This is a genomic window from Thalassotalea sp. PLHSN55, from assembly GCF_052030545.1.
Taxonomy (GTDB): Bacteria; Pseudomonadota; Gammaproteobacteria; order Enterobacterales; family Alteromonadaceae; genus CANMXU01.
This window is the reverse complement of record NZ_JBPDIH010000001.1, coordinates 1-115,343: the sequence shown is the minus strand read 5'-3', so window position 1 is coordinate 115,343 and position 115,343 is coordinate 1. Positions and strand designations below refer to the sequence as shown.

General features: G+C 39.3%; 106 protein-coding genes and 2 pseudogenes (1 of these 108 running past the window's edge). 35 read left to right on the top strand and 73 right to left on the bottom strand.

The window, feature by feature from the left end; translation table 11 throughout:
* The 6 genes from ACRRSQ_RS00540 to ACRRSQ_RS00515 form a co-directional block, all read left to right on the top strand.
* Positions 1 to 851 carry the 3' portion of a 1-acyl-sn-glycerol-3-phosphate acyltransferase gene (locus ACRRSQ_RS00540; RefSeq protein WP_440873739.1) on the top strand. 256 nt of this gene lie to the left of the window's left edge, so only the last 851 of its 1,107 coding nucleotides appear in the window; its start codon lies off the left edge, out of view; the stop codon is at positions 849 to 851.
* A 322-nt stretch (positions 852 to 1,173) separates the two neighbouring features.
* On the top strand, positions 1,174 to 1,911 hold the full coding sequence (locus ACRRSQ_RS00535) for a DUF1538 family protein (protein WP_440873738.1): 738 nt from the start codon (positions 1,174 to 1,176) through the stop codon (positions 1,909 to 1,911).
* A 10-nt stretch (positions 1,912 to 1,921) separates the two neighbouring features.
* Positions 1,922 to 2,740 carry a DUF1538 domain-containing protein gene (locus ACRRSQ_RS00530; RefSeq protein WP_440874247.1) on the top strand — a complete coding sequence of 273 codons (819 nt, stop codon included), beginning with the start codon at positions 1,922 to 1,924 and terminating at the stop codon, positions 2,738 to 2,740.
* Positions 2,741 to 2,751: 11 nt separating this feature from the next.
* Positions 2,752 to 3,102 (top strand): P-II family nitrogen regulator, encoded by a 351-nt coding sequence (locus ACRRSQ_RS00525; protein WP_440873737.1) that lies wholly within the window; start codon positions 2,752 to 2,754, stop codon positions 3,100 to 3,102.
* Entirely contained in the window at positions 3,099 to 3,497 is a 399-nt protein-coding gene (locus tag ACRRSQ_RS00520) for a CBS domain-containing protein (protein ID WP_440873736.1), read from the top strand. Before ACRRSQ_RS00525 ends, ACRRSQ_RS00520 begins: the two co-directional genes overlap by 4 nt.
* Before the next feature lie 128 nt (positions 3,498 to 3,625).
* The gene (locus ACRRSQ_RS00515) at positions 3,626 to 3,901 is read left to right on the top strand and encodes a hypothetical protein (RefSeq protein ID WP_440873735.1); all 276 of its coding nucleotides are present in this window, start codon (positions 3,626 to 3,628) and stop codon (positions 3,899 to 3,901) included.
* Positions 3,902 to 4,008: 107 nt separating this feature from the next.
* On the opposite strand, the gene ACRRSQ_RS00510 is transcribed toward ACRRSQ_RS00515, so the two are convergent.
* A complete protein-coding gene (locus tag ACRRSQ_RS00510) occupies positions 4,009 to 4,182 on the bottom strand; it encodes a hypothetical protein (protein ID WP_440873734.1) in 174 nt (57 codons plus the stop codon).
* Between the two features lie 228 nt (positions 4,183 to 4,410).
* On the opposite strand from ACRRSQ_RS00510, the gene ACRRSQ_RS00505 reads away from it, so the two are divergent.
* Positions 4,411 to 4,956 (top strand): helix-turn-helix domain-containing protein, encoded by a 546-nt coding sequence (locus tag ACRRSQ_RS00505; protein ID WP_440873733.1) that lies wholly within the window; start codon positions 4,411 to 4,413, stop codon positions 4,954 to 4,956.
* Between the two features lie 62 nt (positions 4,957 to 5,018).
* Positions 5,019 to 5,228, top strand: a complete 210-nt coding sequence (locus ACRRSQ_RS00500) for a hypothetical protein (RefSeq protein ID WP_440873732.1) — start codon at positions 5,019 to 5,021, stop codon at positions 5,226 to 5,228.
* Positions 5,229 to 5,394: 166 nt separating this feature from the next.
* Here the strand turns inward: ACRRSQ_RS00500 and ACRRSQ_RS00495 are convergent, their stop codons facing one another.
* The gene (locus ACRRSQ_RS00495; protein ID WP_440873731.1) at positions 5,395 to 7,821 is read right to left on the bottom strand and encodes a DUF748 domain-containing protein; all 2,427 of its coding nucleotides are present in this window, start codon (positions 7,819 to 7,821) and stop codon (positions 5,395 to 5,397) included.
* Between the two features lie 253 nt (positions 7,822 to 8,074).
* Between ACRRSQ_RS00495 and ACRRSQ_RS00490 the strand changes: the two genes are divergently transcribed.
* The 3 genes from ACRRSQ_RS00490 to ACRRSQ_RS00480 all read left to right on the top strand — a co-directional run bounded on the left by ACRRSQ_RS00490 (position 8,075) and on the right by ACRRSQ_RS00480 (position 10,200).
* Positions 8,075 to 8,803, top strand: coding sequence for a hypothetical protein (locus tag ACRRSQ_RS00490; protein WP_440873730.1), 729 nt, complete (start codon positions 8,075 to 8,077; stop codon positions 8,801 to 8,803).
* 4 nt (positions 8,804 to 8,807) lie between these two features.
* The gene (locus tag ACRRSQ_RS00485) at positions 8,808 to 9,533 is read left to right on the top strand and encodes an ABC transporter permease (protein WP_440873729.1); all 726 of its coding nucleotides are present in this window, start codon (positions 8,808 to 8,810) and stop codon (positions 9,531 to 9,533) included.
* A 64-nt stretch (positions 9,534 to 9,597) separates the two neighbouring features.
* Entirely contained in the window at positions 9,598 to 10,200 is a 603-nt protein-coding gene (locus ACRRSQ_RS00480; protein ID WP_440873728.1) for a sulfotransferase, read from the top strand.
* A 206-nt stretch (positions 10,201 to 10,406) separates the two neighbouring features.
* Here ACRRSQ_RS00480 and ACRRSQ_RS00475 read toward each other — a convergent pair.
* The 3 genes and pseudogenes from ACRRSQ_RS00475 to ACRRSQ_RS00465 form a co-directional block, all read right to left on the bottom strand.
* Positions 10,407 to 10,628: pseudogene (locus tag ACRRSQ_RS00475) on the bottom strand (hypothetical protein); the annotation flags it as partial.
* A gap of 14 nt (positions 10,629 to 10,642) precedes the next feature.
* Positions 10,643 to 11,578 carry a DUF808 domain-containing protein gene (locus ACRRSQ_RS00470; protein WP_440873727.1) on the bottom strand — a complete coding sequence of 312 codons (936 nt, stop codon included), beginning with the start codon at positions 11,576 to 11,578 and terminating at the stop codon, positions 10,643 to 10,645.
* 478 nt (positions 11,579 to 12,056) lie between these two features.
* Complete coding sequence (locus ACRRSQ_RS00465) at positions 12,057 to 12,308, bottom strand: hypothetical protein (protein ID WP_440873726.1); 252 nt, start codon at positions 12,306 to 12,308, stop codon at positions 12,057 to 12,059.
* A 272-nt stretch (positions 12,309 to 12,580) separates the two neighbouring features.
* Here ACRRSQ_RS00465 and ACRRSQ_RS00460 point away from each other — a divergent pair, with 272 nt between their 5' ends.
* Together ACRRSQ_RS00460 and ovoA are read left to right on the top strand one after the other, a co-directional pair.
* On the top strand, positions 12,581 to 13,762 hold the full coding sequence (locus tag ACRRSQ_RS00460; RefSeq protein ID WP_440873725.1) for a hypothetical protein: 1,182 nt from the start codon (positions 12,581 to 12,583) through the stop codon (positions 13,760 to 13,762).
* Between the two features lie 3 nt (positions 13,763 to 13,765).
* Complete coding sequence (gene ovoA, locus ACRRSQ_RS00455) at positions 13,766 to 15,871, top strand: 5-histidylcysteine sulfoxide synthase (protein WP_440873724.1); 2,106 nt, start codon at positions 13,766 to 13,768, stop codon at positions 15,869 to 15,871.
* Between the two features lie 36 nt (positions 15,872 to 15,907).
* Here the strand turns inward: ovoA and ACRRSQ_RS00450 are convergent, their stop codons facing one another.
* The 8 genes from ACRRSQ_RS00450 to efpL form a co-directional block, all read right to left on the bottom strand.
* Positions 15,908 to 16,225 carry a DUF6172 family protein gene (locus ACRRSQ_RS00450; RefSeq protein WP_440873723.1) on the bottom strand — a complete coding sequence of 106 codons (318 nt, stop codon included), beginning with the start codon at positions 16,223 to 16,225 and terminating at the stop codon, positions 15,908 to 15,910.
* Between the two features lie 98 nt (positions 16,226 to 16,323).
* Complete coding sequence (locus ACRRSQ_RS00445) at positions 16,324 to 17,475, bottom strand: acyl-CoA dehydrogenase family protein (RefSeq protein ID WP_440873722.1); 1,152 nt, start codon at positions 17,473 to 17,475, stop codon at positions 16,324 to 16,326.
* Between the two features lie 280 nt (positions 17,476 to 17,755).
* Positions 17,756 to 18,295 (bottom strand): DUF411 domain-containing protein, encoded by a 540-nt coding sequence (locus ACRRSQ_RS00440; RefSeq protein WP_440873721.1) that lies wholly within the window; start codon positions 18,293 to 18,295, stop codon positions 17,756 to 17,758.
* Positions 18,296 to 18,531: 236 nt separating this feature from the next.
* Positions 18,532 to 18,681, bottom strand: a complete 150-nt coding sequence (locus ACRRSQ_RS00435) for a hypothetical protein (protein ID WP_440873720.1) — start codon at positions 18,679 to 18,681, stop codon at positions 18,532 to 18,534.
* A 435-nt stretch (positions 18,682 to 19,116) separates the two neighbouring features.
* On the bottom strand, positions 19,117 to 20,430 hold the full coding sequence (locus ACRRSQ_RS00430; protein WP_440873719.1) for a response regulator: 1,314 nt from the start codon (positions 20,428 to 20,430) through the stop codon (positions 19,117 to 19,119).
* A complete protein-coding gene (locus ACRRSQ_RS00425) occupies positions 20,420 to 20,770 on the bottom strand; it encodes an Hpt domain-containing protein (protein ID WP_440873718.1) in 351 nt (116 codons plus the stop codon). Before ACRRSQ_RS00425 ends, ACRRSQ_RS00430 begins: the two co-directional genes overlap by 11 nt.
* A complete protein-coding gene (locus ACRRSQ_RS00420) occupies positions 20,763 to 23,519 on the bottom strand; it encodes an ATP-binding protein (RefSeq protein WP_440873717.1) in 2,757 nt (918 codons plus the stop codon). Before ACRRSQ_RS00420 ends, ACRRSQ_RS00425 begins: the two co-directional genes overlap by 8 nt.
* A gap of 231 nt (positions 23,520 to 23,750) precedes the next feature.
* Positions 23,751 to 24,326, bottom strand: coding sequence for an elongation factor P-like protein EfpL (gene efpL / locus ACRRSQ_RS00415; protein ID WP_440873716.1), 576 nt, complete (start codon positions 24,324 to 24,326; stop codon positions 23,751 to 23,753).
* Between the two features lie 252 nt (positions 24,327 to 24,578).
* Here efpL and ACRRSQ_RS00410 point away from each other — a divergent pair, with 252 nt between their 5' ends.
* Positions 24,579 to 25,217: a GNAT family N-acetyltransferase gene (locus ACRRSQ_RS00410; protein ID WP_440873715.1), complete on the top strand. Its 639-nt coding sequence runs from the start codon at positions 24,579 to 24,581 to the stop codon at positions 25,215 to 25,217.
* Positions 25,218 to 25,237: 20 nt separating this feature from the next.
* Here ACRRSQ_RS00410 and ACRRSQ_RS00405 read toward each other — a convergent pair whose 3' ends face one another.
* The gene (locus tag ACRRSQ_RS00405) at positions 25,238 to 26,434 is read right to left on the bottom strand and encodes an EAL domain-containing response regulator (RefSeq protein ID WP_440873714.1); all 1,197 of its coding nucleotides are present in this window, start codon (positions 26,432 to 26,434) and stop codon (positions 25,238 to 25,240) included.
* A gap of 164 nt (positions 26,435 to 26,598) precedes the next feature.
* On the opposite strand from ACRRSQ_RS00405, the gene ACRRSQ_RS00400 reads away from it, so the two are divergent.
* From ACRRSQ_RS00400 to ACRRSQ_RS00365, 8 genes are all read left to right on the top strand, one after another.
* Positions 26,599 to 27,273, top strand: a complete 675-nt coding sequence (locus ACRRSQ_RS00400; RefSeq protein WP_440873713.1) for a DUF2982 domain-containing protein — start codon at positions 26,599 to 26,601, stop codon at positions 27,271 to 27,273.
* Positions 27,274 to 27,411: 138 nt separating this feature from the next.
* Entirely contained in the window at positions 27,412 to 27,888 is a 477-nt protein-coding gene (locus ACRRSQ_RS00395; RefSeq protein ID WP_440873712.1) for a VF530 family DNA-binding protein, read from the top strand.
* A 370-nt stretch (positions 27,889 to 28,258) separates the two neighbouring features.
* Positions 28,259 to 28,417 (top strand): hypothetical protein, encoded by a 159-nt coding sequence (locus ACRRSQ_RS00390; protein ID WP_440873711.1) that lies wholly within the window; start codon positions 28,259 to 28,261, stop codon positions 28,415 to 28,417.
* A gap of 353 nt (positions 28,418 to 28,770) precedes the next feature.
* Positions 28,771 to 29,886 (top strand): phosphoserine transaminase, encoded by a 1,116-nt coding sequence (locus ACRRSQ_RS00385; protein WP_440873710.1) that lies wholly within the window; start codon positions 28,771 to 28,773, stop codon positions 29,884 to 29,886.
* Positions 29,887 to 30,005: 119 nt separating this feature from the next.
* Positions 30,006 to 31,175, top strand: a complete 1,170-nt coding sequence (locus ACRRSQ_RS00380) for a phosphoglycerate dehydrogenase (RefSeq protein ID WP_440873709.1) — start codon at positions 30,006 to 30,008, stop codon at positions 31,173 to 31,175.
* A gap of 937 nt (positions 31,176 to 32,112) precedes the next feature.
* Entirely contained in the window at positions 32,113 to 33,732 is a 1,620-nt protein-coding gene (locus ACRRSQ_RS00375) for a methyl-accepting chemotaxis protein (RefSeq protein ID WP_440873708.1), read from the top strand.
* A gap of 38 nt (positions 33,733 to 33,770) precedes the next feature.
* The gene (locus ACRRSQ_RS00370; protein ID WP_440873707.1) at positions 33,771 to 34,910 is read left to right on the top strand and encodes a porin; all 1,140 of its coding nucleotides are present in this window, start codon (positions 33,771 to 33,773) and stop codon (positions 34,908 to 34,910) included.
* Positions 34,911 to 34,920: 10 nt separating this feature from the next.
* Complete coding sequence (locus ACRRSQ_RS00365) at positions 34,921 to 35,337, top strand: phosphate ABC transporter substrate-binding protein (RefSeq protein WP_440873706.1); 417 nt, start codon at positions 34,921 to 34,923, stop codon at positions 35,335 to 35,337.
* Positions 35,338 to 35,436: 99 nt separating this feature from the next.
* On the opposite strand, the gene ACRRSQ_RS00360 is transcribed toward ACRRSQ_RS00365, so the two are convergent.
* From ACRRSQ_RS00360 to ACRRSQ_RS00340, 5 genes are all read right to left on the bottom strand, one after another.
* Entirely contained in the window at positions 35,437 to 35,976 is a 540-nt protein-coding gene (locus tag ACRRSQ_RS00360; RefSeq protein WP_440873705.1) for a peroxiredoxin family protein, read from the bottom strand.
* 259 nt (positions 35,977 to 36,235) lie between these two features.
* Positions 36,236 to 37,426, bottom strand: a complete 1,191-nt coding sequence (locus tag ACRRSQ_RS00355; RefSeq protein WP_440873704.1) for a DEAD/DEAH box helicase — start codon at positions 37,424 to 37,426, stop codon at positions 36,236 to 36,238.
* 77 nt (positions 37,427 to 37,503) lie between these two features.
* Positions 37,504 to 37,836: a PBPRA1643 family SWIM/SEC-C metal-binding motif protein gene (locus ACRRSQ_RS00350; RefSeq protein ID WP_440873703.1), complete on the bottom strand. Its 333-nt coding sequence runs from the start codon at positions 37,834 to 37,836 to the stop codon at positions 37,504 to 37,506.
* Between the two features lie 168 nt (positions 37,837 to 38,004).
* On the bottom strand, positions 38,005 to 38,673 hold the full coding sequence (locus tag ACRRSQ_RS00345) for a glutathione S-transferase family protein (protein ID WP_440873702.1): 669 nt from the start codon (positions 38,671 to 38,673) through the stop codon (positions 38,005 to 38,007).
* A gap of 181 nt (positions 38,674 to 38,854) precedes the next feature.
* Positions 38,855 to 39,793 carry an ABC transporter substrate-binding protein gene (locus ACRRSQ_RS00340; protein ID WP_440873701.1) on the bottom strand — a complete coding sequence of 313 codons (939 nt, stop codon included), beginning with the start codon at positions 39,791 to 39,793 and terminating at the stop codon, positions 38,855 to 38,857.
* A 102-nt stretch (positions 39,794 to 39,895) separates the two neighbouring features.
* Here ACRRSQ_RS00340 and ACRRSQ_RS00335 point away from each other — a divergent pair, with 102 nt between their 5' ends.
* From ACRRSQ_RS00335 to ACRRSQ_RS00325, 3 genes are all read left to right on the top strand, one after another.
* On the top strand, positions 39,896 to 40,234 hold the full coding sequence (locus ACRRSQ_RS00335) for a GIY-YIG nuclease family protein (RefSeq protein ID WP_440873700.1): 339 nt from the start codon (positions 39,896 to 39,898) through the stop codon (positions 40,232 to 40,234).
* Positions 40,235 to 40,344: 110 nt separating this feature from the next.
* Positions 40,345 to 41,211, top strand: a complete 867-nt coding sequence (locus tag ACRRSQ_RS00330) for an alpha/beta hydrolase family protein (RefSeq protein WP_440873699.1) — start codon at positions 40,345 to 40,347, stop codon at positions 41,209 to 41,211.
* Positions 41,212 to 41,237: 26 nt separating this feature from the next.
* The gene (locus tag ACRRSQ_RS00325; protein WP_440873698.1) at positions 41,238 to 41,906 is read left to right on the top strand and encodes a haloacid dehalogenase type II; all 669 of its coding nucleotides are present in this window, start codon (positions 41,238 to 41,240) and stop codon (positions 41,904 to 41,906) included.
* Between the two features lie 60 nt (positions 41,907 to 41,966).
* On the opposite strand, the gene ccoG is transcribed toward ACRRSQ_RS00325, so the two are convergent.
* Positions 41,967 to 43,340 (bottom strand): cytochrome c oxidase accessory protein CcoG, encoded by a 1,374-nt coding sequence (gene ccoG, locus ACRRSQ_RS00320; protein WP_440873697.1) that lies wholly within the window; start codon positions 43,338 to 43,340, stop codon positions 41,967 to 41,969.
* Positions 43,341 to 43,461: 121 nt separating this feature from the next.
* Between ccoG and ACRRSQ_RS00315 the strand changes: the two genes are divergently transcribed.
* Positions 43,462 to 44,886, top strand: a complete 1,425-nt coding sequence (locus ACRRSQ_RS00315; RefSeq protein WP_440873696.1) for a PLP-dependent aminotransferase family protein — start codon at positions 43,462 to 43,464, stop codon at positions 44,884 to 44,886.
* A 208-nt stretch (positions 44,887 to 45,094) separates the two neighbouring features.
* Here ACRRSQ_RS00315 and ACRRSQ_RS00310 read toward each other — a convergent pair whose 3' ends face one another.
* From ACRRSQ_RS00310 to ACRRSQ_RS00270, 9 genes are all read right to left on the bottom strand, one after another.
* The gene (locus ACRRSQ_RS00310; protein WP_440873695.1) at positions 45,095 to 48,223 is read right to left on the bottom strand and encodes an efflux RND transporter permease subunit; all 3,129 of its coding nucleotides are present in this window, start codon (positions 48,221 to 48,223) and stop codon (positions 45,095 to 45,097) included.
* 13 nt (positions 48,224 to 48,236) lie between these two features.
* Positions 48,237 to 49,841, bottom strand: a complete 1,605-nt coding sequence (locus ACRRSQ_RS00305) for an efflux RND transporter periplasmic adaptor subunit (RefSeq protein ID WP_440873694.1) — start codon at positions 49,839 to 49,841, stop codon at positions 48,237 to 48,239.
* On the bottom strand, positions 49,841 to 51,235 hold the full coding sequence (locus ACRRSQ_RS00300; protein ID WP_440873693.1) for a TolC family protein: 1,395 nt from the start codon (positions 51,233 to 51,235) through the stop codon (positions 49,841 to 49,843). Before ACRRSQ_RS00300 ends, ACRRSQ_RS00305 begins: the two co-directional genes overlap by 1 nt.
* A gap of 135 nt (positions 51,236 to 51,370) precedes the next feature.
* Positions 51,371 to 51,874 (bottom strand): hypothetical protein, encoded by a 504-nt coding sequence (locus ACRRSQ_RS00295; RefSeq protein WP_440873692.1) that lies wholly within the window; start codon positions 51,872 to 51,874, stop codon positions 51,371 to 51,373.
* A 116-nt stretch (positions 51,875 to 51,990) separates the two neighbouring features.
* The gene (locus tag ACRRSQ_RS00290) at positions 51,991 to 52,509 is read right to left on the bottom strand and encodes an NUDIX hydrolase (RefSeq protein WP_440873691.1); all 519 of its coding nucleotides are present in this window, start codon (positions 52,507 to 52,509) and stop codon (positions 51,991 to 51,993) included.
* A 104-nt stretch (positions 52,510 to 52,613) separates the two neighbouring features.
* Complete coding sequence (locus ACRRSQ_RS00285) at positions 52,614 to 53,264, bottom strand: DsbA family protein (protein ID WP_440873690.1); 651 nt, start codon at positions 53,262 to 53,264, stop codon at positions 52,614 to 52,616.
* A gap of 91 nt (positions 53,265 to 53,355) precedes the next feature.
* Positions 53,356 to 54,144, bottom strand: coding sequence for an HvfC/BufC family peptide modification chaperone (locus tag ACRRSQ_RS00280; protein ID WP_440873689.1), 789 nt, complete (start codon positions 54,142 to 54,144; stop codon positions 53,356 to 53,358).
* 6 nt (positions 54,145 to 54,150) lie between these two features.
* Complete coding sequence (gene bufB, locus ACRRSQ_RS00275) at positions 54,151 to 54,996, bottom strand: MNIO family bufferin maturase (protein ID WP_440873688.1); 846 nt, start codon at positions 54,994 to 54,996, stop codon at positions 54,151 to 54,153.
* 148 nt (positions 54,997 to 55,144) lie between these two features.
* Positions 55,145 to 55,435 carry a BufA1 family periplasmic bufferin-type metallophore gene (locus ACRRSQ_RS00270; RefSeq protein ID WP_440873687.1) on the bottom strand — a complete coding sequence of 97 codons (291 nt, stop codon included), beginning with the start codon at positions 55,433 to 55,435 and terminating at the stop codon, positions 55,145 to 55,147.
* 319 nt (positions 55,436 to 55,754) lie between these two features.
* On the opposite strand from ACRRSQ_RS00270, the gene ACRRSQ_RS00265 reads away from it, so the two are divergent.
* From ACRRSQ_RS00265 to ACRRSQ_RS00250, 4 genes are all read left to right on the top strand, one after another.
* The gene (locus ACRRSQ_RS00265) at positions 55,755 to 56,732 is read left to right on the top strand and encodes an alpha/beta fold hydrolase (protein WP_440873686.1); all 978 of its coding nucleotides are present in this window, start codon (positions 55,755 to 55,757) and stop codon (positions 56,730 to 56,732) included.
* Positions 56,733 to 56,855: 123 nt separating this feature from the next.
* Entirely contained in the window at positions 56,856 to 57,425 is a 570-nt protein-coding gene (locus ACRRSQ_RS00260; RefSeq protein WP_440873685.1) for a hypothetical protein, read from the top strand.
* A gap of 205 nt (positions 57,426 to 57,630) precedes the next feature.
* Positions 57,631 to 58,722 (top strand): endonuclease/exonuclease/phosphatase family protein, encoded by a 1,092-nt coding sequence (locus ACRRSQ_RS00255; RefSeq protein ID WP_440873684.1) that lies wholly within the window; start codon positions 57,631 to 57,633, stop codon positions 58,720 to 58,722.
* A 206-nt stretch (positions 58,723 to 58,928) separates the two neighbouring features.
* On the top strand, positions 58,929 to 59,555 hold the full coding sequence (locus tag ACRRSQ_RS00250) for an EF-hand domain-containing protein (protein ID WP_440873683.1): 627 nt from the start codon (positions 58,929 to 58,931) through the stop codon (positions 59,553 to 59,555).
* A gap of 146 nt (positions 59,556 to 59,701) precedes the next feature.
* Here the strand turns inward: ACRRSQ_RS00250 and ACRRSQ_RS00245 are convergent, their stop codons facing one another.
* The 11 genes from ACRRSQ_RS00245 to ACRRSQ_RS00195 all read right to left on the bottom strand — a co-directional run bounded on the left by ACRRSQ_RS00245 (position 59,702) and on the right by ACRRSQ_RS00195 (position 74,100).
* On the bottom strand, positions 59,702 to 60,898 hold the full coding sequence (locus ACRRSQ_RS00245; protein ID WP_440873682.1) for a PQQ-dependent sugar dehydrogenase: 1,197 nt from the start codon (positions 60,896 to 60,898) through the stop codon (positions 59,702 to 59,704).
* Between the two features lie 331 nt (positions 60,899 to 61,229).
* Positions 61,230 to 61,571, bottom strand: coding sequence for a zinc ribbon domain-containing protein YjdM (locus tag ACRRSQ_RS00240; protein ID WP_440873681.1), 342 nt, complete (start codon positions 61,569 to 61,571; stop codon positions 61,230 to 61,232).
* A 288-nt stretch (positions 61,572 to 61,859) separates the two neighbouring features.
* On the bottom strand, positions 61,860 to 63,500 hold the full coding sequence (gene pgi / locus ACRRSQ_RS00235; RefSeq protein ID WP_440873680.1) for a glucose-6-phosphate isomerase: 1,641 nt from the start codon (positions 63,498 to 63,500) through the stop codon (positions 61,860 to 61,862).
* Positions 63,501 to 63,544: 44 nt separating this feature from the next.
* The gene (locus tag ACRRSQ_RS00230) at positions 63,545 to 64,882 is read right to left on the bottom strand and encodes a sugar MFS transporter (RefSeq protein ID WP_440873679.1); all 1,338 of its coding nucleotides are present in this window, start codon (positions 64,880 to 64,882) and stop codon (positions 63,545 to 63,547) included.
* 262 nt (positions 64,883 to 65,144) lie between these two features.
* Positions 65,145 to 66,077: a metallophosphoesterase gene (locus tag ACRRSQ_RS00225; RefSeq protein ID WP_440873678.1), complete on the bottom strand. Its 933-nt coding sequence runs from the start codon at positions 66,075 to 66,077 to the stop codon at positions 65,145 to 65,147.
* Positions 66,078 to 66,110: 33 nt separating this feature from the next.
* Positions 66,111 to 66,890 (bottom strand): transcriptional repressor AgaR, encoded by a 780-nt coding sequence (gene agaR / locus ACRRSQ_RS00220; RefSeq protein ID WP_440873677.1) that lies wholly within the window; start codon positions 66,888 to 66,890, stop codon positions 66,111 to 66,113.
* Positions 66,891 to 67,183: 293 nt separating this feature from the next.
* A complete protein-coding gene (locus ACRRSQ_RS00215) occupies positions 67,184 to 69,139 on the bottom strand; it encodes a carbohydrate binding domain-containing protein (protein ID WP_440873676.1) in 1,956 nt (651 codons plus the stop codon).
* A 391-nt stretch (positions 69,140 to 69,530) separates the two neighbouring features.
* Positions 69,531 to 70,727 carry an N-acetylglucosamine-6-phosphate deacetylase gene (gene nagA, locus ACRRSQ_RS00210; protein WP_440873675.1) on the bottom strand — a complete coding sequence of 399 codons (1,197 nt, stop codon included), beginning with the start codon at positions 70,725 to 70,727 and terminating at the stop codon, positions 69,531 to 69,533.
* Positions 70,711 to 71,652, bottom strand: coding sequence for an ROK family protein (locus tag ACRRSQ_RS00205; RefSeq protein ID WP_440873674.1), 942 nt, complete (start codon positions 71,650 to 71,652; stop codon positions 70,711 to 70,713). Before ACRRSQ_RS00205 ends, nagA begins: the two co-directional genes overlap by 17 nt.
* A gap of 11 nt (positions 71,653 to 71,663) precedes the next feature.
* Positions 71,664 to 72,788 carry an SIS domain-containing protein gene (locus tag ACRRSQ_RS00200; RefSeq protein WP_440873673.1) on the bottom strand — a complete coding sequence of 375 codons (1,125 nt, stop codon included), beginning with the start codon at positions 72,786 to 72,788 and terminating at the stop codon, positions 71,664 to 71,666.
* 28 nt (positions 72,789 to 72,816) lie between these two features.
* Complete coding sequence (locus ACRRSQ_RS00195; RefSeq protein ID WP_440873672.1) at positions 72,817 to 74,100, bottom strand: D-tagatose-bisphosphate aldolase, class II, non-catalytic subunit; 1,284 nt, start codon at positions 74,098 to 74,100, stop codon at positions 72,817 to 72,819.
* Between the two features lie 713 nt (positions 74,101 to 74,813).
* On the opposite strand from ACRRSQ_RS00195, the gene ACRRSQ_RS00190 reads away from it, so the two are divergent.
* Positions 74,814 to 76,331, top strand: coding sequence for a family 20 glycosylhydrolase (locus tag ACRRSQ_RS00190; RefSeq protein WP_440873671.1), 1,518 nt, complete (start codon positions 74,814 to 74,816; stop codon positions 76,329 to 76,331).
* Positions 76,332 to 76,440: 109 nt separating this feature from the next.
* Entirely contained in the window at positions 76,441 to 76,851 is a 411-nt protein-coding gene (locus ACRRSQ_RS00185) for a hypothetical protein (protein WP_440873670.1), read from the top strand.
* A 91-nt stretch (positions 76,852 to 76,942) separates the two neighbouring features.
* On the opposite strand, the gene ACRRSQ_RS00180 is transcribed toward ACRRSQ_RS00185, so the two are convergent.
* The 18 genes from ACRRSQ_RS00180 to ACRRSQ_RS00095 form a co-directional block, all read right to left on the bottom strand.
* Positions 76,943 to 77,581, bottom strand: coding sequence for a DUF1566 domain-containing protein (locus ACRRSQ_RS00180; RefSeq protein ID WP_440873669.1), 639 nt, complete (start codon positions 77,579 to 77,581; stop codon positions 76,943 to 76,945).
* Positions 77,574 to 79,151, bottom strand: coding sequence for an ethylbenzene dehydrogenase-related protein (locus ACRRSQ_RS00175; RefSeq protein WP_440873668.1), 1,578 nt, complete (start codon positions 79,149 to 79,151; stop codon positions 77,574 to 77,576). The genes ACRRSQ_RS00180 and ACRRSQ_RS00175 overlap by 8 nt, the downstream gene beginning before the upstream one ends.
* Before the next feature lie 422 nt (positions 79,152 to 79,573).
* On the bottom strand, positions 79,574 to 82,315 hold the full coding sequence (locus tag ACRRSQ_RS00170) for a metallophosphoesterase (protein ID WP_440873667.1): 2,742 nt from the start codon (positions 82,313 to 82,315) through the stop codon (positions 79,574 to 79,576).
* A gap of 105 nt (positions 82,316 to 82,420) precedes the next feature.
* Positions 82,421 to 84,559, bottom strand: a complete 2,139-nt coding sequence (locus ACRRSQ_RS00165) for a carbohydrate binding domain-containing protein (protein ID WP_440873666.1) — start codon at positions 84,557 to 84,559, stop codon at positions 82,421 to 82,423.
* Positions 84,560 to 85,176: 617 nt separating this feature from the next.
* Positions 85,177 to 85,938 (bottom strand): SapC family protein, encoded by a 762-nt coding sequence (locus tag ACRRSQ_RS00160; protein ID WP_440873665.1) that lies wholly within the window; start codon positions 85,936 to 85,938, stop codon positions 85,177 to 85,179.
* Positions 85,939 to 85,978: 40 nt separating this feature from the next.
* Complete coding sequence (locus ACRRSQ_RS00155) at positions 85,979 to 86,665, bottom strand: sulfotransferase domain-containing protein (RefSeq protein WP_440873664.1); 687 nt, start codon at positions 86,663 to 86,665, stop codon at positions 85,979 to 85,981.
* Between the two features lie 3 nt (positions 86,666 to 86,668).
* The gene (locus tag ACRRSQ_RS00150; RefSeq protein ID WP_440873663.1) at positions 86,669 to 89,881 is read right to left on the bottom strand and encodes a sulfotransferase; all 3,213 of its coding nucleotides are present in this window, start codon (positions 89,879 to 89,881) and stop codon (positions 86,669 to 86,671) included.
* Between the two features lie 9 nt (positions 89,882 to 89,890).
* Positions 89,891 to 90,508: an aspartyl/asparaginyl beta-hydroxylase domain-containing protein gene (locus ACRRSQ_RS00145; protein ID WP_440873662.1), complete on the bottom strand. Its 618-nt coding sequence runs from the start codon at positions 90,506 to 90,508 to the stop codon at positions 89,891 to 89,893.
* Between the two features lie 75 nt (positions 90,509 to 90,583).
* Positions 90,584 to 93,535, bottom strand: a complete 2,952-nt coding sequence (locus tag ACRRSQ_RS00140; protein ID WP_440873661.1) for a TonB-dependent receptor — start codon at positions 93,533 to 93,535, stop codon at positions 90,584 to 90,586.
* 445 nt (positions 93,536 to 93,980) lie between these two features.
* A complete protein-coding gene (locus ACRRSQ_RS00135) occupies positions 93,981 to 94,739 on the bottom strand; it encodes a hypothetical protein (RefSeq protein WP_440873660.1) in 759 nt (252 codons plus the stop codon).
* Between the two features lie 398 nt (positions 94,740 to 95,137).
* Positions 95,138 to 96,640, bottom strand: coding sequence for a sulfatase (locus tag ACRRSQ_RS00130; protein WP_440873659.1), 1,503 nt, complete (start codon positions 96,638 to 96,640; stop codon positions 95,138 to 95,140).
* 489 nt (positions 96,641 to 97,129) lie between these two features.
* A complete protein-coding gene (locus tag ACRRSQ_RS00125) occupies positions 97,130 to 97,486 on the bottom strand; it encodes a DUF4870 domain-containing protein (RefSeq protein ID WP_440873658.1) in 357 nt (118 codons plus the stop codon).
* A 145-nt stretch (positions 97,487 to 97,631) separates the two neighbouring features.
* Positions 97,632 to 98,123, bottom strand: coding sequence for a nuclear transport factor 2 family protein (locus ACRRSQ_RS00120; protein WP_440873657.1), 492 nt, complete (start codon positions 98,121 to 98,123; stop codon positions 97,632 to 97,634).
* 101 nt (positions 98,124 to 98,224) lie between these two features.
* Positions 98,225 to 98,602, bottom strand: a complete 378-nt coding sequence (locus ACRRSQ_RS00115; RefSeq protein WP_440873656.1) for a hypothetical protein — start codon at positions 98,600 to 98,602, stop codon at positions 98,225 to 98,227.
* A gap of 64 nt (positions 98,603 to 98,666) precedes the next feature.
* On the bottom strand, positions 98,667 to 99,311 hold the full coding sequence (locus ACRRSQ_RS00110) for a hypothetical protein (protein WP_440873655.1): 645 nt from the start codon (positions 99,309 to 99,311) through the stop codon (positions 98,667 to 98,669).
* Positions 99,312 to 99,543: 232 nt separating this feature from the next.
* Entirely contained in the window at positions 99,544 to 99,930 is a 387-nt protein-coding gene (locus ACRRSQ_RS00105) for a VOC family protein (RefSeq protein ID WP_440873654.1), read from the bottom strand.
* Positions 99,931 to 100,276: 346 nt separating this feature from the next.
* Positions 100,277 to 100,495 carry a DUF6500 family protein gene (locus ACRRSQ_RS00100; RefSeq protein WP_440873653.1) on the bottom strand — a complete coding sequence of 73 codons (219 nt, stop codon included), beginning with the start codon at positions 100,493 to 100,495 and terminating at the stop codon, positions 100,277 to 100,279.
* Positions 100,496 to 100,627: 132 nt separating this feature from the next.
* Entirely contained in the window at positions 100,628 to 100,909 is a 282-nt protein-coding gene (locus ACRRSQ_RS00095) for a putative quinol monooxygenase (protein ID WP_440873652.1), read from the bottom strand.
* A 319-nt stretch (positions 100,910 to 101,228) separates the two neighbouring features.
* On the opposite strand from ACRRSQ_RS00095, the gene ACRRSQ_RS00090 reads away from it, so the two are divergent.
* Entirely contained in the window at positions 101,229 to 101,537 is a 309-nt protein-coding gene (locus ACRRSQ_RS00090; RefSeq protein WP_440873651.1) for a helix-turn-helix domain-containing protein, read from the top strand.
* Between the two features lie 190 nt (positions 101,538 to 101,727).
* Here ACRRSQ_RS00090 and ACRRSQ_RS00085 read toward each other — a convergent pair whose 3' ends face one another.
* From ACRRSQ_RS00085 to ACRRSQ_RS00070, 4 genes are all read right to left on the bottom strand, one after another.
* Positions 101,728 to 102,165, bottom strand: a complete 438-nt coding sequence (locus tag ACRRSQ_RS00085; protein ID WP_440873650.1) for a hypothetical protein — start codon at positions 102,163 to 102,165, stop codon at positions 101,728 to 101,730.
* 144 nt (positions 102,166 to 102,309) lie between these two features.
* On the bottom strand, positions 102,310 to 103,314 hold the full coding sequence (locus ACRRSQ_RS00080; protein ID WP_440873649.1) for a lipase family protein: 1,005 nt from the start codon (positions 103,312 to 103,314) through the stop codon (positions 102,310 to 102,312).
* Between the two features lie 619 nt (positions 103,315 to 103,933).
* Positions 103,934 to 104,182, bottom strand: a complete 249-nt coding sequence (locus ACRRSQ_RS00075; protein ID WP_440873648.1) for a hypothetical protein — start codon at positions 104,180 to 104,182, stop codon at positions 103,934 to 103,936.
* A gap of 260 nt (positions 104,183 to 104,442) precedes the next feature.
* Positions 104,443 to 105,126 (bottom strand): pirin family protein, encoded by a 684-nt coding sequence (locus ACRRSQ_RS00070; protein WP_440873647.1) that lies wholly within the window; start codon positions 105,124 to 105,126, stop codon positions 104,443 to 104,445.
* A 127-nt stretch (positions 105,127 to 105,253) separates the two neighbouring features.
* Here ACRRSQ_RS00070 and ACRRSQ_RS00065 point away from each other — a divergent pair, with 127 nt between their 5' ends.
* Complete coding sequence (locus ACRRSQ_RS00065; RefSeq protein ID WP_440873646.1) at positions 105,254 to 106,156, top strand: LysR family transcriptional regulator; 903 nt, start codon at positions 105,254 to 105,256, stop codon at positions 106,154 to 106,156.
* 131 nt (positions 106,157 to 106,287) lie between these two features.
* Here the strand turns inward: ACRRSQ_RS00065 and ACRRSQ_RS00060 are convergent, their stop codons facing one another.
* Positions 106,288 to 106,650: a DUF4156 domain-containing protein gene (locus ACRRSQ_RS00060; RefSeq protein WP_440873645.1), complete on the bottom strand. Its 363-nt coding sequence runs from the start codon at positions 106,648 to 106,650 to the stop codon at positions 106,288 to 106,290.
* A gap of 340 nt (positions 106,651 to 106,990) precedes the next feature.
* Between ACRRSQ_RS00060 and ACRRSQ_RS00055 the strand changes: the two genes are divergently transcribed.
* Positions 106,991 to 107,863, top strand: coding sequence for an MYG1 family protein (locus ACRRSQ_RS00055; RefSeq protein ID WP_440873644.1), 873 nt, complete (start codon positions 106,991 to 106,993; stop codon positions 107,861 to 107,863).
* Positions 107,864 to 108,280: 417 nt separating this feature from the next.
* On the opposite strand, the gene ACRRSQ_RS00050 is transcribed toward ACRRSQ_RS00055, so the two are convergent.
* From ACRRSQ_RS00050 to ACRRSQ_RS00005, 10 genes and pseudogenes are all read right to left on the bottom strand, one after another.
* On the bottom strand, positions 108,281 to 109,063 hold the full coding sequence (locus tag ACRRSQ_RS00050) for a phytanoyl-CoA dioxygenase family protein (RefSeq protein WP_440873643.1): 783 nt from the start codon (positions 109,061 to 109,063) through the stop codon (positions 108,281 to 108,283).
* A 137-nt stretch (positions 109,064 to 109,200) separates the two neighbouring features.
* Positions 109,201 to 110,022 carry a zinc-dependent peptidase gene (locus ACRRSQ_RS00045; protein WP_440873642.1) on the bottom strand — a complete coding sequence of 274 codons (822 nt, stop codon included), beginning with the start codon at positions 110,020 to 110,022 and terminating at the stop codon, positions 109,201 to 109,203.
* Between the two features lie 286 nt (positions 110,023 to 110,308).
* Positions 110,309 to 110,608, bottom strand: coding sequence for a type II toxin-antitoxin system RelE/ParE family toxin (locus ACRRSQ_RS00040; RefSeq protein ID WP_440873641.1), 300 nt, complete (start codon positions 110,606 to 110,608; stop codon positions 110,309 to 110,311).
* Positions 110,596 to 110,853 carry a type II toxin-antitoxin system Phd/YefM family antitoxin gene (locus ACRRSQ_RS00035; protein WP_440873640.1) on the bottom strand — a complete coding sequence of 86 codons (258 nt, stop codon included), beginning with the start codon at positions 110,851 to 110,853 and terminating at the stop codon, positions 110,596 to 110,598. The genes ACRRSQ_RS00040 and ACRRSQ_RS00035 overlap by 13 nt, the downstream gene beginning before the upstream one ends.
* A 174-nt stretch (positions 110,854 to 111,027) precedes the next feature.
* Positions 111,028 to 111,372, bottom strand: a pseudogene (locus ACRRSQ_RS00030) (IS3 family transposase); the annotation flags it as partial.
* Between the two features lie 175 nt (positions 111,373 to 111,547).
* Positions 111,548 to 113,266: a hypothetical protein gene (locus tag ACRRSQ_RS00025; protein ID WP_440873639.1), complete on the bottom strand. Its 1,719-nt coding sequence runs from the start codon at positions 113,264 to 113,266 to the stop codon at positions 111,548 to 111,550.
* Positions 113,267 to 113,477: 211 nt separating this feature from the next.
* Positions 113,478 to 114,137 (bottom strand): competence protein CoiA, encoded by a 660-nt coding sequence (locus ACRRSQ_RS00020; protein ID WP_440873638.1) that lies wholly within the window; start codon positions 114,135 to 114,137, stop codon positions 113,478 to 113,480.
* A gap of 147 nt (positions 114,138 to 114,284) precedes the next feature.
* The gene (locus ACRRSQ_RS00015; protein ID WP_440873637.1) at positions 114,285 to 114,644 is read right to left on the bottom strand and encodes a hypothetical protein; all 360 of its coding nucleotides are present in this window, start codon (positions 114,642 to 114,644) and stop codon (positions 114,285 to 114,287) included.
* A gap of 155 nt (positions 114,645 to 114,799) precedes the next feature.
* Positions 114,800 to 114,964 carry a hypothetical protein gene (locus tag ACRRSQ_RS00010; RefSeq protein ID WP_440873636.1) on the bottom strand — a complete coding sequence of 55 codons (165 nt, stop codon included), beginning with the start codon at positions 114,962 to 114,964 and terminating at the stop codon, positions 114,800 to 114,802.
* A 15-nt stretch (positions 114,965 to 114,979) separates the two neighbouring features.
* Positions 114,980 to 115,207, bottom strand: coding sequence for a hypothetical protein (locus ACRRSQ_RS00005; RefSeq protein WP_440873635.1), 228 nt, complete (start codon positions 115,205 to 115,207; stop codon positions 114,980 to 114,982).
* Positions 115,208 to 115,343 lie beyond the last annotated feature (136 nt).

Sequence of the window (115,343 nt, the reverse complement as noted above, 5' to 3'; positions counted from 1 at the left end):
TTAGCTTTCATGGCATCGAAAATGTTGCGCAAAACAAACCCGCACTGTTTATTTCAAACCACAGAGATATCGTGTTAGATGTTGCATTGGTAAACCTGGCGCTACATCAAAGTGGTAGAGAAACCGTTGAAGCCGCAGTTGGTGATAACTTGTTATCGAAAAAATGGGTTGCTGATTTAATGCGTATTAATCGCAGCTTTATTGTAAAACGCAGCGAAGAAACCAAACGCGCTATGCTCAAAGCGTCAAAAGATTTATCTGCTTACATTCACCATACCATTACAGAGAACAACCATAATATTTGGATTGCGCAAAGAGAAGGTCGTGCAAAAGACGGCTTAGATTTAACCAACCCAGCACTAATTTCTATGCTGTTGTTAAACAAGCCTAAGCAACGGTCGATTGCCGAATATTTAGATGAAATTAATATCATTCCTGTGTCAATTTCGTATGAGTTTGACCCTTGTGATACTGACAAAGCTATCGAATTAGCAACAAGAGAAGCAACCGGTAATTACGAAAAAGGCGATGAAGAAGACTTACGTAGTATTCGCCAAGGCATGATGGGTTACAAAGGCAAGGTTCATTTAGAGTTTAGCGCACCAATTAAAGGTGACTATGAAAGCTCAAAAGAAATCGCTAGTGCCATAGATCAACAAATTATCGCTAACTATAAGCTTTATCCTAGCAATATAAACGCACATGCTAAATTAACCAACCAAGCAGTCGACTTGCCGGTATTTAAAGATCTAGCCAAACGCATGCACGACTTAAATGAGCTACAACAAAAATGGTTTTTAACCATGTACGCCAATCCGGTTATCGCTAAAGAGTCGTTAAACTCAAAATAATTTTCATACTCATTATCAAAGGCTTTATCTGTTCAGCAAATAACAGCTAAAGCCTTTTTTATACTTCTTCGCTATTTCAACTCACTACTTCCTCTTCAAGCAAATAACCACACAAAATGTAATGCCAAAGTAACTTTTTGTGCGCTAAATCAAAATAATGAGTCAAAAAACAGTCAATAATGAATTATTAGCGGTTGTTTTTTTATTTTTAAAAAATAACAACCATACTTAATAAGCTAATAACGTTAGTGGCACAATGAAGGCCAACTAAATCAAAAATTTCGTGAACCAAAACAGATAATTAAAGGATAATGAATCGAACATGGGTCGCCAATTACTTGTATTTTTTCAAGCACTCATCGGAAGCTGTAAAGATCTACTACCTATTGTAGTGGTGATCGCTTTTTTCCAATTTGTTGTACTTCAACAACCAATGCCTAATATTCTCGATATTTTTATTGGCCTTGTATTTGTTGTACTCGGATTAACATTTTTTATTTACGGACTTGAAATGGGACTTTTTCCTATTGGCGAGTCTATGGCACAAGCCTTTGCCAAAAAGGGGAGTATTTTTTGGTTAATCACCTTTGCTTTTTGTTTAGGTTTTGGCACCACAGTAGCTGAACCGGCGCTAATTGCGGTTGCAGAAGAAGCCGCCAACGTTGCTGCCGCGGGCAATATTATTGAACAAACGGAAGCAGCTCAAAGTGAATATGCAAACGGGCTACGTTATACCGTCGCCTTCTCTGTTGGTTTTGCCATTGTATTAGGCGTTCTTCGTATTTTACGTGGTTGGCCAATTCATTATCTTATTATCAGTGGGTATATTATTGTCGTCATCGTTACCTCTTTTGCGCCACGTTGGATAATCGGTATAGCATACGACTCTGGCGGCGTAACCACTTCAACGATCACCGTTCCCTTAGTCACAGCCTTAGGTGTTGGCTTAGCATCAGCCATTAAAGGACGAAACCCTATGATTGATGGTTTCGGTTTAATCGCGTTTGCCTCATTAACCCCGATGATTTTTGTCATGATCTACGGCATGGTTTTAGGGTGATTAACTTATGATGACGTTATTAATTGAAATTTACCAAACACTAAAAGCAACCGTTGTTGATGTATTGCCAATACTGGCTATTTTAGTTTCATTCCAACTTTTAGTAATTCGCCAACCGATACCTAAAATTAAACAAGTAGGCTTTGGTTTTGTCTATGTGTTAATTGGGCTGTCACTGTTTTTACTCGGTTTAGAAAAAGCCCTCTTCCCACTTGGAAAAATGATGGCGGCGCAATTAACTGCACCTGAGTTTATTCAATCAAGCTCTGACGCTGTTCACTGGCAAGACTACCTTTGGGTATATGCATTTGCAGCCACTATCGGCTTTAGTACAACCATCGCGGAACCCTCGTTAATCGCGGTGGCATTAAAAGCCGAAGAAGTTTCCGGTGGCGGTATTAAAGCGAACAGCTTACGTATTGTTGTCGCTTTTGGTGTTGCAATTGGCATTGCCTTAGGCAGCTATCGAATTGTTGTTGGCGATCCAATCCACTATTACATTATTGCTGGATACATAGTGGTGGTTATTCAAACCTGGTTTTGTCCTAAACTTATAATTCCACTTGCTTATGACTCAGGTGGTGTAACAACTTCAACCGTTACTGTACCGCTTGTTGCTGCTTTAGGTATTGGTTTAGCGAGTACAATTCCAGGTAGAAGCCCATTAATTGATGGTTTTGGTTTGATCGCTTTTGCCAGTTTATTTCCAATTATTGCCGTAATGGGTTATGCCCAAATTACAAAATTAAAAAGCCCCGATATTGATGAAGATGACGACGAATATGAAGACGATTATGACGATGAAGATCTTAATGAACAAACCAAATAGAAGGAAATCACATGCGTTTTAAATTGATTATTGCGTTTGTTGAAGACGCGGTCACTGAAAAAGTGATGAAAGAAGCAAGACGAGCAGGCGCAACCGGAGCTACGATTATCAATAATGCTCGCGGTGAAGGCATAAAACGTCAGCGTACTTTTTTTGGTATGCAGCTTGAAACGCAAAGAGATGTTCTACTATTTGTTGTAGAAGAGCATTTAGTACGTAAAATTTTGGAACGAATTGCCAAAGTAGCGGGGTTTGATAAAGAACCAGGCAAAGGCATCGCAATTCAGATCAACGTAGAAGACGCTGTTGGTGTTGCCCACCAAGTTGAGCGTTTGAAAGGTAAAATTGAGGAAGAAATATGAACCATAAACTCGTGTTAGTCAAAGATGCTATGAATGAGAATAGCTTTTATTTTGCTGATGGTATGCTAACCGTAGCTGAGGGCATACAAATCGCAAAAGAGCATAACGTCAGTGCGTTAATCATTAATAAACGCCATGATCACGACGAATATGGCATGGTGATGCTATCTGACATTGCTAAACATGTCGTTGCCAAAGACAGATCGCCTGAACGCACCAATCTTTATGAAATTATGGCAAAACCGTTATTGTCTGTGTCGCCAGACATGGACGTACGTTATTGTGCACGTTTATTTGAACAGTTTGGTTTAACGTGCGCGCCAGTCATTCAAAATGAAGAAGTATTAGGTATGGTTGATTATACCCATATGGTACTGGCACAGATTGACGAATAACATATTGGCTATGCTAACTTTTCTCTAATGAAGGTAATTTATTCTAAACTTTTTTACTGGTTTGCCGATTAATTAAACAACAAGCAGCACCACCATTCTAAAAATTGGTCAAAGAGAATAAAAACACCATGCACGTTATAGATGAGTTAGCTAGTTTAAGTAGCCAAATTCAAGCCAAAGAGTTTAATAAAGATCGCCAGCAAAGTCGTGCTCAACAGCAAGTGCGTCAATATAAAGCCGCAAGTCAATTGCCAGCAGCTTCAAACAACACCTTGATTATGCCTACAGAAGATAGACGCTCTGGCAAAGATCGACGTCAAGATAAACAAATAACAGAAAGGCGTTTTGACCCACGAAATCAAAATGACCGCCGAAAATATTCGTTGATATCTTGTCAGGTATAGTGAATAAAACCTTAAAAGCTAGCTTAAGTTTTAACTAAACATTTCCTTGAGATACAAAAAAGGCTTCTTAAGTAGAAGCCTTTTATTTTCAATAATAAAATTATTGATTAAGCAGGAATGTCACATGCTTTTTCTTCAACGATAAGACCTGCGTCAACAGCGTCGATTGCACGTTGGTCATGTGCATTTACAGGACAACCACAAGCGTGATCGCTAGTTGCGTGTAAACGAGCTTGTTCGATGTGCCATTGTGCTACTTTAATGTGTTGTTCAACATTCATTTTATTTCTCCGATAATTAAAACTAGGTTAATGCGCTCGATCTCTGTCGAGTTGACAAATATCAATGATTTGATGCCGCCATTTTAGTTAATATATTAACAATGTCTACAATAATTAGAGTAAATTGACTAATTTACATCATTTTGTTGAAATATTAGAATTGATGCTATATTTGTGATGATATTTTATATACTGTTTATTTATTAACCAACACAATTAAGGTCTGTTATGGCAAACCCTATTAGCGAAGGTATCAAGCGGCTTCGTGCTCAGCATAAGCTAACGCAAACCGAACTCGCCACTATGGCTAAAATTCCTCGAGCCACATTGGCTAATATGGAAGGCGAAAACAGTAACCCGAGTATTTCTTTAGTGTTAAAGGTTGCACAAGCATTAGGGGTTTCAGTGGATGATTTGATCACCAATAAGCCGTCTGTGCACGCCACCGAAGTTTTACGAAAAGACATGCCAATAATGCACTTAGATAATGGCCGGTTTGTCAGTACCAAAACCAGCCCTATTAGCACGCAAAACCTGCAAGTCAACGACATTAGCATGATGCCAAACTGCTACTCTAAAGGCGTACCGCATCCAGAAGGAAGTTATGAATTATTTCTTTGTTTAGAAGGCAGCGCAATGATAGAGATCCAAGGTGAAAAATTTATTATTGAAGCGGGTAATTTATTGTTTTTCCAAGGGCACCTTCCCCATAGTTATGGTAATGAAGGGTTAAAACCCGTGCACGGCATTGCCGTTGTTTATATGGCTAAGTAAGCAAAGAGTTAGATATGAGTTAGATATGAGTTAGATATGAGTTAGCAAAAAGGATTATATACGTGAAACTGATCATGAAAACTGAATTTGATAATTTAAGGCTTAACCCTGCGCATCAATTTGAAACCGACAGCAACGGCGACAAACAAGTGGTAAAAATATACGCAAATGATCTACTGATCGCTAAAAAGGTAAAGTTAAAAAAATCGATAAGGTATTTTGGTGTAAATGGTTACCAGCAATATTTAACTGATGAAGAACAAACCAACTAGCAAAAGACATACTTCAACCATAAATTTAATCATCACGCGTAAAGAAAAAGGAGCTAACTTAGCTCCTTTTTCTGTTTTACTTGGTACTTTTTATTTTGTACGTTTTATTTTGTACGTTGTACTTAGTACTTTTAGCTTTTAACTATTTAATTAAACTAGCCAGCTATTAAGTACCAAAACTGATCCTTGGTTTAGCTTCTTCGGAAAAATCCACTTGTGGTTTACATAATAACAACCTTGAAGACTTTAATTTCTTTTGCTCAACCATATAGTCTTTAAACGCATGAATACGTTGCTCAGAAAGTGTTGCTAATTGCTTGATCTCTTCTTTATTGGTAATTTCTGTGCCTAATGGCTTACCAATATCAGCAGGTGTGGCAATGGCGCAAAGCTTCACTTGCACGTCGTCTTTATCAGTGAGTAACGCTGAAAACTGTGATAAAAATTCATCATGCTGCGCTTGTAGCTCAGTTTCAGTTACAGGGAAAACCAAGTCATTAAAGCGTACTTTTAAGGCAAACTCTCCGGCGGCCAAGGCAATATTCACGACGCTCGCATATGGAACAAAGGTCGTCATTAAATAATCTTTCGCCGCCGACATGGTCGCTTGCTTCACCAATAAGGTCATTAAACCCGATAAACCAAAGTCAGGGCTGCTGACATCACCCGATAAAGGTAGCGACAACTCTACATTACCGTCTGAGTCTTTCAACATGCCTAAAGCAACATTAAATGGCACCGAAGTTTGATCTTTAATTGTGCCGGTTTCATGATCGTCAGCTGCGGTAAATTCAATGCCGCGTAGTAAAACGTCAGCATCACCGTCTAATTCAGTGCCCGTTAAGCTCACGTCTAGTGCCAAATCAAGTTGACCACTTTCAATTTCATGTTGTAAGGCATCTTTAATATAAGGTGAAATACTGGGTAAACTCACCTCTTTAAATGCGCCCTTTAAACTATAAAAAGGCTTGGCCAAGAAGGGTTGTACTTTGCCGCCAAAATCAAAATGTGCATATTTTTCACTCTTACCCACAATTTTAAATAAGCTTTCTAACTCAGGCGTTTGGTTATCAAAGGCGCCAGCGGTTAATTCAGTAATTGTAATGCTGCGTTCAAAAATAGGCTCAACACTGCTGTCTTTAAAGAAAATATGCCCTTCATCGGCAAAACTAAACTGATTAAGTTTTATCGCAAAACTTGGCGTTGCTTTACTTTCTACTTCAAGCGGCTGTTCATTTATTACAGGGGTTGTAGGTTGTTCATCGGCAGTTTCAGGTTCGCCTTCGTCAGTTTCACTAGCCGGCAATTGCACTAGGTTAACCAGGTTTTTGTCACTGTCTAATTGAGCATTTACCGCTAAACCTGATAACTGGATCACGTCAACGGCAACGCCTTTTTCAGAGGCGTTGATTTGCTTAATATTTAATGAGTCAAACCCTGCTAATGCAGGTATTTGGTCAGTAATATTGTCTGAAAAAGCCACCTGTGAAAAATTAATATCAGCAATAGAAACTGTGTTGATTTCGTTGTCTTTTTCAAGGTTAATATCATTGATAGCCAGTGACTCAAGCTGAGCTAATACATTATTTTCTTCTTGATAAAATGCTTTTACTTTCGCGAGTGAGAATTGCAGCATGCCCTCTACCAATGGCACTTTATCTTTAAGTAACGATAAACTTAACGCTTCACTACTTAACTCTTGTTTCGCCAGATGAACGAATAATTCATTTTGGCTAACGGCAACATCTTCTAGGGCAAACAGTAAGTTTTTAAAATCAATAAATACATCTTCACCCGATAGGCTAATTTCATGTTTAGCTTGATAACTTAACAGCCCGTCAAGTTGCTCGATATCTGCTGGTAAAAAGTGCTTAAAACGCGCAAGTTTTACTTTATCTAAACCAAGGTCAACAATAATTTTGCCTGCACCTTGGTTCATGTCTGCTTCAACATTTAATGATAACTTTGACTGATTCACTTCGCTGTCAATCGCAAGCATTAGCTGCTGCTTGATCAAAGTAGCGCCTAAATCACTCAATACTAGCGACTTTAATTTTAAGCGATGAGAATTTTCTTGAACAAATAGCTCAATTGCAGAATTTTTTAGCGTTAACTTTGGTAAGTTTAGACGGTATGGGAACTCGGTTTCAGCTTGACTATTTGGCTCAGCATTTGGTGCTTGGTCAGTCTCGGTAACTTCAGCATTAGCATCACTAACAACAAAACCTGACACTTCAACTAACTCATCATTGGCAGATACCGTTAGATGCAAACCGTCAATAATAAACTCAGAGATGTAAATTTCATCAAAAATAAACTGGTACAAACGCACTTCTAGATCAAGCGTATCTAAAGACGCGACTGGCGTATCTGGTGCTTGTTGCTTGCTTATCGACAGATCTCGAATCGACAAATGTGACAAAAAAGGGTTATAGCGAATACTCGATTGTTCAGCTAGAACCAGCTGCTGGCTAGACAAATAATCACTTAAAAAGTGACGAACAACCGTTGGTGAAATTAACCAAACCAAACTGTAAATAATGAGGTAGATAAAAAACGTTATTTTTATTAATTTTTTAATGCTAGAGAGCATGCAAACTTCCCTTATGTAATACCAATTAACTGCCATTTCAATGTTGTTACAAACACCTTGTTTATAACTATGAGAAAAGACTGGGCAAGTATATCTGCTTACATCAAAAATACCATTACAAATTGGCTACAATTACAGCTAACTTCGCTAAAATGTCGATAACTAAGCCATTTGCTTTGCAATTTCACCGTGAAATAAATACTCTAGCCCCAACGACTTAGTTAAGATTTATCGACTGCAATAAAGAGCACTAATGGCTATTTCAAAAAACACCTTAAAAACGACTCGTAAAGTCCACAAAACACTGGCATACATTCTTGCTATTCAAATATTTTTCTGGCTGTTAGGTGGTTTTATTATGAGCGTGATCCCATTAGAAAAAGTGCATGGCGATCATCTTGTACAAAGGCAACAAGTTAATCCATTTAGCCAAAGCGATTACCTGTATTCACTTGATAAACTCACCGCAAGGCATACAAATGTTGAAGGTATTAGATTTGAGTTTTTTCTTGATACTCCGTTATATCATGTGAAAACATCTGAGCAAGAGTTATACATTAATGCACTTTCTGGTCAAATTTTTATGCCGCCAAATAAAGAGGCGATAATTCAACAAGCAAACAATTATTATCAGCATGATGACAACATCACTAAGGTTGAGCGCTTAGCAAAAGGCCCCGCGGAAGCTGGCAATAAGCCCAACCTTTGGGCAGTTTCTTTTGACGACAGCATAAATAGCACACTCTATTTTTCTCAACAAAGTGGTAAATTCATTACCGTGCGCAGCGATCTGTGGCGGCTATTCGATTTTGTTTGGATGTTACACATTATGGATTATGATGAACGTGAAGATTTTAATAACCCGTTGTTAATCACTTTTGCCTTCTCTGCCCTACTATTTTCACTGTCTGGCATTATATTATTGAGCCAAGGCATAGGTGCAAAGAAACGCCGAATAGTTAAAAAAATAACAGCCAAATAAACTCATGAATTCAACCATTACACCAATAAGTTTAACCGATTTAGCCATTGCTTTTATTCCGGTCTTGTTTGGGCTTTACCTATTATTTAGATGGTCTTTAAACGTAAAACAAGCAAGCTATGCCTTGTTAAGAATGCTGTCGCAATTGTTAATGATCGGCTATGTCTTAAGCTATATTTTTTATTCAGATAACGCATGGCTGATCAGCACCATTTTATTAATGATGGTGCTAATATCGAGTTGGATTGCCCTAGATAGCATTAAAGATAATCGTTTGCCGCTTTTAAAAGGCGCAATAGTTGCGATAACCATTGGCGGCGGCGCAACCTTAATATTAATGACGCAAGGTGTGCTTAAGCTTGACCCTTGGTATCAACCTAAAATACTGATCCCATTAGCAGGGATGATTTTTGCTAATGCCATGAATAGCGTTAGCTTGTCGGCAGAACGCTTAATGTCAGAACTCAACAATAACAACACTTATCAAGTTGCCAGAAACCAAGCACTAAATGCGGCAACTATTCCTATGATCAATTCGCTACTTGCGGTTGGTTTAGTCTCACTGCCTGGCATGATGACTGGCCAAATTCTCTCAGGCGTATCACCACTTATTGCGGCACGTTATCAAATATTAGTGATGTGTATGATATTTTCTTCTTCAATTATTTCGGCGTTTATTTTTCTGGTGATGGCACAAAAAACAACGCTAATACAAAAGCCAAAACCATAAACAAAAGCCAATACTGAAAACCAATACTAAAAACCCAAAAAACACAAAGGATAGCAGTTAACATATGCACACCCCAAAAATATACGTTATCGGTTTACCACGCACGGGAACAACAAGCTTTTGTGTCGCCATGCTCGATTTAGGTTTTACCGTCGCGCACACCGCCTATACTCAAGCGAGCATGGAAAAAGCACAAGTTATTGCCGATACCCCTATTTTTTGTGACTACCAAGAACTAGATCGCACTAACCCCGATGCTAAGTTTATCTACTTAACGCGTGATTTATCTTTATGGCTACCTTCGATTCAACAATTATTGCAACGCATGTTTAAAAATGTGACAAGAAGCGATGGCGGCTTTAACCCGATATTAAAGCGATGCTTCCAAACGACATTCTCGCCTTTAACGCTGGAAAATATCAATAGTACTGATTTTCTAACAAGCTGTTATCAGCGCCACTTTCAACAAGCACAAGATTATTTTAACGACCGACCAAGTGATTTTTTATCACTCGATGTCAGTGAACCTGAAAGCTATCAGCAGTTACTTGAATTCTTGTCACTTGAAAAGCCCGTCAAAACGTTTGAACGAATTAATATCGGCGGCAAAATAACCGCGTGGAATAAAATAAAGCATCCATTAAAAATAGATGCCAATTTAAAATAAAAAGGAAAAAGCTAAGCTGTTACTTCAAAGTTCAACTCAAAAGTTAGTCTTTATTGGCTTGGTTAGCATTATGCTCTTTTTGTGGGTGGTCTTTATCTGGGGGGGACTTTATCTGAGTTATCTAAATGTGAACTCTCTTGACGGTTAGACTGCTCTATTTGACTTTCAAGCAGTTCGCTCTTTAGTTCAGCCTTTTGCGCTTTTTTCTTTATATTTTCACGCTTGACCAGTAAAAACGTTAAATACATCTTAGTGGGTAGCGAAAAAATAAGGCCAAAGGCGATGCAACTAGCACTAATGACCATGCCATTAACGCCCATTTTTTCCGGTAAATTGGCGTACTCTAATAAATAGTGACCTAATAATAATAAACAAAGGCCAATGCCGATAAAAACTTTTAGGATGAATATTATTTTCTCTTCATTCATGAGCAGCTCAACAACTAGTGTGCAGATTTAAAGCGACTAAAAATACTGATAATGCCGACAACGATTAAACCTGCAATTAAGCCTACCAAACCTTCAATAATAATTGCACCAATAGAGTGTGCGTAACTCGCCATTAAAGTCTCTAAGGCATTTTGCAAAGTTAATACGATTTCGTGCAACCAATGTAAATTGTGCACTAAAATACCGCCACCAACTAAAAACATGGCAATGGTACCGACAATTGTTAGCAGCTTCATCATATTGGGGGCAATAATTAGCAGTGCTCGACCCAAAAAGCGCTGAATGGCATTAAATGAACCTGACACTGATTTTCGTAATAGGTACAAACCTAGGTCATCTAATTTAACGATACCGGCAACCAAGCCGTAAACACCAATAGTAAATAATATCGCCAAACTACTTAAAACCATCACTTGTGTGGCAAAAGGTGATTGCTGAACAGTCCCTAAAATTATGACGATAATTTCTGCAGATAAAATAAAGTCGGTTCGAATTGCGCCACGAATTTTATCTTTTTCTAAAGCAACAAGATCAACATTCTCATCGGCAAGTGCTTGAATGTGTTGTTGATGTTCACTTTGGCTATGCTGTTGATGGAAAAATTTATCCAGAATTTTTTCTGCCCCTTCAAAGCACAAAAACAAGCCCCCTAGCATAAGCAACCACATTATTAAGCTTGGCGCAAAAGCGCTGATCAGTAATGCTGACGGCACGAGAATAATTTTATTTAAAAAAGAGCCTTTTGCTACTGCCCATACCACAGGAAGCTCTCGGTTGGCTTTTACGCCTGAGACCTGCTCTGCATTTAATGCTAAATCATCCCCTAAAACGCCTGCCGTTTTTTTAGCGGCCACCTTCGATAATATTGCAACATCATCAAGCACTGCGGCAATGTCATCAATCAAGGTCAATAAACTTGTACCAGCCAATATCTTCTTCCCTTATGAAAATAAAATTACTCAGTTATTCTGAGTTGATTAGAGCGTGCTTATTTTTTGTATATGTCTTTTGCAGCAGTATTTTATGTATTTATACAAGGCTGCATATTTGCAGTATGGTCGTGCCACATAAATTGGCGATTACCTAGCAGAAATTCACAATAAACGCTGTTACTAAGAGCCGCTTTAACGTGGTTTACTCTTTGTTATAACTCATTAATAAAGAATACTATACTTTAATCGCTATGCCTTTGTAACCCTCCCTCCTAATCAAAAAGCCACCTTTAATTCGAACACAATTAATACCGCAAAGCGATACGCACTCGAGAGTTCATTGCGACTGTTTAAGGTAAACTTATCCAAGAAATTTTAAGGTGTTTTTGATGTGTTATTTGATGTGTTTTTGATGTAGAAAGAAAAATGCCGACAACAGCAATGTTGTCGGCATTTAATAATAATAACGTATTTTTTAGCTTCGAATAACAATATTGGCGGCGGTATCTATTTCACCATCATCATCAACCGTGGCGACATTATTGTTGCACAGCATAATGGCTAATTTACCATTATTGGTTGTACGCACATAGGCAAGTTCGTAGCCGAATTGATTTAAGCTCGTTGCAGAAAATTTTTGTGTTATTGAAAGTTTATCCCAGAGTGCTGACTGGTCTGGTGTATAGTGTCTTCTTTCTTGTGATATGGCATTTGAAACAGCTTGCATATACATACTCCTAACAACTGTGGTTTTAAAGTCCTTTTTAAAGCAGGTAACTTTCACCTCCTTTCTTTATCCATACTAGATTAAAACCAAAACAAATGCGAACAATTTTTAATCAACCAATAATTAAAAGCCAAGTCATTTACCAACAAATATACACGGCTTTTTATTTACTTCATTGATTTAACAAGGTTCATTGCTTCTTTAGAAATTTCTCATGTTACGTTAAGCTATAAAAACTAAGTAATGAAAATACCAAGGATTTGCTGAACTTAATGAGCAACGTTGCCCTACTAGCACAACAAGCGATTAAAGCATTTGAGCAATATTTTGCTCAAATGCACATTAAGCCTGTTGTTCATTTTGAACTAGAAGGGGCATATCAACCAATTAAAATTGGGGGCAAATCTCAGCACAATAGCCTGAACTTCACGCAAATCAACCAACAACTGGCGAACCTAAATATTGACGGTGAGCTCAAACCAGAATATTGGCAAAATCAATGGGAATACGTTTCACTCTTTAACGGACAATCGCCTTTAACTGAGGCAAATAACCTAGCAAAAGCAATAAAAGTTTTACCTACACTTTTTCAGCAACAAGGCATTAATAGCATTTTAATAAAGCCTGTCATTTGGTCTGGCGACCAGTCACGTTTATTTACAGGTAGCCAATCTATATTCTCAGCTGACCAACAAGCAGTACATATTCCAAATGCGGTGCAAATCAATATTAGTGCGCAAAATCAGCACGGTGAAAATATCATTCCACACACTAATTTTGGCGAAATATTACAACAGCGATTGATAGCGACCAGTTACTCCTGTTGTTTATTGTTTTTGCCGGAAGAAGAAGCGTTTGAACGACTACGTTTAAAGAATACATTTCAGTTAGATGCTGAGCTTTGCTCACCAAATAATATTTCAGGCGGACACCAAGGTAGTATCGCCTTATATAAAGAATTAGGTAAACACAACCAACCAATGGGACAAGTACCGCTAGTTTACGACAGCAATCATAATATTTTATCGTATAACAACGATTGGCAAGCCACCGCGCGTGTCGAGCATAGGTTGGGAGCATCAAGCATGCATTACTGTCCTTACGTCAATATTTGTTTTGCTCTGGCAAATTTAGCCGACGCTCTCGATATTTTTTTACAACCTTCAACAACGTCCCAAAGCGAAAAAACAACACCTGAACAACATAGAGAAATTGAGCTGCCTCGCTCACTTTATCAACAAGAGCAGTTCATTGGTGCGGTTGAATTATTCCAGCAAGACACATGGTTTGCCCGTCGTATCAATCAAACACTTACCAGCTTAGGTTCAGCGCCGCATGCGCAACTTATCACTCTACCCAATAACTTGGGCAACCTTTTACAGCAAGCAATACTTGCAAAATATGAAAAACCTCAGCTCGTTAACCCACAATACGCTAAAACTTCAACAACGTGAGTTATGAATATGATCACAACCGTTAAAATGCCAACGCTGACAGGTAACGATATAGCGACTAAACGCCAAGAAATTAAGCATTACTTTAATAATAGCTGGGCGCAATATCAGTCACTATTTTCCCTAATAAACCACGATGATGCGTTTTATTTGAAAGCTGAACCATTAAGGCACCCGTTAATATTTTATTTTGGCCATACCGCCACTTTTTATGTGAACAAATTATTATTGGGTAAGTATATTGATCAACGAATAGATCCTCATTTAGAGGCAATTTGTGCGGTAGGCGTTGATGAAATGTCTTGGGATGATTTAGACAGTGCAAACTATGATTGGCCAAGTGTTGACCACGTAAAACACTATCGCGATAAAGTGCATGTCTTAATCGAAAATATAATCGACACCATGGATCTTACCCTGCCAATTAAGCAAAATTCGCTTGCTTGGGTCATTTTAATGGCAATTGAGCACGAACGCATTCATATTGAAACCTCATCGGTGATCATTCGTATGCTACCGTTAGCGTATTTAACAGAAAGTCCGCAGTGGCCAAGCTGCCTAAATTACGATAAAGCACCTAAAAATTCTTTTATTGGCCAAGCCGGGCGAAAAGTTAAATTAGGCAAACCAGACAGTGACAATACATACGGTTGGGACAATGAATACGGTGAAAATATTGTTGAAGTTTCACCTTTTGAAGCATCAACTTATTTAGTTTCTAATCAAGAATACCTTGAGTTTGTTAATGATAACGGATATCAAAACCTTAGTTATTGGTGTGACGAAGGCCAACAATGGCTATCTTATAGCAAAGCGTCTATGCCACGCTTTTGGCAACATCAACATGGCGAGTATTTTCAACGCAACCTGACTAAACTTATTCCCCTGCCCTTAAACTGGCCCGTTGAAGTAAACTACTTAGAAGCCAAAGCTTTTTGCAATTGGAAAGGTCAACAATCACAAGAATTTATTCGTTTACCCACCGAAGCTGAATGGCAACTGCTGCGTGAGAAAGTAAGCGATGATTTGCCAACATGGCAAGTAGTACCAGGTAATATCAATTTGGCTAAATATGCATCATCTTGCCCTATTGATACTTTTAAACACCAAGACCTTTACGATGTTGTTGGCAATGTTTGGCAGTGGACTGAATCGCCTATTAACGCTTTTCCTGGTTTTAAAGTACACCCTTTATATGATGACTTTTCAACGCCTACTTTTGATTCAAGACACAATCTTATTAAGGGAGGCTCTTGGATCTCAACGGGCAATGAAGCGTTAAAACATGCTCGCTATGCATTTAGACGCCACTTCTATCAACATGCAGGTTTTCGCTACATTCGTTCAGAATCAAAAAATATCCCAACAGATATTGTTACGCCATTTGAACAAGATGCCAAAATAGCCAATAAGCTCGCCTTGCATTACCAGCAAGGTTTTGAAGGGATCCCTTCGTTATTTAAACAAGCGATTGTTGCCATTGACAATGCAAAAGCGCACTTTAACACTGATCGTGCACTTGATCTTGGCTGTTCTGTCGGTGGTGCAACATTTGAGTTAGCTCAACTATTTGAGCATGTTGATGGCATAGACTTAACCGCTCGCCATATTCAACACGCATTAGCATTTAAAGAGCAGAAAATTTTACGTTACGCACTGCCCACCGAAGGGGAGTTGCTTGACTACCATGAATTGTCATTAACAAAAATGCCCTACGCTGACTATGTTCAGCAAGTGCACTTTTATCAAGGTGATGCCTTGAATTTAAAGCCCCAATTTAGCGGTTATGATTTGATATTTTCAGCGCATTTAATCGATAGCATAGCCGAACCACACGCACTGATTAATGTCTTACAGCAAAAGCTTAATCCCGGCGGTGTACTCGTGCTTATTACGAATTACCAAGCAGACCAAACCCTAGTAACTAATGCATTAGGTGGCTACAAAATAAATGGGGAGAATTTTACCCGTAAAGATGGTTTACAAACATTATTGCTAAAACACTTTAAGCCAATTGCATCAGAAGAAATCAATTGGCTTAAACGCGTAAATGCACGTCACTTTATTTACAATAAAAGCGAGTTATCTATATGGAAGAAACAACGTTAATGACTTAAAAATAAAACGTTATTGTTGAAGATGGGGTTATTCTTCAGTTTCTTCAGTTTCGTCAGTTTCTTCAATAAAGCGTCTAAAGCCCGGTTTTGCGATGACTTCGACGTAAAATGATGTGTTTCCATCGGTAACGGCTTGATCGATAGATTTATTTATAACACTTACATGTACCGTTTCAGCTGCTGCTTCAGTTAAGCCAAATTTACAATCGAAGTCCCAAAAGTCGGCACCTTCAACTAGCGCTTTGTTACGCTCACGTTTTAGGTACTTTTTTATTTCGTGCTTTATAGCGTCTACACGGCGAGCAACTTTAATTTTTTCGTGGTTCAGATCAAATGTTTTTTTCATGATTAGCCTTAAACATTATTGGGGCAGATGATATTGCGCGCAGTCTACGCGAAATATCACCTCACTACGAATGAAAAAACAGAAAAGTACCTGTTAGGTTACAATTTACCAATTAAATCGCGAGCAATTATTTCTTTCATTATTTCAGAAGCACCGCCATAAATTCGCTGAACACGTGCATCTAGGTAGTACCTTGAAATCGCATATTCTTGCATATAGCCATAACCACCAAACATTTGCAGTGCAGTATCAACCACCTCACATTCCATTTCCGTACTTGAATATTTCGCCATGCTTGCTTGCGCTGTGGTTAACTCTTTCTCTGCTAGCAATAATTTGTAAGACTCGATCATTACCCGATGTAAGGTCACTTTAGTTGCCATTTCGGCCAGTTTAAATCGAATGTCTTGCAAGTTAGCCAGAGGTTGGCCAAACGCTTTGCGCTCTTTAACATAATCAAGTGCTAGCGCCAAAGCGCCTTCAGCATGTGCTGTTGCACTACACGCTAATGAAAGTCGCTCTCTGGGTAGTTCCGTCATTAGACCAACAAAACCTCGGTCAACTTCACCAAGTAAGTCATCTTCGCTGACAAACACGTTATCTAAGAACAGCTCAGACGTATCAGCGGCATGTTGTCCTATTTTATCTAAATTTTGTCCGCGGCTAAAACCTTCTGCATCGCCGTCAACCAAAAATAATGATAAACCTTTTGCCGTAGGCACACTTAAATCAGTTCTTGCGGCAACTATGTATAAACTTGAATTTTGCCCGTTAGTAATGAAGGTTTTAGAACCATTAATTAACCAGCCATCACCACTTGGTTTGGCGGTGGTTTTAAGCCCTTGCAAATCGCTACCAGCGCTAGGCTCTGTCATGCATATTGCGCCAATACACTCACCGCTTGCCATTTTAGGGAGGTATTTTTGTTTTTGCTTTTCAGTACCTGCGTTTAATACATAATGTGCGGCAATATCAGCATGGACAATAACACTGCATGACAGCGCAAAATAACCGGCACGCGCTAATGTTTCCGCAACCACCATGTTAAAGTCGTAACTTACGCCAAAACCGCCATACTCTTCAGGCAGGTCGCAACATAACAACCCTTCTTGTCCCATTTTTGTCCATACTGTTTTAGGTACAAGTTTTTCCTGCTCCCAAATATGGTAGAAAGGAGCAATTTCTTGCTCAATGAAACGTTCAACCGTTTCTTTAAAAATATTCAGCTCTGCTTGCAATTCACTTCTCATGACAGCTCTCAGCAATGATGACAGTTAAGTGAGCACGCAAAGCGTCACCTAACGTTAACGTAAAGGATAATGAACTTTACCACATTCGCTTTGTAAACCTCATCCGTTGTTATTATTGAATATAGAAAACAAGTGTATAGATAAATTGCCACTGTATTGTTAGTGACAATTTATCATAGGCATGAACACGTCATAATAAAATTAAGCTGTCACTTATTACTAAGTGACAAAAGGGATTTAAATGTGGAAATGACTAGGGTCTGTTGATCTTTCGTGTTTATTAAAATTGCTGCTGGTAGCTATCAACTTGGGCATAAACCTGCGCTGAACCATCGGCCATTAACACTAAAATTTTATATGGCATGAACTTATCTTCCACTTCCATTCCTGGTGAGCCTACCGGCATTGCAGGAACAGAAAGACCAAGTACATTGTCGTGATGCTCTTGTGCTAAAAACTGCTGAATGTATTTTGCTGGCACGTGCCCTTCAAAAACATAACCTTCTTTGGAAATTGCGGTATGGCACGACTGAAAACGCGGCTCAATTTTTTGCTTTTCTTTAATAAGTGACATGTTGTTATCGTCAATCACTTTTGATTGCAAACCACTTTCTGATAAATGGTCGATCCATTTCTGACAACAACCACAGGTTGGGCTTTTATAGACAGTTAATTTAGCGACATGTTCTGAATCTAAGGTTGCATCATTAGCCTTGGCAGAGTTTTCGCTATTTGATTGCGCCACGTCAGAACATGCGAATAAAAACACCGTACTAATTGTGATAATTGTGGCTTTAATATAAGAAGATAAAATCGACATGAATAATAATTCCATTAATTCAAAAGGAGCTTTATTCTAACCTGTAAGGTAATGACGAGCAGTATTTATTTTCCGCCCGAAAAAATGAAAACAAACCTGTAATAAAACCACACAACATTCAATAAAAATACATTTTCATCTGAATAAAAACTCATTAGAGAAAAATATATTAAAACGCTAGAAACAAAAAAGCTGATAAACTTTCGTTTATCAGCTTTTCATTATTACTTATCAAACTATTCGTAAGAGCGCTCTAGCCAAGCGATTTGAAGCTTAAGCTCTGCAATCGTTTTGTTTGCATCTGCTAATTGTTGCTGAGTCGCTTGCTGATCATTTTTTTCATTATTAGTAATTTCACTAATATTTTGAGTATCGTTGTGAGCCATAACCCCTCCAAAAAACCGTAAGTAAAAATGTAATATTTCATAACTGGTTACATAATACTTTTTTTGGAGGCAAAAAAGCAAATTTTTTAGCTAAAATAGTTAAAATAAATATGAGTGATGGCAAGGGCTAAAAGGTCTGCTAGCAGTCATTAAATTGCCAATAACAACCGATTAACAACAGCGAGTAAAGTTAATCGATTTAATATCGCGCCGCTTGTTGTGTCGTGTTTGAATTTTGTTGAATTACATGTGCTTTACGTAAAGCGCTTGGACTGTTGCACGGTTGTGCCATGTCTAATATTCGCAACAATATGCAAAACACAATTAAAGATATCTGCCCAGCAGCGTAATTGGCTTTATATAAACAGCTGCAACAACAAAGTTAAACAGTCCCTAATGAGATAAGGTACAAGCATCTACGAGAAAAAGTTACTTTTATTGAGTCGCTGCAGTTTTGAAAACTCTACTAACAGACGATAAAATTTCTTCCTTACTTGAAGGTTTAATAATATAGCCTTTTAAGCCATACGCTGCCCACTTACGAATAAGTTCTTTATTTTTATTACCGGTAAGCGCAATAACTGGAATATCTTTACCGCCAGAGACTTGTCGAATTTTTTTAGTGACATTCAAACCATCAAGTTTGGGCATAAATAAGTCCATAATAATTAAATCATATTCATGCTGCTTTATTTTTTTCAACGCACATAAACCGTCTTCTGCTTCATCGATTTCGAAGTTTTCTTTAGACAATACATTAACTAACATATCTCTATATAAGGCATTGTCTTCAACGACGAGTATTTTGTTTTTTATAATTAAAGCCGGATCGGCTATTTCAGGAAGCTCGTCACTCAAATCATTAACCAATTCATCATCGACTAATGTGCTAGCAGGTGTTGGTTGCGCTGTTTTGTGCGGGCTTGATTCTTCAATAGCACTTTCTGTTTCAGCTTCTGGCTTTTTGCGCTTCTTAATTGACGGTTGATGGCTAATTAGTCCTTTGCTTTTAATTTCTTTTTCTTTGTTGCAAGTTTGTGCTGCTAATAGTTGACTGATCATGCTATCAAGGCCTGATTTTATGTCGTTTTCAAGTAAAGACAGCAACGGCTTAACATGATTTTCAGTAACTTGATCCATGATTTGTTCGGTAGAAAGCTGTTGTATCTCAGGTTGTTGCTGATAACTTTCTGTTGCTTTTAAAATATCTTCTCTACTTTTTTCTACTTTTCCTAATAGCGCTTTTTTAACTTCGCTGCTGTCATCGATAAGTTGAGCAAGCTGCTCATCTATTTCTTCAAAATTCTCTTCATTAAATTCCATGAATTTAGTGTCTGATGCCGCTTTCGCTAATCCATTGTGCACTATCATGACTAAACGGTATTTTTCATAAAGCGGTTGATACACAAAGTAATTATCAAATAACCCTTTAACACAGCAGCGAAATGCTAATGCCGACTCTTTATTGCTACACAACAAAACACTAAAGTGTGGGTGTGATAATTTGGCGCTTTCAACCAGATCTGAGTAATATTCAATACCACTGGCAACACTTTTTAAAGCAAATAAAATAACGGCAGGACGAGTTGTTGTTAAAAAGCGTGTCGTTTCTTTATTCATCGCAATGGTGCGATAGTGTTCAAAGTGGCTATTGAGGATTTCGACCGCACCATGTACGTCTTCTTCATGATCAAAAACCATCACCACTTGCGGGTGACGGCTGGCCATAATATTCGGCTTAGCTTTCATTTTTTACTGCTCCATATACTGCTTTTAACCCTTGATTGCTTAACATGATAAGCGCTTTGCATTTTTCCTTATCTTGGTCCAGCCCCGCCTGTTCTAGATTCTCTAAATGTTCCGCAACCTGCTCAGCTCCTATCGCTTTAGCAGATGTTTTCAAAAAATGTGCCTCTTCTTTTATCTCAACCAGTTTGTTACTACCAAACAGTTGGACAATTTTTGCCATTGAGACTTTCGCTTGTTGTAAAAATTCAATTTCAAATTTACGGATCAGCGCCATGTCGTCATCACCAATAAGGTTTTTCATCACTTCTCGGTTTAATACTTTTTTCTCTGGTTCATTCATAGACATACCACTTTTTTAATACTTCACGTAGATCCGAAAGTAACACCGGCTTACTAACAAAATCATTCATACCTGCATTAAAGCAACGGTCAGAGTCACCCGTCATAGCTGCTCCTGTTACCGCGATAATAGGGACTTTTTTTCGATTTTCTTCTTGTTCGATGTCTCGAATTATTTTTGTCATTTCATAACCGTCTAGATTTGGCATATGACAGTCGGTCAAAATAATTCTGTAATTGCCTTTTTTCCAATAGTCTCGACCTTGTTCACCGTCGTCGGCCAAGTCACATTCATAACCGAGCTTATTGAGCTGCTTAACAATGATTTTCTGGTTCATAGGGTTATCTTCAACGACCAATACACCGTCTTTTAATTGCTTTTTAGGTTCAACTTCTTCAAGGTCTTCAAGTAGGTCCCCTAAGTCAAGCTCTTCAAATTCCATTTCAAAGCTGTTTTGCCAAAAATTCTTAATCGTTTCAATTAGCTGCACACGAGTAATTGGCTGTGAACTTATCACCCTGACACTAGGATTTGATGCTTTGACATCATCGATAAATGCTTGTTCGACAATAAGGTATACGCGACTTTTATCTTCAATTTTTGACAGTAAATTTTCAATACTGGCTTGAGCTTTATCGTATTTCGGTGCCAATAGCATCATGACATCAAAGCTCTCATCGATATCTACCCCTTGCTGATAAAAATAGGGAGTAACAAGTGCGCCTGCGTCAGTAAGAAACTGCTGGAAGGCGTTTTGAACAGTTTCGATATTTTGGTCGAAGTAAGCCAATACCACTTTCACCGATGAAAGTGACTCTACATCGAGCGCTTTACTTTCTTGTGAGATCCAAAATGGTAATTCCACTTCAAAGCATGATCCCTCGCCTTTGACACTGTTAATGCCAATTCGCCCACCCATCATTTCAGTCAGCTTGCCGCAAATAGCTAAACCTAAGCCGGTTCCACCATATTTACGCGTTGTTGAACGTTCAGCTTGAATGAAAGGCATAAAGAGCTTTTGCTGCGTTTCTCTATCGATGCCAATGCCATTATCGATAATTTTAAAAACAACGGTGCTGACATATTGATTGCTCTCAACAATACCCACTTCAACTTTTACATTGCCCTTTTTATCTTTATCACTATTGGTGAATTTAATGGCGTTGCCAATTAAGTTAAATAATATTTGCCGCACCCGCATTGCATCACCATTGACAAACATCGGAATGCTCGGGTCTTCATAAACATCAATGGTAATATCTCGTTTACTGGCAACAGGAATAAACACCTTAACAACGTTATCTAGAATTTCAGCAATTGAGAAGGCTGTATCTTCAAGCTCTAATTTTCCTGCTTCGATTTTGTTAACATCAAGTATGTCATTAAGGATAAAGACAAGATTTTGTGCCGAGGTTTTAGCTGACGTGATCAAATCCATTGAGTCTTCAGTTTGTTCTGTGGTGGTGAGCAAATCAAGTGAGCCAATAACGGCATTCATTGGCGTTCTTAATTCATGACTCATCATGGAAAGAAAGTCAGATTTAATTTGGTTAGCTTTTTCTGCGTGCTCTTTCGATTGTTGCAGTTCTTTTGTACGTTGTTCTACGTGCGCTTCGAGTTGACTATTCAGTTTTTTCAACTCGTTTTCAGCCGCATGTATGGCAGATTGATCAATAACAATACCGTCAATTCGACAGTTTTCACCTTTTAAGTTCTGGCCAACTTTACCCTTACTAATAAAATAGCGCGTTTCACCATTTGGCATTATTGCGCGATATTGCTGCGTGAATACTTCGCCTGTTACCAGTGACGTTCGTAATGTGTGACTGACTTCTTCAATGTCGTCGGCATGTATCGTTTCCATCCATCTTTCTACATTGCCTTTATCTGCTACTGGCAAGCCAAACATGTTGTTAGCTAAGTCATCCCATTTCCATTGCCAATAGCCATTTTTGTCTATTTCAGCACGCCACAAGCCAATATTACCCACTTCCATGGCAATATTTTTACTTTCAATGGCATCATTTAATGCGCACAGGGTTTCTTTGGCTTGAGTGCAATCAACCAATGATCCCATAGAACTAATCGGTTTTTGATTTTTAGCAAATATTTCGCCTTTAATTTGCAGCCATTTTAATTCATCGCCTACCGCCATTCTAAATTCAAAATTAAGTGGCATTGAGTTATGAACATGTTCATGAAATAGGCGCTGAAAAATTTCTCTGTCACCTTGATAAATAATATCGATGAAATCTTCCCAGGTTAACTGGTAACTAATAGGAAGATTAATGAGTTGCTTAAATTTTTCTGAAAAAATCACTTCCTTGTTTTCAATATTGTATTCCCAAACACCAATATTAGCGCCTTCTATCGCTCGGTTTAGCCTCGATATTTCGACATTTTTGTTTTTATATTCGTCCCGCCAATTTTTAGCTTCCGAGACAAATAACCACAGACATTCATTGGCATCAACTTCCCCGACAATAAAGCGAACAGTTTTAGCACTTGCGCTATTTTCACGCCAACGGGCATACACTTCGCTGCCATTTGAGAAATGAAACAAGGAATGGTCGATATGGCTATCTTTAAAGGTAAATACTTGGGAGATAGGTTTGCATATTAAATTATCACTAGCAGCAGACAAGAGCTTTTCGATATTGTCATTGACACTGACGATCATACCGTTTTGATTGATCACTATGATGGGTAGTGGGCAGCATTGATAGGAGCTACTGTCTTTTCCTTGCATAACAATGTCCTTCTTGTATGTGCATACAATAAAATTTTCTTTTGCTTATTGTTTAAATATAGCAACGAATAAAATTTATTCCTTTATATTGAAGATATTTTTTTAAAGCCAAATGAGTAACTTGTAGCAGTTAACAAATGTTTGCTGCAAAGTTTTTATTAAGCCCTTAAAACAAAAAATCCTTGCTTAATCAAGCAAGGATTTTTTAGTCAAACAATGAAAAAACGCAAACTATTTTGAGTCTGCACGTCCCATAAATTTGCGCTCAGCAGTATTAATTTTAATTTTATCGCCAGTTGAAATATGCTCAGGTACTTGCACCGTTAAGCCAGTTGATAAAATTGCAGGTTTAGTACGAGCCGTTGCCGAACCACCTTTTATTGACGGGTCTGTTTCTATAATAACAAGCTCAACACTTGATGGCAGTTCAATACCAACAGGTACACCGTCAACCTGAATAACTTGAATACCTTGAGTATTTTCATCAATAAACGAAATTTCGTCAGCAATGCTTTCTTTATTCAAGTTATAAGGTGTGTAATCTTCATTATCCATAAAGACATACTCTTCACCGTCAATATAAGAGAACATCACAGGACGGCGCATTAAGTCACCTAAGGTTAACATGTCGCTGTCTTTAAACGTTTCATCAACTTTTAAACCCGTTACCACATCGTACATGCGCATACGGTACAAACTACCGCCTGCTCTACCTTGTGGTACTGAGCGTTCAATATCTCTAATAATATAAACACTATTGTTATATTCAATTGCTGTATTCTTTTTTACATCACTCGCTTTTGGCATCAGTTTTTCCATCAATGATATTTTTGATGAAAAATACCATGATCAGAATTTTATGCAAGGATTTAAGTGTAATAGGCTAATCTCTATGAATTTCAGGAAAACTTATACAACAAACGCCGACAAAAGATGCGATGAAGTCATGCTTGTAATATAATCACGCCACTTTTAACGGTAGTATTTTCACAATAACTACCACTTTACCAATTTAGGCAGTGGCAACGTAAACACTTGCGCAAATTACACTGAAATTATATGAATTTATCAATAGACTTTTTAAAGCCGCAAATTAAAAGCGCATTTGACTGGCAGTTATCACAAGAAATCAATGTATTAAACGAACAGAATGAGATTATTGCCAAAGCTGAAATTGAAATAATTACGCTCAATAAACACCGAGATGCAACGGCAAGTTTAGCGTTGTTAAGCGATGGCGATTATTGTGATTGGACAATTCCATTAACACTTTGCTTTCATAAGCAAAATTTAACAGCCGATCTGTGTGAATTACTTGAAGTAAAAGCCGATACCAAAGCCAAAAGCCATATTTTGCTTGAAGCGATAAGTGTTATGCCTCAATACCGAAAGCAAGGTATTGCTAAGCTGTTGCTCACAGAAATTGCCAATAAATACCCTAAGGTGCAATCAATTAATTTACTTAGCATGCCAATGCACTTATTTGTTGAACCAGAGCATTGCGAAACGCCGGAAAATCAAGCGTATTATCAAGCCTTGGGACTATCAGAAAACAGCATTTCAGCCGACGCGCTAATTGACTGTTTTAATAGTTTAAGCTTTAAATCTCTTGCTATTGATGAAAGTGAACTAGATGAACCATTGCCGTACACTATATTTATTGGCTCACCCAATACGGTTTTAGCCACAGCCAAATAGGAAAATTCAACATGGAGTAGTTAAGTTTGACTATTCCATTGCTTTGCCCAAGGAATAATTTCTTTAGCTGATATAGGCCGTGCTATGTAATAACCTTGGGCAAAATCGCAGCCAATTTCAGTAACCAGCTTCATCACTTCAGAGTTTTCAACCCCTTCTGCCACTGTTTTAATATTGAGTTTGCTCGCCAAGGATAAACTCGTATTAATAAGCGATAGCTGCCCTATCGTTTCTTTGTGATCAATAAAATAGCTTTTATCCAGTTTTAAATAATTTAGCGGTAATTTTTGTAAGCGTTCAACGGTAGAGTTTTCTTTGCCAAAGTCATCCAATGCAATTTCAACACCCTTCATGTGTAAGCGATTTAAGTTAACCAATTCTTGAATAGGGTTATCGGCCAATACACTTTCAGTTACCTCAATGCATAACATATCCGCCGGCATAGAAAATTCTTGCAACAAATGCAGAATCACATCGGCAAATTCGGGTTGCTCTAAGGCAATAGGCGAAGCATTTACCGACAGTTTTATGTGTAACCCCATCTGATGCCATTTACGCCAATTGTGCATCGACTTTTTAAACACCGCCATGGTGATATGCACAATTAAGTCACTTTCTTCTGCTTTATCAATAAATTGATCCGGCGATACTGTGCCTAATCGTGGGTGCTTCATCCGACATAAGGCTTCTACGCCAACAAAAGTTCGTGTGATAAGTTCCACTTGCGGTTGATATAAAACTTCAATATCGTCATTTTTTATCGCACGAATAATTTCATAATTTTTTAACGACTCAGCCGCACTATAGTGTGTTTTATTAAGGCCTATTTTCTGAAATATGGGATGAAAGTCAGATTCATGCATTGGTTTTAATAGTGTGCCGATATAATTGAGCTGATACTTTTTAGCCAGTAATTCTACCGATGAGATAATACGAATAGACACACCACTCATAATAACCAAGTAGCCTTTGTATTTCAGTTGACTAATTTGCTCGAGCAGCTGAATACCGTCAACATTGGGCATATTAAGATCTAAAAAGACTAAATTGATATTGTTGGTTTTTCTAATGATTTGTGTCGCTTCTACCGCAGAGGACGCAGTAAAGATACTGGTAATATCGTAAACTTTGTTTAAAACTTCTGAAACGTAATTTAAGATTGAAACGCTATCATCAACTAATAAAACGTTTAACCAACTGTAGTCTTTCCCTGACATGCTAAGCTCCATTGATACTGTTAACTATAGCGAGAACTATAACTTCCTAGTTATGAGTATTGACAATATTTCCTTAATTGCAACTTTAACCCAATCTTTACAGGTGATATTTTATCATCCAGTGACTGAACCTAAACAAGCACCATAGATTGCACGAGTAAACTTTGAATCTAAATAGCCAAAAACTTATTGAAATTACGCCTATCGCCAAAAATCATCAATATTTTTTGCTGGTTTTAGGGGCGCTGTTATTAGCCATATGTTTGTTACTAAATCGCTATTTTTGGTCAGATTTTAAGCTGCAACTTATGTTCATCATGTTTGCATCTTTTATTATTTTTTTACTCGGCCTAATGAAAGTTTTATCACCAAAGATTAGTTTTCAGTTAACGCCCGCGTCAATAAAGTACTTTCATTCACATGGCCAGTGGCAAATAAGCTGGCCAAACATTGTTAGAATCGATTCGGTGCAAGCATTTGTGCAAGGGCAGTTTTGCGAACTACCTTATGTGGGCATTAAATTAACCTCGCTTAGCGCTATCGCAGATAATATATCACCTCGTTTGGCCAATAAGTTATTGCATGAACAACAAGAGCTTATTCATTTAGCCATTAAAAATAATGAGCTATCGTTAGAACAAGGTATTATCGATTTTTCACCATACCAAGGCTTAGAAAAAACCTACAAAGGGCCTGTTGCTGCATGGCTGCACAGGAGTGAACAGCTATGTCAGGCTTATGGATTTCATTTGTTTTTACCAAAAGATAACGTTGACCGCGATATAAAAGCATTTGTAAAACTGTTAAGGCAATGCCAAAAATTTAGCAATAACAACTAAATAATAGCGGCTTATCCCCACGATGCTCAATGAACCACCATTTAACAAATTTATTGTTTTTGCTGACATAGATATTCTGCTTTTAATGTCAGAATAAGGTTATAATAAAGCTTGCCCGTCGCTAAAAGTAAGTTAGATATGACTCAAGAAAATGAACAATTAAATAATCCGCTTCACGGCTTAAAACTTGATGCTTTATTAGAGCAACTTGTTTCCTTTTATGGCTTTGATATTTTAGCCGAATATACGCGTATTAAATGCTTTAAGAACAACCCTAGCATGACCTCAAGCTTAAAGTTTTTGCGCAAAACCGAGTGGGCACGAGAAACATTAGAACGTTTTTATCTGTACAAATTTAAAAACTTGCCAGAAGCAAGTGAAGAAGAATTTGACATTCCACCACGTCAACGCATTATTCCTGCTCATCAAAAACCCAAAGAGCCTATGGTTCTTATTAGAGGGGAAGCACCACCACCGGTAATTCGCCCGAACAATTTTCATCAGACGGCTGATAAACCCCGTTCAAGCTCGGAAAAAGCAAGAAAAAGCAAACCACAAAGCAGCAATAAAAAACCTGCTGCTCCTGCAGATCCTTGGGCCAATGCACCTAAGTAGTTAGCTATTATACAGATAAATAATGGCTCAAAATTTGTCGAATTTCGACTTTATGCATATGCTTAAGGTGTAACTAGAGCATGTTGATCTTTGACGTATATTTTTGCAGCAGTATATTGCGTATTTATACAAGGCAGCGCCTATGCAGTGTGGTTGTTCCACATAAATAGGCGATAACGTAGTAGAAATGCGCAATAAACGCTGTCATTAAGATTCGATTAAACGTGATTTACTCTGTGTTATAGCTCATTTGTATAGAATAACTATACTTCAATCGCTATGCCTTGATTAAATCACGTTTAATTCGAACAAAATCTATACGTCAAAGGTCAACACGCTCTAGTTTTGTAACGTGGATTAGGAGAGATGTATGGCTCACGAAAACAAACAACGTCAATTAGACGAAAAAACACAGAATCGACAATATCAACATAGTAATAAAACGATTGCAGAGCAGCTCAGTGATGCAAACAAAGAAATTGAAGATCTAAAGCTTCAATTAGCTTGGTTAGATAGGCCTTACGAATAAATATCCTGCGATAGTTTCCTACCCTAGCAAGTCATTCAGTGCCTAAATAGCTCAACGGTTTATTTAATATTTAGGCACTGCTTATCTACTTTTTATCGTTCAAATGCAAACCGCTGTTCACTCAATTTCTCCGCTATTGCCTTCCTATATAACGCAGGCATACCCAACAGAAAACATCCAAAGCGTTTAGTCGCAAATAACAAATGACTACATCAAAAATTTAGTTGAATTTCGCGCTTGAGCATAGTGCAATTATCAGGCACTATTTGGAACGGATTATTTACAATCTAGCTATTATTATAAAAAATTATTTTTACGGGTCATAAAATCATGTGATACCGCAAGGAACATTAATGAAACCAAATATCAAACCGCAAAACCCAAACTTCTCTTCAGGCCCTTGTACTAAAAGACCCGGTTATACGCTTAACAGTTTAAATACAGATTCATTAGGTCGCTCTCACCGAAGCAGTATTGGTAAAGACCGTTTAAAGAAAGCCATCGATGAAACTTCACGTCTTTTAAACTTACCAGAAGGTTACAAAGTAGGCATAGTGCCTGGTTCTGATACTGGCGCAATGGAAATGGCAATGTGGTCGATTTTAGGTCAACGTCCGGTAGATGTGTTTGCATGGGAATCATTTGGCGCAGGTTGGGCCTCAGATGTAGCCAAGCAATTAAAACTCGATAATGCACAAATCGTCACTGCGGAATATGGCCAACTACCTGATTTTTCAAAAGCTAATCCAGATCATGATGTAATTTTTACTTGGAACGGCACAACCTCTGGCGTAAAAGTTGAAAATGCCGAGTGGATCAGCGATCAACGCACCGGTTTAACGATTTGTGACGCAACAAGTGCCGTTTTTGCCATGGAAATCGATTGGAATAAAATTGATGTTGCTACATTTAGCTGGCAAAAAGTATTAGGCGGCGAAGGCGCTCACGGCATGCTTATTTTAAGCCCGCGAGCAGTGGCAAGATTAGAGTCGTATACGCCGCCTTGGCCATTGCCAAAAGTCTTTCGATTAACCAATAAAGGTAAATTAATTGACGGCATCTTTAAAGGTGCAACTATCAATACTCCTTCTTTATTATGTGTTGAAGACTACCTCGATGCATTAGCTTGGATTGAAAGTATCGGCGGTCTACCAGCAGCCATTGAAAAGAGCCAAGGTAACTTACAAGCATTAGTCGAATTTGTACAAGAGCACGACTGGATAGACTTTTTAGCCCAAAGCCCTGAGATATGTTCAAATACAAGTGTTTGCTTTCAACTAAAAGCAAGCGACGAACAAATTAAAGCGATGATAAAACTCTTAGCTGATGAACAAGTCGCGTTTGATATTGGTGCCTATAAAGACGCACCTTCCGGATTGCGAATTTGGTGTGGCGCTACGGTAGAAAAAGCCGATATAGTCGCGCTGCTTCCTTGGTTAACATGGGCATATAATCAAGTAACAGCATAATCTTACAACGGGCAATTAATTTAATTAATTGCCCGTTTTTTTAAGCCAGAATAATAACAGCTAAATAAAAACAAGCTTAAATTTCAACAAGTAGTCTTCATAAAACGTGCGAGAACCCAATGAAAAATATAAGAACATACAACAACATTTCAAGCAAAGGTTTAGACAAGTTTCCGACATCTCATTATGTTGTAAGTGCCGCCTGTGATAACCCAGACGCAATATTACTTCGAAGTCACAAACTGCATAACGAAACCTTGCCTAGCTCGGTATTAGCCATCGCAAGAGCTGGTGCAGGTGTAAACAATATTCCCGTCAGTGACTATACGCCGCAAGGCATAGTGGTTTTTAATACCCCTGGCGCAAATGCCAATGCGGTTAAAGAGCTGGTACTTGCCAGCTTATTGCTTGGCTCTCGCGGTATTACACAAAGCATGAATTATGTTGATTCATTGGCAAACGAAAAAGATCCGCACGAGTTACATAAAAAAGTAGAAGCAGGCAAAAAACAATACGGCGGCTCAGAGCTTGAAGGCAAAACATTAGGCGTCGTTGGATTAGGCGCTATTGGGGCAAAAATTGCAAACCTTGCGTTAAGTTTGGGCATGAAAGTTATTGGCTACGATCCCAAATTAAGTGTAGAGGCTGCATGGCAATTATCTTCAAATGTAACCCGTGCCTCTAACCTTCATTCTCTACTTTCACGTTCAGACTTTATTACCTTGCATGTCCCTGTCGTTGAAGCAACTAAGGGCTTTATTAATGATGAAACACTTGCCGTTTTAAAAGATGGTGCTCAACTCATTAATTTGGCGCGCGGAGAATTAGTGGAAGAAAGTGCGGTTATTGCAGCATTAGATTCAGGTAAACTTACCCGATATATTGCCGACTTTCCAAGTGAAGCGCTTATTGCCCACAGTAAAGCGTTACTTTTCCCTCATCTTGGCGCAAGCACTGTTGAAGCAGAGGAAAACTGTGCGGTTATGGGAGCAGAGCAATTAATCGACTTTCTTGATAATGGCAATATTGTTAACTCAGTTAACTTTCCCGCGGTATCAATGGAGCGAACAACGGGCTTTAGAATTACCTTTGCCAACGACAATGTACCTAAGGTATTGGGCAATGTATTAAATTTACTGGCAGACTTAAATATCAACGTATTAGATATGGTTAACAAAAGCCGAGATGAAATTGCCTACACAATTTTAGATATTGAGCAGCAACCCACTAAAGACTTGCTCGACAAAGTATCAGCGGTGGAACATGTATTTCACGTAAGAAGTGTTTAAATAGTTACTTTAAATCTTTTCTTTAAACAATTAAAAAGGGAGCTAAAACAATAGCTCCCTTTTTCGTTGATTACGCTTGGTAAAGCCAAGTTAAAAAACACTTTATTTGATTCACATCGTCAAATTTAATCAACTGAGAACCATTTTTATCGTGAACAACTAAATTTAGTTTATTCACAGAAATTGATTGTATAGGCGAGCTTATCATTAGCTCTACCCCATTATTTGTATAAGACATAATACACTCTTTAAATTGCGTTAATACGCAGCTTTACTGATATTTCCAAATAAATTTATATATTTATTGCAATACCCAGTAACTTTAGAAAAGCTATATTATTGGTTGCTCGATAAAATTTTAAAAATACTACTAAACAAGACGTCACGAGTAAGACTCGACATCAGACAATAATTAAGCCTAATTTTTATAGTGATGACTGACTGTGAAAGGGAAAGACAAAACTTGTGTTATCAATTGATAACTCGTTAGATAAATGAGAGGAAAATAAATAACCTGCGCATCCTAGGGCAATTTGATTAAAAAGTAAACTTAATTTTTATCATTAGATCATATTTTTACGTTTTTATTATAAAAGTTCTACTTTTACAATTATCAATAAAAAGCAAAGTTAATACGCTTAAAAAAATGGTTAGCTACTGTTTTATAAAGTAAAGATAATCCATTCATCTCACCGTATATGCCTCTTTATAAACTTTAAACACAAGTTATTGTATTTAAAGAAAAATAAAGACCAAAAACTTCACCTACAACTAAAAACAAAAGCTTGTTTTATCATTTTTTATCGAAATATAATTATCTTAAATCAAACAATTATCACTATTTAGCTTATAAATAATTGGTCATTTGTTAATCCGAACTATACTCAAAGATGAGTCCTATACTTAAATTTATAATAATGACGGAAACTCTGTAGCTATGCTTTCATTTAAAACACTAACAATACGCGTCAAAATCTTACTGATCCCTATCGTTGGTTCGGTAGGTTTTGCAATTTATCTATTTACGAGTTTAATGGCGATGTCGCAAATAGTCTCTCAGCTCGACCGAGCCTATGCTGTTGAATATCAATACCTGCAAACTTCTGAGTTCGCTCTAGTGCATTTAGACAAAATTAAAGAAACCCTCGGCAATGCGGTGACGATGGGAGAGGCAGAGTTATTAAGCACATCTGATAAATATGCCGATGAGTTTAGGCAAAAAGTAACCGCTGCTTACAGCATTGATAAAGATAATATTCCGGTATTAAAAACATTGCTGAATGATTTTAATACCTATTATCAGCAAGCAGCATTGCTGTCTAAAGAAATGGTAGATGGCACTATTAACTTTGAAACATTGGGCGATCGCAGCGCTAAAATGTCAGATATGCTCAATGCTTTGCAAGCAAAACTCAACAAATTTCAAGCCAACAAAAACACGGCATTTAATGACGCATTTGAGTCTGTTAGCAGCAAAGTAGAGTCGACTTCAACTATTGGTATTATTTTAGGCGCAATTACTATTATTTTGCTATTTGCCGTTGCTGTTCCTATTTCTAGTGCCATTGTTGCTAGCTTGCAAAGTGTTATTGCCTCATTGAAAAACATCGCCCAAGAAAATGGCGATTTAACCGTTCGTTTATCAACAAACAATAAAGACGAAATTGGCGACCTCGTTTTTTGGTTTAACAGCTTTATTGAAAAATTGCAGGGCGTTATTAAAAACGTCGTTAATACTGCACTGCCACTTGCCGATACGGCAAATAATATATCTCGCTTATCTTCTAACACTATCGACTCTTTTCAACGTCAGTCAGACAGCGTATTTCAATCGCGCCAATCGGTTGAAGAAATGAGCCAAAGTGTTGCTGAAATCACCACCAATGCCGCTGATGCAGCAGACGCTGCAAAACATGCCAACTCAGAAGCAGACAAAGGTAAAGAGGTTGTAGAACAAACCGTTCGAGGCATTCAAGAGCTCGCTGATAACGTGAATCAGGCATCTGAAACGATTAACCAATTACAAGAAGATACCAAAGGCGTGAATGTCGTGTTAGAGGTTATTCGAGGCATTGCAGAACAAACCAATTTACTTGCACTGAACGCTGCAATTGAGGCGGCTCGCGCAGGCGAACAAGGACGAGGTTTTGCCGTTGTTGCAGATGAAGTTAGAAACTTAGCTTCGAGAACTCAAGAATCGACACAAGAAATTAACCAAATGCTAGAGCTGCTTCAAGGCGCGGCAAGCAAAGCGGTAACTATGATGGAGAATTCACAATCAAGTGTCGAACGTGGTGTTAAAAGCGCAAATGATGCGGGCGAAAGCTTAGTAGTTATTACAGAAACGGTAAATACAATTGCCGATATGAACGGCGCTATTGCCGTTGCGACAGAAGAGCAAAATCAAGTTTCTGGACTAATGGTCGGCCATGTTGAAGATATTCAAACGTGCGCAGATGAAGCATCTACTGCGTCAAATGAAATAGCGGAGGTAAGTGAACACTTGTTGAAACTCGCTTCTGAATTAGAAGCAGTCGCAAAACAATTTAAAGTTTAAAAATATTATAAAAACATGTAAATCCTAAGGAAATTTGTATGAACAACAAACTTACAACTATTGCGTTGGCAACGGCCTTTATTACGGCTCCTGTGCACGCTGAAATAATGTTCAGTGGTTTTGGCCAAATTGTCGCGGGCACCACAACCTCTAGTAGCGATACCTTATATGGCTACGACGACAATATCGACTTTAAAGAAGGTTCGTTATTTGCCCTGCAAGCATCGACCGATCTCGAAAACGGTTTAGGTGTCACTGTGCAGTTAACGGCTAAAGGCGCTGATGACTGGGATCCTGACTTTAAGTGGGCTTACTTAAGTTATGATGTTAATGATGAACTAAGGGTATTAGCTGGTCGTCAGCGTGTACCGTTTTATATGTATTCTGACTACTTAGACGTTTCTTATGCATACCCTTGGATCACACCGCCCAGTGGCGTTTACGACTTAATTATTGATACTTTCGATGGTTTAGGCGCAATTTACACCACTAATTTTGGCGATGTTGACGCGACTTTCCATGGCATGGTGGGTCGCAATACCGATACATTAGAACTATTGGGTGATGACGTAAAACTAGAAACTAACGACTTTGTTGGTTTAGCATCAACATTCACTTATGACTGGTTAACGTTAAGAGCTGCTTATTTTGTTGCTGATTTATCAATGCCTATTCAAGGATTAGAAGCCCTCTCTGCAGGCTGGACAGCCGCAGGTCAGGCAGATGTCGCGGCGAATACCAGTGTTAATGAAGACTCCACTTCATTTTTAGAGCTTGGTTTTCAAGTCAATATTGATCAAGTAATTGTCGTTGGTGAATATACAGAGTTAGATATCGACAACTCACCATTTGGCGTTACTGAATCATTTTATGTGATGGCAGGCTATCAATTCGACACCGTATTAGTGCATGTGACTTACGGCGCGGATGATGATGTAAGTGATATTTTCACCTCGCACATCCCATACGGAATTAACGATTCAGTCGACTTTTTAAAAGCACAGACTGAAGGCTTTGTCATGTCACAAAATGAAGATCAAGACTACATTACACTAGGTCTACGTTACGATTTTCATGACTCAGCAGCACTGAAATTTGAATATACTGACTTTTCAGATAACAATGCAAGTATTAACGATGCAGGCCTATTACGTGCTGCTATAGTGACTGTATTTTAAGGAGAACATCATGAAGTTTTTAATCAAAAGCGCCGTTGTCATGCTATCCTTATTTAGCACATTAGCTGCAGCGGAAGTTGCAGTTATCGTAAACTCGGCTAATGCCAATGCCATTTCCGATAAAGATATTAATCGTATCTTTTTAGGTAAAAACAAAACCTTTGCCGATGGTAATAAAATCACAGCAATTAACTTAAAATCAGGTAGCGATACCCGAACAGAGTTTGATGAAAAAGCCTTAGGAAAATCAAGTTCGCAGGTAAAAGCTTATTGGTCTAAGTTAATTTTTTCCGGCAAAGCCAAACCTCTAAAAGAGCTAGGTTCAGACAGTGAAGTGCTTAAGTTTGTCGCATCAACCCCAAACGCTATCGCTTATGTCAATAGCGCCAGTGTTGACGGTTCGGTAAAAGTAGTAAAAAAGCTGTAGACTAGCGTAACGCTAGGCATAGTGAACTAACTTTAAAATTAAATAAAAGGCACTGATAAGATCAGTGCCTTTTTTACTACCTTAATTTTTATCAATTAATTACTTTGTATTAGGGGCTTTTGCCACATTTAACTGTGCAAGTGTTTTTGCCATATCTTCTGCGGCTGTTGCCGGTGTAATGTCTTCATCAATTTTTAAAATCTTACCATCAATGGATATATAAAAAGTTACCCTGCTCGCCACGCGAAAAACATTTAATACATCATATGCCTTTGCTGCAGCTTTAGTAGGGTCGCTTAACATTGGAAAGTCAGCTTTGGTTTTTTCAGCAAAATCTCGGTTATCGTCTAACGGATCAACACTCGCCATAAAGTAACTGACGTCAAACTCACGAATTAAGTGCCCTTGTTCAACAATCGACTTACATTCAATGGTGCAACCTCGAGTATTAGCCATAGGATACCAAGCCAATACAACAGCTTGTTTTCCTTTGTAATCACTTAAACGGTAAAAGTCACCATTGGTTGCTTGAAGGTTAAAGTCAGGCGCCACATCGCCCACTTTAAGTGATGCAGCTTGAATAGGTAAGGCGAATAAAGCGGTTAAAAATACCAGTACGATTGAGGATGTTTTTTTCATTTGAATTTAAGACCTAATAAAAAGTGATCTTAAGTATTACAAAATAAACAAAAGATAAATACCTTGCTAAGTATTTTAATGAAAAGATAAAACGATTTAGGGGCTGTTGACCTTTCGTGTTTATTTTTGCAGCAGTTTATCGGTATTTAGACCAAGCATTGCGATTGCTATGTGGTTATTCCACATGAAAGTGCAATAATGAAGTATAAATGCCTAGAAACGCTGCCCTTTGGGTTCAACCTCGAAAGTTCAACAACCCTTAGTTAACGCGCTTATTTTTAGGTACGTAATTTAATATTGACACCGGCACGACCTTTTTAACGTCAAAGCCTTCGAAAGCCTTTCTTTCAATTACATGCCCAAGTCTACTTTCAATTGCACAAAGGTTACGAAAATTATCTTTCGCAACTAAAGAAACCGCTTCTCCCGCTGCGCCTGCTCGCCCTGTACGGCCGATCCTATGAATATAATCATCGGCTTTATCAGGTAAATCATAGTTGATCACTAACGACAACTCACCAATATCAATACCGCGGGCAGCAATACCTGTTGCGACTAAAAATTGAATTTTACCTGACTTAAAGTCAGCTAAAATTTGCTCTCTCACCGCTTGTGTGCGCCCACTATGAATAGACTCGGCGCTAATATCGCGTTTGGCTAGTTGACTGACTAATTTAGCTGCGCCGTGTTTTGTTTCAATAAAGATAAGCGCTTGTTGCCATTGCTGCTCTTTGATTAAATGGCTTAATAATGCCGACTTGTTACTTTTATCAACCGTTACCAACCATTGCTTTATTTGCGGTTTGGATGACTGTTTTGACACCGTTGAAATTTCACAAGCATTAGGGTCAATAGTACGTTTAGCTAATGCACGTACATCAGCTGAAATTGTCGCAGAAAATAATAAGTTCTGCCGCTTAACAGGTAAACGTTCAATAATTTTATTAATATCATCAATAAAGCCCATATCTAGCATACGGTCAGCTTCATCAAGCACTAAAAACTCTAAGACGTCAAAATGCAGTGCACGCTGATGAGCCATATCTAACAAACGCCCAGGCGTAGCCACTAAAATATCAACACCCCAAATAAGCTGCTGTTTTTGCGGTTCTATTTCTGTGCCGCCATACATTGCCATTGAACTTAACTCAAGGTTTTCACTATAACGTTTAATGTTACTCTCGACCTGAATGGCAAGCTCTCTTGTCGGCACTAAAACAAGTGCACGAATACGTTTACCACGTAGTTTATTGGTCGTTGTGAGCTTCTCAAGCATAGGCAAGACAAAACTTGCCGTTTTACCTGTACCTGTTTGCGCGGCAGCGATAATATCTTTGCCACTTAAAATTTCGGGGATTGCTTGAGTTTGAATATCGGTTGGCTGAGCATAGCCAAGCCCAGTAACAGCTTCAACAATGGGGGTTGATAAACCTAGATTAGAAAATGACATATATTTCTCAGAATAATAAAGACGTTATGCAAAAACCTTAACCGACTTGAATGAGTTAACGTTTAAAATGTAATTTGCTAACCGCAGCATTTTTTATATTTTTTGCCACTACCACATAGGCAAGGCGCATTTCTTTCTGGTACTTTTTCAAATCGCTGTGTCGTCGGTTTATTCAAAACGGTTTCTAATTCCGTAATATTTTCTTCATCAGCGGCACTAATTTCAATGACGGCAAACAAGCTATGCTCATCTAAAATGGTTTGAATTTCATCTTGTCGCTGCTTATTTTGAACAAGTAAAGACAATGGGTTAGCTTTACTACCAGCTTTCACATTAGGTTTAGGGTTATAACCACTTTTGCCGTACTTGCCCATAACATCGGGAGTACCTTTAAAAAAGAATTTTGACACGAAATAACCTCAAGCTAACAACTAAAAAAATAGGGCGCTATGTTAACAGTATGCTCGTCTTATAGCTAAAACAAACCGGTAATTTTTAGTTAATCGTGCCAATAAAATTAGTACTCAAATTTACATAAGGTACATTTCTAGTTTCAGCGATTCGTTATCTAGCATTGACTATTTAGAGAGCATTTTTTTAATTTGCTCGGCACGCTCTTGATCTGAAATATCCGCTGGAGGTGGTGTAACAATACCTTTTTGACAAGCAGGTCGCTCGGCCAATTCATCTAACCAACGTTGTAAGTGCACTAAGCCTTGAATATCAACACCACTCCATTCATGTATACGCACCCAAGGCCATGTCGACATATCCGCAATAGAGTATTCATCACCAGCTAAATATTGATGAGTACTTAATTGGTTATTCATGACCTCAAAAAGGCGACGGCCTTCTTTTTGATAACGCTCGATTGCCGCAGGGATTTTTTCAGGGAAGTATCGAAAAAAAACATTGGCCTGCCCCATCATTGGGCCAACACCACCAATTTGAAACATCAGCCACTGAATAACTTGCGAATATTTTTTAGGATCACTCGGTATAAATCGTCCTGTTTTTTCGGCCAGGTACATCAAAATAGCACCAGATTCAAAGACAACAAAATCATCATTATCTCGGTCAATTATGGCTGGAATTCGACCATTTGGATTGATTGCTAGAAACTCAGGCTTTTTCTGGTCTAATGCTGATAAATCTAAATGGTGTACTTGATATTCCAAGCCCATTTCTTCTAACGCAATAGATATCTTATATCCGTTTGGTGTAGCCGCAGTATAAAGATCAATCATGATATTTCCAGTCTAGTTAATTTTAACAAAGCATTTACGGTAAACTATACCGATCGGTAAAATATGTCAATATAGTCACTGAAAACATGTCACTTCAGGAAAATAGATATGCTACGTCAAAAACACAATTTAGGGAGAGCGTTATAAAAGTAACTCTATAAATACCAATAGAACCAAAAGATTATGATTCACATTGATACTCAAGCCAGTCACTACTTTGGGCGGAAAACTCCTTCATCCAAAAATCTATCGCCTGTTGTTCGGTTCTTTTATTTACCCCATATAAAAGAGTAGCTTCGGCAATCATAGCGGATGTAAAGTTTACCCGTTGAATTAACTGATAAATACAAGGAAAGTTATTCTTAAGCCCTGGCCACGCGACTTTTTTTATTTTGGTTGCTCTTGGGTTGCCGCAGTCATGTGTCATGGTTTTGTTTATGCCCCAACGGGGTGAAGTTTTGCAAGCTTCTTCAAACGGTGGAAATTCTACAAAGCTGCCATCAAAGTGTTGAAAAATCCAGCTCGGTGTCCAATTAAGCATAACGATAGGTTGCTTTTTATTTAACGATGCGATGAATTTTTCCCACAACTCCCGTTCATTTTTTAAGCGCACCAGTGAAAAGTTTAAATCAAGTGATCGCACAAGCTCGGGGTCTCTATGGTTCCAAGGGCCCGTATAAAACACGCCTTTAGTTGGCTCTGTTTGGTTGCTAAAAATTTCGGCACACGCATTTAAGGCTTGCCAATTAGGCAAACCAGGGCATAATTTTTCGACGAATTTTGGATACCACCACTCTTCCCTTCCTATTGCACTATGGGTTCCCAGATCTTCAATAAGTCCCTTATCAATCGCAATTTGGATGTTACCGTCGCCTTCATTTTGCCAAGTTTCAATTTGCAGATGTACCAAGCCGGTTCGCAATGCGCCAATTTGGTCAATTGAATTTATCGGCAAGTATTCAACCTTGTAGCCAAGTTCCGAAATTTTATTACCAACAATTTTAGTTAATATGCGCTGACTCACCCAGCCATTAAACGGCAAAACAATCGTTGAGTCGGCAACACTCTTGGCTTGAACATCAAACATTATCAAGGCAATAATAATTAACCAGCAACGCATTCGAAGTTGTCCTACAATCATTAATGTTTATATTATTATAGACTTGTGTTTTCAAAAAAATGCATAATACTAAAAAGAAATGCCCGCAGGGAATAATGCTCAATGGAATATCAGCACAGGGAAAGGCAAAGTATTAAATTAAACTCAACATTAGGCAATGTCTATGTCATGACACACTCCTTTTTTTCTGATGTGATTAGAATAGGCTGTACCAGCGAAGATCCTTTAGCCCTTGCGAGCTTGTTATCTGAAAGAACACCCGGACAATATTCATTGTATTTCACTTTAAATTGCCTCAATGCAGTATCAGTAAACGATAAATTGCAATCGTATTTAGCTCTGCAAAAATATACTAACGAATTTTATTCCGTAACGCCTGAAGAGGCGCAAAAATTATTAATCAGAGAAGCAATGCGAATTCCAACGCTGAGTACTCACTAAGTCACTTTCTTAATCAATTTAGCCTTCACTTATCACAGCGCATTAAGTTGCTCTACTATTTAAAAAGCCGTATGTTAACCGTTAATTATAATTTTAATAGTTAACACCTCATGACATCAGCAAGTGCTAACAGTATCACCATCACCTGTTCAGATGGTCAGACATTATCAGCAAATGAATATCAACCAAGCGGTACATTAAAAGGTGCGATACTTATTGGTCCTGCAACGGGAATAAAAAAAGAATTTTATGCAAATTTTGCTTCGTATCTTGCTGAAAATGGCTATGGCGTTATTACGTTTGATAATCGCGGTATAGGCGGCTCATTAAATGGAAACATTCACCATAGCAAAATCACATTACAGTGCTGGGGTGAAAAAGATATGCCTGCGGTATTTGAACAACTTAAATTCTCATTTCCTAATGCTAAATATCATTTAGTGGGTCATAGCGCTGGTGGGCAACTCATTGGCTTGATGCATAATGCGCATGAACTAAGCTCTATTTTTAATTATGCTTGCTCTTCTGGGCAATTAAAAAATATGAAAACAAAAGACAAGCTAAAAGCGCATTTTTTCATGAACGTTTTTATTCCCGTCAGTAACGCACTTTTTGGCTATACCAAGTCGCAGTGGGTTGGCATGGGCGAGCCATTACCTAAAAACGTTGCCAAACAATGGCGGCATTGGTGTAACAATCAAGGTTATGTACAAACCGCCTTTGGTAAAACTGTGTTCCAGCATTATTACGATGAATTATCACTTCCTTCTTATTGGGTTAACGCCGATGATGACTTTATTGCCAATAATAAAAATGTTGCCGATATGCTCTCAGTATTTCCAAAATTTGAAGCACAAACATTGACGCTAAATTTGGCCGATTATCATTTAAAGGAAATAGGTCACATGAAATTTTTTAGTAAAAAAGCAAAAATATTATGGCCATTAGCGCTTAACTGGTTAGAAAAGCACTCTTAATCCCCCATTTTACTCACGAGGCAACAATGAGCAAAACTTTAGCATTTGATGTTTACGGCACATTAATTAATACCCATGGTGTATTAACCCTACTGCAAGATATGGTGGCAGATAAAGCTTTGCTGTTTTCTAACACATGGCGCAATAAACAGCTTGAGTATTCATTTCGCCGTGGCTTAATGCAGCGTTATCAAAACTTTAGCGTTTGCACAAGCCAAGCGCTTGATTTTACCGCTGACTATTTAAAAGTTTCGTTAACCCAACAGCAAAAACACACCTTGTTAAAAGCCTATCAAACACTGCCGAGTTTTTCTGATGTTGAACCGGCACTAAAAACACTTGGCAAAACCCATCAACTTTATGCCTTTTCAAATGGCAGCGCTGAGGCAGTTGATACCTTGTTAAACTCGGCTGGGCTCAAACATCATTTTATCGATATTATCAGCACCGACGAGATTCAAACCTTTAAGCCCAATCCCGCTTGTTATCAACATTTACTGACACGGGCGGGATCAACTCCGATGAATACTTGGCTAATTTCCAGTAACCCATTTGATGTCATTGGCGCACTTGATAGTCAGTTAAATGCGGCATGGGTGAAGCGAACAACCCATGCGGTATTTGACCCGTGGGAGCTTACGCCAACGGCTGAAATTGAACATTTAACTGAGCTTGCAAATAAACTCATTGAATAATTAATATCTGAGTAATTGTTAAGTGAATAATTGTTAGCTAATTAAGTAGCAAGTAAAAAGCTACCAAGCGCCGGCACCACTATAAAAGGCGCTGGTTTTAACTATCTCATTACGCTTATTTAATTCCGTTATGGTAAATTGAATGTCGTCGCGATTGTTTAAAAGCTCAACATCTGTGGTTACCGCAAGCGTATGCGTTGTTAACTCCCCTGGCATAATATCAAACTCGCTATTGCCAATAATTTTAGCCCCCGCTAAGCCAGTTAATTTAATCTGGTATGAATTAGTAAGCTGAGATTTATTGCGAATTTTAAAGACATAGCTATTTTCGACATCACCTGATTGATTAATGCGATATAACGCTTGTCGGTCTCGAATAATATTAACGTCGAAACTCTGCCAACTCATCGCCCAAATTAACATCGCCACTAAGGTTATCGTTACACAGCTGCCGTAGCCAATATGACGCTGCCACCCTTTTTGTGTTGCTTGTTCACTTTGAAAGGTAATTAAGCCTTTATCATAATTAAATTGCGTCATGGTCATATCGCAAGCATCAATACACAGCGCACAGTTTATACATTCATATTGCAAACCATCTCTTATATCAATACCAACCGGGCAAACTTGCACACACAAATTACAATCAACACAATCGCCCATATCGGCTGGTTTTTCTTGATTGCGCTTTCTCATGCCTCGGCCTTCACCACGTGTGGCATCATAGCTAACCAGTTTGGTTGTTTGATCAAACATAGCCGATTGAATACGTGCATAAGGACACATATGCAAACACATTTTTTCTCTGATCCAGCCGCCATTCACATACGTGCACAAGGCAAAAAATAGCACCCAATAAAACACCAGTGACGAGACACTAAAGCTAAAAAACGGGAGGTATAACTGCTCAACAGTGACAAAATACGAAATAAACACTAATGAGGTTATTAACGACAAAACCAGCCAAATGGTATGTTTTATGACTTTCTTAACAACTTTCTCGGTGCTCATCGCTTGCTTATCTAAGCTGCGGCTTTGATTATGAGAGCCTTCAACTCTGCGCTCAACCCAGTTGAACATCAACATCCAAACCGTCTGCGGGCAAGTAAAACCGCACCATACACGTCCATAAAACTTAGTCACGTACAACAATAAAAACGCCGCCAGAATAAAAACCAAAGATAAAATAACCAGGTCTTGTGGAAATAAGGTTAACGAAAACAGGTGAAATTGTTGCTGGCTTAAATCAAAAAATACCGCTTGGGCGCCTCGATATTTAACGAATGGCAGACCAATAAATAACGCAATGAGCACAAATGATAATACTCGTCGAATACGTTGAAAGTGGCCATTTTGTTCACGAATATATATTTTATCTTCTGCAACAGGCACTTTCACTATCAAGTTATCTTTTGATAAAAAGGCAGGTTTCATCTCATCTCTCCGCTAAATAATTACGGAGCTAAGTGTAAAGATCCAATCTGTTATTAATAGATACAAATAAATAAACTATAATAGGTACAGATTAAATTCTTTAAAATAGTGCAGCCTGACCATGAGACAATTTAAGTATCAGCAACTCGCCAACCATTTACAGGCAAAAATTGATGAAAAAGTTTGGCAAGCCAACGAAAAGCTACCATCAATTCGTGAGTTAGCTCGCCAGCATAATGTCTCAAAAATATCGGTACAAAAAGCATTACATAATTTAGAAGCACGTGATCTTATTTTTGTAAAACCCAAGTCTGGCTATTATGTTTCAGCCAACAAGAATACAGCGCAGCAAACTCATCTATCTCAAAAACTCAATAAACCTAAACTTGTTGATATGCCAGAGATATTTTATGAAATTATGCAGCGAAGTGCCGCGTTTGACATTGCGCCAAACCGGGAAAGCAGCAGCCATGCCAGTCAAAGTTTATTGTTACTTAATCGCCATATCAGTCGTGCTTTGCGGCAAAAGCCTCAGCACAATGCGCTTTATTATTGCGAACCAAGTGGCGACGTGAAACTACGCGAACAAATCGCAAAACATTATCGAAAACGCGGTTTAACGGTTACTGCTGAGCAAATATGCATTACTTCAGGTTGCCAAAACAGTTTGTTTCTTGCGTTAACCGCCAGCTGTAAACCCGGCGACATTGTTGCCGTTGAAAGCCCCGCTTTTTATGGTGTTTTACAGTTATTACAGCAACTCAAACTAAAAGTTGTTGAATTGCCTAGCTCATTCACCACTGGCTTAAGCGTTGAAACGTTAGCGCAAGCAACATTAAAATGGCAAATAAAAGCCTGTGTGTTAACCGCCAACTTTGCCACGCCAACAGGTGCCTTGATACCTAAACATGAAAAAGAAAAAATTGTTGCCTTAGCACTTAAAAAAAATATCATCTTAATTGAAGATGATATTTACGGTGACTTAGGCTTTCACAGCAATATTGAACCACTTAAGCACTTTGACCAAAATGACAATGTTATTCTCTGTAGCTCATTTTCAAAATCCTTATCGCGAGATTTACGTATTGGCTGGGTAATTACCAATAAGCATTACCAAAAGATTGCCCACACTAAGTTGGTTTATCAACTTTCCACTAGCCAAGCGATGCAACAAGGCGTTACGAGCTTTTTAGCTGAAGGGCATTTTGAACGTCATTTGCACCAATATCGCCAAGTACTATTAAAACAGCGCCTACAACTAACAAATGCCATTGCAGAGCACTGGCAGTTTCCTACAAGATTTACGGTACCAGACGGCGGCCTCGCCATTTGGATAGAGCTACCCAAAAAAATTGACAGCTTTGCCTTATATCATCAAGCCATAGCCCAAGGCATTGTGATAACACCCGGCGGACTATTTTCGTCACTGAAACAATACTCAAATTTTCTGCGTTTAAGTTTTGCCCATCCGTGTACAGGCCGTCGTTTAGAGGCATTGAAAATGCTCGGGCAATTGTGTCGTAACCTGATAAAAACATCAGGTTAACATTGCCCAAGCTTTTCTCTTATAGCTTGATTCTTGTCTCTTGCAGCTTGTTTCTTGCCGCTTTTAACTTGTCCCTTACCGCTTGCCTCTTACCGTTTGCCTCTTACCGTTTGCCTCTTACCGTTTGCCTCTTGCCGTTTGCCTCTTGCCGCTTTTAACTTGTCTCTTATAGCTTGCTACTTGCCGCTAGTCCCTTGTAGCTTCTAGCTTACGGCTTATCCCTGTATGTTGAGCAGCGCAATAAATAAAATACCGCTGGCAATACCACTAACGTCAGTACAACTGCACTCGCCATACCGCCAACCATAGGCGCAGCGATGCGGCTCATGACTTCTGAACCGGTTCCTGTGCCATATAATATTGGCAACAAACCAATGATTATCGAACCTGCGGTCATCATTACCGGTCTTACACGCATTCCTGCGCCGGTTAATATTGCTTGAGCAAAATCATCCTTGGTTGGCTTGCTATTATTTGCCGCGCACTTAGCGTGCATTACCGCAATCGCTTGGTTTAAATAAACCAGCATGATCACCCCTATTTCAACCGCAACGCCTGCTAACGCAATAAAACCAACCCCAACTGCAACCGAGAAATTAAAGCCTTGTAAATACATTAACCAAATACTACCAACCATGGCTAATGGCAACGTGCCCATGATAATGCCAACCTCAACAAAATTTCTGAAATTTAAATAAAGCAGTACCATAATAATGAGCAACGTCAGTGGGATCACGTAAGTTAACTTGTCTTTGGCTCTAAGCATATATTCATATTGCCCTGACCAAGCAACAGAATATCCCGCCGGCAATAACAGTTGCTCAGCAACCAACAGCTGAGCACTTTCAACATAACTGCCAACATCTACGCCCTCAATATCAACAAATACCCAGCCATTAATACGCGCGTTTTCACTTTTAATCCCCGGTGGTCCATCTTCAATAAACACATCCGCGACATCAGCCAAAGCAATGCGCATACCGTTTGGCGTGACAATTGGCAGTTTTGACAGCTTTTCTGGCGAGTCTCGATAATCTTGCGGGTAACGTAAGTTAACCGGATAACGCTCTTGCCCTTCCACCGTTTGAGTAACATTCATACCGCCGATAGCAGAGGCAACCACTTGTTGAATATCTGCAATATTTAACCCGTAACGTGCGGCTTTTTGCCTTTGAATATCAACTTTTAGATAGCGACCACCGGCAACACGCTCTGAATACACCGAGGCAGTACCTTTTACCTGCGGCAATAAATTTTCTAACTGCTGACCGATATCTTGGATCACTTCCAAGTCTGCGCCCGCAATTTTAATACCGACCGGCGTTTTAATACCGGTAGCTAACATATCAATACGTGTTTTTATTGGCATAACCCAAGCATTACTCACCCCTGGAAATTTAACCAATTGGTCTAATTCATGTTTTAAACTTTCGGTAGTAACGCCCTCGCGCCATTCACTTTGAGGCTTTAATTGAATAAAGGTTTCGATCATGGTTAATGGCGCAGGATCGGTTGCCGTTTCAGCGCGCCCCACTTTGCCAAAAACGGTTTCCACCTCAGGTATGGTTTTAATGAGTTTATCGGTTTGCTGCAATAACTCTCGCGCTTTACCGATAGAAATGCCCGGATACGTGGTCGGCATGTACATCAGATCGCCTTCATCAAGTGGCGGAATAAACTCACTGCCAATTTTATTTATTGGCCAAAAACCCACTAAAGTGATGACTACCGCAGCCGCTAACGTGCTTTTTGGGAACTTCAGTACGCGTTTTAATACCGGTAAATACAGTGACGTTAATGCTTTGTTGACTGGGTTTTTCTGCTCTGGACGTACATTGCCACGTATAAAATAGCCCATAAGTACAGGCACTAAGGTTATCGCCAATGCAGCAGCAGCTGCCATCGCATAGGTTTTAGTAAACGCCAGCGGCGAGAACATTTTTCCTTCTTGCGCTTCTAAGGTAAATACCGGTAAAAAAGACACGGTAATAATTAATAACGAGAAGAACAAAGCCGGACCCACTTCACAGGCAGAGTCACTAACAATTTGCCAACGGTTTTCTTTCGTCAGTGGCGTTTTTTCCATATGCTTGTGCATATTTTCAATCATTACAATGGCGCCATCAACCATAGCGCCAATGGCAATTGCAATACCGCCAAGCGACATAATGTTGGCATTTATGCCCTGCATATGCATAACCGTAAACGCCGCTAATATGCCAACCGGTAAGCTAATAATTGCCACCAATGACGAGCGAATATGAAAAAGAAAGACCACACAAACTAAAGCCACCACCACAAATTCTTCAAATAGTTTTTGCCATAAATTATTCACTGATGAGGCGATTAGGTTCGAGCGATCATAAACCGGCACAACTTCAACACCGCCAGGCAGGCCTTTTTTAAGTTGCTCAAGTTTTTCTTTTACGCCAGTGATAGTTTTTTCCGCATTTTCACCCGAGCGCATAATTACCACACCGCCAACAACTTCGCCTTCGCCATTTAATTCGGCAATGCCACGTCGCATTTGCGGACCTAAACTGACTTGCGCCAAATCGCCGATTGTCAGTGGCGTGCCTTGTTCATTAAGCCCAAGGGGGATCGACTCAATATCTTCAATGCTTTTGATATAACCCGAGGCGGTGACCATATATTCAGCCTCTGCCATTTCAACAACCGAGGCACCGGTTTCTTGATTGCCTTGTTTTAAGGCCGTTTGAATATGGCTTAACGGCACGCCGTAAGCACTTAGCTTGTCGGGGTCAACTTGCACTTGGTATTGCTTAACCATGCCGCCAATTGCGGCAACTTCTGAAACGCCATCAACCATTTGCAATTCATATTTTAAAAACCAGTCTTGAATACTACGTAACTGACTAATGTCTAAATTACCGGTTTTATCAATCAGTGAGTAGAGGTAAATCCAACCAACACCGGTTGCATCTGGTCCTAGCTGTGGGCGGGCATTGGCCGGTAAACTTGGCGCCACTTGGCTTAAATACTCTAATACCCGACTACGTGCCCAATAAAGATCTGTGCCTTGGTCAAATATCACATAAACAAAAGAATCACCAAAGAATGAATAACCACGCACCGTAACCGCACCAGGTACCGACAACATTGCCGTAGTTAAGGGGTAAGTCACCTGATCTTGTACCACTTGTGGCGCTTGACCGGGATAGTTAGTTTTAATGATCACTTGCACATCAGATAAATCAGGCAAGGCATCAATTGGCGTATTTTTTAATGAATAAGCACCAGAGAGCACGACAAATAAGGTCGCCATCAAGACAAATAGGCGGTTTAGGATTGACCACTTGATAATCGCTTTAATCATATTAACCTCCTATTTAATGGTGCGCATGTTGCGGAACTGGCGCAGAAGTTGGCGCTGAACTTGAAACTGATTTTGTCACTGAATTGGATGCCTTATCTAACGCACTCATCACCTTAAGCTCGACCACAACTAAATCGTCGTGTACTTCAAAGACAAAGTTAATATTCATACCAACAGCAAGCGCGTTTAGGTCAATATGCTTAGCAACTAAAAAGTCCATCGTTGCTGCCGGTCGTTGCCACTTTTCAATCGCTTCTCGACTAATGGTGAGAACGCGGTTTTCACTATCAACTGCATTGATAACACCGTTGACTTGCGCTGTTGATACGTCACTTTTTTCACTCATTTTTTGATGATCATCTCTGTGTTGCATCAAATGATTTTCTTCCGCCGGCGCGCTATTAATACGGCGAAAATCTGAACTTTTGCTCGACTCAGAATCAATAAGAAATTGCGCCGAGGTCACAACAACATCGCCTTCGTTTACGCCATTGAGTATTTCGATATGATCATGGTTAACTCTGCCAATTGCCACTTCAACTGACTTAAATTGCCCTTCTCCTAGCGCAAGCACCACTCGGTCTTGTTTACCTGTTCGAATCACCGACTCTTTTGGCACCAGCAACGCATCATCAATCGAGTTGGCGTGAATTATCACTTGCGCAAACATATTCGGTTTTAGTGTTAGCTCGGGGTTAGCAAACTTTAAGCGAATACGCAGTGTACGTGTTTGAGGGTTCAGCGTTGGATAAACATAATCCACTTGACCTTGCCATTGCTGACCGGGCAAATAGTCTAGGCTCATCACCACAGGTAAGCCTGCTTTAACTAAAATGGCGTCACGCTCAAACACTTCAGCTTCAACCCACACTTGGTCGAGCTGAGCGATGCTCATTAAGGTATTGCCTGGTTTAACAAAAAAACCTTCGCGTATTTTAAGGCCGTTAATAACACCTGATTGCGGTGCATAAAAGGTGACGGTTTGTTGTACCTTTTGGGACTTTTCCAAACGCTTGATAAAAGATAACGGCAGTTGCAGCGCTTGCAATCTTTCTCTTGCTGCAACGATTAAGGTTTTGTTTTTACGTTTTATAGCGATCAGTAACTCTTCTTGCGCATTAACCAACTCAGGGGAATAAAGCGTATATAGCGGTTGATCTTTTTCAACCGGGTCGCCCGATGCTTTGACAAATAGCTGCTCAACCCAGCCATCAACCCTAGGATGAATATGCACCAATTTATCTTCATCGTATTGCACATAACCGACAGTAAAAATACGGGTATGCATTGACGTTTCGGCAACTTTGGCAGTTCTTACCCCTAAATTATTTACCACATGCGGCGCTATGCGTACCACGCCCTGCTCGCTTGATTGAGTCGATTGTGATTGCTGATAAACCGGCACAAGATCCATGCCCATAGGCGATTTACCCGGCTTGTCTCGACGATAGTTATCGTCCATAGGAGCAACCCAATAAAGTGGCTTTTGTTGATCATTGTTCTGCTCTATCGGCTCGACACTATTTAATTGAACAATAAAGAGAATGCCAGCGCCAATTGCGATGCCTAATAACAAAGTGAGCAAATGTTTGGTCAAAGTTTTAGTCAAGGTTGTCATTAGTTTTCTCCTTGTAACGTCATAGATTGACGCTGTGCTTTAGTAAAAAAGTAGTTAATACGTGCCACCGTTTTTAAGGCATTCACTTTTATCTCAAGCGCTGAAATTGCGGTATTTAACTCAACAATGCGCGCACGAACCACGTCAGAAAAATCACCCGTGTCGTTGGTATAAGCGGTAAGCGACGCTTCGGCTTGTTGATGAGTTTGTTGAATTAACTGTTGTTGATAAAGCGCTTGGCGTTTCGACAAATAGCGCAGCTGACTTATTTCTTTTTCGACACTTGCCAGCATATTTTTAATCACTAATAGCTTTTCAGTTTTAACGGCTTGGGCTTGAGCATAAGATGCACTGACCCATTTATCTTGGCGATTTTCTTTAAATATTGGCATATCAAAGGTTAGCCCTAACGAAAATAAATCCGCGCGATCATCGCCCGCGGGAGTATCGTTTCTTAGAGCGTAACTGGCGCTCATGCCCCATTGAGGTTTGTATTGTTCATTTGCTAAGGCAAGGTCTTTTTTGGCGATATCTTGTTTTATATCGATGGCGAGTACCGCAGGATGTTTCGCTAGTGCTTGCGCAATTTCGTTACGGGAATAATGTGCTTTGGTTAGTAAAAATCCGTGACTAAGACTCAGTGTAGGTAGCGTTGACGAGACCTTAAACTCTTGCGGTTGAGCGTCAAAATCTATCGAATATTCTCCAGATTCGCCTTGATAAACATGTAACCACTCATTTAACTGCGCCAGTGTAGTTTTAAGTTTTTGGCGTTGAACCGTTAACCTATCATCGAGTTGAATAAGTTCAAGTTGCGCGCGAATAACATCTTGTTGTTTAGCGCTAGCAAGCGTTGATGAATAACCAGCTGTCGCCACTTCAACGAGTTGTTCAAAAAGCGTTTTATCTTTATTTATCAGCGCAATCGTTTGCTGAGCTAAAAATGCATCTAGCCAAAGTTGCGAAATTTCAGCAGTTAACTTAGCTTTTCGCTGCGCACGTAAAAGCGGATATTTACTGGCAGCTAATTTAAGTTTTGATTGCTTAATTGCTAAAACATCGCCACGGGGAAATTGCTGCGAGATACCAAGCTTAACCTGACTCATCGCCTCTTGATTGAGATCCCAACTATCGGCCGGCACATTCGCCAAGGTCAAACTGACTTTCGGATCAGCAAACGTTGCCGCGGCAATGCTTTTCGCCTCTTGCGCGGACTGTTGTAATTCACTGCCGTGTAGCCAAGGATCGTTGGCATGGGCAAGATTAATCGCTTGCTGTAATGAAATTATTGGCTGAGCAAATACCGGCACAGAAGCGATAAAAGCTAAAACAAGAATAACCAAACGGGCAAGATAGCTTGCCTGCGGATAAGCGTAATAAATGATATTTTTCATAATTTTAAACAACACAATTTGCTTCCAACACCGTTGGAATATCCCTAGCAAAGCTTAATTGCTAAGGAATTTAGTAAAAAAGAAAGTTAATTAAGATGGTGTAAGTGCCTGAATTTTAGACGCACTTATCTTGTGTTAAGCAATTATCGGTGGACGATATAAAGAGGTTACAAAAGAGCTTTGTACTGAAAAGATTAAGCTTGAAATAGCGTGATGTTCGCTATAATCAGTCGCCAATAACACATGGGATGAAAGCACTGAAAAGCTTGCACAAACACTGGTTGAGCAATCGGCGTCACAGCAGTCATTGTGTTGACTGCTAGCCATTGTCTGTTGATTATCAGGTGTTGAGGCGATTTTTGAGGTCATGGTATCAGCATGCGCCATATTGGCGTGTTGATCATGGCTCATATTAGCATGTTGAGCATGTTGAGCATGTTGAGCATGGCTCATATTAGCGTGGTTCATTTCGACGTGCACCATACCGGCATGCCCACCATTAGCAACACTACTGTTATCAAAACCACCGTTATCAGAACCACTGTGGCTACAAGACATCATCGAATACGCGAATGCTTGGCCAACAAAGGCAATAAGCATAGTGATCACGATGATGACTTTAGATAACGACTTCAACATAGGTTCCAATTCGTTTTAACAAACAACTTAGCTAGGCACTAGCTAATACTCGCAGACCAGTTAATTTTATGCTTTTTTAACAAAAGCACAACTTAATTAAGGCGTTCTCTTTTAATTTAATTCACTAATTCGTCAACAATGCGTTTTAATAAGTATGTTTCCCGTTCTATCGACAAGCCCTTTTTACTGCTGTTAGCAATGGTATGCTCGTTGTGACTGATGGCTTGATGAATATTAATCCACGTTGGATGCATGCCATTGTCTATTTCATGCGCTTCAAGCTCTGGCGCTAATAACTCGTCATCAATAGAACAAACAAAACAGTAAGACTGCATGTGCACAATATCAAAACCTGGCTTGTGCCAAGGTCGATATTCTTCATACAAGCCAAAAGCTTGTATGTCTTGCACATTGTGCGCCCCTGTTTCTTCTTTTAACTCGCGCACTAAGCCGTCAGTTATGCTTTCCCCGTTATCTACACCGCCACCAGGCAAGCTATAGTCGTGATAACGTTTGGTATAAAGCAATAAAATATTGTCGCCATTGAGTACAATCGCACGGGTTGCTTTTCGTGTGAATGTTGTGGCTGACATATCGGTAATATCAGGATGAATGGTCGACTTTAATAAACGCATAACTAGAGCTTTTGCATGAAGATATTTTGGAGCGCCCCATTATAGGGTGTAAAGTGCAGAGTGCAATCTGCCATTAGGGTATTTAAATTTCGCTCAAAAAAAGCTTAACTTAACGCATTCTTAATTTGTGCAAAGCTAGTTTGCCAATACTGATAATCAAGCGTTATGGCAATGTTTTGACCATCAACGAACAAAACTAATGAAGGAAAGCCGTTAATTGGCAAACTTCTTACTTGGCTAATTTCGCTCATCAAACGGTTATTGATGCGTTCGCTGGCTAAAGCAGTGGAAAACATTTCACCATTTAAACCAATCGCTTTTGCTAATGACACTAACGTATGGGCTTCAGACGGGTTTTTCGCCTGTAAATAATAAGCTTGTTGAATGGCGAAAATCATCTCTTGCTCTAGGCCATGCTCTTTAGCAATTAACACCGCACGACAAGCCGGATAGGTTGACCGCTTTGGCTGACACTCATGCCAAAAGTCAAAATTAAACTCAGTGCCTAATTGATTCGCTATTTTTCGCCAAGTTTGCTGCAAAAATTGCTGCATATTTTCAGGCATAGGCGCATTACTGTCTGGCGCTAAACCCCCTAGACTGTATTGAATGTCAACTTGTTCGCCTAATTGCTTGGTTAATTGCTGTTGCAACAATTGCCAAGTACTGCGATAACCCCAACACCAACTGCACATTGGATCGTGCACATAATAAAGAATGGCTTTATCATTTTGCTTAACAGTGGATGTTGCCATTTAGCTTATTCCTTTGACCTTTGGGTTTAGTTATTCGTTTAATTATTAGATTAGTTATTCAATTAAATAGACATTAAAAAGTAAATAGACATTAAACGGTAAAATGACTGATCACGCCAGACCCCATAAAACGATTCATCAACGCATCCAAGTTAATATCACGATCAACACCTAACATCATGTCTATTAATTGTTCCAACGGCATTTTCTGATGCATGCCGCTAAGTAGTTTATATTCTGCGCCAGACAGCCGCACAATTTCAACCGCCCTTGCTCTTTTAAATACGGCTAGATAATGTTGCTGGTCGTTATCTATTTCGATGATTTCGCCCTGATTGCTACTGGCTTGATTCGCGTGCCAAATTGATAACAGTGGATAGGCTGAATGTAATAATTGCACAGAACTAGCCAGATGAAAGATCATCGTTAATGCCGCTTTGTCTGAAACCTCCGTTAATAAACTTGTTTTCATTGGCGTTATTGCGGCGCACAAACTGCTTTGATGATAGAGCCATTCAAGTTTCGCGACATCGGCTAAATAAGGTAATGCCTTGGCTGGCGAAAAGTCCGCTATAAACATCGAAAAGTTATCACCATAGTTGTCTATATTTGCAGTATTAGGTCGGTAAATTTTGATGTATTCTCGCGCCATCGCTTGAAAAAACGCTTCCCCGACTAATTTTTCTACCACGGGAAATGTCAACGCTAATACTTGAGTAAGATTACCCAAGGTACTGTGTTGGTAAATATTTAATAATGCATTAATTGGCAATTGACGCGAACGAATGAGCTTATCAAGGCAGTGTTCTTTATTGCTTCTTAGCGCTAACGTACAGTGTTCAAAAAATTCAGACTGCAACGTATATAATGACTCTGACATCTTGAACTACCCCTTAATCATATCGGCTATTATTGCATCGGCCTTAAGTTTTTCACCGTACAAAACGTCAAATTCAGGTAAATCATTGTCCCATTCAATTAAGGTCGGAACGGGTTTGAAATTATTAACAACGTATTGAAATAACTGCCATACTCCGTCGTAAACTTTAGCGCCATGGGTATCAATGTACACTTGTTGCCCTGCGATATGATCGACCGAAAAGCCCGCTAAATGTATTTCTTTGACAGCATCAAAATCGATAGTCTCAAGATAATCGTGGGCAGAGAAGTCTAAATTATGCGCGCTAACAAAAAGGTTATTAACATCAAGTAATAAGCCACAGCCTGTGCGTTTAACCAAAGCGGCAATAAATTCAGCTTCCGACATTACAGAATGTTGAAAATGTAGATAACTGGAAGGGTTTTCTAATATCAGCTGACGCTGCAAAATATCTTGCGCTTGCAAGACATTGTCACAAATAACGTCCAATGCTTCTTCTGTATACGGCAATGGATAAAGCTCAGGCGCATAATGAATGTTGTCAGGCGAGCTCCAAGAAATATGATCAGAAACAAACACCGGCTCTAATCGTGCAAGCGTTTGTTTTATCGATTGTAGATGTGCGTGTTTTTTTTCTGTCCATTGACCTGCAGTACCCAAAGATAAACTGACACAGTGTGCGGAAATCGCATAATCTTGACGAATTTTATCTAAACGTTTCGCGGCAAAGCTATGTTCATTTAAAAAATTTTCAGTGTGCACTTCAAGCCAAGGCACGTCAGGTTTGTTATTAATAAATTCATTAAAATGACCATGACGCAACCCTAAACCCACACCGGTAATTGTCTTCATATTCAATAACGCATCCACAATAGCACGCTCACATTTATTTAACGCTTTTATTTAACGCTTTTATTCAACGCTTTTATTAGTTCAACAAATAGAACCATTAATTCAAAAGGGCTTGGTAATACTCCCCGGTGAAATAATGGTGCCATCATTACTTTTTGGCTGGCTTTTCAGCTTTAACAACACCACCGGTAATTTTTTCACAAGTACCTTTAGGCACATACACCCATTCATGATCTGAATTATCTACCTTGGCTTGCCCTGCACAGTTATGTGATCCGTCGAGTGCACCGCAGTCATTTTTACCAGCTTTGGCAACACCGGCGCATTTTTCCCATGCAGAAGGTTGTTCAGGTACAGCCATTGCTGGCGCTGCAGACAAAGTACCTAAGGCAAGAATACTCGAAATTGCCGCGGCTTTAATATTGGTTTGCTTAGTCATACTAAATTCCTTATTTATAATGGTTGATGCAATTAAATAGACAGCAGCAAAGATCAAATGCTTTCAAATAAAATTGTATCTAGGTCACTATGAACACAATATTCAAAACCAAGAACAGCATAATTATCTCGCTAAATCATAAGGTTAACTTGAACAATAATTGACGAATAAATTTGCAATAAAAATCATCGCAAAGGGGGTTATAGTCCTAGATTGCGGCTAGATCACGTCACCTAACCGTCATGCTTATGCCATACAACTAGGTTAAGTTCGGTACTGCCAGTTAACAGTCGTATTCGGTAAAAATATAAAACATTGTATGCATTCAATCACTCTCAGCTCAGGTATTAAATTAAGTTTTCAAGATGAAGGCGATAAAAAAAAGCCAACCATTATTTTGATCATGGGGTTAGGCGCGCAAATGACAGTTTGGCCAGATAACTTTTATTACGGGCTGATTGAAAAAGGCTTTCGCGTTATTCGCTTTGACAATCGTGATGTCGGAAAATCGAGTAAGTTAACAGAATTAGGCTCGCCAAGTTTGCTCAATACCTGGCTAAGTAAATACATGCCACTCCCGACAAAAGCACCTTATTTACTGGATGATATGGCCAATGATGTTTTGCAGTTAATGGACGCATTAGGCGTTAAAAAAGCCCATTTAGTTGGTTCTTCAATGGGCGGAATGATCGCTCAAATTTTGGCGGCAAATCATCGTAAAAGGATCATCAGTTTAACCAGTATTATGTCGTCGCCCAATGCGAGCAATTTTTCAGCATCTAACCTCAAGCTTTTTCTTCTATTGGCAAAACGCCCCAGTCAATTTAATCGAGAAGCAGCGATAAATTACAATGTAAAATTAAATCGATTAATTGGCAGTCCTGCCTACCCAAGCGACGATAATTACCTGTATCAACAAGCCACATTTCATGTTGATAGAAGCTATCACCCCGCGGGGGTTAAGCGCCAACTTGTCGCGATAACAGCCAGTGGTTGCCGTAAACAGTTACTCAAACGAATTAAAGCGAAAACTTTAGTGATACATGGTAGTGACGACCCCGTTATTCCGGTATCTCAAGGGCATGAAACAGCGAGAAGCATTAAAAAAACCAAGTTGAAAATTGTTAAAGGCATGGGACACGATTTTCCCCCAATACTAATGGCTAAATTAACCAAGTGGATCGCCAAACATATTGATAAAGCAGAGCGTAAACACCAACAAAAATTACAAAAAAAACGCCCTGAAAAGTGCTTACAAACAACACAAGCAAAAAAGCGTACTGATCTGCGTACATAAAAACCAAAGTCTGTACAAAAGTGACATTGCCGTAAAACAAGCGATTCTTTATAGTGGTGTTTTTTCACAGGAGTTACCACTATCAAAACATACTCAATATTACTCACTGCGCTTTTTCCTTTCATGGCTAGTTTTTCAAGCGTAGCCGCGCAAGTCAGTGAAGCGCCATTAGTATCTATTGCCAGCCAAGATGCTTTTTTCGACGCTATTAAGCAAAAATGCGGGCAAGCCTTTGCAGGTAAAGTAACGGTCGATAATTCAAACAGTGACAGTTTTGCTAACAAAAAACTGATCATGCATGTGCGCAAATGTAGCAATGCACAACTGCAAATCCCTTTTCATGTTGGTGACGATGCCTCAAGAACTTGGCTGCTGACCAAAACCGGTTCTGGCTTATCATTAAAACACGATCACCGTCATAAAGACGGTACAAATGACAAGTCAACTATGTATGGCGGTCATACGCTTGATGCCGGTTGGGCACAAGTTCAGTCTTTCCCAGCTGACCAATATTCAAAAGAATTGTTTGTTAAGCAAGGGATCCCGCAATCTATTGGTAATACTTGGCAAATGTATATTTACCCAGAAAAATTTAGCTATCGCTTAGTGCGAGACGGACGAGAATTTCGTGTCGACTTTGACTTAACCAAGCCAATTACACCGCCAAGCGCTCCTTGGGGTTATCAAGACTAAAAGCTAATTGACATCTTTAGCATGCGATCTTTGCGAATTGCCCCTAATATCTTGCCGGTGACGTAACAAGGATCGCCCATTGCTGATGCCAATGGGTTATAATGCGCTATCACCTTCTCGTTAAATTAGCCGAGCCAATACTATTAACTCCCCCTTACCCACTGTCGCTATCAGCAATACTCAACTAAAAATCGCGACATTTAATTTGTTCAATTATCTCGAGCCACCTAATGCCTATTATGAATTTGAGCGTATTTACAGCGTGCAGCAATGGCAGAGAAAACAAAAATGGATAAGTCATTACCTCGCCCAACATCAGCCTAATATTATTGGTTTTCAAGAAGTGTTCAGCCCTAATTCGCTACAAGCATTGGTGAAAGAGCAAGGTTATCAAAACTTTGCAGTTGTTGATGAAGCGACAGTGGTCGACGATTTTATTTATCAAAGCCCAGTCGTTGCGCTCGCATCACATTATCCAATTGTTGAAACCACTGCCGTGCCCGTTAATCGCGAGCTAGCGCAAAGTTTAGGATTAGCCGAAGACTTTTCGTTTAGCCGGAAAATATTAAGGGCAACGGTTGATGTGCCTCATATTGGTTACTGCGATTGTTATGTGGTGCATTTAAAGTCAAAGCGTTCGATGCTTGACGCACCACAAGATAATAATTACTCCGATGAAAAAAACATTTTTGAACAGCTAAAAGCGCAAATTGCTGGTGGCTGGGGTTCAACTTTGCAACGAGGCAGTGAAGCCACTTTATTATTCACACAAATGCTGACAAGACGAGAGCAAAGCCAACAACCTATGATGTTAATGGGCGATTTTAATAGCACGTTAAGCGATGGCGTACTTAGTCACTTATTAACTCACCATTTACCTTTTGCTAATCAAGCCGACTGCAAACGCTATTTAGACAAATATTGCTTACATGATGCTTGGGAGTTACATCAGTCTGCGCAGTTAAGAGAAACAGCGCTTAAAGAATCAGAACTTCAACACTTAAACTCTAAAAAATTAGACTCTAAAAAAATAGAGCCGACAGAAACAAACGATAACGATATAAACAGTAAAGATATCCAACAAGAAAGAGCACCAACGCATTATTTTGGCGCGAAAGGATCAGTGCTTGATTACATATTGTTGTCATGCGAATTTGACGCGAGTTACCACGACAGCTTTTATCAGGTCAGCGACTATCATACCTATGATCGCCACCTTATAAATCCAATTTTTGAACAAGACGATCTTAGCACTGACCATGCGGTAGTATCGGTGACTTTACGTTTGCGATCATAACTAATTCCTCAAGTATTAAGAGTAATTTAACACCATAAAAAGCTAAAATTCATTGAAGTTCACCTTCAAGTTTTTTTTGAAACAAATTGTCGAAAAATAAATGGAAAATAATGCCAATAACGTTAGCTTTTCTGGTGCTATATGCTATTGCTTAATGCAGCAAATGCTTATTCACAGCAAAGCACTACCAACCTAAGGAGTACCCGATGAAAAAGCTCACTTTTGCAATTCCATTGGTCGCGTTAGCCTTGCTAACTTGGTCAATAACTACCACAGCTGAAAACTTGCCTCAGCGCGGTCCTATACCATTTGATGTCTACGATAAAAATGGCGATGGACTGATCAGTGAAACCGAATTTATGGAAATTAGAGCTGAACGAATCAGTCAAAAAGCATCTGATAAAAGATCTATGCGAGGAGCTACAGGTGCACCTTCCTTTTCTGCTTTTGACAGCGACAATAACGGCAGCTTAACCAAGCAAGAGCTAGAAGCAGGCCAGAAAAAGCAACAAGAAAAACGCAAAAATAAAAAACAAAACAAATCACTAAACAAATCACTAAACAAAGGTCAAAAACAAGGCAAAATGATGTCGAATAAAATGCCGTCATTCTCGACATTCGACCTTAATAGCGATGGCAAAATTGTTGAACAAGAATTCAACGAACTACGCAGTCAAAAAATCAGTGAAAAAGCCGCCCAAGGCAAACAAATGAAAAACATTGCCGATGCGCCTTCATTTGCAGATATTGATAAAAACAGTGACGGTGAAATTGACAAAACCGAATTTAAAGATCATCAAAAGGCACATCGCCAGCTTAAAAAACAAAGGTAATCATGAATTTGTGTAAATTAGCAAGTGAAAAATATTTATAAATAAAAGGAGCCCTATTTTTAATTGCGGCTCCTTTTTTGTTCAAAGAATAGCTATGATTTCATTGTTTAAATGACAATTTATACATGCCATATTTTCGTAATACTTCATTTGCTTTTTAATTTAAAAACACCCTGACCATCTATCGCAACATATAAGTAACCATCAGGACCTTGTTTGACATTACGTACACGAGTAAGTTTCTCCGCCACTACCTGTGCTTTCGCAACGTCGTTATCCTCTATAGATAACATCACCAGTTGGCCAAATTTTAAAGAGCCAACAAGGATATTACCTTGCCAATTGGGGTAGCGATTGCTGGTGACAAATTCCATGCCCGAAGGTGCAATGGATGGGTCCCAATACCATTTAGGCTGCTCCATACCGTCTTTTTCAGTTAGATCAGTAAAGCGAGTGCCTGAGTAGTTAACACCATAACTAATAATCGGCCAGCCGTAATTTTTGCCTTTGGTGATAAGGTTGACTTCATCACCGCCTTTAGGGCCATGCTCATGGGTCCAAATATCACCAGTAATTGGGTGTTTTATCATGCCTTGAGGATTGCGATGTCCATAAGAATAAATGGCCGTTTTGGCATTAGCCATACCAACAAAAGGGTTGTCTGACGGAATACGGCCGTCGTCATGTATTCGGTATATTTTACCGGCATCGCGGCTAATATCTTGCGGGTTAAGATCGCGATAGCCACGATCGCCAATCGAAAAATATAAATAACCTTTATTGTCAAACGCTAAGCGACTGCCAAAATGCACATTTTTCTTGCCATAAGCCGTAGCAACATAAATATCTTGCTGCTCGACTAACGTAGTGCCACTTAGTTTAGCTCTCATGATTGCTGTGCTTTTATTGCCGCTATCATCAGCTTTTACATAAGAAAAATATAACCAGCCGTTGTTGGCATAATCAGGATGTAAAGCAATATCAAGCAAGCCACCTTGGCCGCCAACAACAATTTCAGGCAAACCAACAACATTGTCAGCAACCGTCGCTCCTTGTTTTAATCGTTTAAGTTCGCCGCCACGCAAGGTAACTAACATATCACCGTTGGGCAACCAAGCCATGCCCCACGAAATGCCATTATTCCCCCAAACCAATTCCTTGCTCACTTGGTTTGAATTAGCTTGTTTTGAATTGGCTTGGTTTGAATCAGTTTGGCCTGCTACAGCAGAAGCTTGAATATTAACAGTACATGAAAAAAGAGCACTGCTACAAATTACAACTAAAAGAGGTGGTAACGATAAACGCATATTAATAATCACAATAGAAAAGCGAATTACTATCATAAGCAAAATACGGCTAATTACCAAGATATTGAATAAAAATAGGCCTCACTAAGCTGGTAAAATCCCTCTAGGGTCTGTTGAACTTTCGAGGTTAAATTTTGTTCAAAGTAAACACTTTTTGTTCAAGGCGTGAACAACACAGCATGGTTGTTCCATGTAAGTTGTGAACAACGATGAAGAAATAGCGTTTAGTTGAACCCCAAGGGCAGCGTTTCTAGGCATTTATACTTCCTTATTGCGCTTTCATGTGGAATAACCACATAGCAATCACAATGCTTTGTCTAAATACCTATAAACTGCTGCAAAAATAAACACGAAAGTTCAACAGCCCCTAGGCTTTTTTAACAAATTTGGCGGTCACCATCATTTCGCCAACACCGTCAACTTTACAATCTAGCTGATGATCTTTCGCTTCTTTAATACGCCTTATTACGGCTTTGGTGCCAATTTTAATTACCTGTGAACTGGCTTTAATTTTAAGATCTTTAACCACAGTGACTTTATCGCCTTCACTCAGCAAGGCGCCATTAGCATCTTTTACCTGTACGTCATTTTCAGCGGCAACTTCTACTGGGTTCCACTCAAAATTACACTCAGGACAGATAAATAAGGCTTGGTCTTGGTAAACATATTCAGAGCCACATTTTAGGCAAGATGGGATTGATTCACTCATGAGGTTACTTAGTTATAAAAAATAAGGCCGTTATTTTAACAGCCAAATTCACGAAAGAAAAATATCAGTAACCACAGGCTAAGTCTTAAGCTGTAAGCTGCAAGCTTCAAGCTTCAAGCTTCAAGCTTCAAGCTTCAAGCCAATAGCTTTAAGATCTAAGCCTTAAGCTGCAAGTTGCAAGCTGTCCACTTTTAGCTTTTAGCTTTTAGCTTTTAGCTTGCCACTTGTAGCTTCTAACTTTCCACTTGCAGCTTCCAACTTCTCACTTGTAGCTTCTAGTTTCCCGCTTTAAACACAGTTCAAATAATAGTGAATTAAGCCTCGGGTTGAGCTGTCATGGTTTTTATTCACCTTGTTTTCGTCAAGCTCTTTTTGAATGTCGTTTGCTAAGCCCTTGCCTAGTTCGACGCCCCATTGATCAAACGAGCAAATTTGTAGCACAATGCCTTGAACAAATATTTTGTGCTCGTATAGGGCAATTAAACTGCCCAAGGTGCGCGGTGATATCCGCTGCATTAAAATGGAGTTCGTTGGACGATTGCCTTTATGCACTTTATGCGGCGCCACTTTATCTATGTATTGTTGAGTGCGCCCTTTAGCTTTTAAATCCGCTTTCACTTGTTGCTCATCAACACCAGACATTAAGGCTTGGGTTTGTGCGAAAAAGTTAGACATCAGGGTTTGATGATGGCCTTTTACCGGCGTTACACTTTTGACCGAGCCAATAAAGTCAGCTGGAACAACATTATTACTTTGATGTAAATATTGATAAAAAGCATGCTGACCATTTATACCTAAGCCGCCCCAAATCGAAGGCACCGTTGGGTAGTCAACGTCATTACCTTGCCAAGTAACCGATTTACCATTACTTTCCATTTCCGCTTGTTGCATGTAAGCACACAACATATGCAATGATTGATCATACGGTAAAATTGCCTGCGATTTTGCCCCTAAAAACGTACAATTCCACACGCTTAGCAATGCAAGAATAACTGGTGCGTTATGTGCTAAAGGCGCCTGACAAAAATGCTGATCGATTTCGTGTGCCCCTTCCAATAACTCAATAAATTTGTCAAAGCCAAGATCAATTGCAATAGGTAGCCCTATTGCTGACCACAAGGAAAACCGTCCGCCGACCCAATCCCACATATCAAAAATGTTTTCTTGGGCAATGCCAAATTCCATCGCATTGTCTTTGTTCGCTGACACGGCAACAAAATGTTTCGCTACGGCTTTTTCATCAAACGAGGAAGACACTAACCATTTCACTGCGGTTTTAGCATTGGTCATGGTTTCTGTGGTGGTGAAGGTTTTACTGGACACAATAAACAGCACTTTTTCAGGGTCAAGCGGTCTTAAAACATTGGCGATCTGAGTGCCATCAACATTAGAGACATAATGCACATTAACACTGCCATCGCTATATTGTTTTAATGCTTCGGTGACCATTTGCGGACCTAAATTAGATCCTCCAACGCCAATATTAACAACATCAGTAATACGCTTTCCTGAGTAACCTTTCCATAAACCATGACGCACTTGCTCACTAAAGGCTTTCATTTTAGCTAAAGCTGATTCAACGCTATCAGTAATATTTTCGCCGTCTAACATCAACGGCATTTTCTCACGATTACGCAATGCTGTGTGCAATACCGCGCGATCTTCGGTGCGATTAATGCGCTCACCTTGAAACATTTTGTCGCGCCACGTCGTAATGTCACATTCATTAGCCAGTGCGATCAGTTTTTGCATGGTCGCTGAAGTAACTAGGTTTTTTGAATAATCGAGCAGCATATTGGGCAGCTGAATCGAAAACTTATTAAATCGCGCTTGATCTTGTGAAAATAAGTCACTCATATGTTGCTGCTGCATTTCTTGTGCGTGCTCAGCCAATGCTTGCCAGCTAGCTAATGAAGTTCTCATCGTCATGTTGTTTACCCTTAATTCCAAATCAATACTTTTATGTAATACGGCTAAGCGTCGTTACTCGACCAACGACGAATTTTATGCCCTTTAAGCGCATAAAATAAAATGAATGCGTAACACGGCAACATGATCAAATACGCACCTTGAGAGTTGCCGCTCATTTCGGTAATAGCACCATAAATAAGTGGCAGTAAAGCACCACCGGATATGCCCATAATTAATAACGCAGAACCAGTTTCAATATGTTTACCTAAGCCATTTAATGCCATCGGCCAGATTGCCGGCCAAACGAGTGCATTGGCAAAACCTAACATAGCGACATATAACACGACATCTGGCAGATAACCTACTTCACGCCAAAAAATTAAGTTCGACCAAATGAGCGCACTGTCTGTTGGCGTGATGATAATCAACATGGTTAACACTAAACCTAAAACGGCAGACAACATTAATGCGGTTTCTTGCTTAATAAAGTGAGGAATAGTAAACATGCCAACAAGATACGCTAGCACCATAAATACCATAGTGTACGAGGTTAGCTCGCCAAAATTGGTTACGCCGAGCTCTTGGCCAAATAAACCAATAGTATCGCCGGCAATCACTTCAACACCAACGTACAAAAATAAGGTAATAACACCTAAGATAAGTTGCGGAAATGCCATAATAGACGTGCTTTCAGTGTCGTTATCTGAAGTTTGCATCGCCTCAGTATTCATGCTCGGCAGCGGTGATAATTTAATAAATATCGCTAGCACAAATAAGGTTGCCGCCATAATGATGTAAGGATTGACCAAACGTTGCGCCAATTCATTTAATTGCAATGTACGCTGCGCTTCACTTAACAGCGCTAATTGGCTTTCATCAAACTGCTCCATACCGGCAAAGATAAACGCGGTAAAAATAATCGGTGCAACAACCCCTGCCCCTTTATTTAGCAATCCCATAATGCTAATTCTAACCGCTGCTGACTCTTGCGGCCCTAATAAAACAATGTAAGGATTTGCCGCTGTTTGCAATATGGTTAAGCCAGTACCTAACATAAATAGGCCAAATAAAAATATGCTATACATGCGTTCATTGGCTGCAGGAATAAAAATTAATGAGCCAATCGCCATTACCAGTAAACCAAGCATCATGCCATTTTTATAACCGGTTCGTTTAAGCACATAGGCCATCGGAAGTGCCATAACTGTGTAAGCGATATAGAAAGCCATGGTCACTAAATACGCTTCCATATGATTAAGCTCACAGGCTATTTTCAAAAACGGTATCAGTGAACCATTTAGCCAAGTGACAAAACCAAAGACAAAAAATAATGACCCTATGATCATCATAGGCATTAACGTGCGTTGTTTATTTGATTCTACAGGGAGTATTGCTTCCATAATTTAACCTTGTCTAACAAATGATAGCTCATTGTTACATATCAAAAACAAAAATGAAAGACTATGAAAGACCAAAATCTTTCACTATTTTATAAAAAAGAAACTAAAGTAAAGAGGTAAATTAGAAAGCCGACAGCTTTAAAACTGCGACAATTATAAGAGTAAACAGAAAAAGTTAGCGCAAAGCGGCATTTAAATGATATCAGGAAAATAAAAAACCGAGCACAAGGGCTCGGTTTATCAATATTTTGTGATGAGTGATTTAGGGCAAATAACTAGAGCGTGCTTTTTTTCGAGGAAGTACCATATTTTGCTGACGCCCAAAACCAAGGATCTCTATTTTATCGGGGTAAAAATTAGCCACTGAAAATGCGTTCTTAGTGGTATTTACCATCGCCTTGAATGTGACATAGTGAATACCATTTTTAAAGCCATAATTACCGCCGTGATTATGGCCATTAAACCAAGCAAACACATTTGGATATTGCTCAAGTAAAGTAACTATCTCACTGTCATTCCACAAGTTATGAGCATTAGCCGGATAAACAGGAAAGTGAGAAAACAATACCACCTGCTGGTTATTTTTTTCGGCATCCGCTAATACGGTTTTCAACCACGCCAGTTGTTTTTTACCTAGCGCACCATTATAAGTATGCAACTTTTTCTTAGTCGCTAAAGTACTTTGAAAATCTTCAAATGCTTGTGCTGACGCTAGGTGTTGCTCACTTGCTTTAGGGTAGGCATATAAACTTAAATCGTTGCCATCAATCACGATAAAGCGCCAATTATTTTGGCTAAAGTCATGATAACGCGCTGGCATACTTAGGGTATCAGGAACGGTCAGCTTAAGGCTTTCTTCAACACTAAAGTCATGGTTACCCAGCACATGATAGCCTTGTTGGTCTAATTGATGCCAAATAGGCAATAAGGTTTGATAACTTTCGAAATCTTTATCGATAAAGTCGCCTAAATGAATACTCCAATCAATTGACTGCTCATTTAAAGTTGCTACCGCTTGCTCAAGTTTACCAGCAGACAAGTTAAAATGACGCTCACGCCGATGTTCACCAGGGTGGTATTGACAGTCGGCAATAATACCAATAGAAACATCGGGCGCCGAATTAAGTGAATTTTGCGTGCAACTTGCAACTTGCAGTGCCCAAAAGAGCACTGCAATTTTAGTGTAGATATTCATAATTTTTTCTTTGTAGTAAAACGTTAGTTAACGCTAATCATCGGGATGTGGCACTATGATTAAGTTAATGCGTCGCTCTTCTAAATAATCTATATAGGATTGTGGGATCCGACTATCAGTTAATAAGGTGTCAATTGCATCTAATGAGCTGATAATATAAAAACCATTGCGATTAAATTTAGATGAATCTGTTACTGCAATAACTTCTTTAGAAATATCACACATCACACGGTTTAAATTAGCTTCGTGTTCAAAGTGTGTGGTTATGCCGGCTTTTTCATCAATGCCGTCAACGCCAAGAAAAACTTTATCAAAACGTAAGTTGGCTAAACTAGACTCGGCTTGTCGGCCATAAAACGATAGTGATTTTTTACGTAAAGTTCCGCCAGTTAATAGCACTTCACTTTCATCACCTGCAGCTAATTCTGTTGCGATATTTAAACCGTTGGTCATCACCACCAAATTTTTATGGTTCTGCAAGTTCTTAGCGATTTCTTCAGTGGTTGTGCCTGAGTCTAAGATGATCGAGTCACCATCTTTTATTAAACTCGCCGCAACTACCGCCAGTTTTTGTTTAACCGATAAGTGCTCACAGTGTTTTTCTTTGACTGACAGCTCTTTTGCAATACGACTATTCATTACCGCACCACCACGAGAGCGTACAACTAAACCTTTTTTATCTAAACTGTTTAAGTCGTTGCGGATAGTTACCGTTGACACTAAATATTTTTCAGCAAGTTCGGCAACATCTACTTTACCTAAGGTGTTGGTGAGTTCGACAATTTCCTGGCGTCTTTCTATCGTAGTTAACATAATTTTTAATTGGTTATAAACTAATATCTTATCCTACCAAGCAAAACCACCTTTCACAATGTTTCAAATAAATAAATTGGTATTTTTTATCTTAGTAACAAAAGCGACATCAAAAATTGAACAATAATCCTATAACAACTAACCAGTCAGCGACTTATTATATGATAAAAGAACTATAATCACGCTTCATTAGTCAGAATTCCAAAACCTATTGAAACCACATAACAACCAAATAAAAGTGGCTAAGATAAAGCGCAGGGGCGTCCTTTCTCCTGAGCTTTAATACTTTAACGCTACTGAACTTCTTCAATAATAAATGTATCTGCGTAGGTATTACCCGAGCTTGCATATACATATATGTCTGCCGAGGTTATATTTTCACCTGTGGTAAATGTAATGCTTTTGTTGGTATAAGATGCACTACTGGTCGCATTTTTTAATTTATCACCGCCATAATTACGCACGTATAAAGCAGCTTGACCAGTGGTTTTAATTTTGGCACTTACTTTATAAGTAGTGTTTGGAGTTAAATTATTAACCACATTGATCACATCGCCACCTGCATCAATTTCAGCAGCAAAACTTCCGTCGTTAGACTGATAATTTACACGTCTCGCTTTATAGTAACTCCAAGGCGCAGTGCCCGCTTCAAAGTCGCCATTAACTAAAATGTCGTTACCACCGCCTTGATTAACAACAGTAATTTTAACTACCGCAGCATTACTTTCACCTTTGTTACTACTATTTTTATAAACAAAATTATCTTCACCGCTATAACCATTGTTTGGCAGGTAAGTAAACGAACCATCGCTGTTAAGCGTTACTGTACCGTGTTGAGGTTGTGACAATAATTGAGAAGTTAATCCATTTTGTTGTTCATCATTAACTTGTACGCCCTGCTCTGGCGTAATCACTAATGCTTGCTCTGATATTGCGTTGTAGCGGTCAATAATAGCATCAGGCGAATTGTCATGTACTGGGCTAACTCTAAACCAATCAATCACCATGGTTCGAGTTCCCGACCAATCAAGGTCGCCGGTCCAGCTCATTTGACGATAGCCTAAAATAATTTCACTTAAATCATCGCCAACCACATCGGTAATTGTTGCTTGGTATGCTCCGTCGATATAAAAATCAATGCGACCATTAATGCCATCGTAATGTTGCCACTCAATAGTGAAGGTATGAAATTGATCATCTTCCACCGATATTTTATTACCAAATTCATCTTTTACTGGCTCTTTAATACTCACTACAGGTTCATACGGGCCATAAGGGTTGGCATTGCCCCAAGAATTAAATCGAGCATCAGACCAATTACCATTGGTTGCCGCTGTTTTGATGTCGTCGTAAGCGACTTCAATATCAATTTCATCAAAGCTAGTTGCATCTTCTTGATAGGTGAAAATAAAACCACCAACACCCGAGATCGCCAGATTTTTTGCGCGCATTTCAATGCGATTACCCGGACCTACTTCACTAAAGCGAATATCTTGAAATGGCTGACTCGAGTCTTGATCGTTATCAGCATTAGCATCTATGGTTAAATAGGCATAACCGTCACCCGGGACAATTTCATTCCAGCCATAAACCGGTAACATATCGTCGACATAACGCCATGTACCTTGTATGGTCGTTGGCTGACCTATTTGATTAAAGTCTTCGAAATAGCCAACAGTTACTTCACCGTTATCATCATGTAGGGTCATAGTAACTTCATCAATATGCACATGTTTCTCAGGCGTTGCGCCAATATCGTCAACAGAAAAGGTAATTTTTGCCAGCGTTGCATTTGTCGGCGCGGTAAGTGTTTTGTTTAATAATTTCCATTGGTCGTAATTATCAACGCCCCCTACATAACTGCCTATAATATCTGTATCGATAACGGTTGAGCCGGCCAACCACTGCACACTTAAAATAGCTTCGCGATCAAGCAATGCTTGACGTGAAAATGAGGTCACCTGCGCACTAATATCGTATTGACTGCCAGCAGATATCGAAACTTCTTGGAAAATATAGGTATTACTATTTTTAAGCTTGACGGTTTTTTCACCTATCGTTTCTTCTGCACGCCCGTGATGCCAGCCGCTTGTGCCGACATGAGTCCAACCCGGAATGGTTATGTTAGCAAAGCTGCCTTTATCACCTTCTTCAAAGTCACCATTAACAATTAAGTTGCTTTGTGCAAGGCTACTCAGTGGCATAACTAACGCTGTCGCTAGAGCTAAGTGTTTTAGTTGGTATTTCATGCTTCCCCCTTTAGGTATATTATTTTAATTAAAAATATTAAGCCTCTAGCTATCCATGTAAGGCATAGTTCAATTATGCTCGATGATTAACGAGCAATTTATCTACTCCCTAAACAACATAACAAAGAACCAAAACCTTCACAAACTTTCATTTAATTTTCTAGGTGAGTAAAACGGTAATAATCACTTTCAAAATGTATTTTAACCAATAAAAAGAAAGACATAAAAGCACAAAAAACTTTCAGTTTATTATTGTTTAATAAGAAGTGAATATCTAAAAGCGCATTAAGCGACAGGAAGGTAAAACAAGCGTTGATAGCTGCACCTTGAGCAACAAATTAAGGTACAACTAACAACGCTTTAGGGAGAAACTTTATGGGTTTTATCGCCTTTATTGGCTAAGTTGTGAAAACTTTTTTGACGTTTTAGCGTCAGCAAACACTAAATTGCCGTCTATAATCGTCGCTTGATTGGTAAAGTCGTCATCAACAATCGCAAAACAGGCGCGTTTACCGAGGGCGATACTACCTAATGAATCATCGACACCAAGGAAGCTAGCCGGTATTAAACTTGCCATGTGTACCGCTTCAAGTGGCGGAATATTGGCAAGTTTAATTAGGTTCACAATAGCCTTTTCAAGCGTTAGTGTGCTGCCAGCTAAGGAGCCACTTTGCGTTCTGGCAATGCCGTCAACCACTTCAACATCGAGCATTCCTAACCGATATGTGCCGTCGCTCAGGCCGCCAGCGACAATACAATCGCTTATCAGCCCCATTTTTTTATCCCCTTTTAAGCGATAGATCATATCTAAGATGGCAGGATGAAGGTGAACACCGTCAGCGATAACTTCAACATAAGCATTTTTATCAAGTAGTACCGCACCGGCAGTACCGGGATCTCGATGATGAATGCCTTTCATACCATTAAAGACATGAACACCACCACAAGCACCAGCATGCAATGCATCGCAAGTTTGTTGATAGTTTGCGTTAGTATGCCCAAGCATAGGCTTAATGTTTTTAGTGACCAGATAACGAATAATGTCATCAGAGTTAGGCAACTCTGGCGCAAGTGCCATAACCTTCAACGCCCCCTGTGATGCGTCAATAATCGCGTCGATATTGGCAAGGGTCAGTGGCAAGAAGTATTTTTCGTCATGGGCACCTTTATGATCTTCGGTAAAAAATAAACCTTCGTTATACGCGCCAAGTACTTGTGCGCCCTCTGGCTGATTTTGATAGGCTTCACCAATCGTTGAAAATGCTGCTAAGGTATTTTCCCAAGTTGAGGTAACCGTCGTTGCCAAAAAACCAACCACACCATGCTTTGCTAGCGAATTAGAAATTGTGTCAATAGATTCACGTTTAGCGTCCATAATATCGCAGCCTTCACGGCCATGAATATGCAAATCTAAAAAGCCAGGTAATATACTGGCATTGCCTAAATCAACAATAGGAATACCAGCACTTGCGTGCTCAGTGAGCTCAGCTATTTTGCCATTTTGTATCAGCACAAATTTTTCAGTTTCAATACCATGTTCGGTATAGATCTGTTTAGCATGTAGGTAATAATCAGCGGTTATCTGCATGTTGTCTTCCTAAAATAGCTGCGCCTCTTACGCCACTCGAGTCACCGAATACCGCAGATGAGATCACAGGAGATTCAACGCCATCAAATAAATGGGCATTAATTGCATTTGGCAGCGCATCAATAATTTCTTCAATTTTTGATAAACCGCCACCAACAACAATAACATCGGGATCATACGATAATACTAATGTACTAAATGCTGAGCCCAAAAACTCCATGTAACAAGCAAATGTTTTAAGCGCAATGGGGTTTTTATCACGTAAATCACAGACAAATTGAATGGTACTGAAAGTGCCGCTACCAAAATGATTGTACAACCAACCTAAACCTGGTCCGGCAATATACGCCTCGCTACAGCCAGTTAAACCACAACCACATTCACGCACAGGTAAATTGTATTTTGCCAGTAAATGCCCTGACGCGGGTAAATGGCCATATTCACCAGCAATATTATTGCTGCTTTGATAAAGTTTATTGTGCAAACACAAGCCGCCGCCGGCACCCGTACCGATAATTGCGCCGTATACGATAGGATGTTTATCACCTGCGCCGCCACAGCTTTCAGACAAAGCAAACAATCGACAATCATTTGCGACAGCTACACTACGCCCTAGCAGCATTTCTAAATCTGTTACTATCGGTTTGCCCGTAGCGCAGTGCACATTAGCTGATTTAACTAAGGCGTTTTTGTCTAAAATTCCGGGCATTCCTATGCCTATCGAGCCTTGTTGTCCCGTGCGCTTATCGGCTTCAAATATAAGATCGGCAATTGCTTGCAAAAACTCATTATAATCGTGAGTTGGCGTTGATACTCGCCAACTGTCCATAAGTTCAAATTGATGATCAAACAAACCTATTTCTATCTTAGTGCCACCAATGTCTAACCCGTAAGTAACCGATGTATTCTTGCTATTTGCAGACATAATATCGCCCTTTATTTGTCCTCTAATGGGTATAAAGTAACACCTTGAACCACACGATTAACCTCACCTGTTGGGCATGGATTATCTGGTGTGATGTTAGCATTTATCGATTTGAAGAAAGAAAATACCTGACAGTAAACAATATATGGTAAACCTGCCCACACGTCATCTAAATCTGTAAAACCACCAAAGCTACTACCATCTAATTTAATAATGTTAGCCGCTTGTTGATCGCGAATTAATTCAGCTAATAAGTCTTGATCATATTGTTTGGTATAGGCATTAGTAGATGAAAAAAAGATGATTTCCGTACTGCTGTCAACTAACGACTTGGGCCCATGTCTAAAACCGAGCGGGCTTTCATAATAACTGATAACTTTTCCAGCGGTGAGTTCTAATACTTTTAATGCCGCTTCTTTAGCAATACCTTGTAAGCCGCCTGCCCCTAAAAAGACTAAGCGATCAATATTTGCTAATGCTTGAGATTTAACATTGGCAATACCTTGTGCTAGAAAATGTTCTGCTGCTGCTGCTGCTTTTTCTAATTGTTTGGCTTCAGCAGAAAATATGCAAAGGGTACTTACTAACATAGAGCTGAAACTGCTGGTCATCGCAAAGCTTTGATCAAGCGTGCCTTCTGGCATTAATATCGAATAAGCATTACTTTGTTGCTGCGCATTAGTGGCAAGATGCCCTTCAGGGTTACAGGTAAGGACTAAATGAAAGCAATTATCGACGACTTGATCAACAAGCTTTACCGCTGCCACACTTTCAGGGCTATTACCTGAACGCCCGTATGAAACGATGAGTGTCGGTTTGTCTTTTAAAAGATATTCGCGTGGATTACTCACAATATCAGTGGTACTTATTGCTTCAACTTGTCTATTTAATTGTCTAGATAAATAAGGTGCGATTGATTCACCAACATAGGCCGACGTACCCGCGCCAGTTAAAATAATTCTTAACTCGTTTTTGGCTAAAATTGGCGTTAACCAGTCATGTAAATTAGCACGTATTTCTTCAATATGTTGCGCAGCTTCTCGCCACACACGCGGTTGCTGGCATATTTCTCTAGCGGTCCAATATCCGTTATTAGCTTTTAGGAATTCTTCGCTATAGGTTAAATAATCTGACATAAAAAATCCTTTACTTTTAATAAATTAACTACTTCTGCTTCCAGCAGGCTTGGGCATATACTTCGGTAACTTGTTTCACTTTCGCTTTCACTAACGCTTGCGCCGTTAGTGCTAATCGGTTGTTACGAATTTCTCGGTATTGTTCAGGTAAAAACTGACTAATTAGCGGCAATGGAATACCCGCTTCATTTAAGTTTTTAAACATGCATTGAACCGCCGCTTCGATACGTGGCAAATTCCAATAATAGCGAATGCGATCGCTATAACTGTAACGACGATAAAAGGTCCCTTGACTTGCAGGCACAGGATAAAAACGCTGCCAGTTTTTGGGTAGTTCAAGCATTTCTTGCTCGCAAACTTCACGTAAAAAAGACTGTTGTTCAAGCGGAATAATTTCCTGCTCGATGTAACTTAGGGCAAATAAGGCTTCACGTAACGCTAAGGTTAACTGTGGTCCTACTTTTAAAATAGCAAAATGATCGTTAACTAAATCGATATACGCTTGTTCATTTTGATAATCGGTAGAATGCGCTTCAAAAGCAATATTAGGAAACGTTTGAATCGATGCTTTTAGCTCGGCCGCTTTATCTGACTGATAGTCAATAATGCTAGTGTGGTCAAACTCAACGCCCGGTTGAACCACCAAGCCAATAACACGCGACCAAGCATCTGTTAAGCCTAGCGCTTGGAATGCACTTTGATGTAATTGTAATGTTTGTTGTACTCGGCTAACTGGCGTTAATTCTAGCGCTTCAATCGCTTCACTTGCACCACCTGGTGGCGGCACTTCGGTGCCAACTACGTACACTAAATCTGATTGACCAAAGGTTTTAATTGCCGTTTGCTCAGCCACTAAACAGAGCTCGGCAGCGCGATTTGCGACAACTTCATCAGGTACTTCGGTTGGATCATCAGCGCATGCCATACTGGTATCTAAATGTATTTTTTTAAAACCTGCAGCAACATAACTGGCGATTAAATCTGCTGCTTTTACCATTGCCTGCTCTGCCGGCTCATCAACCCAGCATACTGGGCCTAAATGATCGCCACCTGAGATAATGTGGCTTCTTGGGTAATCAAGCTTATCGGCAATTTCGCCAATAAACGCTAAAAAATCAGCCGGCTTCATACCTGTGTAGCCACCAAATTGATTGACTTGATTTGCAGTCGCTTCAATTAACACAAGGCTGTTGTCTTGTTTTGCTTGTTCAATTGCCGCTTCAAGAACTAAAGGGTGCGCTGAACACACTGCGTATATGCCTTTAGCTTCACCGTTTCTATTCGCTGCTATAACGGCTTGAATTTGATTCATAACTCACTCCAAATCTTTTAATGTTATCCAAAACAAGAAAAAGTATAACGCAACTTTCGAAAGCTTTCAAATTATTTTCACAAGCTTTATTTAATTCAACAAAGCATGCCGTAAGGCAATAAAAATGGTAAACCACTCTACTAAACAGTAATAAACACAAACTAATGAAAACATTAAAGGTAACTATTTCAACGGTTTTAAGCTAAAAATCAATACCGTTATTTTACCTTCACACTATCAATTAACTTGGTAAGCCATGTGAAAGGTTAATATAGCTAATACATTAATAAACTTAATTAAATAAATTTTAAGGCAAGGTTACTACTATCAAATTGTTTTGAAAAAGCGCTAAATATAGCAATAAAAATGTTTTTAACTCGGTTTGTATATTTTAAAAAACACAAAACAAAAGAAAATGAAAGGCAAATAAGTTACAAAACTAATTGTTAGTCACTAAATTTTGCAGTAAAGTAAATCTATAGACTTACCGTCTTGTCTGCAACATGGTTAAAGCTAAGCGATTATTATCAATTGAAATTGCTATTAAAGATGATGTGAGGCGATAAGTTGGCGCTAGCTAAAAGGCTACTGACTCAATACGAATTAATACTTTGCTGTGCACTGAAGTACGTGTTTTACACAATCAAGTTTAATCAAGATACATGTTCGGTATATGCCTGTGGCTATATCAATCAAGGAGAATGGAAAAAGAGATGAAAATAATAATATTTCTATTAACAGTACTTATCTGCAATGGCTTTTATTCTATTGAGGCGCTTGCACAGCAAGTAAGTTTACCTGCAATTAAACAGTGGCAAGAAAATAAAGGTGAGTTGGTACTTAGCCAGCAAAGCCAAATTGTGATCAGCTCAACAACAAACAAAAGCCTTTCAGATGCAGCAACGTTATTACAACAAGATCTTAAGTTTATTTCAGGTTTAGATCTACCAATAACAACCACTGCTAAAGCAAAGCGTGGCAGCATTATTTTAAAGCTTGAGCAAAATTCTACAGCCAAAAACTCTGAAGCCTATGCGCTAAGCATAGATAGTCATGTGGTGATCACAGCTCCTACAAGCACAGGTATTTTTTATGGCACACAAACCCTATTACAAATGGTTAAAACTAGCGCCGATAGACTAACGCTACCAAAAGGTAACGGCCTCGATGCGCCTGATTATAAAGTACGTTCAATAATGATTGATTTAGGTCGACGCTATTTTGAAATGGAGTATTTAGAATTTGTCTTACGTAACATGGCGTGGCATAAACTAAACACCTTGCATTTGCATTTTACTGACTGGCTAGGCTTTCGCTTGGAAAGTGATACCTACCCAAATCTAGCGTCAGAAGAAGCCTACAGCAAAGAAGATATTCGCCATTTGCAAGATCTTGCCAAAAAATACCATATTACTATTGTGCCTGAGATTGATTTACCTGCACACGCAACCTTTATGACAGACTTCAATCCTGATCTTGCTTTTACCTGTAAGTCGATGCGCTTTGCTAAAAAGTGGCAAGGTGATGAAGCCAATGCGCAAAATAAAGCGTGGACAATCGACATTACTAAACAAAAAAATCGTGATTGGATAAACGCCTTACTTAATGAATTTATTCCACTATTTGACGGACCTTACTTCCATATCGGTGGCGATGAATACCAATACGATCCAGAAAAATATCAATGCCCTGAATTAATGGCCGCAATGAAAGAGCGAGGCTATGGCAAGCCCGGCGATATTTTTATTGAATGGTTAAATGAAGCAAATGAATTAGTGAAATCACACGGCAAGCAGACCAAAATATGGAATTGGTGGCGTTTTGGTGCCAATGAAACCACGCTGCAACCTGCAAAAGATATTGTCATTGATGTTTGGAATTTACCAAGACAAGAGCAAATTATTAAAGACGGCTATCAAGTGGTATTAACTCCTGAAAGCCAGCTTTATGTTAGCCCAGGTTTAGAGAATGACGAGGGATACGGCATTGTTGATCTCGAAAATATTTATGAAAGCTGGCAAACCGTTAAACATGACAATGTGCTGGGCTATAAAGTCAGTATTTGGTCTGATGGCGCATTAGACAAATCAGATCAATGGTTCGAAGGAAAGTCTGTTGAAGCCAAAGCCGTATTAGCAGAGAAAATTTGGGGCAGCAAAGGTTCAACTTCGGTTGAAGGTTTACTAAAGCGTTTAAGCATGATCGGCAACGCACCGATACACAGCAAGTAATCAGCTTTTCCTTTCCAGTTTAGCTTCATATGGCTAAGCAAAACGGTCAACAATCTCGTTTTGCTTAGCACTTACCTTCAGTAGTTTTTTCTCTTGTTAGAGGTTGATTATGTCTGTAAAACAACTCGTATTAATATTATTTAGTGCCACATTGGCATTAAAATCTTATGCGCACGACGCTTCGTTAGAAGGTGTATGGCAACTAGTCTCAGCCCAGCACCAGTATGAAGACAATGGTCCAATCATTAATTTGCAAACCGTGCCAACATTTAAATCATTCAAAATTTTAAAAGATGGTTACTATTCGATTCTGACCCAAAACCCAAACAAAGCCATTTTTGGGGCTCATATGGGCACGTATACCGTTGAAAATAATAACTATATTGAACATTTTATTGTGCACCATCAAACCGGCGAAATAGGTAAATCAGCCGCATTTACTTTTAAAATTGAACAAGACAAGTGGTACATTTATTCAGAGAAAATTGTTGAAGTTTGGCAAAGGGTTGAAACCAAGTAGCACGCTAGATAGCGATAAGGGTAAGTAAGCACTAAGCAACACTCGATGAGTTGCGACTTCAATAAGTCGAAACTCATTAATCAATGCTAATTTACGGCAATTTTTCACTCGACACTAAGCGAACAAATGCTGCATTTCGATAAGGGGTAACAACTTGCTCTCCGGTAATAAAATTAACCGCAACCGCCCCTTGCCCTAAGTACTGATAAAAGCCCGTTAGCGGTTGCTGCGCATCTGCTGTCCAATAGTCACCACGTTTAGTTTGCGGGAAAAATTGCATATCGATAACCGGCTCGCCGGCTTGCTGATAATCGATCACCAGTGTCGCCAACTCTTTAGCTGTTGGTAAACGCCATTGCGTTAATCCGCAGGTTTTTTCTTGATTCATGCGTTTGATCAGATCTTGGCTGTCGCAACGATCTTTTTCAAATAAACAATCCCCCCAGTTTTCAACACCCAGCCCTTGGCCATTATTAGCTGTGACATCAAACCACGAATAGGTCCAATAACCATCGTGTATGCCTTCACTGTCGTTCTTATTTTCCCAAACTAGCCCAGTGTTAGTATCTAATACACACGCCCAAGGTCCGCTCCAATTAGCTATTGGTTGACCTAAGGCATTTATTTTTACCCAGTGGCTCGTTTGCGGCTGGGGATCGGTTAATTGCTCACGACTGAAGTAGACCAAAAAAACAATCATTAGCAGTATTAAGGCAGCTCTTTTAATCATCGCTTTTTCCCTTGTTAAAGGCTAGTTGCAGTGGACGCGCATGACGGGTGTGCGCCGTTTGGCTATGGTCAAATGCCGCCACCCACAAACAAACGTCATTTTCTAAAGCAATATCATATTGAGAACCGGTGGTTAATTTACGGCTTAACTCCATTGACCAACGACCATTCTGATAAGTCGCAAAAGCCCGAACATCTGCTCTATCGCCCTCAAAACTATTAGAAAGATGTAAAACTGAAGGTAAAATACTGCCAATGGCTAAAGTATCTTGTTCAACTGAATAAGGCTTTGCATCGTACCAAGGCAGCAGCCAGCTTTTGTCGATATGAGTTTGCGCTAATTTATTATCGTCATAAGTCATTGGCAAACGTTTTGGCGTGACACCATTTGGCGTATACCAGAGCCAGTTCATTACATAGGCGCCAGAGCGTTTACCATCAGTTTTATAACCGGCGGTATAGCGCCTTTTGCCCGCTAAGGCTTTATCTGGTGCTCCGATATAATTATCATCCATCAACATCATGTCATTGGTGCGCACCGCTTTCCATTGCCATAAATCGACAATGCTATTGTCTGTGGTGTAATGGTAACCTTTACCATGCCAATTACTGGGTTTATCGGCTAAAGGTTTCGGACCAAGGTGCGCGGTATTACTGGCAGAAAAAGCGCAATTATTTGATAAAATCACAGCAAATTTATCTTCATAATAGGTTTGTTCGTCGTTGCGATAAAAGCCATTTTCTAGCACTTTCCAGCCAGACTCCGTTTTCTTCAGTGGTAAATGGGTATAACTTTCGCTACTGTCTTGCCAGCTAATATTAAAAAAAGCTTCAATGCCATTTTCAACCACTTTAATCGCCACGTCACTGGCACCATTAACAAAGTTTGCCCCGCCAAATGTTTTTATATGCAAAGGTTCAATATCGGCCCAAACATCTTCGTTGGCAATGCCATCTATGGCGATTTTTGTTGATAAATCAATTGAGTGAACGGTTAACTTGGTCGGTGCATTATGAGGAAACAAATAATAAAGCAAGCCAAATGTTACCAGAAAAAAGCTAACAAAAACGGTATTATTCTTCGCTTTATTCGGTGTAAATTTAAATGTGGCAATCAGTAACTTATTGCCGTACTGAATAAAGTAGCTACCGGCATGCAACGGAATATATAGCAAAACAACAAGGGCGATAAAATAGTGAAAATCGAGTAAGACATCAGCGAACCCCAAATTAAAATAAAGCCCTAATCCCGTAATCGCCAGCAGGCTTAAGCTAATATAACCTAGATAAATAATGAGTTGATAATAAGCACTGCGTTTTCGAGACTTAGTATTGTGCTCAAGTCTTTTTAAAAAAATCAGTTGGTAAACGACATAACTTAGCATTAACGCTAGCAAGGTAAAGCCTAGAATAAAATGCAGCCCATGAAGACTTCCTTGTGGTAACAATGCCGACCATGGCAAAACTTCGGCTCTGTGGCTTGATGCGATACGAAATCCAGTAAGTAAATTAATCACAACAATAGTGATCAACAAGGTATGCATAAATACCCAAGAAAAGCTTTTTTTCATCTGTTTTACTTCTACTTATAAAAATTAACGGGACAAAAATATTGGATGAATGCAATTTTAGCGTTAAAAAAAGGGCTTCAATATGAAACCCTTTTAACGTCCTTTGAACTAGAGCATGTTGATCTTTGCTGTTTGAATTTTGTTCGAGATAAAAGCGTTTTAATCGCGGCGTGAGGTTTGTTGCCTAGTCATCTAAGCAAAACACCTCACACAGGTTACTAGTTCCAAACGTAACCTAAGTACCTACATCCATGTAGGCAACAAAGAGTAAAAAGCTTTTAGCCGAATCCTTCGGACAGCGTTTGTTGTCATTTATACGGTGTTGGTGCTTTATCATGTGGAATAACCACACATCAAAAGCACCGCCTTGTATAAATACCCAACAAACTGCTGCAAAAACAAACTTGAAAGTTCAACACGCTCTAGTTAGCGACTACACTAACGTCGTCCATATAACTTGTGCCAACAATACTGTAGACATAAATCACTGCAGACGTATTACTTGCACCTGTGGTAAACGTTACCGACTTGTTGGCATAGTTACTACTCGTTGAAATAGAGCTTAACTTAGTGCCGCCAAAGTCTTTTACATAAAGCCCCACTCTACCAGTCGTTTTAACGGCCGAACTTAACGTATAAGTAGTATTAGGCGTCAACCCGGTGATCGTTGCTTTAATGTCGCCGCCTTCATTGACCTGTCCCGCATAACTGCCGGTATTGGCATTATTATTTACCCGACTAGCTAAATAATATGACCAAAAAGTATTTTGCTCAAAGCTTGGGTTTTCAACAAAATCACTTGGCTCAGGTGATGGCTCTTCACCAGCGGTGCTCGCATTGATAACGACATTGTCGATATACGCTTTTTCAACGTTAAGGTTACCATTGGTGGCAAACTGTATCGTCAATTGCCCTTGATCGTTAGCTGACGACGGTAAGGTAAACTGCTTAGATGCCCAGCTCGTATCTTGCGTAGTTTCAAGTGTGGTCCAATTACTACCATCAACCGACCATTGTACCGTCAAGTTTTCACTGCCGGCAAAACCAACAGTTGCTCGATCATAGCTTAAGCTAATGTTCTCATAACCTTGCGTTGACAATGTTTTACTTAACACCGCACCTTTTTTAACGCGGACGCCATAAGTTCCGCCATTTGAGGCAGCGGTTGCTATTTCTGTTGCGCCAGTGCCAGCGTTACTCCAGTTACCTGTCGTTAATGTGCCACTTTCAAAGTCATCGCTAAATAGTTCGCCATCAGATGGCGTGCCGCCACCACCACAACCACTGTCATCAAGATCTAAGATAAGTTTTGCTGCAGGACCATTTTCACGATCATTCATATCAAAACCATTATTAGTGCCGCCTGATGAAATAATCACACCGTTATTATCACCACCATCAATCCAACTCTGAACCACCGCAATACCTGCACTGTCTAAAGTAATCGAACGACTGCCGGTAGTTTCAGGAATGAAAGAAGACATTAAAATATCTTGCTGAGCACTACCTGAAAGACTGTTCCAAGTTGCATCACCTTCAGTCCAACTGTATTTACCTGAATGAATATTATAAGTGCCTGTTGAATTGTTAGTCACTTGCACATTAATGCTTGCCGCTGTCACTTGATTACAACTGTCAACACTACCTAAATTCCAAGCAATAAGGGCATGCAAGTCGCCATAAGTGCCATCGCCTTTATCAGCAAGTAGTTGATCAACATGATCATCAAAGTTTTGACCTGGCAGGTTTTGTGAAATGAAAGTATCAGCTGACGCATTTAGTTCAACGTCACCTGCTGGGGTAGTTCCACCACCGCCGCCAGAGCCGCCGTCACCTTCACTGATAATCGATAAACCACTACCACTTTGCGTTAATGTAAGGACATCACCAATACCATTAGCACTCCACCAATTAACGCCCGTTGGCAATAGTGTTGTATTAGCAGCGCGCTCTGACGCACTAATTGTACTAGCGCCTGCGTCAAACTGCGCGGTTCGCATTTCAACTTTATCAGTAGCAACGGTGATCACTTTAAATTGCTGAATGCTGGCCGCATCCAGTGTCCAGGCGTAAGTTTTATTTGCTGAACGGGCATTGGCGCCCCAGCTACCTTCACCAGCAAATACGGTACCGCCATTAGTGGTTACAACAAAAGAGTTACCACTAGGTTTAACCGCTTCAGTCACTTTATTTAAGTGAGTATCAGACTCAATCACCAAGTTCATACCATTGTCGTAAAAGGTATTTGCCCACCATGAAAATAGCTGTGGATTTTCATCTTTACTTGATAAATGCGGAAAAAACGGTTTGTGATATTGGGCAAAACGCCAGCTTGCGCTGCTGCCATTAGATTCTAAGTCATTTTTCAACCAATTCTTTTGTTCAGTACCTTCTGTAGACCAACCACTTTCTTGATATTGAGAGTTAAGTGTATAAACACGCAATAACGAGCCAACGTTAAATGCGCCGTAAGTATCATCAGTCGTACAATTGCCATCACCGTCGAAATCGACACCAAATACACGACATAGTGTGCGATAATCGTCATCTTCATGGTTACCTAAAGTGGGCACTAATGGGTAGACGCGTTTATAAGCAACGCCGTCGATAGTGTCGCTTGAGTAAGTTGTTTTAAAATCTTCTAAGTACTGCTTCATTTGCGAGGTATTATTAGCGTCGGTAAAGTCACCACCATGCATAATAAATAAAGGTCTTATTTTAGCCAGTAACTCATTACCTTTTCGGCGAGTTTCCCAACCTGAACGAGTATCACCACCAGCGATCATCACAAATGGCGTATCATCATCTGGCGCGGTTTTAAACCATAAACGGTCGCCACAAGTGCCATTTTCACAAACACGATAATAGACAGGTGAATTTGCCGGCAGCCCGGTTAAACGTACAAAGTGGCTTTTTAATGAACCGTCAAAGGTTTGTGTATTGTCAACTTGTGCATCCTGCCAATTATTTTCATTGGTGGTAAAACCGTAGGTGACATAAGTGTCTTTTGAACCGCTTGTTTGTGAATAGGCAATAACTGCATTGTGTGAAGGATCAGAGTCCCAAGTTACACGATGATAGTCAATTGTTGCCATTGCAGCACTCGCTGTTGTCGTTAGTGCAAGTGCTAATAAAGATCGAGCGTAAGGTATTTTTTTTATCATTATCGTTATCTCCTACTGCGTTTACATTATTGTTTTTTTGTACAAACTTAAAGTAATAAATTTAAAATAAGGCTGTTATTGCTTAGCAACAACAACCTCGACTTTTTATTGCTCAACTAAGTCCCAGTCATCGACATAGCTAGTGCCTGATGCGCCATAGACATAAATCTCTGCTGATGTATCAGTTGCGCCGGTAGTAAAGGTTAAGCTTTTCTTGGTATAGCCCGAAGATGTGGTGGTGGTTGATAACTTAGTCCCACCGTAATTTCGAACATATAAACCAATTTTTCCTGAGGTTTTTAGATAAGCACTTAAAGTGTAAGTTGTATTCGCTTTCAAACCGGTAACCGTCGCTTTAATATCTCCACCTGAAGATACTTCACCGGCGTAACTGCCCGTTCTGGCATTATTGCTAACACGATTGGCTATCCAGTATTGCCAGAAGGTATTACCATCTTCAAAACCTTTATTTGTAAGTAGTTCTGGTGTTGGTTCGCCTTCGGCTACTTCAGCGCTGACAATCACATTATCAATAAAGGCTTTTTCAGCATTGCGATTGCCGTTAGTGGCAAATTGAATGGTTAATTGTGTTTGATTATTGGCAGCAGACGGCAAGTTAAACTGCTTATTTGCCCAGCTGCTGCTTTGAGTAACTTCTAACGTTGTCCAATTACTGCCGTCTACAGACCATTGCACCGTTAAGTTTTCACTGCCGGCAAAGTTTAAGGTGTTACGATCATAGCTGATACTGACATTGTCATAACCAAGCGTTGATAGTGTTTTCGTTAAAATTGCACCATTTTTAACACGTGCGCCATAGGTACTGTTGTATGACGCGGCTAAAGCGATTTCTGTGACACCACTACCAGCATTTGTCCAACCACCAGTGACTAACGAGCCATTTTCAAAGTCATCCGAGAATAAATTTGAACTGCCACTTCCGCCACCGCTACCAGGGTTTTCACCCGGTAAATAGCCATCTACATCAGTTGCCCAAGGTGAAGCATCTTGCGTTAAGTCAACCACACTTGGATTCCATGTCGTACCCGCACTATCGTGTTCGTCAGCAATGTCATTTGGCGCATCGCCTCTAAACCAATGCTTGAAGTAACCTAGAGAAGAATGAATCGCTATACGCTCGTACGAGTCATAAGTCATGAATGAGCTTTCGGCATTGTCCATTGCAGCTTCAAACTCATTAAAGCGGGTGTTATTGCCTTCAGCTTCAATTTCTTCATACCAAGTTTCATATTCTGAGTCTGGCCATGCATCATGTAAATCGTTCACTTCAGTGCCAAGTACTACGCGCTTATCTCCTGAGGCAGCATCGGCTTGCGCAAGTAGTAACTCACCATCACCTTTAAATTTCGATGCATTGTCGGTGTAGTCCATAAAAGCGGCATGATCAGAAACATCTAACAAATGCTCCGAGGCAAATTTTCTAACGCCATTAAAAGTAACTTTCTGGGTTTTAATATAAGCACTGCGGTAGGTTTGCGAGAATATAAATGGACGAGCACCTTGTGAAGTTAAGCTTGCGTTCCACTGCTTTGAACGATCAGTTGCTGCTTGGGCAAACTCAATCAAAGGGACTAATAAATCTAATGATTTTGGTTCTTGGTCATTTTGCACACCTACAAGGCCCGCATCTGGATAGGCTTGGTTATATCGACCAACGGCATCCATGATCGTTTCTGCCACGCTAATGTGCTCACCGTTTTCATGATCGCCCATGTAATCTAGACTTACTTGTTTATTGCCATTTTCGTCATACCAAGTATCCCATAAGTAAAACAGTCCCCATACTTTGATATTTTTTGCATTCGCCTTACGGACAAATGCCGCCAAATCGTCTGGACGTGGAATTTCCCCTGCTTGCAGCTCTGGGTTGTATTGCCAGATCATATGAGATAAATAGACGGTGTTTATTGATTTATTGGCATAATAATCAAGTAGTAAATCTTGAATGCCTTTATAGTTATCCCAAAAACGTTCAGAGACTTTTTCATGAGGCTGTGGGTTTGCAGGATCAGCCATATCCCAATAACGGTTGCGATCACTCGAACTTTCATTACCTGGAATTTGGTTATAACGGGTCGCTTCAACCGAGTTCCATAACCATACTGCTCGTCTAACGTCTTTGTCTTGTACGTCCCAAAGTTTATGGGCGGTATTGGCGGCCAATACATTAGCTGACATCACCGCTAAAACGGTATAAGCCAACATTACGATTTTTCTTGTCATCATGATTCCTATTTATAATTAATTTTTATGGTAGAAAATAAAACGGTCAGCTTTACCTTCTTCTTTTATCCCTAATGACTTCTTTCCGTCCTATAAGGCATGTAAATCGCAGCCTTTTTAATTCACCATTTCTTTCTTTTTGCTAAATAGTTTCAAAGCTAATGAAATGTATGAATTTCATACAAAAGCTATAACGAAAAGAATTGAAAGTCAAGACAATCAAATACGAAAGACATAGTAAGAAATAAACATAAAAACAAAACTTGAGAAATTTCAATTAAATAATCGAAATATAAAACGAAATAATTTTTATTTTATACAGAGTAAAAATTAAAGGTTGATGAAAGGGAGGATCTATTACCTTGTTATTGTTTAATTAACACAACAACAAACAGACTTTTATTGATAACATACAAAAAAGTTCGGTACTAACATTGAAAGCTAGTACTAAAAACACGCGCTAAAAGCTATATCTAAAAAAACTAAAAAGACGAAAAAGCAACATTAAAACCAATGACTGACGCCTATTACTGAAGCCCATTACCGAAACCAAGACTGAGCGCCAAAGCACTCAGGTCTTAGTACATTAAACGGTACATATTTTGAGCGTAAATTGGTTATTCAGCGTCTTCTTTATCAATATGTAGCGTCAATTTAATTTTAACGCCAGGATGACGAATATTGTGAAGCTGTACTAATTTTTTAAACTGCTTCATTGAATGTTGAATGGCGTAAATAGGCCCCCAATAATGCATTTCATGAAACATTAAGACATCTTCATTGGTTAGATAGGCAAACTCGTCCGTATTGATGGTATATAAGCCGTTAATGACTTTTGGCCCTTCTGGCAAACCTTCAATTTTAATAGCAAATTGCGACAATAAGTTGCGATTAACCAAGTTTTGAATAAATCGTTCCGTTTGCACTGACGCATCAATAACCGTTTCAAGCTGTGCTTTTATGTCTGTTAAATACGCACTTTCTTGGCCGTTTTCAAATAACTTTTCACCTTCAGATGTTGATAAACGCGACGAGTCTTTGCGAATTTTCATGCGGTCACTTTCTTTTTCAGCGCCGACAAAAACGGCAAAAGGGTCTAAGTTAAGCCCCACCGGAATATAGGTTCCGGTCCAATTTCCCTGCTTATCGATGAATAAATTTTCATCGGGTAACAAGGCAAAAAGTGCTGATAACTGAAAACTCCCTGCTTCTTCGTTTTGTAAAAATACCACCGGGCAGCTGCCCGACATTTCAGCCACTTCTTCGGCCAGTACAGCAGAGTTATTAAGCGCCGCAAGGTGCGTACAACCCACGTTTGCTTTAATGCGCATATCAGCGTGAGCAGTTGCGCAAATTGATTGATAATTTTCATTAGACATAGCAATATTTCCCCAGTTAAATTCTCAAATATTTGTGTAGCTAAAAAACATAATTATGCTGATTTATAGTGGTAGCATCAGCTTTTGCTACAGCTTGTTTTAATGAGTTTGAATAATATGATTGATAGTTATTGTGCACGCTTGTATTCAGTTTTGGTACATCACGCAAAAAGGCGCGTATTCGTTGCTCTGGCTGCAATTGTAATTGCTCAATCAAACTATTTAAGCCATCACGTAATCCTTCCATTTTGATGATAATCGGTGCGGATGCGCCATGATATAGCCGCTCGTACAAAAAGCTATAAAACCCTTTGTCGCTATCTTTATGCGCCAACAAACACTGCTTAGTTAAATTGATCCCTTGGGTCATAAACTTGTTCGGCAATTGTTGATGATATTGCGTAAATAAAGACTCATCTTGACCCAGCTTTAATAAATTTAGAATAGTTTGTTCAAACCCTAAGCGTTTGTTGTCACTTACGCACATAAAAAGTGGGTGCGGCTGTTTCATTTGCGCCTGAAAGTGATACCAAGAAACATAATAGTCCCACGGATTTCTCACCGTACCAACCACAGGTAAGCGTCTAAAACTACAAGGTAGCTCATGATATGGAAAATGATAGCCAATTTGCCTAGCATACGGGATGCACGCCGCCATCATTTGATTAACAAAGGTACCTCCTGATTTATGCAAATGTAAAAATACGAATTTATTACAAACAATCATCAACTACACCTCTTGTGCGCTAGCAAACGCTTGCTTAATTTGCGTCAAACAAAACTGATAATGATGAGATTTCCCTAACGACTTTTTATGAATAGGCTCTTGCACCTGCGCAGCACTTGCGGTGCCAACCGGCGCTTTATTTTTATGAATAGCTAAATAACGCTCGTGCCAGGTTAACTGACAAAATTCAAATAGCTTTTGCCCTTGCGCGGCGGGCTGTTCAACCACATCTTCATAATGCACTACCATAAAACGTTGTGGGAATTGCTGCTTCAGTGTTTTAACTAACTGTCTAAATTCATAAACAAAATTAGCTAAAGCATCTAAATCTAGCGTATGCGCATAAGCGCCACTTGCCTGTTCAAATACTTGGCGATAATTGCCAATAATGGTATCGAGTGGGTCGCGCAGTAAGCAAATCACTTTTGCCTTGGGCAAGGCGCGTAAAATCACCCCAGTCAGTAAAATATTCAGGGGCAATTTATCAACAAATCGATGACTACCGTGTGAAAGGTAGTCAACACTCTTAATATAGTCATCACCAAGTTTGGCAAAGTCGATAGTTGACCACACTTCTTTAAGCACCTGAGCATCGACTAACCCAGCAAAACCGCGTTGGCAATGTTGCTTTAATAGCGCACTCAATTGAAAACGCTCGCCGACGGTGATCACCTCATCATGATTAGTTAACATGCGCTCAATCACTGTTGTTCCCGTGCGTGGCATACCTGTGATAAAAATAGGCGCGCTGTCATTTCCTGTGCTAGCAGCGCTATTCGAGTTAGCGGTGTTTATCTCGTTAGCTCGGTCGCAATATAAAGCGCTCAATGCCTTGATATTTTCTGCGCCACTAAAGGGATTAAACGCACACACCGAACGAAGCCTTTTTTTACCTCGGGTTAAGGTTTTATAGGCCTCTTCATATCGCCCTAAATCATCTAACTCTTTTGCCAAACCATGATAAACGTTAATAGCGGTCCACGGGTTGCGATGTTTTACCACTAATGCCTGTAGCTGTTCGATATTATTGTCGGTTTCTGTTGCTTTTCGAGCTTTACTTAACGCGGCATAAACTAATGGGTCGTTCGGCTCCAGCGCTATTGATTGTTGATAAGCCGCAACGGCCGCTTTTATTTTGCCACATAAGGTTAAGGCGCCGCCTAAACGGTAATAAAGCTTAGCATCTTGGCTATTTAACTTAACTGCCTGTTCTAGCACCTGCGCTGCTTGATCGTAAATGCCCAATTTACTATAAAGCTTGGAAATTAAACTCAATATTTCTGCACTATTATTACTGTCTTTAGCGGCTAAATCGGCATGAACGATTGCCTGTTCAAATTGCCCCAAATTTAGATGTGCAAAAGCAATTGTGATTAAGTACTCACCAACGTCCGGTGTTAAGACTAATGCTTGGTGTAAATTGTTAATTTGCTCTTGGTATGAACCGCGCATCTCTTTAATTTGCGCCATTAATTGATAATAACGCACATGTTCGGCTTCTTGCGCGATTAAGCGCTCCATCATTTCTTCAGCCTGATGGTATTTTTGTTGCTGAAACAGTGTTTGCGCTTGGTAATAGAGTTCGGGCAGCTGAGCTGAGGGTTCGATAGTATTTTCCTTGGCTTGCCATGCGGCTTTAACATCTTGTAAGCAAAACAAATAATGGCGTGAATGACCAATAGCTTTTGTATGAATTGGCTGTTGTACTTGCGCCGCACTTGCTGTGCCAACGGGCGCACTATTTTTATTAATGGCTAAGCATGTTGGCTGCCAGCTTAATTGGCAAAATTCAAACAGTTTTTTCGCTTCAAGCTCAGGATTTTCAACCAAGCTTTCATATTCAACCGCCATAAATCGCGCTGGAAATTGCTGCTGTAAACTTGCAACAAGCATTCTAAATTCATAGACATAATCAGCGAGTGCATGCAAATCGAGGGTATGCGCATACGTGCCGCTGGCTTGTTCAAAATTCTGTCGATAATTACCAATAATAGTATCAAATGGGTCACGCACTAAGCAGACAATTTTTGCTTTTGGCAAAGCACGTAAAATAACGCCCGCCATTAAAATATTTAACGGTAACTTATCAACAAAGCGTTGTTTGCTATCGCAAAGAAAGCCGATGTTATCAATATAATCACGCCCTAGTTGCTCAAAATTAATGGTAGACCATGACTTGGCTAATACCTCTGGCTCAATTAAACCGGCGTATTTTTGCTGGCATTGCTGCTTAAGCAATAAACTTAACTCAATTGACTCGCCTATAGTGGCAACGTCTTGATGATTGGTGAGTATTCTCTCGACAATGGTGGTGCCAGTTCTTGGCATACCGGTAACAAAAATAGGCGCAGCGTCACTCGCATTTGTAGCCTCAGTCGCTGCATTAATTTCTTGCCCAAAGTTTTGATAAAGCGCCGTTAAACCGCGAATAATTTTTGCGCCATTTTTAGGTTGATGGCGGCAAACGGCACGTAAACGATTTTTCCCTTTGCTTAGCGCTTTAAATGCTTCGCTATATAGGCCTAAATCGTCAAGTTCTTTAGCAAGACCATGATAAATACTAATGGCGATTTTAGCATCGGTTTCGGCTTTGGCTAACGTGCGCAGTTGCTCTACATTGTTGTTTTGACTATTGGCTGTGCGCGCCTTGCTTAACGCTGCGTAAACAACACCAGCATTTGGATTAAGCGTTAATGCTTGTTGGTAAGCACTAATAGCTGGGGCTATTTTTCCACACAAAGTAAGCGAACTGCCAAGAGCATAATAAAGCTGATAATTATTGCTGTTTTTGACTATGGCTTGTTCAAGCACAGGTATCGCCTGCTCATACTTGCCTAATTTATTATAAATATTGGCTATTTTTTGCAGTAGCTCAGCGTTATTTGGCTGCGCATCTAACGCTAAGTTGGCAAAGTGATAGGCATTTTTTAGTTGGCATAAGTTTAAATACGCCTGTGCTATGTCTGCTAATATTTCGCTTGAATGAGCAGATAAATGCAGCGCCTGATCAAGTGATTCTATTTGTGCTTCAAATGAACCGCTAGCGGCATGTATTTTTGCCATTAACAAATAACCTGTACTGCTTTCTGGTTGCTGTTCAATTAACGGCTGTACAAGTTTTTTTGCTTGGCTGAAATTTTTATGTTGTAACAATGCCTGCACTTGTTGTGCGAGGTCTTTGGTATGTTCTATGGTGTCGTTACACGAAATATTCATAAGCACCATTTATGCGAACAAGGTGCCGCTAAGCGGATCTTCGACAACTTCGCCCGGAATAACAAAGTCAAAAATAAAATGCACGCGCGCCTGCTCTGATAAGTTTTTAACGCCGTGAGTACCACGATTATTGATTTCCCATAGCTCACCCGCTTGCAAATTTTTTGTCACATCGTCAACGGTAAATTCGACGTGTTCATTGGTGATAATAGGTAAATGTATACGGTGTACGCGACTCAGTGAAAAGCCATTGTCGGTATGCTCATCTATTTCACTGTGTGGCGCTAATTTAACTAAAATCAAACGAACAAAATACCCCTTAGCAACTGGGTTGGGTCTGTCACCACGGGTGATAATAGTGATTGATTTAAAGTGTTCAACAATGGTTTGCATAACCGGCGCTAATGCTTGCTGAAATTGTTCAAGTGCTGGCAATGTGGTTGGAAAGCGATGACGAAAGTCGGCATCAAAAATAAGCGGAATAGTTTTGGTATGGCTATGCACGTCAAAGGTTTTTTGTCGTTCATTATGAGCCTGCCACTGGGCAGTTGTTATTGAGTCAACTAATGTTTTTAGCTCAGCAATGTCGCACTTGCCTAGCAATTTAAATTGCCCATTAAAATACATACGATTACCTCTTTGAAAAATATAGGGGAACGTGTCCCCTATATTTTATCTATCTAAGTATTTAGGATAATTTTGTTAAAATTTTCCTGAAAGACCAAGAACATAGCGTTTACCAAAGTCTTCATAGCTTACAAAGATATTATCGTATCGACCGTGTTGACTCAAGGTCGACTCGGTTAAATTAACACCTTCAACAAACACCACGATATTATCCATAATTTCGTAGCTTACACGTGCATCAACTTGATCGTAGTCGTCAGTAAATACCGGCTCATTAAACTCATCACCCCAAGCTAAACCGCTTAAGTATTGTGCATCGCTTAAGAATTCTTTGCGGTAGTTATACGCAATACGTGCTGCAAATGGTCCTTGCTCGTAAAAGCCCACTAAGTTTAAGGTATCGCCTAAACCAGGTAGGGCAACTTGAGTATCATCAAATGTGTCTGGATCAAAATCGGTATCGGTATCAACCCAAGTGTAGTTAAACTGATAACCTAGCCCCATATCAAAGGTTTGTTGTAAGTTAAAGCTAATACCGCTTACTTTAATGTCTTGCGCGTTTGATGGACGTGTTACCGTAAACTCTTGGAACTCTTCGGTTTCAACAGTATCAATAACCACATTTGGCACACTTTCTTTGGCAACATAATCTTCAATAGTTTTATGATAAGCCGCAACCGATGCCATGCTACCTTCGGCAAAATACCACTCAAGTGACGCATCAAGGTTAGTCGATTTATACGGTGTTAAGTCTTCGTTATTACTTTTGGCAACACGTGAAATATCGGTTGGCTGACCTACAACGTCAAACTTTGGCGCTAAATCTTCTAAGTATGGGCGTGTCATCGATTGCGATGTTGCCAAACGTAGAATAATGTCATCTGTTAGATTTAGGTTCATCGTAATTGATGGGAGTACGTCATCGTATGAGCTTTTTAACGAAGTTCTGGTTAAGCCGTCTGGGCCATTTGGATCCGCATATTCAGGCTCATAACAAACCCTTTCAGCTGGCACATTTTCGCCATCACAAGTTGTAGGCGAAAGGTCAGTTAAAATTCTTGAATAACCAAGTGTAGTTAAGTCGGTATGGGTATAACGCAAGCCACCAATGAACTCACCTTCCATATCGCCTAGCATAAAGCTGTATGCGCCTTCTAGATAGAAAGAGGTTACTTCTTCTTCCACTTCAAACGAGTTACCAGTTAGAGCTGCGCCAAAACCGCCATTAGCTATCATAGCGTCATATCGTCGAGTATTAGTCGCGTTTGTACCGATAGCATCATTTCCTGTTAGGTTATCCAACGCCGTATTTGGGTTACTGATAAAGTCAGTAAAAGCATCAACATTGATAATATACATATCGTTATTATCACTGCTCGGCTGCCCTAAATCAGCGGAATCTACCGTTAATATACCGTCGGTAACTAAATCAAGTACGCCTTCAGGAAATGGCATACCTCTTCGGTTTCTGCTCGACGATCTTTGATACAACCTTTGAAGATCTTCAGGTGTATCATATTCGGCATTGCTTTTTTTGCTCGACTCAAAAATAACACCGGTGCGAATGGTCCAATCTTCGATATGACTAAAGGTTAAATCAGCACTTACTTGGAAGTTTTCTGCTTCAATATCGTTACCTGAATCCCAGTTACGGCCGAAGACCATATCACCTTCAATACCTTCAGTGCCAGCGATGTGAGAGTTACCACCATTAACAATATAAGGAACGTCAGCATTGGTATTAACCACATAACCGTTAACCCCCCTAACTAACATACTTCTGCGCGTATTGCGGCCTTGGTTGTCATCAATCGCGTTAGACCAAGCTGCATCAACAACAAGCTTAGTATCTTCGTTAATCATGTAATCAACATTAATACCAAACATTTGCGTTTCCGTATCACGGTATTCATCTTCGCGGTTAAATGCGGTTGATGTTGTCCAAGAGTTACGCGACATTTGTGTAACTACGCCATTAGCGTCTACTTCCGTTTGAGATGCCGCGATAAAGTCGCCATACCAACCTAAAATGTCTTCACCTGGTGCATCGATACCCGATAACCAGTTACTTTTGGTATGAATAGTTTTGTCAGCTTGGAATTTTGAGTATAAATAATCAACGGTAATGTCTAGTTGATCATTAGGACGAAACTGAAGTACACCACTTAAACCTAAACGATTACGGTCTTCTTCAACAACGCTGCGGTTTAATTCTACTGGTGAATAAGCAGGTGTGTATTCTAAGTTAGAATAAGAATAGTAATTGCCGCCGTAGGCATTAGGTGATGCTTCTAAGAAGATACCGCCAGTAACAATACCGCTATTATCGACAGTATAGGTTCTATTTTCACGCGACTGATACGTTGCTGAAAATAGCGCGCCCACTTTACCGTCTAAAAAGGTATTGCTAATTAAAAATGAGCCTTGCGGATTATAAGTATCAGCTTGATCTTCGTATAAGCTTTTTAAGGTACCTGAAATAACTAAACCGTCTTGGTCAAGTGGGCGTGCAGTGCGAACATCGATTGTGCCACCTAACCCACCTTCAGTTAAACTAGCATTTTGTGTTTTATACACTAGCATTTCACTGACTAAGTCTGAGGCGATAGTATCGAAACTAAAAGCACGAGTTGCTTCAGAGCTTGCCAGTTTACGACCATTTAATAATACTTGGTTAAATTCTGGCCCTAAACCACGAATAGTTACATAACGACCTTCACCACCGTCACGGTCAATCGATACTTCCGGAATACGCTGTAACGACTCTGCTAAGTTAGCGTCTGGGAATTTACCTATGTCTTCAGAAGATACCGCATCAACAATATTTTCTGAATTTCTTTTTAGATCTAGGCCAGCAATAATACTACTGCGTATACCTGTCACTTCAATAACTTCTATTTTTTCTGCTGCTTGTTCTTCTGCATATGCTTGAGAGACCGTTAAAGACCCAATAAGAACAGCACTTGTTGCCAGTGCAACCTTACTTATCTTAAAACGTGAATCAATGCTTTTACCAAGTGTTTTCATTTTAAGCCCCCTAGCTTAATTTGTATTCAACTCTATTCTTTTATTATTTCTTGTGTATCGATTTTACAACCGAACGTTAGAGGCAAATCACTCAACTATGAAAGAATATGAAAGTAAATCACCACAAAAACAACTATAGAGTGCCAAATAAACAATGTCAATGAAATAAAACGAAAGCTTTGATTATCTTTTATTTAATTCATCTTTATTTTTGAAAACTAGCGTTTTCTTAAAATTAAAACATTCAAGAAAACAAATAACATAACTGATAAATAAGCATAAATTCAGTAACTTACAGTAAGAAACAGATATTACAAAGGTAAGTTAAATTATTTATAACACTATAGATGATAAAAATTCATGCTATTTCAATACCGGTAATAAGCAATATTTAGCTTATTTAACTTTTCACTTTACTATTATTATTAAATGTTCTGAAAGCATATTAGCTAATACGCTTTGCAACTGCGGGTTTGCGTCGAACAGCCCCTAAAGGCTCGATCATTTTGAAACGATTAAACCCCATTTGCGTATATCGCGATAAGTCGAACTTTACTCGACCACGACTTTCTCTCGCCTTGGTTGGCTGAGAGCAGTCGATTTGTGTATGACCATTATATTTATTAAATTTTGACATTGACGGATAGCAAATTTTCGATGGACAATTAATGCCACAGCCTGCAAAAGCAAATAACGTAATGCGTTGCTTACATTCAATGTTATCTAAAAATTCTAGGTTTTCGTTGAGAGAAGTAGGTAAAACAACGGTATCGTAAATTTCTAATGCTTTGTCTAAGCGCCGCGTATTATCGATACTTTTTATAATACTTGCTTCAATACGATATTTAGGAAAATCCTTTCGGATCCAGCCAGCTAAGTCGTCATTAACCAGTATGACTGAATTACCTTTACGGTGATATTTTTCCAAAAAGCAGACATTGGTTTCATATTCTTCCCGTGTAACAAAGTTATTAGTAAGCGGAATTCGATAACCTATACCAAGCTGATACATTTGCTCGATATCTTTTGCTAATAATTGTGGACGATGAAATGGACGGCCACCATAAAGTGTTGAGCGTTCGGTAAAAGCAAAGATGCTTTCTACTTGCGCTAAAGGAACGTGGGTATAGACTCGCTTTAGATAAGAGCTAATACTTTCATCAAGATTAAACACCTTTTCTCGACCAGAAATAGTGAACTGCATAGTACTCTCCAACCTCGGACTGCTGATACCGCTAAAGCGTATAGCGAATCAGAATCTACGACCTTATTGTATAGAAAGACTACAGTACCCAAATAGCAAAATCAACACAACGAAGGGGTTATATCTTTCAACAACTTTCATTTAAGGTATTTATTAAAAGCGGTGAACTATCAGAGCAAGTGAAACAAAGGTTAACGCTACACTCTTGCTAGGTTTCAAGAATGGCGAATATTTTGTTACGACTTTGTAAGTTAGTGACTAGATGTAAAAAACGGATTATTTTCGACACGGTTAGTTAGAAAACACTATTTGTGAAAAGAGCAGCTTCGAAAAAAGTGGCTTAGAAAAGTTAAACGCTGCCTTCATTACAGCAGCGTTTAAGACTATTGTTATGAGACTTAAAGCTTCATCGTTGCTTTTCGTATTTGTTCCGTTAACTGCTGTTGCTCGTTAGCAATATTTTTCTCTGAAATCACCGTATTGTTATTTTTGTAATGATCGTAAAGCTCTGCACCCACCACTTCATCGGCAGCTGGCATATCATCAGCTTCACCCTGCCACCACTGCGTATAACGATAACCTTCTTTGGTGATAACACTTGACCCTGTTGCTTTAGGCGCTTTTTTACCATCGGCCATTTCAATATTACTTCTAGTCACAATAGTATGAATATAATCGCGCGTTGAAACCTTACGGTCTTTTAACGTTGGCACAAAACTAACGCCGTCAATTTTCTTAGGGGTAGGCAGCGAACTAAGCTCCGCCAATGTCGGGTATAAATCGATTAAACCAACAATTGCATTAGTGCGCGTTCCATGGGTTTCTTTTAAACTTGGCACTCGAACTAAAAGCGGCACAACACTGTCTTTTTCCATTAGCGTATATTTAGCCCAGCGATCATATTCCCCCAGTTTATAGCCATGATCTGAGGTAAAAAGAATAATGGTATTATCATATAGCCCTTGCTGTTTTAAGGTTTTAATTAAGTCACCGACCAGAAAGTCTATGTACGAAACACAGGCGCTGTAACCATGCATAATTTCTTTCTTTTTACTCTCTGGCAACGTATATGAGGTGTATTGGTTGGTGTCTGCATGTACTTTTAATAATGCGGTTGGTTTGCTTAAAGAATAATGCGTAATAATGTCGTTAGGCGGCTTAATATCAGTTAACTGCATCGCGTCTCGATCGTACATATCAAAAAAACGTTTTGGTGCAGAAAATGGAGAGTGTGGCTTTTTCAAACCTAGTGCCATAAAAAATGGCTGTTGGGCTTTTTTATCTGCGTATTGGTTCAACCACTTTTTAGCGTTTTTAACTAGAGCACCATCTTTGTGCTGATAATCACTGTATTCGCTAGCTTCTACTATGTTAGTTTGTTTCTTTTTGCTGCCTGGCGTGGCGACTTTTTTACCGTCTTTACCTTTACCATCGAGCACAACGCTAAAGTCGTGCTTTGCGCCATCAGAGCCCGCAATAACGGTATCATGGTATAACTTGCCGCCGCCTATGGTTACATAACCGTTTTTACGAAAGTAAGCAGGCATGGTTTCTACACCCATTTTCTTTGCTCGTTTCTGTACCGATTCGCTCTTACCGCCCTGATTCCAAGTAATACCGCTATTGCTTGGGTACTTGCTTATAAATAAAGAGGCACGTGAAGGTCCGCATAGTGGGTATTGAGCATACGCTCGGTCAAACAGCATAGACTCGTTAGCTAACTCACTTAACGCAGGTGTTTTAATAGCGCTATCACCGTATAGTTCTATTTGTTTCATTAGGTCATCAGATATGATCACTAAAACATTCGGACGTTCTGAGCGACTTTCCGACCCAACACAGACAACGCTGATAATGGATAAACATATGGTCACTAGATATTTATAAACGGTTATTTTCATTCTGACTCCCCCAATAGCCACGCAGAAGCTGCTCTTTGACTATAGACTTTTATTCAAAACCACTACAAAAAATTAATGTCTTTCAGGTCAGATAATCGACACAGAAACACTTAATTACATTTTATAATATTTATCAGACATAACTATAACTGTCGATTATTAATGGCAATATTTACCTATCTTTACCTAGCTACTGCTATCGTTTCGATAAGTATTTGAACTGTCTGCGTGCTAAAAAAGGTGTCATCGTAAGCTCAATTTATGGCAATTAAGCTCTAAATTAACGAAGCCTTAGCCTATGTCGCCTGCTCCGTATAACGCATTCACAGACAAAGTGCGGAAACACCACGAGGGTAAAATCAAAAGTTTTGCTATAGCATGCCAATAAGTAAACTGAAAAGCCTCTGTCGTTAGAGGCTTTTGATTTTAAATATGAGGTTTAATTGAGCAAAATGTTGGCAGTGACTATTTGACAGGGTAATTTGGTGTCTAAGATCTTAAAAAAGGAATGCTCAGCGGATACCGCCACGTTGCCCCTTTATTTGCTTGAATTGCGCCAATAATAATAAAAATAAAATTATATGCCAGTAGCGCAAGCACACCAAAAACACCAAAAATCGATAATATAATTAGAAAGTAAATCATAAAACTTAACATCCAGTTTAAAATAACTTTACCATGAGCATCTATCTCAACAGCTTTATCTTTAGTTGTCGCCCACATAATAATTGGTAGAAAGAAGCCTAAGCCTGGGATTAATATTCCTGATAACTGGCTTAAATGCATTAACATGCAAAAGCTCTTAAGCTCGATATTCCATGGTTTATTAGTGTGTAGTTCAGACATGAATTCAAATCCTTATGATTGTTAAAAGACCTAATACTTCGCTAAGCAACTAAAAACATGTTGGCTAAAAAGAGATTCATTAAATAACCTCGTGCAGCAAAACCTAACTAAGAGCGATAAACTCTAGGTAAATAATTTGTTATGACTACTTTTTCAACAGCGCGTCATTCATGTTTTTACCCCCTAAGAAATTATTTCTGGGTGTATAATTAATCCAATCTGTTTGTTCGATAATCTTATTCTTTGAATCAAACTTTTGAGTAATAATAAAAAGCCATGGCCCAAGCTTTTGTCCATCGTAGCTAAAAGCATGAAAAAAACCTTCTGTTATCACGGTATTTTTTCCAAAAACATGCCTTGTAACGGTTAAGGTTCTTGTGCCATTAAGTACTTTAAAGTCGCCTTTCCCCCAGTCTAAAAAGCTTCTTATTTCAGCTTTGTTATTGTAGCTGTTGCCATAAATAATATCTTGGAATTTGGCATTATCAGCGTAATATGCCATAAATTTGTTGAAATCTTCTCGTTTTGAATAGACCTCATAATAGTCCTTTACAACCTGAGCAAGGCTATTACTCTTGCCTGTGGTCGCACAACCATTTAAAAGAAGTACAATTAATAAGCTTATGATAATACGCATAAATTAGGGTTCACTCATCGTTATAACCCTGTTAAGGGATAGTCATGTTTGGCTATAACTTGTAGCTAAGCGAAATCAAGCCAAACATGAGCAGCTTTGCCTTATTTAATTGGTTTGTTATATTTTTTTGCGGTAACTTCAATTTTATAAATTTGAACATTTTCAGTGCCCATTTCGATGCTAGCTGGCTCGTTAAGTTTAACCATTAACATGGGTTCTTGAAACTTGCTAAAAATGCCATTTTCAAACTTATGCATTACTGAGGTCAAAGTTACAATGTTGTCTTTCAACGTAGGCGTTATATCAAGTTTAATAACTTTATCTGCAGTAACTGAATGCATTTTTCCGGTTTCAGCTTGAATAACTTGAGATTTCACAAGTTCGTTATTTAGATAAAGGTTAAGATCTAACTCTAAATTTTCAGCAGCTGACGCTGTAAACGCCGCTAAAGATAAGATTATCATTCCTAATTTTTTCATTTTATTTTCCTTAATTATTGAAATACACCAAACGACGATACTAAAAATATTTGCCTTTAATTTATTAGCTTTTACTGCTTTTAAGCATAACAACTCCTAACCAAGCAAACCATATTATTTGGCTTACTCCAAAAATTTCTGTAAGCACATCCGCAGGATAAACGGTAACAATGCCTGCAATACCAACAAAAACTCCGAAGTAGTTAAGTCTTTTAGAAAACTCATCGCCTTTTAAAGCAGCGACACTTAACAATAACACCCATAGCCCGCCAACCACTTCGTTTCCGCCACCTAAACCTTCTACTACCGAGTATATAGCCTGCCAAACGGTCATCGCTTGTTCGGGGTCTTTCGTGGAAATTTCTAAAACAGTAGATAAACCAATATTGGCTATCATTCCGCTAGCAATAACTAAGCCTACCCAAACAACACCAAACAGTGAGGCAATTTGAGAAAGCGATGGGCTTTTTGCCTTCAAGCGCTCATGAACAGCCAAAACCAATACGGCTAAAAAGATGCCAAAGAGCACATACATAATGAAATTTACAATAGATAAAACAGCCTGATTTTCAGCTAGAAAAGCAAATTTTTGTACTGACTCGGCATCGCTAGGAAAATTCCAGAAAGCACCAAAAAACACAAAAGCCGATATGTAAATAGTTGCTTCAAGAAGCGCTGTAACACCACCTGCTTTTTGTAAATTACTCATTAGTAACCTCATACATTAAAAACAACAAACTAACATGAAATAATCACCATTAAAGACTTTAAGATGTAACAAAAGCTAACGCCACGTTAAATAACAAATAAAAGTAGGTTAAGCTTGTGGGGCAAGAAAAGTATAAGGGGTCGGTGACATAGATTTTGTTATAGGGTCAAAAATTGCTAATCCCGTTACCTTTTCCCTCTGTTTGTCACCGACCCCGTTTGGTCCCTAGCCGCTAATCAACAACAGCGACACCGGGTGGGTAATAAGTAATTTCAAAACGAATGCCATCAGGGTCTTTCATAAACAGTGCTTTAACACCGTCAAAGTCCTGAATATCAGGAACATCAAAACCACTTTCCTTCATACTTGTTTGTAAATTAGTTACGAACTCCGGCGAAGGCGCAGAAAAACCAATGTGATTCATTCCTGCACCGTATCGCTGATATTCTCTAGAGCCTTCTTTAGCCTGATTAAACTGAAGAAAAAAACCTTCATTATCGGTCCAAACAAAATCACGTAATTTAGTAAAACCAATAAGTTCTAATAGTTTTATGTAATACGGCATACTCTCGGTTAGTGATTTAACCAAAATAGTAACGTGATCGACTTTCAGTGCCATGCTATCTCCGTTGCAATGTAATACCTCACTAAGAGGTAAATAATAGCTAGTTAAAATAAGCCACTAAGAAGCAAAAGCCAACTGTTGTTTTCGAGATTGAAAATGTTGTTATGCGTTTTGCTCTACTGTATTAGTCTCTATAAAAGACGGGGTCGGTGACATAGATTTTGTTATAGGGTCAAAAATTGCTAATCCCGTTTACCTTTTCCCTCTGTTTGTCACCGACCCCGTTTGGTCCTGAATTTCCCTGAATTGCTAACGCCTCATCAAGAGGCAAAAATAATGACTTAAAAAGTCGACGCTTGAGCAAAAGCAACGGCTATTGATCCTTTACGATAATTGCCGCTTATAAATTATTTTGAACCATTTCTTTAATTTTATAAGCCTTAACAAAATGATCTAATTTATGGGTTTGGATCCACCATGTGGCGGCTTCCATAAGCAACGCTGGGTCATCATTTTTATTCTTAAAAAAAGCGTAAAACGATAATCCTACATTGTCACCTTTAGCCGCTATTTTCCTCTCACACACTTCAATGATTTTGGCTCTTAATTGAGGTCTCATAATCTAATTTTCACTTGTTCCTGAAAGGCATTTAACGCCTCTATACGAGGCAGTGATTATACTAGCTAAAATATGGGAAACATAAACAAAAACCAACTGTTTTTTGTTTTACTTTAATTTCTTATTATACGTTTATTCACCTTTGTTTATTCGATAATGCCTTTCTACGTTTTTAGTAATTTCGCCCCATCTAGATGACTTAACTCTAGCTTGATGACTTTCAAAAGCGGTTTGATTTTCAAACTCTTCGTAAACATTAAACTTATGAGGATTAATCTTGTCTGGTGTAACAACAAAAGTTAAGCAACCTGGCTCTTGTAAAGTAAGACTTTTATGCGCTATCAACTCACTTTTAACACTTGCAAGATCTGAAGCTGGTACGATTATAAACCCTTGCAATATGATTCTTGTCATAGTGAACTCCAGAAATAAATACCCCCCCCTCTATGAGGAAAATAACAGTAGATTAAAATAAGCGAGGAAAGAACAAAAACCAACTGTTTTTTGATTTTTTAAACTGCTATATAGATAAACTGAAAGTGTCTAACGAAACTGCAAAGTGGTCGATGGCAGATAGAAAATTGCTAATGCCGCCCACTTTCTTACTGCTTTTTGTCACCGTTCCCAGATTTCCAAATTAATTCAAAAATAAATACATTATGTATATCGTTACTTGTATATATATCGATAGCGATATATTATTTTTATACGTTAATCAATAAGGTTGTTTAATATGACTCTTGAATATACAAATATCTTCGACGCTATAACTGAAGATAAAGCTAAAGCCTCAGAGCTTCAAACTCGCGCAGATCTAATGGGTGTTATCCGTGATATTATTGATACAAACGGATGGTCACAAAAAGTTGCAGCAGAACAAATGGGCTTAACACAACCTCGCGTTAGTGACTTAAAAAGTGGACACATTGAAAAGTTTAGCATTGATAAATTAATGACTTGTTTGTATCGCCTAGGCTTTCGTTTTAAGGCAAGGTATGTTGATAACACACTTTCCATGACTGTTGAGTCAGTCGCAGATTAATTAAGTAGAAAGTAAACTTATGATCGACAGCAAAGATCAAAGTGGTCGATGACAGATAGAAAAATTGCTAATGCCACCCACTTTCTTACTGCTTTTTGTCACCGCCTCCGGTTTCCATGCAGAAAATAAAACAGGCTAAAATTGTTAGACACGAACAAAAGCTATGTTTTTAGCCTTGCTACGCAACTTATTAGCCGCTTGATAGTAACTTGCCACAATAAAATACCGTATTACACACAACTAATTGATTAAACAGAAAGCCTGATAAAGAAATACCAAAACTCATTATTAGGGTAGGTAAAGGTTTTAAAGATTTATTTTTTAGGTAAAAGCCAGCGAATATAATTCCTAAAGCCAAACCAAACAATGAAAATAAGTGCCCTAAGCCAAGCAAGCCTTCCGGCCTTATAGCTGTAATATTGAAATAAAAATAAGGAATGTAACTTAACAATATTGCGAGACTAATACCCGTTAAGAAAAAATTTTGAGGCTTAAAAGGTAAAGACAGTAAATAAGCGACAACGGGGATGGCAAGGTAATACCAAATCCCCATGTACAAATAGTCACCAATCACTAATACAATAACAATACTAATTAAAGCGATAGAGATGAAAATAATACGATCCATGTAATTCGATACTCCTCTCCTAACGGTTCCCCCACATTAAGCGGCAAAAAATAGCTAATGTATGTGAGGCATCAACAGAAGCTAGCTAATATTTACCAGCCTTAACGCTTGGTATGATACCCAAATTAATATAGCCAGTACAGACTACTCAGCATTAGGAAAAATACAGTTATCACCATTATTTTCTGGGTTTACCGGACTTTCAGGATGTAATAAAGCATATGCATATGAGCAACAAGGATTATGATTTAATGACTCATTGTTATACTTAGCAGTGAAGGATACTTCATCCCCGACGTGAACATACCTTGTGTCTTTTATATCTCGTGGTGCATTTGGAACAGAGTCTTCTGTATTTACTAGTCTAAACAACTTCACGCCAAGCGCATTAATATAATTAGCAAAGTCTTGATCCCCGACTTTAGGGCTTGCTTGAGGGAAGACCGTAATTAAATCTGGCGAGAACCCGCTTTCAATTGCAACAGGAACTGATAACGTAGCTAATGTAGATCCTAGGCTATGTCCACAAATCACTAAATTATCAACCTTAATAGCTTTCAAAGCACTTTGTAGTTTTTCTAAGCCATTAAATACACGATAAAAGCCTTTACTTACTTTTCCACCATTAACATATTCAACCTGACCAACTTGAGCATCTGCGAAGAAATCGGCTACTGTCTGAGACCCTCTAAAGACTAAGTAAGCCGTATTACTATTTTTAAGTGGGACAATAAAACCAAAGGGTTCTTTGTTTTTATTAAATTCACTCCACAGCAACTCAACTCCATCAAAGTCAAATTTAGCAATCAACTCTTTGGTATAGGCACACGTGTCTCGAGGTACCCAACGGAAGTTGTCTTTTTGACTAATCCAGTCTTTTGCCATTTGGCTAGCTACGTTAATTAAACAAGAACAGTTGCGTGCAACTTCTATAGATATAGGTGTTGGTAACTCACTTATTTGGTAATTCATTTGCATTATTTCCTTATAAAAATTTATCGCGAAAAGTTTAGGTGTATCTAACGCCAGTACTCTGTGGGCACATATAAACTGATGAAATGAAAGCACCAACAAAAACCAACTTATCAATATACTGTCATTCTTTTTAGCCTCAGCAACATGCTCTTTTGAGAACACACGTATTGGCAATGAACACAACTCAAAAAACGAACAGATAAACCAGTTAAAAATACACCTATCAGTTTCCCAGTAACAGAGTCAAAATCGATGTTTACTGACGCATGTACATCAAATCCAGTAACGTCTGCATCAACTTTAGAAATAAGAGAAAATATACCGCAAGGGCCAGATAGATTTATAACTGTCGGCTTCTAAACACGATAATCAGCGTCTGTATAATTCAAATTACATGCTCGATTATCTTTATCTTTGAAACTTAAATACGCGCTTGTATTTTCTTAAACAGCCTCTCTGAATTGACTGAGCGCTAAACTTATTTCTATCTTCCTATAATATCTGTTATACGAGGTTGCCCAAAGCCTTAGGTAATGAACAACAAAGGGCGTAATAATTATAGAAACATATATACATCTTAGTATTACTGCATATTACACAGAGGCCTACCGCTTCCTTATTAACTTAATGAAAGTGTGGTTCAATTAACTTTCGTAAATACCTATTTTGTTAAACTTGGACTTTAAAGTTCAACCATTTCTAGTTATCTAACAGTCAAAAAAAGGCCTTATAATTATCGCTAAAATAAGCAGTACAGGAGAAAAAGCCAACTTTTGTCTTTACCTGAACACAGCTAGGGCGAGCTTAGTTTTTTCAATGATATTGGCATCACAACATAAGCGATTATCGGCACAATAATCACTACATCAACACATACTTTCAAAAACTTATTATCGGGTAAAAACGGGTTTACCCACTGCGGAATAAAATACACTAACGGCACTAAAGCCAGGTAATTAATCAGCGCGATAATATGTTTATTAGCTAGGGGCTGTTGATCTTTCGTGTTTATTTTTGCAGCAGTTTCTAGGTATTTAGACAAAGCATTGCAATTGCTATGTGGTTATTCCACATGAAAGCGCAATAATGATGGTTAAATGCCTAGAAACACTGCCCTTGGGGTTCAACTAAACGCTATTTCTTCATCGTTGTTCACAACTTACATGGAACAACCATGCTGTGTTGTTCACGCCTTGAACAAAAAGCGTTTATTTTGAACAAAATTTAACCTCGAAAAATCAACAGCCCCTAGTGTCATGATTTTCTCCTTAGCAATTTATATTCTGTATAAACATTAAGCCGTTATTGACTTACCACCACAATTTCGGTGTCGGTGATTGCAGTAATTACTGTTTTATTACTGCGAATTAAATCGCCGTCTTGTGCTTTGAACGTACTGTTGTCATCGCTAAATTCAGCGCTACCTTTGCTCACGTAAGCTAAAGTTTCATCGGAAAACTCAATACTTTTTCCTGCCGTTAAGCGCACCACATCAATCATTGTTTTACTGTCAAAGGTTTCAGTTTGGTTTTTACTGCCGCCATAAATACGGGTTAGCCCTTCCTCTTTTAAGTGATAATGCTTATAGCCGGCACGTTGGCCTGCTTCATCAGGTAATACCCAAATTTGCAGCATACGGTTTTTGCTATTGTCTGGGTTGACTTCATTATGTGAAAAACCTTCGCCGCCAGCGCGTTGAACTTGCGCTTGGCCAGCCATTAAACTTTGGCCATGTTCAAGCGAGCCTTCATGCACCACCTGCCCGGCAATCATAATTGAAATAACATCTATTTCTTTATGCGGATGCATACGGGTTTCACCATGAGGGTTAAACTGGGCATCGGCAAGGTAAACAAAGTTACCAAGACCATCGAAGGTATTGGCTTGTTTGTGGCTGCCAAATACGCGGCGGTCGGTAACTAATCGATGTTCGGTTAATCCGGCAAAGCCGCCTAAGGGTAATGAACTTTTTGTTAAGATTTGCATGTGATACTCCGGTAAATAAGGTGTTTCTTGTTTGAATGACACCATATTAAAACTTAGCCACTGTTTGATAAATACAGATTAGTTGATATGATAATTTCATTTTTAACAACAATAAGTAGAGGGTACCATGGCACACGATCTTAATGACATGATGGTATTTTTAGCCGTGGTAGAAACGGGCAGCTTTACCCTAGCAGCTGATAGGCTAAATATTCCCAAAGCCAATGTCAGTAGAAAAGTCTCTCGCTTAGAGCAATACTTAAATGTCACGTTATTAGAGCGCTCTACCCGCTCACAGCATTTAACCGAAGCGGGTAAACGTTATTTAAGCCACTGTAAACGTGTTCATGAAGAATTAGACTTAGCGAGCGCAGCAGTTTCAGAATTATTGCACAGCTATAAAGGGCCATTAAAAATAGGCGCTTCGGTCTCTACTGGCCAACAAATATTAAAACCTGCACTGGCCAAATTCTTACACCAATACCCTGAGCTTAATGTGCAGCTTAATTTAGTGAATCGCCGGGTTGATTTTATTGAAGAAGGTTTTGATGTGGTGATCCGAATCGGCCAGCTTAACGACTCGTCACTGATCGCTAAAAAATTGGGCAATATTTCTCGTAGTTTTTATGCAAGCCCAGCCTATCTTGCCAAGCATGGCAAACCTGAGCAAATACAACAATTAGCCATGCACCAAATATTAATTATGAACCCAAGCAATAATGACGCGACATTAAACTTAGTTTCAACAGTAGGACAAACGCATACCATCACCGCCAAGCCGCGTTTATTGGTTGATGATTTTAGTCTATTAAAACAGGCATTGATTGATGACTTAGGCATTGCCATATTGCCTGAATATATGTGCACTCAAGAAATAGCAGACGGGAAATTAGTAAAGATACTGCCCGAATGGGGATTGCCCGCGGTCGATGTATTTGCCCTTTATCCAAAAAATAGAGCCAAAATTCCTAAGGTAAAAGCGTTTATTGAATTTGTGGTCGAGCTTTATCAACAAGTACTTAAAAATTAAAGATCGCTATTGCAAGTTAAATAAAGAGATAGCAGCGCTAACCCGCCAACTCATAGCTGCCAACCGAAAACATTAATGGCTTCGGTTGGCTGTGTTAGCTTGGCTGTGTTAGCTTGGCAGTTTAAGCAAGATTATTGCTGGCACTTATAAACATTGCCCGACAAAGTGACATTAGTTTGCTGACTGCCACCACCAAATTCACCACTATAATGCCCTGTTTGCCCAGCGCGTTCGGTCAGTAAATAAATAGTATCACCGCCTAGTTGCAGCGCCTTGTTTTTTAGATCGTTGCGCGCACCAGTTTCTAAATTGGCGTTCGAGGTAAAAGCGCCGGTAAAAAAATCACCTTGGCTGCCGGTTATGTCCCCCAAGAACTGACACTCTTCACTCGGTTCGGTATGAGTTAAGCGGATCACATTCGCTTCGGGTTGAGCAGCGATTGACGAACAAGCACTGATGGTAATGACCAGTAGAGTTATCACTAAATTTTTCATGTTTTACTTCCCGTTGTTTATTTAAATTAGCAAGGGCAAGTGTAGTGACGAAGTAAAAACCAAACTATTTAGAAAATGTGCAGATAATGTAGGTAATGCTTACAGATGTTCTACACTATCTTACAATTAGCAATAAGCGATTAATTTCTCGCTATTTTTATCGATATAAAACTCGCTTACACTGTATTTTTGCTGACAAGTTTAACTCGCTCATTACCAGCAATTTATAGGGGATAAGGCCAAACTCTGCTAAACTTCCCCGCTCAGTGAATATAATGCCAAGCGAACGAGAATGAATCGCTTTGCTACAAGCCCTCCTTAAAAGATAAGTATCAACTAAATGACCAACGTAACCATAGCAACACATAACGGTAACTTTCATGCAGACGATGTATTTAGCATCGCCGCGCTTAAACACATTTTTCCAAGCTTCAAACTTATGCGTACCCGTGATGTTGCTCTTATCGAGCAAGCCGATATTATTATTGATGTTGGCGGCGAATATAACCCAGATACCGGCCGCTTCGATCACCACCAACGTGGCGGCGCAGGCAAACGTGAAAACGGCATTCCCTACTCTTCTTTTGGTTTGATTTGGCAAAAGTACGGTTTAGCAATATGTAATAATAGCCAAGAAGTCGCCGACTCAGTTGATGCTGGCTTAGTATCTGTAATCGATGCCATCGACTGTGGTCATGTTGAAGGGGTCGCGCAAGGCATTAGCTTAAGTCATACTATTTCCTTGTTTAACCCAACATGGCAAGAAGACGGAGATTTTGATCGCTGTTTTGATGAAGCGGTTAGTTTTGCAGAGCGAGTATTATCGCGATTTATTGCCACCGCAACGGGCGGGATTAGCGCAAAAGAGATTGTTGCTAAAGCTATCGAAAATGCGCAAGACCCAAGAGTGATCGTGTTAGAAAAATATACCCCGTGGAAACGCACTGTGCATAGTTTATCGCAACAAGCCTTGTTTGTGGTGTACCCGTCAGAAACCGGCCAATGGCGCATTCAAACCGTACCGGTTGAGTTAGGCTCTTTTGAAGATAGAAAACCGCTGCCTAAAGCATGGGCAGGCTTATCAGACGCTGAGCTTCAAGCGGTAACTCAACTTAGTGACGCTACTTTTTGCCATAACGGTTTATTTATCGCTGGGGCAAAATCTTTTGAAAGCACCATGAAAATGGCTGAAATGGCGCTTGCTGAAAACTAGAGCGTGTTGACCTTTGATGTATGTTTTTGCAGCGAATTGTTTGCCATTTATACAAGGTAGAGCGATTGTCGTGTAATTATTCTACATAAATGAGTGATAAAGACTTTATGCTCCTGCAAAGTCACCTTACCCCACATCCATGTGGGGCAACGCAGTAGAAATGGCAAACAAACGCTGTCCGAAGGATCCATTTAAACGCTTCCTGCTCTTTGTTACTAACTTTAGACGTACGACTCAAGGGATTGAGGAGGTAGGGCGACGTTTGGAACCAAAGCCGAGAGCCACTATGCCTTCAAGTTAGTGCCGCGATCAGAAAGCGTTTTAATTGGACAAAATTCATACCACAAAGATCAACACGCTCTAGCCTCAAATACACACTCAGCTTAAATACAAACGCAGCTTCAATACACAGCACAATTACGCCATGGCTTTTAATGCCATGGTGTTTTTAAATAACCTAGGGTCAGTAATTTCTTTGAGCATTTGCTCGTCAGGCAAACAGTCGTCATCAACGTAGTCAACATAATCGCCGGTAGAATCAAACACCAGCATATCGAGGGCAAGCCGGTCTAAACCATATAATCCGCGGTGGATCATATCTGCTGAAAAAACCAATAAGTCGCCAGCAGCTAACGGTATTTTTTTACCGGTAGAAAGCGGATCGCTGCTCAGCTTACCATTTTGCTCTTGCCTAACATCAAACTCTTCTTCGTTATCCCAACGTTTATGGGTTCCCGGCACTAGCTCCATGCCGTATTCATCAAATAAAGGAATGCGAAGGTGCACCACTTGTGTTTCCTGTATCACTTTTATTTGATCGTCAACCTCGTAATCGTACTGGCAGTCTCTATGCCAAAAATCTTTTAGCTCAGGATTTACCGGATTAAAAAAGAGCTGCGTATTCATAAAAGCCGGAATAGCGGTGATCACAGCATCCACAATCTTCATCACCTTAGTTGAGCTGATAAAGTTAAACAGCTTCACACGGTCGTTAAACCCCAAGTGCTGACTACCGGTGATTAACGATGAGTTAAACGCTTCTTGTTGATAAAACGTGTGGTTTTCTTGCTGCCAGCGTTGGTGAAATTTTAAGATAACCGCTCGAAGCGAGCTAATTTCCTCGTCGCTAAAATAATTTCGAATAACAAAATACCCTTGCTCGTTATACTCATTATTTAGCTGTTTTGCATTTATTGCCATCTACTGCCAAGGCTCTCTTGGTTTATTCAAATCAACGCCAATTTTACCTGATAATCAGGCAGTGTTGTAATTTTGTTGCCTTTAAACGCTTTCCAGCATTTTTTTTTAACACACGTGGCAAAGCAAATATATTTAGGTTACCAATGCACAGGGTCGACTTGATAATATTGCTTTAGTTGCTGGTAAAGCGCCGGATGAAGGTAGTGAAATATTTCCGCTTTTTCAAAAAACACTTCGCTGGCAACGGCAAAAAATTCGGCCGGATTAGTCGCGCCGTAATAGTCAAATATTGATGAAATGTGGTTTTGTTGTTGCCTTTTTAGCAATTCAAACTGGCTCGAAAAAGCTTCCGACCACTGCTGATAACTTTGCCCTTTCGCTAAAATGGGCGCGCCATTAGCTTTGCCATTTTCTTGATCTAATTGATGAGCAAATTCATGGATCACCACGTTGCGCCCATCATCCGGAATTTCTGCGCCGTCGATGGTATCTTGCCACGATAAAACCACCTTGCCAAAATCCCAAGACTCGCCAGCTAATATCGAGGTATGAGTATGCAATACGCCATTGGCTTGCACGGTTTGTTGCTCTTTAACAAAGGCGCGCGGGTACACTAAAATGGTGCGTAATTTCGGGTAAAAATTGGTTTTACGATTAAGCAGTAATAAACACGCTTGTGCGGCAACCGTGATCCTAATTTCATCGGTAATATTAACGCCGTTACAACCAACAAAGTTTTTTTCCGCTAAAAACACCTGAATATGCCCTTTAAGCTGTAGCTGCAAATCAGCTGGCATTTGCCGAAAATAAGGCATACGTTGTTGAAGTATTTTGCGCCAAGCTTTTTTAAAAGGCTGCTGGCGAATTTTATTACGCTGATACTCACGCCAATACGGTTTGGCAACCGAATAACCGATAAGAAGCAATGCCACTGCAATAGGTAAAAAGTAAGACAACATAATAACAACGAGTACCAAGCTTTAAGGTTTTGTCACTATGACCTTGGTGCAACAAGGTTAAATATCAAGCAAAGCACTAAAATTTTGCTGATATTAACCAGAGGAAAAGCGGGAAAAGAGAGAGAAAAAGGGGGCGGAGGAAAGGCGCCGGTGACATTTAGAAAAATTACCAACCACACTTACCTTTCTTTCGGTTTTGTCACCGTCACCGATTGTCTTTCGAAAGAACAAAGCCCACTAAAGCGGGGGAACTTCATTGTCCTTTGCAATGACTTGTTAGTCGTATTTAACTCTGTAAAAGAAACCTACGTAGATCTCGTTCTTGACGCATAACATGTAAAATATAAACTTTGTCACTATCCACTTTATAAAAAATACGACAAGGATTAACATTTACTTCACGGTAATTTAAGTTCACCAATTCCTGTGGCCTTTTACCTGACTCCGGATGATTTTCTAACCTAGATATTTTATCAAATATTTTTTGAGTTAACTTCTTTGCAGCAGAAAGGTTACTTAAAGCAATGTATTCAGCGATCTCGTTTAAATTATCTAGGGCTGGTGATGTCCATATTACTTCAGCCATTTACTCATTTTCTCTTTTGCTTCTTGATTTGAGAACGTTTCACCATTTTTAATTGCTTGCTCACCGCGTGCAACACCTTCAAGGATTGCCATTCGCTGTTGCATAAATTCATAATCTTCCACATCAACTAAGTAAGCAGATGGTTGACCATGTTCAGTTATTAATACAGGTTCTTTTGATGTATGTAGATCAGCTAAAATTTTAGTAGCTTGCCGTTTAAGTGTTGTTACAAGTTCAACTCTCATAATAAACCTTATATAAACATTTAAATAATGTATCACAATAGTATCACATTACCTCAAGGTTACAACTATACGGCTAACGCTTATATTAATAGGCTAAAAAAGATTGGCTAAAATCGCGAAGCGAAAGCCAACTGTTATTATGATCTTCCCCCGATAAAATGGACACGCTCCATTTCAATTTACTGCTAATTCGTACTCAGCAGGTGTTTTATATCCTAAACTCGAATGTAATCGTTGTCTATTGTAAAAGTAGTTTAGGTAACCTTTTAATTTTGTTTGTAATTTTTTCATCGTATCAAACGTATTGCCTCTAATTAAATCCGCTTTAAGTGAATGAAAGAAAGACTCGACTTCTGCATTATCGGTGCAACAACCTGGACGGTTCATACTTGCGATAATATTATGCTTTACGAGAAATTGTTGCACGGTGTGTGCTCTATATTCCGCACCACGGTCAATGTGAAACAACACGGGTTGTTTAAGCCTGCGTTTATTAATGGCTAGCTGCAGTGCTTTGAGTATGAAAAGGGGTCGGTGACATATATAAAAATAACTGATCCCTGTTACTTTCTTGCTTCTTTTATGTCACCGACCCCATTTTTCAATAGCCCATCAACCGATATTTGTGTCGGTTCAATGCACGTGCTGCAATTACTTTCCGGTTTAGCCTTGAATTGCGAAAGATAAAGTCCTCTTACATTTCAATCTGGCTTTTATCTGAAAGTTTCTGGCGCGGTGACGCAGTTGGTTGCTTTACCGCTTGTTGGCATTGAGGAAATCCACGACTTCTTAGCTCGTTATTTATAGCGCCTCTTCTCTTTATAGCAATTTTTGAAGAGCACTGCGAACCCGCGTCACGAACATCGCAGTTACCAAAGTTAAAGTGGCCTGTGTTTCTTAAGTGCATTTCGGCGCGGTTATATTCATGAATACAATCGACAGGCTTTTGGCTTCTATCCTGGCTACGGGACTGATTGGCACTTTCTAAATGATTGTTAGGTTTTATATTTCCTTCACTTGCTTTCTGATAAAACCTATTGGTCGTGCCAGCTTCACCATCAGTAATCACATCGGTCGTTAGTGCGCTCAAGGCTTGAGATGCAGTTTCAACCGGAATATCCAAGCTGGCAATCGCAGCCCCTCCCAGTCCTAATGCGATCAACTTCCCTATGAACTCGCTATTTTTTTGCTCGTTAATGTAAGCCAGCTGATGGGCGTTATCGATCATCCTTCGGCGCAGATCGGCATAATCAAAAACCGTTAAACCCGCCGAACTTTTTAATGTGGGATCGGCACCAAACTTGATGAGTGAATTAAAGAGGAGCTCATTATTGTAGTAGGCAGCCATCTGTAGATAATTTAAATAATGATCTTCTCTCTTGAAATTAATTCTGTTTATATTTTCAGCACTTCGGACACCCACAATGACCCGGCGCGAGTGTCCGCCATTAACATTGAGTCCATAGCGAATGTAATCCTCAATAATTTCATCCATTTGCTCTTGCGAATGATTAAAAAGATAAGAAACAGAAAACTGCGCATGAAAAATAGGCATCATGGCCAGCTGCGACATCAAGGAGCACTTGAGATACTGTGAACACTCGCGCGTGTTATTGAAGTTGTAGCCTGCCTGTAGAATACGAGCGCGCCAAGCAGGAGTAACATTAGTAGCAAAAGTATGGAATTGATTTATAGAGGTGCGGTCAATTACCGAATCCTGATTAACCCATGCATTTACGTCGGCGCCATCATCCAATAGTCGTTGAATCCCAGATTCAATATACTGCCGTTTGTTTTCCGACTTTAATAAAGGCTGGGAAAAACCGTTCACGTACAAATCAGCACTCATATGAACACCGGCTGATTCTTTAAAATCGACCACCCCGCCGCCGTTAAAGGCATGTTTTTGAAATCTTTGATACTGAACGATAAATGTCTCGGCATCGTTCATAGTCACGTCAAGAAAACTCCTTTGGTTGAATCTTGACTGACTAGTGTTGGAGTCGAGCAGGTGGATGCTGAGTTTATGCAAACACTTGGTAGGATCTAAAGTAATGTTGTAATCGCTCTGTATCTCATACGCTAAATCAAAGTTGCCGTAACTACACGCGAGCTCTGCTTGAGTAGAGCCGTGACTTGCATAGACAGGATCCCCTGAAAAGGCGTTAGGAAATGGATGATGGTTATCCATAAGATGCTTTACAGTTTTTCGATCACCATTTCGTAACGCCTGCTCCAATGGATTTCGACTGTACGGGCTATTACTGTAATAATCCGAAGGCGGATACACCTTAGATATCAAAGTAACATCACCACTGCCAACCAAATAATGCTTTGAAACAACACTCGCACAACCAGACAAAATAAACGAAAAAAAACATAACGCCATAATCAAAGTAGTAATGTTTTTCATTGCTAATATCACTCCTTAGTTTCAAATCACCTGAATTGTAAAGAACAATACCAAGTAATTAACTAGTTTACGAACACATTAAGAGTCAATAGATGACCGACACATAACGCCCTTGTTAATGGGCTAATAACTTGTTGGCTAAAATGCTGAGGAATGAAAACAGCCAACTGATTTTTGTCCTTTTCAATGACTTGTTATGTGAATTTGTATCTTAATCAACTTTCTTGGAAACGCTGATAGTATTGCCTTTTAAACAATCCTCTATAAATACAGCTTTTGATATAGGGCCAACAGCACCAACTTTTTTTACCGGATCAAAGAATACTAGTCGCCACAGGTGGTCATGCCCAAAATCTATGTAAACTTTAACTTTCGACTCTCCCCAGTTATGAAGAAGTCGACTGCGACCATACCAATTAACTTGATAAGCTAATGGGTCTTTTTGAATTGGACCACTTCGCCCCATGTTGAAATAACTTTCATCTAACGGCCCTCGCTTACCATCAACTATCCAGATCATATCTCCATAAAACTCTTCCCGAGATAATCTCTCTTCAAATTTAATAGGGGAATGTTGAATTTCAATGACTAATCCATATGGGTTTTTAACATCTGCGATATGTTTTTCGCCTGTTTTATGGTCTATATGACTTACTTCTTGCCATTCAACAGGGAAGAAATCCTTCCAGTTTCGGTGCCATTCGGTCTCATTTTCCCACCAAGGATCACACTCAACTTTATTCTTATGCGCCCAATGCCAAACTTTAACTCTGCCACATTTCGCAACTAATTCTGCGCCACAGTTAGAACATATACCTTTTAATTTTGGTGAAGCTTCGGTTTTAACTCCCTCAATAATTGCATACCTCAAAAGTACTCTCCCTATATCCCAAAACTGCCGATTCACCTAACGCCCACGTCACAAGCAAAATTGGAGTCGCGCTTTTTGTGCTAAAGTGGCGAAGCAGCGCACAAAAGGCGTGACGGAAATTTTGTCCTGTGCACGTGCTTGTTAAATTTATATTGTCGATTTCCACCAAGCTTCTTTTGTAAACAGAAAACCAAATAAAGATTTAAGCGCTATTGGGATTGATATTAGTGTGCAAAATCCAAGAAATGCGATACCACCCAAAGATACCCATTTCCAGAGATCGTGATCAGCGTTGGGAAGAGCAAAGAAATATATGGCTGCAATAATAATTAGGTAAATTACAGGTGCAAGCAATTGCCCTTTCATTTGTGATTTGTATTTAGAAATATGGATCGTGTGACCACTTTTCATTTGAACTCCCCACATTGCTCCACACCCCGTACATGTGCTTGCTTCTTTTGGAACAATTGTCATACAAAAAGCACACTTTCCATTATGATTATTCATTCTGTTCTCCATTAACAGTTCGTTTTTGAAATTTAACGCCCCAATAAGAGGCTGAAAATAGTTGGTTAAAATTAGCGACGCAGGAGCAAAAGCCAACAGTTATTTGTCCTGCTGAAATGACTTGTTATATGCAAATTTACACCAAACCAATAACGTTAGTCTCCGCCTGTATTTTCAGGTTCCTTGCCAGTACCTTTACAGTGTTGACACTCGATTGGTTGATACTCAATTCCACCATTAGACTCAATATCTTTCAAGTTTTGAGGGTTAGCCTTACCTACTCGTGAACCTTTACAAACACTACAATCTTTATTTTCCATACTGGAGCTTCCTTTCTATTTATTTGCCATTTCTTCAACAATGTACTGTCCTTGAGTTTCTAGTATTGATAAAGCTGCCTGCTCAGGAGTATACCCGTTGCTTTTATGTACTGGAGCACAATCTTTTGCTCCAGTTAATACCCAATCAGGTAATTGAGATGTATGTACATTTAAATGCTTAGCAATATTTTTAACAACTTTAGCAGCGAAAATACCTTCAGAAATAGAGGAAAAAAGGCCCATAATTTACTCCTTTAAAATTAACAGAATTATGAAATCTGCTGCATTGTTCATTTTGCATATAACGCCTCACTAAGAGGCCAATAATAGTTGGTTAAAATTAGCGACGAAGGAGCAAAAACCAACTGTTATTTGTCCT

Coding starts and splice junctions, on each gene's coding strand:
- ACRRSQ_RS00535 (WP_440873738.1), top strand. CDS start 1,174: ATGGGTCGCCAATTACTTGTATTTTTTCAAGCACTCATCGGAAGCTGT.
- ACRRSQ_RS00530 (WP_440874247.1), top strand. CDS start 1,922: ATGACGTTATTAATTGAAATTTACCAAACACTAAAAGCAACCGTTGTT.
- ACRRSQ_RS00525 (WP_440873737.1), top strand. CDS start 2,752: ATGCGTTTTAAATTGATTATTGCGTTTGTTGAAGACGCGGTCACTGAA.
- ACRRSQ_RS00520 (WP_440873736.1), top strand. CDS start 3,099: ATGAACCATAAACTCGTGTTAGTCAAAGATGCTATGAATGAGAATAGC.
- ACRRSQ_RS00515 (WP_440873735.1), top strand. CDS start 3,626: ATGCACGTTATAGATGAGTTAGCTAGTTTAAGTAGCCAAATTCAAGCC.
- ACRRSQ_RS00510 (WP_440873734.1), bottom strand. CDS start 4,182: ATGAATGTTGAACAACACATTAAAGTAGCACAATGGCACATCGAACAA.
- ACRRSQ_RS00505 (WP_440873733.1), top strand. CDS start 4,411: ATGGCAAACCCTATTAGCGAAGGTATCAAGCGGCTTCGTGCTCAGCAT.
- ACRRSQ_RS00495 (WP_440873731.1), bottom strand. CDS start 7,821: ATGCTCTCTAGCATTAAAAAATTAATAAAAATAACGTTTTTTATCTAC.
- ACRRSQ_RS00490 (WP_440873730.1), top strand. CDS start 8,075: ATGGCTATTTCAAAAAACACCTTAAAAACGACTCGTAAAGTCCACAAA.
- ACRRSQ_RS00485 (WP_440873729.1), top strand. CDS start 8,808: ATGAATTCAACCATTACACCAATAAGTTTAACCGATTTAGCCATTGCT.
- ACRRSQ_RS00480 (WP_440873728.1), top strand. CDS start 9,598: ATGCACACCCCAAAAATATACGTTATCGGTTTACCACGCACGGGAACA.
- ACRRSQ_RS00465 (WP_440873726.1), bottom strand. CDS start 12,308: ATGCAAGCTGTTTCAAATGCCATATCACAAGAAAGAAGACACTATACA.
- ACRRSQ_RS00460 (WP_440873725.1), top strand. CDS start 12,581: ATGAGCAACGTTGCCCTACTAGCACAACAAGCGATTAAAGCATTTGAG.
- ovoA (WP_440873724.1), top strand. CDS start 13,766: ATGAATATGATCACAACCGTTAAAATGCCAACGCTGACAGGTAACGAT.
- ACRRSQ_RS00450 (WP_440873723.1), bottom strand. CDS start 16,225: ATGAAAAAAACATTTGATCTGAACCACGAAAAAATTAAAGTTGCTCGC.
- ACRRSQ_RS00445 (WP_440873722.1), bottom strand. CDS start 17,475: ATGAGAAGTGAATTGCAAGCAGAGCTGAATATTTTTAAAGAAACGGTT.
- ACRRSQ_RS00440 (WP_440873721.1), bottom strand. CDS start 18,295: ATGTCGATTTTATCTTCTTATATTAAAGCCACAATTATCACAATTAGT.
- ACRRSQ_RS00435 (WP_440873720.1), bottom strand. CDS start 18,681: ATGGCTCACAACGATACTCAAAATATTAGTGAAATTACTAATAATGAA.
- ACRRSQ_RS00430 (WP_440873719.1), bottom strand. CDS start 20,430: ATGAAAGCTAAGCCGAATATTATGGCCAGCCGTCACCCGCAAGTGGTG.
- ACRRSQ_RS00425 (WP_440873718.1), bottom strand. CDS start 20,770: ATGAATGAACCAGAGAAAAAAGTATTAAACCGAGAAGTGATGAAAAAC.
- ACRRSQ_RS00420 (WP_440873717.1), bottom strand. CDS start 23,519: ATGCAAGGAAAAGACAGTAGCTCCTATCAATGCTGCCCACTACCCATC.
- efpL (WP_440873716.1), bottom strand. CDS start 24,326: ATGCCAAAAGCGAGTGATGTAAAAAAGAATACAGCAATTGAATATAAC.
- ACRRSQ_RS00410 (WP_440873715.1), top strand. CDS start 24,579: ATGAATTTATCAATAGACTTTTTAAAGCCGCAAATTAAAAGCGCATTT.
- ACRRSQ_RS00405 (WP_440873714.1), bottom strand. CDS start 26,434: ATGTCAGGGAAAGACTACAGTTGGTTAAACGTTTTATTAGTTGATGAT.
- ACRRSQ_RS00395 (WP_440873712.1), top strand. CDS start 27,412: ATGACTCAAGAAAATGAACAATTAAATAATCCGCTTCACGGCTTAAAA.
- ACRRSQ_RS00390 (WP_440873711.1), top strand. CDS start 28,259: ATGGCTCACGAAAACAAACAACGTCAATTAGACGAAAAAACACAGAAT.
- ACRRSQ_RS00385 (WP_440873710.1), top strand. CDS start 28,771: ATGAAACCAAATATCAAACCGCAAAACCCAAACTTCTCTTCAGGCCCT.
- ACRRSQ_RS00380 (WP_440873709.1), top strand. CDS start 30,006: ATGAAAAATATAAGAACATACAACAACATTTCAAGCAAAGGTTTAGAC.
- ACRRSQ_RS00375 (WP_440873708.1), top strand. CDS start 32,113: ATGCTTTCATTTAAAACACTAACAATACGCGTCAAAATCTTACTGATC.
- ACRRSQ_RS00370 (WP_440873707.1), top strand. CDS start 33,771: ATGAACAACAAACTTACAACTATTGCGTTGGCAACGGCCTTTATTACG.
- ACRRSQ_RS00365 (WP_440873706.1), top strand. CDS start 34,921: ATGAAGTTTTTAATCAAAAGCGCCGTTGTCATGCTATCCTTATTTAGC.
- ACRRSQ_RS00360 (WP_440873705.1), bottom strand. CDS start 35,976: ATGAAAAAAACATCCTCAATCGTACTGGTATTTTTAACCGCTTTATTC.
- ACRRSQ_RS00355 (WP_440873704.1), bottom strand. CDS start 37,426: ATGTCATTTTCTAATCTAGGTTTATCAACCCCCATTGTTGAAGCTGTT.
- ACRRSQ_RS00345 (WP_440873702.1), bottom strand. CDS start 38,673: ATGATTGATCTTTATACTGCGGCTACACCAAACGGATATAAGATATCT.
- ACRRSQ_RS00340 (WP_440873701.1), bottom strand. CDS start 39,793: ATGCGTTGCTGGTTAATTATTATTGCCTTGATAATGTTTGATGTTCAA.
- ACRRSQ_RS00335 (WP_440873700.1), top strand. CDS start 39,896: ATGGAATATCAGCACAGGGAAAGGCAAAGTATTAAATTAAACTCAACA.
- ACRRSQ_RS00330 (WP_440873699.1), top strand. CDS start 40,345: ATGACATCAGCAAGTGCTAACAGTATCACCATCACCTGTTCAGATGGT.
- ACRRSQ_RS00325 (WP_440873698.1), top strand. CDS start 41,238: ATGAGCAAAACTTTAGCATTTGATGTTTACGGCACATTAATTAATACC.
- ccoG (WP_440873697.1), bottom strand. CDS start 43,340: ATGAAACCTGCCTTTTTATCAAAAGATAACTTGATAGTGAAAGTGCCT.
- ACRRSQ_RS00315 (WP_440873696.1), top strand. CDS start 43,462: ATGAGACAATTTAAGTATCAGCAACTCGCCAACCATTTACAGGCAAAA.
- ACRRSQ_RS00310 (WP_440873695.1), bottom strand. CDS start 48,223: ATGATTAAAGCGATTATCAAGTGGTCAATCCTAAACCGCCTATTTGTC.
- ACRRSQ_RS00305 (WP_440873694.1), bottom strand. CDS start 49,841: ATGACAACCTTGACTAAAACTTTGACCAAACATTTGCTCACTTTGTTA.
- ACRRSQ_RS00300 (WP_440873693.1), bottom strand. CDS start 51,235: ATGAAAAATATCATTTATTACGCTTATCCGCAGGCAAGCTATCTTGCC.
- ACRRSQ_RS00295 (WP_440873692.1), bottom strand. CDS start 51,874: ATGTTGAAGTCGTTATCTAAAGTCATCATCGTGATCACTATGCTTATT.
- ACRRSQ_RS00290 (WP_440873691.1), bottom strand. CDS start 52,509: ATGCGTTTATTAAAGTCGACCATTCATCCTGATATTACCGATATGTCA.
- ACRRSQ_RS00285 (WP_440873690.1), bottom strand. CDS start 53,264: ATGGCAACATCCACTGTTAAGCAAAATGATAAAGCCATTCTTTATTAT.
- ACRRSQ_RS00280 (WP_440873689.1), bottom strand. CDS start 54,144: ATGTCAGAGTCATTATATACGTTGCAGTCTGAATTTTTTGAACACTGT.
- bufB (WP_440873688.1), bottom strand. CDS start 54,996: ATGAAGACAATTACCGGTGTGGGTTTAGGGTTGCGTCATGGTCATTTT.
- ACRRSQ_RS00270 (WP_440873687.1), bottom strand. CDS start 55,435: ATGACTAAGCAAACCAATATTAAAGCCGCGGCAATTTCGAGTATTCTT.
- ACRRSQ_RS00265 (WP_440873686.1), top strand. CDS start 55,755: ATGCATTCAATCACTCTCAGCTCAGGTATTAAATTAAGTTTTCAAGAT.
- ACRRSQ_RS00260 (WP_440873685.1), top strand. CDS start 56,856: ATGGCTAGTTTTTCAAGCGTAGCCGCGCAAGTCAGTGAAGCGCCATTA.
- ACRRSQ_RS00250 (WP_440873683.1), top strand. CDS start 58,929: ATGAAAAAGCTCACTTTTGCAATTCCATTGGTCGCGTTAGCCTTGCTA.
- ACRRSQ_RS00245 (WP_440873682.1), bottom strand. CDS start 60,898: ATGATAGTAATTCGCTTTTCTATTGTGATTATTAATATGCGTTTATCG.
- ACRRSQ_RS00240 (WP_440873681.1), bottom strand. CDS start 61,571: ATGAGTGAATCAATCCCATCTTGCCTAAAATGTGGCTCTGAATATGTT.
- pgi (WP_440873680.1), bottom strand. CDS start 63,500: ATGACGATGAGAACTTCATTAGCTAGCTGGCAAGCATTGGCTGAGCAC.
- ACRRSQ_RS00230 (WP_440873679.1), bottom strand. CDS start 64,882: ATGGAAGCAATACTCCCTGTAGAATCAAATAAACAACGCACGTTAATG.
- ACRRSQ_RS00225 (WP_440873678.1), bottom strand. CDS start 66,077: ATGAATATCTACACTAAAATTGCAGTGCTCTTTTGGGCACTGCAAGTT.
- agaR (WP_440873677.1), bottom strand. CDS start 66,890: ATGTTAACTACGATAGAAAGACGCCAGGAAATTGTCGAACTCACCAAC.
- ACRRSQ_RS00215 (WP_440873676.1), bottom strand. CDS start 69,139: ATGAAATACCAACTAAAACACTTAGCTCTAGCGACAGCGTTAGTTATG.
- nagA (WP_440873675.1), bottom strand. CDS start 70,727: ATGCAGATAACCGCTGATTATTACCTACATGCTAAACAGATCTATACC.
- ACRRSQ_RS00205 (WP_440873674.1), bottom strand. CDS start 71,652: ATGTCTGCAAATAGCAAGAATACATCGGTTACTTACGGGTTAGACATT.
- ACRRSQ_RS00200 (WP_440873673.1), bottom strand. CDS start 72,788: ATGTCAGATTATTTAACCTATAGCGAAGAATTCCTAAAAGCTAATAAC.
- ACRRSQ_RS00195 (WP_440873672.1), bottom strand. CDS start 74,100: ATGAATCAAATTCAAGCCGTTATAGCAGCGAATAGAAACGGTGAAGCT.
- ACRRSQ_RS00190 (WP_440873671.1), top strand. CDS start 74,814: ATGAAAATAATAATATTTCTATTAACAGTACTTATCTGCAATGGCTTT.
- ACRRSQ_RS00185 (WP_440873670.1), top strand. CDS start 76,441: ATGTCTGTAAAACAACTCGTATTAATATTATTTAGTGCCACATTGGCA.
- ACRRSQ_RS00180 (WP_440873669.1), bottom strand. CDS start 77,581: ATGATTAAAAGAGCTGCCTTAATACTGCTAATGATTGTTTTTTTGGTC.
- ACRRSQ_RS00175 (WP_440873668.1), bottom strand. CDS start 79,151: ATGAAAAAAAGCTTTTCTTGGGTATTTATGCATACCTTGTTGATCACT.
- ACRRSQ_RS00170 (WP_440873667.1), bottom strand. CDS start 82,315: ATGATAAAAAAAATACCTTACGCTCGATCTTTATTAGCACTTGCACTA.
- ACRRSQ_RS00165 (WP_440873666.1), bottom strand. CDS start 84,559: ATGACAAGAAAAATCGTAATGTTGGCTTATACCGTTTTAGCGGTGATG.
- ACRRSQ_RS00160 (WP_440873665.1), bottom strand. CDS start 85,938: ATGTCTAATGAAAATTATCAATCAATTTGCGCAACTGCTCACGCTGAT.
- ACRRSQ_RS00155 (WP_440873664.1), bottom strand. CDS start 86,665: ATGATTGTTTGTAATAAATTCGTATTTTTACATTTGCATAAATCAGGA.
- ACRRSQ_RS00150 (WP_440873663.1), bottom strand. CDS start 89,881: ATGAATATTTCGTGTAACGACACCATAGAACATACCAAAGACCTCGCA.
- ACRRSQ_RS00145 (WP_440873662.1), bottom strand. CDS start 90,508: ATGTATTTTAATGGGCAATTTAAATTGCTAGGCAAGTGCGACATTGCT.
- ACRRSQ_RS00140 (WP_440873661.1), bottom strand. CDS start 93,535: ATGAAAACACTTGGTAAAAGCATTGATTCACGTTTTAAGATAAGTAAG.
- ACRRSQ_RS00135 (WP_440873660.1), bottom strand. CDS start 94,739: ATGCAGTTCACTATTTCTGGTCGAGAAAAGGTGTTTAATCTTGATGAA.
- ACRRSQ_RS00130 (WP_440873659.1), bottom strand. CDS start 96,640: ATGAAAATAACCGTTTATAAATATCTAGTGACCATATGTTTATCCATT.
- ACRRSQ_RS00125 (WP_440873658.1), bottom strand. CDS start 97,486: ATGTCTGAACTACACACTAATAAACCATGGAATATCGAGCTTAAGAGC.
- ACRRSQ_RS00120 (WP_440873657.1), bottom strand. CDS start 98,123: ATGCGTATTATCATAAGCTTATTAATTGTACTTCTTTTAAATGGTTGT.
- ACRRSQ_RS00115 (WP_440873656.1), bottom strand. CDS start 98,602: ATGAAAAAATTAGGAATGATAATCTTATCTTTAGCGGCGTTTACAGCG.
- ACRRSQ_RS00110 (WP_440873655.1), bottom strand. CDS start 99,311: ATGAGTAATTTACAAAAAGCAGGTGGTGTTACAGCGCTTCTTGAAGCA.
- ACRRSQ_RS00105 (WP_440873654.1), bottom strand. CDS start 99,930: ATGGCACTGAAAGTCGATCACGTTACTATTTTGGTTAAATCACTAACC.
- ACRRSQ_RS00100 (WP_440873653.1), bottom strand. CDS start 100,495: ATGAGACCTCAATTAAGAGCCAAAATCATTGAAGTGTGTGAGAGGAAA.
- ACRRSQ_RS00095 (WP_440873652.1), bottom strand. CDS start 100,909: ATGACAAGAATCATATTGCAAGGGTTTATAATCGTACCAGCTTCAGAT.
- ACRRSQ_RS00090 (WP_440873651.1), top strand. CDS start 101,229: ATGACTCTTGAATATACAAATATCTTCGACGCTATAACTGAAGATAAA.
- ACRRSQ_RS00085 (WP_440873650.1), bottom strand. CDS start 102,165: ATGGATCGTATTATTTTCATCTCTATCGCTTTAATTAGTATTGTTATT.
- ACRRSQ_RS00070 (WP_440873647.1), bottom strand. CDS start 105,126: ATGCAAATCTTAACAAAAAGTTCATTACCCTTAGGCGGCTTTGCCGGA.
- ACRRSQ_RS00065 (WP_440873646.1), top strand. CDS start 105,254: ATGGCACACGATCTTAATGACATGATGGTATTTTTAGCCGTGGTAGAA.
- ACRRSQ_RS00060 (WP_440873645.1), bottom strand. CDS start 106,650: ATGAAAAATTTAGTGATAACTCTACTGGTCATTACCATCAGTGCTTGT.
- ACRRSQ_RS00055 (WP_440873644.1), top strand. CDS start 106,991: ATGACCAACGTAACCATAGCAACACATAACGGTAACTTTCATGCAGAC.
- ACRRSQ_RS00050 (WP_440873643.1), bottom strand. CDS start 109,063: ATGGCAATAAATGCAAAACAGCTAAATAATGAGTATAACGAGCAAGGG.
- ACRRSQ_RS00045 (WP_440873642.1), bottom strand. CDS start 110,022: ATGTTGTCTTACTTTTTACCTATTGCAGTGGCATTGCTTCTTATCGGT.
- ACRRSQ_RS00040 (WP_440873641.1), bottom strand. CDS start 110,608: ATGGCTGAAGTAATATGGACATCACCAGCCCTAGATAATTTAAACGAG.
- ACRRSQ_RS00035 (WP_440873640.1), bottom strand. CDS start 110,853: ATGAGAGTTGAACTTGTAACAACACTTAAACGGCAAGCTACTAAAATT.
- ACRRSQ_RS00025 (WP_440873639.1), bottom strand. CDS start 113,266: ATGAAAAACATTACTACTTTGATTATGGCGTTATGTTTTTTTTCGTTT.
- ACRRSQ_RS00015 (WP_440873637.1), bottom strand. CDS start 114,644: ATGAATAATCATAATGGAAAGTGTGCTTTTTGTATGACAATTGTTCCA.
- ACRRSQ_RS00010 (WP_440873636.1), bottom strand. CDS start 114,964: ATGGAAAATAAAGATTGTAGTGTTTGTAAAGGTTCACGAGTAGGTAAG.
- ACRRSQ_RS00005 (WP_440873635.1), bottom strand. CDS start 115,207: ATGGGCCTTTTTTCCTCTATTTCTGAAGGTATTTTCGCTGCTAAAGTT.